Annotated in this window: 96 protein-coding genes and 1 riboswitch (2 of these 97 cut by a window edge); of the genes, 48 read left to right on the top strand and 48 right to left on the bottom strand. The window is 67.1% G+C overall.

What is annotated here, in order from left to right; translation table 11 throughout:
- Both AC5P8Y_RS16770 and AC5P8Y_RS16775 read right to left on the bottom strand, forming a co-directional pair.
- On the bottom strand, positions 1-326 hold the 5' portion of the coding sequence (locus tag AC5P8Y_RS16770) for a YbaN family protein (RefSeq protein ID WP_049453128.1). The gene continues 142 nt to the left of window position 1, outside the view; the window shows 326 of its 468 coding nt (coding positions 1-326); its start codon is at positions 324-326; its stop codon lies off the left edge, out of view.
- 31 nt (positions 327-357) lie between these two features.
- The gene (locus AC5P8Y_RS16775) at positions 358-945 is read right to left on the bottom strand and encodes a biliverdin-producing heme oxygenase (RefSeq protein WP_033835623.1); all 588 of its coding nucleotides are present in this window, start codon (positions 943-945) and stop codon (positions 358-360) included.
- A gap of 106 nt (positions 946-1,051) precedes the next feature.
- On the opposite strand from AC5P8Y_RS16775, the gene AC5P8Y_RS16780 reads away from it, so the two are divergent.
- Positions 1,052-1,309 (top strand): DUF2789 domain-containing protein, encoded by a 258-nt coding sequence (locus AC5P8Y_RS16780; protein ID WP_005410930.1) that lies wholly within the window; start codon positions 1,052-1,054, stop codon positions 1,307-1,309.
- A gap of 150 nt (positions 1,310-1,459) precedes the next feature.
- Here the strand turns inward: AC5P8Y_RS16780 and AC5P8Y_RS16785 are convergent, their stop codons facing one another.
- The 4 genes from AC5P8Y_RS16785 to AC5P8Y_RS16800 form a co-directional block, all read right to left on the bottom strand.
- On the bottom strand, positions 1,460-4,378 hold the full coding sequence (locus tag AC5P8Y_RS16785) for a TonB-dependent receptor (protein ID WP_111108500.1): 2,919 nt from the start codon (positions 4,376-4,378) through the stop codon (positions 1,460-1,462).
- A gap of 200 nt (positions 4,379-4,578) precedes the next feature.
- The gene (locus AC5P8Y_RS16790) at positions 4,579-5,514 is read right to left on the bottom strand and encodes a FecR family protein (RefSeq protein ID WP_049453132.1); all 936 of its coding nucleotides are present in this window, start codon (positions 5,512-5,514) and stop codon (positions 4,579-4,581) included.
- Positions 5,515-5,618: 104 nt separating this feature from the next.
- Positions 5,619-6,119, bottom strand: a complete 501-nt coding sequence (locus AC5P8Y_RS16795) for an RNA polymerase sigma factor (RefSeq protein ID WP_005410933.1) — start codon at positions 6,117-6,119, stop codon at positions 5,619-5,621.
- 72 nt (positions 6,120-6,191) lie between these two features.
- The gene (locus tag AC5P8Y_RS16800; protein ID WP_049396202.1) at positions 6,192-6,665 is read right to left on the bottom strand and encodes a hypothetical protein; all 474 of its coding nucleotides are present in this window, start codon (positions 6,663-6,665) and stop codon (positions 6,192-6,194) included.
- A gap of 184 nt (positions 6,666-6,849) precedes the next feature.
- Here AC5P8Y_RS16800 and ppa point away from each other — a divergent pair, with 184 nt between their 5' ends.
- Both ppa and AC5P8Y_RS16810 read left to right on the top strand, forming a co-directional pair.
- Complete coding sequence (gene ppa, locus AC5P8Y_RS16805; protein ID WP_005410935.1) at positions 6,850-7,386, top strand: inorganic diphosphatase; 537 nt, start codon at positions 6,850-6,852, stop codon at positions 7,384-7,386.
- A gap of 152 nt (positions 7,387-7,538) precedes the next feature.
- Positions 7,539-8,660, top strand: a complete 1,122-nt coding sequence (locus tag AC5P8Y_RS16810) for an HDOD domain-containing protein (protein WP_005410936.1) — start codon at positions 7,539-7,541, stop codon at positions 8,658-8,660.
- A 57-nt stretch (positions 8,661-8,717) separates the two neighbouring features.
- Here AC5P8Y_RS16810 and AC5P8Y_RS16815 read toward each other — a convergent pair whose 3' ends face one another.
- The 6 genes from AC5P8Y_RS16815 to thiC form a co-directional block, all read right to left on the bottom strand.
- On the bottom strand, positions 8,718-8,924 hold the full coding sequence (locus tag AC5P8Y_RS16815) for a hypothetical protein (protein ID WP_005410937.1): 207 nt from the start codon (positions 8,922-8,924) through the stop codon (positions 8,718-8,720).
- Between the two features lie 179 nt (positions 8,925-9,103).
- Positions 9,104-12,067: a TonB-dependent receptor plug domain-containing protein gene (locus tag AC5P8Y_RS16820; protein WP_005410938.1), complete on the bottom strand. Its 2,964-nt coding sequence runs from the start codon at positions 12,065-12,067 to the stop codon at positions 9,104-9,106.
- A 49-nt stretch (positions 12,068-12,116) separates the two neighbouring features.
- Entirely contained in the window at positions 12,117-13,016 is a 900-nt protein-coding gene (locus AC5P8Y_RS16825) for a helix-turn-helix transcriptional regulator (protein ID WP_005414398.1), read from the bottom strand.
- Between the two features lie 114 nt (positions 13,017-13,130).
- Positions 13,131-15,461, bottom strand: coding sequence for a winged helix-turn-helix domain-containing protein (locus tag AC5P8Y_RS16830; protein WP_111108501.1), 2,331 nt, complete (start codon positions 15,459-15,461; stop codon positions 13,131-13,133).
- Between the two features lie 269 nt (positions 15,462-15,730).
- Positions 15,731-16,402: an ion channel gene (locus AC5P8Y_RS16835; protein WP_005410941.1), complete on the bottom strand. Its 672-nt coding sequence runs from the start codon at positions 16,400-16,402 to the stop codon at positions 15,731-15,733.
- A 139-nt stretch (positions 16,403-16,541) separates the two neighbouring features.
- Positions 16,542-18,386, bottom strand: coding sequence for a phosphomethylpyrimidine synthase ThiC (gene thiC / locus AC5P8Y_RS16840; RefSeq protein ID WP_012481195.1), 1,845 nt, complete (start codon positions 18,384-18,386; stop codon positions 16,542-16,544).
- 82 nt (positions 18,387-18,468) lie between these two features.
- A riboswitch (TPP riboswitch) is annotated at positions 18,469-18,569 on the bottom strand.
- A gap of 220 nt (positions 18,570-18,789) precedes the next feature.
- On the opposite strand from thiC, the gene AC5P8Y_RS16845 reads away from it, so the two are divergent.
- Positions 18,790-20,367, top strand: coding sequence for a BCCT family transporter (locus tag AC5P8Y_RS16845; RefSeq protein WP_049431212.1), 1,578 nt, complete (start codon positions 18,790-18,792; stop codon positions 20,365-20,367).
- A 638-nt stretch (positions 20,368-21,005) separates the two neighbouring features.
- On the opposite strand, the gene ggt is transcribed toward AC5P8Y_RS16845, so the two are convergent.
- On the bottom strand, positions 21,006-22,724 hold the full coding sequence (ggt, locus tag AC5P8Y_RS16850; protein WP_049453159.1) for a gamma-glutamyltransferase: 1,719 nt from the start codon (positions 22,722-22,724) through the stop codon (positions 21,006-21,008).
- 657 nt (positions 22,725-23,381) lie between these two features.
- Between ggt and ilvC the strand changes: the two genes are divergently transcribed.
- The 9 genes from ilvC (at position 23,382) to leuB (ending at position 33,036) form a co-directional block, all read left to right on the top strand.
- Positions 23,382-24,356, top strand: a complete 975-nt coding sequence (ilvC, locus tag AC5P8Y_RS16855) for a ketol-acid reductoisomerase (RefSeq protein WP_005410945.1) — start codon at positions 23,382-23,384, stop codon at positions 24,354-24,356.
- Positions 24,357-24,395: 39 nt separating this feature from the next.
- On the top strand, positions 24,396-26,132 hold the full coding sequence (gene ilvG / locus AC5P8Y_RS16860; protein WP_495202099.1) for an acetolactate synthase 2 catalytic subunit: 1,737 nt from the start codon (positions 24,396-24,398) through the stop codon (positions 26,130-26,132).
- Positions 26,116-26,367, top strand: coding sequence for an ACT domain-containing protein (locus AC5P8Y_RS16865; protein WP_005410947.1), 252 nt, complete (start codon positions 26,116-26,118; stop codon positions 26,365-26,367). Before ilvG ends, AC5P8Y_RS16865 begins: the two co-directional genes overlap by 17 nt.
- Before the next feature lie 96 nt (positions 26,368-26,463).
- Entirely contained in the window at positions 26,464-27,555 is a 1,092-nt protein-coding gene (locus AC5P8Y_RS16870; RefSeq protein ID WP_033835631.1) for a threonine dehydratase, read from the top strand.
- Positions 27,552-29,138, top strand: a complete 1,587-nt coding sequence (locus AC5P8Y_RS16875) for a 2-isopropylmalate synthase (RefSeq protein ID WP_049403576.1) — start codon at positions 27,552-27,554, stop codon at positions 29,136-29,138. Before AC5P8Y_RS16870 ends, AC5P8Y_RS16875 begins: the two co-directional genes overlap by 4 nt.
- 10 nt (positions 29,139-29,148) lie before the next feature.
- Entirely contained in the window at positions 29,149-29,928 is a 780-nt protein-coding gene (locus AC5P8Y_RS16880) for a class I SAM-dependent methyltransferase (protein WP_033835633.1), read from the top strand.
- Positions 29,929-29,988: 60 nt separating this feature from the next.
- Positions 29,989-31,407, top strand: coding sequence for a 3-isopropylmalate dehydratase large subunit (gene leuC / locus AC5P8Y_RS16885; protein ID WP_049403577.1), 1,419 nt, complete (start codon positions 29,989-29,991; stop codon positions 31,405-31,407).
- Positions 31,407-31,985 (top strand): 3-isopropylmalate dehydratase small subunit, encoded by a 579-nt coding sequence (gene leuD / locus AC5P8Y_RS16890; protein WP_005410953.1) that lies wholly within the window; start codon positions 31,407-31,409, stop codon positions 31,983-31,985. The genes leuC and leuD overlap by 1 nt, the downstream gene beginning before the upstream one ends.
- A complete protein-coding gene (leuB, locus tag AC5P8Y_RS16895; RefSeq protein WP_005410954.1) occupies positions 31,975-33,036 on the top strand; it encodes a 3-isopropylmalate dehydrogenase in 1,062 nt (353 codons plus the stop codon). The genes leuD and leuB overlap by 11 nt, the downstream gene beginning before the upstream one ends.
- Before the next feature lie 73 nt (positions 33,037-33,109).
- Here the strand turns inward: leuB and AC5P8Y_RS16900 are convergent, their stop codons facing one another.
- Complete coding sequence (locus AC5P8Y_RS16900; RefSeq protein WP_049403578.1) at positions 33,110-33,883, bottom strand: SDR family oxidoreductase; 774 nt, start codon at positions 33,881-33,883, stop codon at positions 33,110-33,112.
- Positions 33,884-34,000: 117 nt separating this feature from the next.
- Here AC5P8Y_RS16900 and AC5P8Y_RS16905 point away from each other — a divergent pair, with 117 nt between their 5' ends.
- A complete protein-coding gene (locus AC5P8Y_RS16905) occupies positions 34,001-34,906 on the top strand; it encodes a LysR family transcriptional regulator (RefSeq protein WP_049403579.1) in 906 nt (301 codons plus the stop codon).
- 158 nt (positions 34,907-35,064) lie between these two features.
- Here AC5P8Y_RS16905 and AC5P8Y_RS16910 read toward each other — a convergent pair whose 3' ends face one another.
- Positions 35,065-38,226 (bottom strand): efflux RND transporter permease subunit, encoded by a 3,162-nt coding sequence (locus AC5P8Y_RS16910; RefSeq protein WP_049403580.1) that lies wholly within the window; start codon positions 38,224-38,226, stop codon positions 35,065-35,067.
- 4 nt (positions 38,227-38,230) lie between these two features.
- The gene (locus tag AC5P8Y_RS16915; RefSeq protein WP_033835639.1) at positions 38,231-39,352 is read right to left on the bottom strand and encodes an efflux RND transporter periplasmic adaptor subunit; all 1,122 of its coding nucleotides are present in this window, start codon (positions 39,350-39,352) and stop codon (positions 38,231-38,233) included.
- Between the two features lie 117 nt (positions 39,353-39,469).
- Here AC5P8Y_RS16915 and AC5P8Y_RS16920 point away from each other — a divergent pair, with 117 nt between their 5' ends.
- The 3 genes from AC5P8Y_RS16920 (at position 39,470) to AC5P8Y_RS16930 (ending at position 42,309) form a co-directional block, all read left to right on the top strand.
- The gene (locus AC5P8Y_RS16920) at positions 39,470-40,150 is read left to right on the top strand and encodes a TetR/AcrR family transcriptional regulator (protein WP_033835640.1); all 681 of its coding nucleotides are present in this window, start codon (positions 39,470-39,472) and stop codon (positions 40,148-40,150) included.
- Positions 40,151-40,286: 136 nt separating this feature from the next.
- Entirely contained in the window at positions 40,287-40,934 is a 648-nt protein-coding gene (locus tag AC5P8Y_RS16925; RefSeq protein ID WP_005414414.1) for a protein-L-isoaspartate O-methyltransferase family protein, read from the top strand.
- A 16-nt stretch (positions 40,935-40,950) separates the two neighbouring features.
- Positions 40,951-42,309: a TolC family outer membrane protein gene (locus AC5P8Y_RS16930; protein WP_033835642.1), complete on the top strand. Its 1,359-nt coding sequence runs from the start codon at positions 40,951-40,953 to the stop codon at positions 42,307-42,309.
- Positions 42,310-42,396: 87 nt separating this feature from the next.
- Here the strand turns inward: AC5P8Y_RS16930 and AC5P8Y_RS16935 are convergent, their stop codons facing one another.
- Both AC5P8Y_RS16935 and waaA read right to left on the bottom strand, forming a co-directional pair.
- Complete coding sequence (locus AC5P8Y_RS16935) at positions 42,397-43,614, bottom strand: hypothetical protein (protein WP_033835643.1); 1,218 nt, start codon at positions 43,612-43,614, stop codon at positions 42,397-42,399.
- Between the two features lie 216 nt (positions 43,615-43,830).
- The gene (gene waaA / locus AC5P8Y_RS16940) at positions 43,831-45,129 is read right to left on the bottom strand and encodes a lipid IV(A) 3-deoxy-D-manno-octulosonic acid transferase (RefSeq protein WP_049403581.1); all 1,299 of its coding nucleotides are present in this window, start codon (positions 45,127-45,129) and stop codon (positions 43,831-43,833) included.
- A 60-nt stretch (positions 45,130-45,189) separates the two neighbouring features.
- Between waaA and AC5P8Y_RS16945 the strand changes: the two genes are divergently transcribed.
- Positions 45,190-46,107, top strand: coding sequence for an LpxL/LpxP family Kdo(2)-lipid IV(A) lauroyl/palmitoleoyl acyltransferase (locus AC5P8Y_RS16945; RefSeq protein WP_033835645.1), 918 nt, complete (start codon positions 45,190-45,192; stop codon positions 46,105-46,107).
- 46 nt (positions 46,108-46,153) lie between these two features.
- Here the strand turns inward: AC5P8Y_RS16945 and AC5P8Y_RS16950 are convergent, their stop codons facing one another.
- Genes AC5P8Y_RS16950 through AC5P8Y_RS16960 form a run of 3 tightly spaced genes read right to left on the bottom strand, consistent with a single transcriptional unit; the run spans position 46,154 to position 48,794 of the window.
- Positions 46,154-47,485 carry an O-antigen ligase family protein gene (locus AC5P8Y_RS16950; protein ID WP_033835646.1) on the bottom strand — a complete coding sequence of 444 codons (1,332 nt, stop codon included), beginning with the start codon at positions 47,483-47,485 and terminating at the stop codon, positions 46,154-46,156.
- Positions 47,466-48,581, bottom strand: a complete 1,116-nt coding sequence (locus AC5P8Y_RS16955; protein WP_033835647.1) for a glycosyltransferase — start codon at positions 48,579-48,581, stop codon at positions 47,466-47,468. The genes AC5P8Y_RS16950 and AC5P8Y_RS16955 overlap by 20 nt, the downstream gene beginning before the upstream one ends.
- Positions 48,582-48,596: 15 nt before the next feature.
- Entirely contained in the window at positions 48,597-48,794 is a 198-nt protein-coding gene (locus AC5P8Y_RS16960; protein ID WP_005410967.1) for a zinc-finger domain-containing protein, read from the bottom strand.
- A 421-nt stretch (positions 48,795-49,215) separates the two neighbouring features.
- Here AC5P8Y_RS16960 and AC5P8Y_RS16965 point away from each other — a divergent pair, with 421 nt between their 5' ends.
- Together AC5P8Y_RS16965 and AC5P8Y_RS16970 are read left to right on the top strand one after the other, a co-directional pair.
- Positions 49,216-52,560: a GH92 family glycosyl hydrolase gene (locus tag AC5P8Y_RS16965; RefSeq protein ID WP_111108851.1), complete on the top strand. Its 3,345-nt coding sequence runs from the start codon at positions 49,216-49,218 to the stop codon at positions 52,558-52,560.
- The gene (locus tag AC5P8Y_RS16970; protein ID WP_005410969.1) at positions 52,557-53,300 is read left to right on the top strand and encodes a basic secretory protein-like protein; all 744 of its coding nucleotides are present in this window, start codon (positions 52,557-52,559) and stop codon (positions 53,298-53,300) included. Before AC5P8Y_RS16965 ends, AC5P8Y_RS16970 begins: the two co-directional genes overlap by 4 nt.
- A gap of 535 nt (positions 53,301-53,835) precedes the next feature.
- Here the strand turns inward: AC5P8Y_RS16970 and AC5P8Y_RS16975 are convergent.
- Complete coding sequence (locus tag AC5P8Y_RS16975) at positions 53,836-56,127, bottom strand: NADP-dependent malic enzyme (RefSeq protein ID WP_005410971.1); 2,292 nt, start codon at positions 56,125-56,127, stop codon at positions 53,836-53,838.
- A 230-nt stretch (positions 56,128-56,357) separates the two neighbouring features.
- A complete protein-coding gene (locus AC5P8Y_RS16980; protein WP_005410972.1) occupies positions 56,358-57,701 on the bottom strand; it encodes a dicarboxylate/amino acid:cation symporter in 1,344 nt (447 codons plus the stop codon).
- Positions 57,702-58,033: 332 nt separating this feature from the next.
- Here AC5P8Y_RS16980 and AC5P8Y_RS16985 point away from each other — a divergent pair, with 332 nt between their 5' ends.
- Together AC5P8Y_RS16985 and AC5P8Y_RS16990 are read left to right on the top strand one after the other, a co-directional pair.
- Positions 58,034-59,203 (top strand): OprO/OprP family phosphate-selective porin, encoded by a 1,170-nt coding sequence (locus tag AC5P8Y_RS16985; protein ID WP_005414426.1) that lies wholly within the window; start codon positions 58,034-58,036, stop codon positions 59,201-59,203.
- Positions 59,204-59,269: 66 nt separating this feature from the next.
- Positions 59,270-61,912, top strand: coding sequence for a hybrid sensor histidine kinase/response regulator (locus AC5P8Y_RS16990; protein WP_111187834.1), 2,643 nt, complete (start codon positions 59,270-59,272; stop codon positions 61,910-61,912).
- Between the two features lie 558 nt (positions 61,913-62,470).
- Here AC5P8Y_RS16990 and AC5P8Y_RS16995 read toward each other — a convergent pair.
- The 5 genes from AC5P8Y_RS16995 to AC5P8Y_RS17015 form a co-directional block, all read right to left on the bottom strand.
- Positions 62,471-63,121: a response regulator gene (locus AC5P8Y_RS16995; RefSeq protein WP_495202100.1), complete on the bottom strand. Its 651-nt coding sequence runs from the start codon at positions 63,119-63,121 to the stop codon at positions 62,471-62,473.
- On the bottom strand, positions 63,090-63,674 hold the full coding sequence (locus AC5P8Y_RS17000) for a hypothetical protein (protein WP_146257004.1): 585 nt from the start codon (positions 63,672-63,674) through the stop codon (positions 63,090-63,092). The genes AC5P8Y_RS16995 and AC5P8Y_RS17000 overlap by 32 nt, the downstream gene beginning before the upstream one ends.
- Before the next feature lie 180 nt (positions 63,675-63,854).
- Entirely contained in the window at positions 63,855-64,910 is a 1,056-nt protein-coding gene (locus tag AC5P8Y_RS17005) for an ABC transporter substrate-binding protein (RefSeq protein WP_049403556.1), read from the bottom strand.
- On the bottom strand, positions 64,907-66,298 hold the full coding sequence (locus AC5P8Y_RS17010) for a sensor histidine kinase (RefSeq protein ID WP_005414430.1): 1,392 nt from the start codon (positions 66,296-66,298) through the stop codon (positions 64,907-64,909). Before AC5P8Y_RS17010 ends, AC5P8Y_RS17005 begins: the two co-directional genes overlap by 4 nt.
- Entirely contained in the window at positions 66,291-66,980 is a 690-nt protein-coding gene (locus AC5P8Y_RS17015) for a response regulator (RefSeq protein ID WP_005414431.1), read from the bottom strand. Before AC5P8Y_RS17015 ends, AC5P8Y_RS17010 begins: the two co-directional genes overlap by 8 nt.
- A 242-nt stretch (positions 66,981-67,222) precedes the next feature.
- Between AC5P8Y_RS17015 and AC5P8Y_RS17020 the strand changes: the two genes are divergently transcribed.
- From AC5P8Y_RS17020 to AC5P8Y_RS17045, 6 genes are all read left to right on the top strand, one after another.
- Positions 67,223-68,362, top strand: coding sequence for an OprO/OprP family phosphate-selective porin (locus AC5P8Y_RS17020; protein WP_033835202.1), 1,140 nt, complete (start codon positions 67,223-67,225; stop codon positions 68,360-68,362).
- Between the two features lie 74 nt (positions 68,363-68,436).
- Positions 68,437-69,765 carry a CitMHS family transporter gene (locus tag AC5P8Y_RS17025; protein ID WP_005419191.1) on the top strand — a complete coding sequence of 443 codons (1,329 nt, stop codon included), beginning with the start codon at positions 68,437-68,439 and terminating at the stop codon, positions 69,763-69,765.
- Positions 69,766-69,789: 24 nt separating this feature from the next.
- A complete protein-coding gene (gene phbB, locus AC5P8Y_RS17030) occupies positions 69,790-70,530 on the top strand; it encodes an acetoacetyl-CoA reductase (RefSeq protein ID WP_005419193.1) in 741 nt (246 codons plus the stop codon).
- Positions 70,531-70,712: 182 nt separating this feature from the next.
- On the top strand, positions 70,713-71,333 hold the full coding sequence (locus AC5P8Y_RS17035) for a hypothetical protein (protein ID WP_239502947.1): 621 nt from the start codon (positions 70,713-70,715) through the stop codon (positions 71,331-71,333).
- Complete coding sequence (locus AC5P8Y_RS17040; RefSeq protein WP_033835204.1) at positions 71,308-71,850, top strand: hypothetical protein; 543 nt, start codon at positions 71,308-71,310, stop codon at positions 71,848-71,850. The genes AC5P8Y_RS17035 and AC5P8Y_RS17040 overlap by 26 nt, the downstream gene beginning before the upstream one ends.
- A 160-nt stretch (positions 71,851-72,010) precedes the next feature.
- The gene (locus tag AC5P8Y_RS17045) at positions 72,011-74,296 is read left to right on the top strand and encodes a TonB-dependent receptor (protein WP_111108634.1); all 2,286 of its coding nucleotides are present in this window, start codon (positions 72,011-72,013) and stop codon (positions 74,294-74,296) included.
- A 519-nt stretch (positions 74,297-74,815) separates the two neighbouring features.
- Here the strand turns inward: AC5P8Y_RS17045 and AC5P8Y_RS17050 are convergent.
- Complete coding sequence (locus AC5P8Y_RS17050) at positions 74,816-76,069, bottom strand: flavohemoglobin expression-modulating QEGLA motif protein (protein WP_024956039.1); 1,254 nt, start codon at positions 76,067-76,069, stop codon at positions 74,816-74,818.
- Between the two features lie 210 nt (positions 76,070-76,279).
- Positions 76,280-77,389, bottom strand: a complete 1,110-nt coding sequence (gene rsgA, locus AC5P8Y_RS17055) for a ribosome small subunit-dependent GTPase A (RefSeq protein WP_032965961.1) — start codon at positions 77,387-77,389, stop codon at positions 76,280-76,282.
- Between the two features lie 114 nt (positions 77,390-77,503).
- Here rsgA and AC5P8Y_RS17060 point away from each other — a divergent pair, with 114 nt between their 5' ends.
- Genes AC5P8Y_RS17060 through AC5P8Y_RS17070 form a run of 3 tightly spaced genes read left to right on the top strand, consistent with a single transcriptional unit; the run spans position 77,504 to position 80,122 of the window.
- Positions 77,504-78,778: a pyridoxal phosphate-dependent aminotransferase gene (locus AC5P8Y_RS17060; protein ID WP_049403553.1), complete on the top strand. Its 1,275-nt coding sequence runs from the start codon at positions 77,504-77,506 to the stop codon at positions 78,776-78,778.
- Positions 78,779-78,780: 2 nt separating this feature from the next.
- Entirely contained in the window at positions 78,781-79,398 is a 618-nt protein-coding gene (locus AC5P8Y_RS17065; protein WP_033835206.1) for an SGNH/GDSL hydrolase family protein, read from the top strand.
- A gap of 4 nt (positions 79,399-79,402) precedes the next feature.
- Positions 79,403-80,122 carry a class I SAM-dependent methyltransferase gene (locus AC5P8Y_RS17070; protein ID WP_033835207.1) on the top strand — a complete coding sequence of 240 codons (720 nt, stop codon included), beginning with the start codon at positions 79,403-79,405 and terminating at the stop codon, positions 80,120-80,122.
- A gap of 120 nt (positions 80,123-80,242) precedes the next feature.
- Here AC5P8Y_RS17070 and AC5P8Y_RS17075 read toward each other — a convergent pair whose 3' ends face one another.
- The gene (locus tag AC5P8Y_RS17075) at positions 80,243-81,022 is read right to left on the bottom strand and encodes a polysaccharide deacetylase family protein (RefSeq protein WP_033835208.1); all 780 of its coding nucleotides are present in this window, start codon (positions 81,020-81,022) and stop codon (positions 80,243-80,245) included.
- A gap of 59 nt (positions 81,023-81,081) precedes the next feature.
- Here AC5P8Y_RS17075 and grxD point away from each other — a divergent pair, with 59 nt between their 5' ends.
- Positions 81,082-82,008 carry a Grx4 family monothiol glutaredoxin gene (grxD, locus tag AC5P8Y_RS17080; protein WP_049396503.1) on the top strand — a complete coding sequence of 309 codons (927 nt, stop codon included), beginning with the start codon at positions 81,082-81,084 and terminating at the stop codon, positions 82,006-82,008.
- 77 nt (positions 82,009-82,085) lie between these two features.
- Here grxD and AC5P8Y_RS17085 read toward each other — a convergent pair whose 3' ends face one another.
- Positions 82,086-82,625 (bottom strand): DUF924 family protein, encoded by a 540-nt coding sequence (locus AC5P8Y_RS17085; RefSeq protein WP_111108633.1) that lies wholly within the window; start codon positions 82,623-82,625, stop codon positions 82,086-82,088.
- Between the two features lie 43 nt (positions 82,626-82,668).
- A complete protein-coding gene (locus tag AC5P8Y_RS17090; RefSeq protein WP_005414446.1) occupies positions 82,669-83,445 on the bottom strand; it encodes an AMP nucleosidase in 777 nt (258 codons plus the stop codon).
- A gap of 152 nt (positions 83,446-83,597) precedes the next feature.
- Here AC5P8Y_RS17090 and AC5P8Y_RS17095 point away from each other — a divergent pair, with 152 nt between their 5' ends.
- From AC5P8Y_RS17095 to AC5P8Y_RS17115, 5 genes are all read left to right on the top strand, one after another.
- A complete protein-coding gene (locus AC5P8Y_RS17095) occupies positions 83,598-85,007 on the top strand; it encodes an amidohydrolase (protein WP_033835210.1) in 1,410 nt (469 codons plus the stop codon).
- Positions 85,007-86,290 (top strand): amidohydrolase family protein, encoded by a 1,284-nt coding sequence (locus AC5P8Y_RS17100; protein WP_049403550.1) that lies wholly within the window; start codon positions 85,007-85,009, stop codon positions 86,288-86,290. Before AC5P8Y_RS17095 ends, AC5P8Y_RS17100 begins: the two co-directional genes overlap by 1 nt.
- 20 nt (positions 86,291-86,310) lie before the next feature.
- The gene (locus tag AC5P8Y_RS17105) at positions 86,311-86,943 is read left to right on the top strand and encodes a 2-hydroxychromene-2-carboxylate isomerase (protein ID WP_049403549.1); all 633 of its coding nucleotides are present in this window, start codon (positions 86,311-86,313) and stop codon (positions 86,941-86,943) included.
- Positions 86,944-87,037: 94 nt separating this feature from the next.
- Positions 87,038-87,979, top strand: a complete 942-nt coding sequence (locus tag AC5P8Y_RS17110) for a DegV family protein (RefSeq protein ID WP_049403548.1) — start codon at positions 87,038-87,040, stop codon at positions 87,977-87,979.
- Between the two features lie 77 nt (positions 87,980-88,056).
- Entirely contained in the window at positions 88,057-88,395 is a 339-nt protein-coding gene (locus AC5P8Y_RS17115) for a hypothetical protein (RefSeq protein WP_005410998.1), read from the top strand.
- A gap of 112 nt (positions 88,396-88,507) precedes the next feature.
- Here AC5P8Y_RS17115 and AC5P8Y_RS17120 read toward each other — a convergent pair whose 3' ends face one another.
- The 4 genes from AC5P8Y_RS17120 to AC5P8Y_RS17135 all read right to left on the bottom strand — a co-directional run bounded on the left by AC5P8Y_RS17120 (position 88,508) and on the right by AC5P8Y_RS17135 (position 93,621).
- Complete coding sequence (locus AC5P8Y_RS17120; RefSeq protein WP_049403547.1) at positions 88,508-89,920, bottom strand: efflux transporter outer membrane subunit; 1,413 nt, start codon at positions 89,918-89,920, stop codon at positions 88,508-88,510.
- Positions 89,917-90,999, bottom strand: a complete 1,083-nt coding sequence (locus tag AC5P8Y_RS17125) for an HlyD family secretion protein (RefSeq protein ID WP_012481236.1) — start codon at positions 90,997-90,999, stop codon at positions 89,917-89,919. Before AC5P8Y_RS17125 ends, AC5P8Y_RS17120 begins: the two co-directional genes overlap by 4 nt.
- Positions 91,000-91,020: 21 nt before the next feature.
- The gene (locus tag AC5P8Y_RS17130; RefSeq protein WP_049403546.1) at positions 91,021-92,550 is read right to left on the bottom strand and encodes an MFS transporter; all 1,530 of its coding nucleotides are present in this window, start codon (positions 92,548-92,550) and stop codon (positions 91,021-91,023) included.
- Between the two features lie 153 nt (positions 92,551-92,703).
- Positions 92,704-93,621, bottom strand: coding sequence for a LysR family transcriptional regulator (locus AC5P8Y_RS17135; RefSeq protein ID WP_033835215.1), 918 nt, complete (start codon positions 93,619-93,621; stop codon positions 92,704-92,706).
- Between the two features lie 141 nt (positions 93,622-93,762).
- Between AC5P8Y_RS17135 and AC5P8Y_RS17140 the strand changes: the two genes are divergently transcribed.
- Entirely contained in the window at positions 93,763-94,209 is a 447-nt protein-coding gene (locus AC5P8Y_RS17140; protein WP_049403545.1) for a universal stress protein, read from the top strand.
- A gap of 5 nt (positions 94,210-94,214) precedes the next feature.
- Positions 94,215-94,685: a hypothetical protein gene (locus tag AC5P8Y_RS17145; RefSeq protein WP_005411004.1), complete on the top strand. Its 471-nt coding sequence runs from the start codon at positions 94,215-94,217 to the stop codon at positions 94,683-94,685.
- Between the two features lie 39 nt (positions 94,686-94,724).
- Here the strand turns inward: AC5P8Y_RS17145 and AC5P8Y_RS17150 are convergent, their stop codons facing one another.
- From AC5P8Y_RS17150 to AC5P8Y_RS17175, 6 genes are all read right to left on the bottom strand, one after another.
- Positions 94,725-96,170, bottom strand: coding sequence for a GGDEF domain-containing protein (locus tag AC5P8Y_RS17150; RefSeq protein ID WP_049403544.1), 1,446 nt, complete (start codon positions 96,168-96,170; stop codon positions 94,725-94,727).
- 158 nt (positions 96,171-96,328) lie between these two features.
- Positions 96,329-97,159 (bottom strand): S-formylglutathione hydrolase, encoded by an 831-nt coding sequence (gene fghA, locus AC5P8Y_RS17155; RefSeq protein ID WP_005411006.1) that lies wholly within the window; start codon positions 97,157-97,159, stop codon positions 96,329-96,331.
- Positions 97,160-97,222: 63 nt separating this feature from the next.
- Positions 97,223-97,582 (bottom strand): YqcC family protein, encoded by a 360-nt coding sequence (locus AC5P8Y_RS17160; RefSeq protein ID WP_049403543.1) that lies wholly within the window; start codon positions 97,580-97,582, stop codon positions 97,223-97,225.
- Positions 97,583-97,590: 8 nt separating this feature from the next.
- Entirely contained in the window at positions 97,591-98,700 is a 1,110-nt protein-coding gene (locus tag AC5P8Y_RS17165) for an S-(hydroxymethyl)glutathione dehydrogenase/class III alcohol dehydrogenase (RefSeq protein WP_033835220.1), read from the bottom strand.
- A 58-nt stretch (positions 98,701-98,758) separates the two neighbouring features.
- Positions 98,759-99,034: a formaldehyde-responsive transcriptional repressor FrmR gene (gene frmR / locus AC5P8Y_RS17170; RefSeq protein WP_005411009.1), complete on the bottom strand. Its 276-nt coding sequence runs from the start codon at positions 99,032-99,034 to the stop codon at positions 98,759-98,761.
- A gap of 70 nt (positions 99,035-99,104) precedes the next feature.
- Positions 99,105-100,010, bottom strand: coding sequence for a LysR family transcriptional regulator (locus tag AC5P8Y_RS17175; RefSeq protein ID WP_005414458.1), 906 nt, complete (start codon positions 100,008-100,010; stop codon positions 99,105-99,107).
- Positions 100,011-100,139: 129 nt separating this feature from the next.
- Between AC5P8Y_RS17175 and AC5P8Y_RS17180 the strand changes: the two genes are divergently transcribed.
- Positions 100,140-101,243, top strand: coding sequence for an alkene reductase (locus AC5P8Y_RS17180; RefSeq protein ID WP_049403558.1), 1,104 nt, complete (start codon positions 100,140-100,142; stop codon positions 101,241-101,243).
- A gap of 50 nt (positions 101,244-101,293) precedes the next feature.
- Here AC5P8Y_RS17180 and AC5P8Y_RS17185 read toward each other — a convergent pair whose 3' ends face one another.
- On the bottom strand, positions 101,294-101,971 hold the full coding sequence (locus AC5P8Y_RS17185) for an SMI1/KNR4 family protein (RefSeq protein ID WP_049403542.1): 678 nt from the start codon (positions 101,969-101,971) through the stop codon (positions 101,294-101,296).
- Positions 101,972-102,085: 114 nt separating this feature from the next.
- On the opposite strand from AC5P8Y_RS17185, the gene AC5P8Y_RS17190 reads away from it, so the two are divergent.
- Positions 102,086-102,502, top strand: a complete 417-nt coding sequence (locus AC5P8Y_RS17190; RefSeq protein ID WP_049403557.1) for a VOC family protein — start codon at positions 102,086-102,088, stop codon at positions 102,500-102,502.
- Positions 102,503-102,514: 12 nt separating this feature from the next.
- On the opposite strand, the gene AC5P8Y_RS17195 is transcribed toward AC5P8Y_RS17190, so the two are convergent.
- Positions 102,515-103,210 (bottom strand): DAPG hydrolase family protein, encoded by a 696-nt coding sequence (locus tag AC5P8Y_RS17195; RefSeq protein WP_049403541.1) that lies wholly within the window; start codon positions 103,208-103,210, stop codon positions 102,515-102,517.
- Between the two features lie 76 nt (positions 103,211-103,286).
- Between AC5P8Y_RS17195 and AC5P8Y_RS17200 the strand changes: the two genes are divergently transcribed.
- Positions 103,287-103,949 (top strand): TetR/AcrR family transcriptional regulator, encoded by a 663-nt coding sequence (locus AC5P8Y_RS17200; protein ID WP_111108632.1) that lies wholly within the window; start codon positions 103,287-103,289, stop codon positions 103,947-103,949.
- Between the two features lie 109 nt (positions 103,950-104,058).
- Here AC5P8Y_RS17200 and AC5P8Y_RS17205 read toward each other — a convergent pair whose 3' ends face one another.
- Positions 104,059-104,943 (bottom strand): LysR family transcriptional regulator, encoded by an 885-nt coding sequence (locus AC5P8Y_RS17205; protein WP_049403539.1) that lies wholly within the window; start codon positions 104,941-104,943, stop codon positions 104,059-104,061.
- A gap of 107 nt (positions 104,944-105,050) precedes the next feature.
- Between AC5P8Y_RS17205 and AC5P8Y_RS17210 the strand changes: the two genes are divergently transcribed.
- On the top strand, positions 105,051-106,109 hold the full coding sequence (locus AC5P8Y_RS17210; RefSeq protein ID WP_012481247.1) for an NAD(P)-dependent alcohol dehydrogenase: 1,059 nt from the start codon (positions 105,051-105,053) through the stop codon (positions 106,107-106,109).
- 121 nt (positions 106,110-106,230) lie between these two features.
- Here the strand turns inward: AC5P8Y_RS17210 and AC5P8Y_RS17215 are convergent, their stop codons facing one another.
- A complete protein-coding gene (locus tag AC5P8Y_RS17215; RefSeq protein WP_005414465.1) occupies positions 106,231-107,595 on the bottom strand; it encodes a glutamate--cysteine ligase in 1,365 nt (454 codons plus the stop codon).
- Between the two features lie 152 nt (positions 107,596-107,747).
- On the opposite strand from AC5P8Y_RS17215, the gene AC5P8Y_RS17220 reads away from it, so the two are divergent.
- The 3 genes from AC5P8Y_RS17220 to AC5P8Y_RS17230 all read left to right on the top strand — a co-directional run bounded on the left by AC5P8Y_RS17220 (position 107,748) and on the right by AC5P8Y_RS17230 (position 110,916).
- Positions 107,748-108,452 (top strand): VIT1/CCC1 transporter family protein, encoded by a 705-nt coding sequence (locus tag AC5P8Y_RS17220; RefSeq protein ID WP_033835225.1) that lies wholly within the window; start codon positions 107,748-107,750, stop codon positions 108,450-108,452.
- The gene (locus AC5P8Y_RS17225) at positions 108,449-109,273 is read left to right on the top strand and encodes a helix-turn-helix transcriptional regulator (protein WP_033835226.1); all 825 of its coding nucleotides are present in this window, start codon (positions 108,449-108,451) and stop codon (positions 109,271-109,273) included. The genes AC5P8Y_RS17220 and AC5P8Y_RS17225 overlap by 4 nt, the downstream gene beginning before the upstream one ends.
- 671 nt (positions 109,274-109,944) lie before the next feature.
- Positions 109,945-110,916 carry an MBL fold metallo-hydrolase gene (locus AC5P8Y_RS17230; RefSeq protein ID WP_049402420.1) on the top strand — a complete coding sequence of 324 codons (972 nt, stop codon included), beginning with the start codon at positions 109,945-109,947 and terminating at the stop codon, positions 110,914-110,916.
- 72 nt (positions 110,917-110,988) lie between these two features.
- Here the strand turns inward: AC5P8Y_RS17230 and yihA are convergent, their stop codons facing one another.
- Positions 110,989-111,591 carry a ribosome biogenesis GTP-binding protein YihA/YsxC gene (gene yihA, locus AC5P8Y_RS17235; RefSeq protein WP_005411022.1) on the bottom strand — a complete coding sequence of 201 codons (603 nt, stop codon included), beginning with the start codon at positions 111,589-111,591 and terminating at the stop codon, positions 110,989-110,991.
- A 156-nt stretch (positions 111,592-111,747) separates the two neighbouring features.
- On the opposite strand from yihA, the gene AC5P8Y_RS17240 reads away from it, so the two are divergent.
- The gene (locus AC5P8Y_RS17240) at positions 111,748-112,548 is read left to right on the top strand and encodes a c-type cytochrome (protein WP_033835228.1); all 801 of its coding nucleotides are present in this window, start codon (positions 111,748-111,750) and stop codon (positions 112,546-112,548) included.
- A gap of 106 nt (positions 112,549-112,654) precedes the next feature.
- Positions 112,655-113,182: the 5' portion of a thiol:disulfide interchange protein DsbA/DsbL gene (locus AC5P8Y_RS17245; protein WP_005411024.1), read on the top strand. The gene runs 123 nt beyond the window's last position; the window shows 528 of its 651 coding nt (coding positions 1-528); it begins with the start codon at positions 112,655-112,657; its stop codon lies beyond the right edge, outside the window.

Raw genomic sequence — 113,182 nt, forward strand, 5'->3', positions numbered from 1 at the left:
GCGCTGACCGCGAAGAACAGGCCCACGCCCAACAGCAGGCGCCAGGACGGGTGCGCGCCCCAGCAGAACAGGGCAAAGCCCAGCGCCATGCCGGCACTGGCAAACGCCTTGCCCTTGCGCGATACCGCGCCCTGCTCGCGCCACAACCGCAGCGACGAGCCGTAGCGCGGATGCGCCAGCAGGCGCTGCTCGAACTTCGGCGAGCTGCGCGCGAAGCAGCCCACGGCCAGGATCAGGAAGATGGTGGTCGGCATCACCGGCAGCAACGCGCCGATCACCCCGAGCCCGACCATCAGCCAGCCCAGCGCGAACCAGAGCCAGCGCATCAGCGCTGCACCTGTGGGCGTGCGCCGTGCATCAGGCGAATTCCACTTCGACGTGGCCGTGCACGCTGCGGAACGCGGCGTCGGCCGCATCGATCACCTGCTGCTCCTGCTCGGCACTCAGCGGTACCGCGTCCAGCGCCGCGGTGAACTCACGCCAGTGGCGCGCCGCGCCATCCGGATGCGCGGCCAGGTGGCGGGCGCCAAAATCACGGTCCAGGCCGAGCTTGGCAGCCATCTTGTACAGAATGGTGCCGCCCAGGTTGGAGCCTTCAGCCACGTACAGCCAGCCCAACGCGGCGGGCAGTTCCAGATCGAACGGCAACGCCGCGATGTCAGCCCCCGGCAGGGTCTGCTCCAGGTCCTGCAGGTCGCGCGCGACCTGGGTCAGGCGGCGGCGCTCGCCCAGGTCCGGCAGCAGTGCGTCCAGCGCAGGGTTGGCATACAGCGCATCGATGCTGCGGTGGAAGCGATACTGCACGCGCAGGAAACGGGCGAAATTGCTACGGTCGGCGAAGATGTCGCCGGCCATGATGCGCTTGTCCAGGGCACCGTGGCTGTCGCGGGTGGCGGCCTTGAGCCGCAGGCTGCGGCTTTCTTCAGGGGCGATGTGTGCGTTCATGGGGGAATGCCAAGGGGTCGTCGTGCTGTAGACGTCTGCCACGGGGCTTTCCCCAAGGCCGTCTACACCGATAATGGGCCATCCCCTTGTCCATCCGGAACCGACGATGATCACCACCGAACCGCGCATGACCAACCTGTTCCTGCAGCTGGGCCTGGATGCCAGCGCCGAGGGCATCGCCCGCTTCATCCGCGAGCACCAGCTGGCCACCGATGTCGAAGTGGTCGAAGCACCGTACTGGAACGATGCCCAGCGCCAGTTCCTGTCCGAATCACTGCAGGCCGATGCGGCATGGACCACGGTGGTGGATGAGCTGAACGAGTCGCTGCACGAAGATGCGGTAAAGGCTTCGAGCGGGCTGTAAATAGACGCCGGGCGTGGCCCGGCGCTGTCGATTGCACGGCAGAAGCGGTGCGGACCAAGGTCCGCACCCACCGAGGGCGGTTGGGGCTCGCTGGGGTCAGAGCCCTTTCCGCAGGAAAGGGATCCGGCCCCACCGCTCACCCGCGACCGATCAGTACTTCCAGGTCAACGCCAGTCGCGCAGTGCGGCCCGGGGCCGGCATCACGCCCAGGGCCAGCGGGTCCAGGTAATAGCGGTCGGTCAGGTTGTCCACGCCGGCTTCCACCGACAGCTGGTCGTTGAAGCTCCAGCTGGCGAACAGGTCCACCAGCGTGGTTGGCCGGTACAGCTGCTGGATCGCCGACAGGCCCACGTTCCAGTCCTTGTCCAGCTTGCTGATCGGGCCGGCGTTGTGGACCACGCGGGTGCCGAAGGTCAGGCGCTCGTCGAACAGGCGCGAGCCCAGGGTCAGGTTGACCATGTAGCGCGGTGGGTTCTGGGTATTGGTGTACGAGCCCTCGAAGCCGCCGTCCACGCAGTCGGGCGTGTTGGCCAGCTCGCCGTTCCTGCGCTGCGCCCCATAGGCACGGCGCTCGGCGGCGATGTCCGGCGCGCAGGTCTTGGCCTTGAAGTAATAGTGTGCGGACAGATCGGCAAATACCTTGCCGCTGTCATAGCTGGACTGGAACTCCATGCCCGAGACCTTGAACTGGTCGACGTTGCGGATCAGGCCCGCCGACAGCGTGCGGTAGTCACGGGTGATCAGGTCGTCGATGCGGGTATCGAAGTACGCCAGCTTCAGCGCCAGGCGATCGCCGGCAGTGAACAGGTCATAGCGGAGGGTGCTGGCACCGATTTCCCAGCTGCGCGCGCGCTCCGGCTTCAACTCACCCACCGGCTTGGCGGCGGTGAACAGGCCCAGCGTGGTCTCGAACAGGCTCGGCAGCTTGGTGCCTTCGGCGTACTTCACGTAGACCATGGTGTCTTCGCTGAAGCGGTAGGCCACGCTGGCGGTCGGCGAGAACGCGTTATCGCGACGGCGGATCGGCTGCGACCAGGTCCAGCTGACCGGCACTTCCAGGTCCTGCGCCTTGCCGGCGTCGTAGAAGTTCCAGCCACCGATGTCGCCCACCGTGCCCTTCTTGTACGGCGAGGCCAGCAGCGATTCCTGGGTGAAGTTGCCGTTGGCATCCGGATACCAGTTCAGCAGCGCGATGCGCTTGGCCCGCCACGACGGCAGCGCCGGGTTGCCATTGAGCAGTTCGGTGTAGCGGTACTGGCCCTGCACCTCATAAGCATCGGGCGTGGCCAGGCGGTTGCGGTCATGCACATCCACGCGGTTCCAGCGGCCGCCGGCCAGCAGTTCCCAGTGTTCATCGGGCTGCCACTTCAGCGAGGCCACGGCGCTGTATTCCTTGCGCTCGGCGTTGCGCAGGAAGCGGTTGTTGATCAGGTCATCGTGCATGACCGGCCCCGAACTGCCTGGCGCGATGTCTTCGTCGCTGTAGGACAGGCCGTAGTCGAGGGTGAACGCGCCAGCACGTGTGTCGAACTTCGAGGTGTTGCTGGCATCCAGTCCGAAGCGCTTCTGTCGCAGCGGATTGCGGTAGGCATCCTTGTAGCCGGGGTCACCACTGAAGCTGGGCGCGTCGTACCACTCGGTACGACGATCGAAATACCACGGGGTGATGCCGGTCAGGCTGTTGTACATCACGCTGTCGGTGTCGGTGTACGCGGCGTTGACGCGCAGGTCGACCAGCTCGCTGTCCGGGTTGAAGCGATAGCGCAGGGTGTAGCTGTCCATGTCGACGTGGCCCGGATCCCATTGCGGAACGCGGTCGCGATCGACGCGGATGATCTGCGAGGCCATGATCTCGCCGGCGGTGCCTTCGTAGCGGCGGTAGCCAGCTTCCAGGGTCTGTGCATCGTCGATACGCCAGGTGCCCTTGAGCAGCGCCGACTTCGAGCGCGCCGAGGTATTGAAGACCTCGGTACGCGGCGGATTCAGCGGTGCCAGCGTGCGCCGGGTCTGTGGGAAGTCGTCGTAGCCGTGCTTGCCGGAGAAGTAGTTGCCATTGTCGCGGTAGGCGTAGGCGGCGACCAGATCGAAGCGGTCCCAGTTTCCCGCAGCGGCCACGTTGAAGAACTGACTGCCGGTGGCGCTGCGATCGTTGCGCGGCGCGGCACTGTAGGAAGGCAGGTTGTTGGCGCTGTTGTTGGCCAGGCCGCCACGCACGCGCAAGCCGAAGTCGCGCCCTTCGCGCAGCACGTCGCCGATCTTCAGCGTCTCCATCTCGACCACGCCGCCGATGCCGCCAGAGGCGTTGGCCTGCAGGCTCGGGCCCTTGGTGATGGTCAGGCTGGAAATCAGGTCCGGGTCGAGGTAGGTACGCTGCGATTGACCGGCATAGCCACGGTAGGTATCGATGCTGGACTGGCCACCGTCGATGATCACCGGCACGCGGCCCTGGCCCTGGATGCCGCGGATGTTGACGTCGAAACCATTGCCGACGCGTGGGTCACCGGCAGTGACGCCGGCCACGCCCTTGACGATGTCGCCGTTGGACGTACCGCGGAAACGCTCCAGCTGCGTGCGGTTGAGCGTGGTGGTGGAACCGACGCTGCGATAGCTGTCGAGCAGGCGCGCCTCGTCGCTGGTCGCGCCACTGTCGACGCGGTCGCCGGCCACGCTGAGCGTGTCGGTGACGATCACGCCGCTGTCGGCCTGCGCCGGCGTCGCCGCTTCCAGCGCGACTGCATCTGCGCTGACCCGGCGCACCGCCAGGCCACTGCCCTGCAGCACCAGCTGCAGCGCCTCGTTGGCCGGCAGGCTGCCATTGACCGCACGCGAGCTCACCCCGTGGGCCAGGATGGCCGGATACACGACCTGCACGCCGGACTGGCGCATGTAGCTGCGCAGCGCCTCGTCCAGGGGCTGCGCCGGAATGTCGAAGCGCTGTACGGCGGCGTGATCGCCACGGGCGTTCTGTGCCAGCACGGATGGCGTGGCACTGGCCAGGCCGGCAGCCAGCAATGCAATGCACAGGCGGGACGGGCGCGGCGCGCGGCCCGGACGATGGGAGTCGAACATGGGGAACCTGTCAGGTAATCGGTGCCGCAGGCGCGGCGTCATCCGCAACACAGGCGGACACGGCGACGTACGTGGCGGCGGCGGGTACGTTCGCGGGGTAAGACGGTTGGGCGCACGGCAACCCCAAGGGCGATTTGCGGCCGCAGAGGGTGCCGACCGTGGCCGGCACATCGGGAACATCATTCACGCATGGCGTGGATCTACTGATGGATGATGGCGACGCCGAGCGGCAGGCGGGTGACCTGCAGACCTGCCGTCGCCGCCAACGCATCCAGCGCCTGCTCCGGGCGATCGATGCGCAGCGCCGCACTGATCGCCGGCAGTCGCGACAGATCTCCGCGCACGAACGTCGGGCCGGCACGATAGCGCCCCACCCATTGCACGGCGTCGGCGACGCTGGCCTGCTCCAGCAGCAGCTCGCCCTGGCGCCATGCACCCACGCTGTCGGCCGCCACATCCTGCAGGCGCGTCACGCCGCTGCGCTCGCCATAGACGGCGCGCTGGCCCACCTGCAGATAGGTCCAGCCACCGTCGGCCGGGCTGGCCACACGCACCCTGCCCTGCCCGACCTGGGTTTCCACCCCGTCATCGCCACGCGCGACGGTGAACGCGGTCGAGATGTCCTCAACCACGCCATTGCCGGCACGCACGCTGAAACGCCGCTGCGCATCCGGGCTGACCTCGAACCAGACGCGCCCGCGCAGGAGCTCGACCTCGCGTGCGTGCGCATCGAAGCGCACGGCGATCGCGCTGTCCGCATCCAGCACTGCGCGGCTGCCATCGGGCAGCGTTACGTTCTGCACGACGTGCGAGCTGCGATGGTCGGCCTGCAGCCGCAACCAGGCCTCCGGCCATGCCACCAGCATCGCCAGCACAGCTGCAGCGGCCATCGCCCAGCGCATTCGATGCGGGCGGCGGCGTTCGGCACACCGGGCCAGCGGGCGTGGCCCGACACTGCGCCACAGCGTGCGCTCGTGCTCGAAGGCCCGGCGGTGCCCCGGCTCTGCCAGCCAGCGCTCGAACTCGTGCATGCGTCCCTCGCCGATGTCACCCGAGGCCAGCCACGCAATCCAGCCCCGGGCCTGTTCGGCCAGGGCATCGTCATTGGCGGCGGGCAGCGTGTTCGGCGGGCTCATCGGCTGGCGGACAGGCGCATTCAAGCGCGGGCGGGGGAACTAGACCGCATCCACGGTCCAGTGATCAAGACGTTTCAGCGAGGGCCAGCCCCAAGCCGGGGCGATCATCGGCCGCTGCGCGCCCAGGCCAGGCGTTGCAACGCGGTGCGCACATGGTTCTCGACGGTGGTCACCGACACCCCGAGGCGGCGGGCGATCTCGGCCTGGGTCAGGCCCTGCAGGCGGTTGAGCCGGAAGATGGTGCGGGTCGGCTCCGGCAGGTGTCCGGCCGCATCCAGCACACGCTGCAGCTCGTCCTGGGCCATGGCCTGTTCCTCGGTCGAGATGACCTCGTCCGCTCCCCACAGGTAGTGGTCGGCCAGCAGGCGGTTGCGCCGGGTCGATTCGCGGCCGTGGTCGGTGGCCAGGTTGGCGGCCAGCCGGTACAGGTAGGCACGCGGATTGTCGATGGCCTGGCTGTCATCGACACCACGCGCCTTGAACCACACCGCCTGGATCACGTCCTCTGCGCCGTTGTCGCCCCCCAGGATGCGCTGCACCCGGCGCAGCAGCGCAGGCCGCTCGCGGATCAGCAGTTCGGTGAGGGAGGCGGCATTGGAGGACATGCGCGGAACCGGGACGTCAGACGGAAGGCGCCGCGCATGCTACTCCGTTAATGAGAATCAGTCACGTTCGCATCAATGGATGCACCCGGTCAGCCCGTCATAGACGCTCTGCGAGGTCCCCGGCAACGGGTCATGCAGTGGATTGCGGGCGGCGAGCGCGGCATGGAAGGCTTCCACCGGTGTGCCAGGCTCCAGCGGCAGGCGGCACAGCCAGGTCGGTTGCCGGGCGACGATCGCACCGTCTTGCCGCGACACAGCCAGGTCACTGGCGGCAAATGCCCACAGGCACTCATGCACCGTGCCGCGCACCGCGTCCACCGAGCAGCGCAGGCGCAGGGCGCGGATATCGCTGTACTCGCCTTCGCAGAAGGTATCGCCGCAGATCGCGTCGAACCCGTAATGCAGACGTCCCTCCAGGGCAAAGAAGCGGTCCCAGTTGGCTTCCTGCCGCGGGTAGTCGATCAGGTCGACGTAAGGAGAGGCCTGGGCCAACGGCGCAACCAGCAGCATGCAGAACAGGGCGAACGGCAGGGCAGACACTTTCATCGGCGGACTCCTTGGCAAGGTCGATCCAGCCTACGCCCCCGCACCGGCCGGCCCTATCAGCCAACCCCGGCCTGCCGCGTGGGTCCCTGCCCCACGCAGCGGTCAGCCCCTCCCTCTGCACAGCGCCCCGCAAAGGCATAAAATGGGGGGCTATCCGTCTATATCCCCCACCTGGAGCACGACCATGGGTCTGGAACTCGTCTCGCCCGGCAAGAACCCGCCGGAAGAAATCAACGTCATCATCGAGATCCCGAAGGACTCGGAGCCGGTGAAGTACGAAGTGGACAAGGAAACCGGCGCGATCTTCGTCGACCGCATCCTGTCCACCCCGATGCGTTACCCCTGCAACTACGGCTACGTGCCGAGCACCCTGTGCGGCGACGGCGATCCGGCCGACGTGCTGGTGGTGCTGCCGCTGCCGCTGGTGCCGGGCTCGGTCGTGCGCTGCCGTCCGGTCGGCGTGCTGAAGATGAGCGATGAGGCGGGCAGCGACGAGAAGATCCTGGCCGTGCCGGTCTCGAAGATCTTCAGTGGCTACGCCCACGTTGAAGACATCGCCCAGGTGTCCAGCCACTGGCTGGAGCGCATCGGCCACTTCTTCGAGCACTACAAGGACCTGGAGAAGGGCAAGTGGGTCAAGCTGGACGGTTGGGGCGGCGCCGCTGAGGCCAAGCAGATCCTGATCGAGGCGCACCAGCGCCACCTCGACAGCAAGGCCTGAGCCTGAACCGGATCGCTCCGGCGGTACCCTGCCGGAGCGATGCGGGTCACGTTTCATGATGACGGCACATCACTCTTGCTGCCGTATTAGGTAAATTGCGTCACTTCACACGTCATCGACATCCATCGTCGAGACAGCCAGGGGAATGTGTCGTGCGTATTCTGCTTGTTGGGGATGCAGCCAGCCTGCCGGCTGAGCTGACCGAATTCATTGCCGATCTTGGGGAAGACTGGCAGCCGCTGACCGCCACCGATGGCCAGACCGCGATGACCGCGGTTGCCACCCAGGGCGTGGACGCGGTGATTGTCTGCCCGCAGCTGCCGGACCTCAATGCCACCACGCTGCTCGGCCAGATCAGGACCCTGCGTCCGGAAACCATCCGCATCGCGCTGGTGGACGCACAGCATGGCAACCGGCCGCCGCCGGCACGCCTGATCGGTGTCGCTCACCGTTTCCTGCCGTTGCCACTGGCACCGGAAGTACTGCTGGAAGCGCTGACCAGCCTGGAAGAGCTGCGCGAAGTGCTGGACAGCCCGCGCCTGCGCGATGCCATCGGCCGCATCGAGAAACTGCCGTCGCCGCCGCACCTGTACCTGAGCCTGACCCAGGCGCTGGAGCATGATGACGACGCCGACAGCGCCGACGTGGCCAAGCTGGTGGCCGCCGATCCGGCCATCGCCGCCAAGGTGCTGCAGTTGTCGAACTCGGCATTCTTCAGCCAGGGCCGCACCATTGCCGACCTGCGTACTGCGGTCACCCGGCTGGGCCTGGCCACGCTGCGTGACCTGGTGCTGGCCAGTGAAGTGTTCTCGGCGCCGACGCTGTCGACTGCCGAACGCAACTCGCTGCAGCAGCGCGCCCTGCTCGCCTCGCGCCTGGCCGCACGCCTGCTGCCCGAATCCAGTGCCGAACTGGGCGCAACCGCGGCACTGCTGGCCGACATCGGCCTGCTGCTGCCCGGCGTACGCAACGAGCGCACCGAGCCATCGCTGGCCGGTGATACCCGACCGGGCCATGCCGAAGCCGGTGCCTACCTGCTGGGGCTGTGGGGCCTGCCGATGCCGATCATCGAAGCGGTGGCATTCCACCTGCAGCCGCAGCGCGCCAACACCCGCAGCTTCTGGGTGACCGGTGCGGTGCATGTGGCCCTGGCGCTGGTCAACGGCGACCCGGTGGATGAGGACTATCTGCAGCGCGCGGGCGTGCTCAACAAGCTGCCGCAGTGGCGCGAACATGCCAACAGCCTGATGGGGCTTACGCCGAGCGAAGCCTGAGCTCCACCGGCAATCCACACGATGAAGGCGCGTCCGCAGAGACGCGCCTTCGTTGCATCAGGGCTGCGCGCAGTGGTCGTACACGCAGCGCTCGAACAGGAACTGGCAGTACGCCGCATCCTCACCGGCCTTGATGCAGTTGCTGCGCACCTCCGCGCAATAACGGCCATTGGCACACACCAGCGGACCGGCCGACACACTGCCGGCCAGGCTCAGGACGGCGAGAACTGCAGCGGCAAACATACGTGGCATCGCGTTGTTCATTTCGCGCTCTCCTTGGTCCGGAATGGACCTCTGCGAACCTACCAGCGGTCCAGTTGCGACAAGCGTGACCTTTGTCGCTGAACTGCCCGATTCAGAATTTCCCGACCCGGCTCTGCCAAACGCAAAGAGGGCAGGCCTTGCGGCCCGCCCTCCTCGTCTTGCCTTCAGGCTTCGATGGATCAGAAGCGCTGGTTGTACTGGATGAACAGGAAGCGGTCGTAATCCAGCATCGGGTCCAGCTGCACGGCACTGGCGTTGGTCACCGCGTAGGTGATCGGCGGGGTCTTGCCGAACACGTTACGGGCACCGACGGTCACGCTGCCGTTCCACGGGGCCTGCCAGGTGGCCGAGATGTCGTGATAGACGATCGCGCCCTTCTTGTTGGCACCCAGGCCACCGCTCCAGCCACCGTTCTCGGTGTAGTAATCCGGCTGGTTGCACTCCAGGCCATTTTCCTGATCGTAGCAGAAGTCGCGGAAGCCGCCGTAGTAACGCATGGTCCAGGTGGCCGACAGGTCGCCCTTGGTCCAGGTGCTGGCCAGGGTGCCGCGGACACGCGGGTAGTTCCAGTAGCCTGCGTAGTCATCCCATGCAGCACCCTTGGTGGCCTGCTGACGGAAGCTGGTCAGGTAGTTGGTGTCCAGGTTGAACGACAGGGTACCGAAGCTGTATTCCGGCATGCGGTAGCGGACGCCGAAGTTGTAGCCTTCGGTTTCCAGCGAGCCCAGGTTCGCGTTGCCGCGGCTCAGGCCGGTGACCTGCTGGCCGTTGGCGACGTCGCCACGGCTGTACTGGTCACAGAAGGCCTGCACACCGTTCTGGTAGCACTGGTTCAGCACGTAGTTCGCCGACAGCGCGGTGATCACGTTGTCGACAGTGATCTTGTACCAGTCCAGCGAGACGTTCAGGCCGCTGACGAAGCTCGGGCTCCAGACCAGGCCCGCGGTGCGGGTCTTGCTGGTTTCCGGCTGCAGCTTGTCGTTGCCCACACCCGAGTTGAACGGGTTGTTACCCTGGGTGTCACGGGCACTGATCGGACGACCGGCAGCGTCGGTCTGACGGAAGTCGGACGCCAGGCCTTCAGCACCGCAACGGGCTGCAACGGCCGGGTTGCTGCGCTGGCCGAACACGGCATCACACGGATCGGTGAACTTGTCGAAGGTCTGCGAACCACCACCGAACGTGTCGTCCAGGGTCGGGGCACGGAAGCCCTCGCCGTAGGTCGCACGCACCAGCAGGTCGTCGATCGGCTTCCAGGTCACGCTGAACTTGCTGTTGACCGTGTTGCCGAACTTGTCGTAGTCCGAGTAGCGGCTGGCGATATCCAGCGACAGCTCCTTGGCACCCGGCAGGTCACGCAGCAGCGGCACCATCAGTTCCAGGTAGAACTCGTTGGTCTTGTACTTGCCTTCGGTCGGCTGCGCGGCCAGCTCGGTGGTGTAACCCGAGGAGGACAGTGCGTCCGGGTGATCGTAGCCCGACACTTCGCGATGCTCGTAACCGGCAGCGAAGGCGAACTCGCCCGCATCGCCCGGCATGTCGAACAGCGAACCGGTGATGTTGGCGAAGTACTGCTTGCTCTTGCTCTGGCCGGTCGAGTTCAGCAGGGTGTTGATGTACTTCAGCGCATCCGGGGTCGCGGCGCTGGCGCCGCCCAGCAGGTCGAACGGAACGCAGCTGCCCGGGCTGGTGCCCAGCGCGATCGGGTTGGCAGCGGTGCCGCACTGGGCGACGCCATTGGCGTTGATGAACGACGGGCCGAGGGCGTTCTTCAGGGCCAGCAGGTTGATGTTGCCCGAGCTGGTCTGGGTCACGTCGAACTGGTTGTAGTTGATGCCCACATCCCAGTCGAACGGACGGTTGTTGAAGTCGAAGTTGCCTTCCAGGGCCGCGTCGAAGTGCAGCGACTTGACGTTGTTCTGGGTGATGCGCGGCAGTTCGAAGATACGACGGCCCCAGCCACCGATGTCAACGCCGGCGCCCGGGTTGGCCCAGTTGCCCAGCGGGTTGTAGATGCTGTCCTTGCTGATCGCCACCGGGAACTGCGGCTGCGAGGTGCCGGTCAGCGGGTAGCCGGCGATCTGGCGCTTGGAATCGCGCTCGGAGTACATCGCCGTCGACTTCAGACGCAGGTTGTCGTTGATGTCGTAGCTGGCCGAGGTGAACATGGTCTTCGACTCAGCGCCCTGGTTCAGCATCATCTGCTGCGAGGCGTTGTAGTAGTCGTCCAGACCAATCAGGTGGTAGTTGTTGAAGTTGTTCGACGGCTGGCCAACGCCGACCGGGGTGTCCCAGGAACCGGTGTGGTTGACCACCCAGGTGTTCGGGACCCACTTGCCAGCCTTGTTGTATTCGCCAGCACCGGCGGTGCCTTCGGCACGCGGATCGGTGAAACGACCCCACGGGCCAGCCGGGCTCAGACCGTCTTCCTTGTGGCCCTGGCCATAGGAGTATTTGGTCAGGCCACGATCCTTGGCCCACACCGGATCTTCCTTGATGTAGTTCGCGCCGAACACGATCGAGGAGCGCTCGCCGCTGGCACCCAGGGTCAGGCTGTACTGGGTCTTGGAACCGTCGCCGTGGCTGTTCTGGCCATAGTAGGCACTGGCCTCGGCGCCGTCGAAGTTCTTGCGCAGGATGATGTTGACCACGCCGGAGATGGCGTCGGAACCGTAGATCGCCGAGGCGCCGTCCTTCAGGACTTCAATGCGCTCGATCAGCGAGGTCGGGATGGTCGACATGTCGGTGAAGCCGGCCAGGCTGGTGCTCCAGCGCTTGCCGTTGACCAGCACCAGCGTGCGCTGCTCACCCAGGTTGTACAGGCTGACGTACTGGCCGCCCTGTTCCGGGTTGGACGCCAGCACGGCCGCCTTGCTGAAGGTCTGGGTGCCCGCCACGGACAGGTTCTGCAGCAGGTCGCCGACGCTGACCAGGCCCGAACGCTGGATGTCCTCATGGCTTACGGTGAGGACCGGCTGGGAGGTTTCCACATCCACCGAGCGGATGCGGGAGCCGGTGACTTCCAGGCGATCAAGGGTGGTCGGGGCACTGGCTTCCTGTGCGGAAGCAAATGCCGGTGCCAGCGCCAGCGCGATGCCGGCGGGCAGCAGGCCCAGCCGCACGGCAGGGGTGCGAACGTTCATCAATCTCTCCAAGGTACGTGTTAGTAGCGTGTTAAAACGCTCCAGCACGTTACGATTGCGTTGCGATGCTGTATTTGCGCGACCCAACCGTAGACTTTGCAGAGTGTGGCGGGAGCAAGCCGCCGTTTTCCCTGAACCGGGAGGCAGACTGCCCGTAACGGGCGCGGAAGGCCCGCGCGAAGCTGCAGCAGTTGTCGAATCCGCTGGCCGCGGCGACCTCGCCCACCATCATGTCGGTGTCGCGCAGCAGATCGGCGGCCCGCTCCAGGCGCAACCGTGCCGAAAGCGACTGGGGGCTCTCTTCATACAGGCTCTGGAAGGTCTTGGAGAGGTACCAGCTGGAGAAGTTGGTCAGCTCGGCCAGCTCGCCGATCCGCACCACGCGGTGGCTGTTGCCCTCCAGATAGAGACGGGCACGCTGCATGCGGCCGAACACCTGGCGCTTGCGGCTGCGTGAGCGACCGGGGCAGCGCTGTACATTGTCGGCCAGGTCACGCTGCAGGCCGGCCAGGTGCAACAGCAGGGGGCGCAGCGCCTGCGCCGGCAGGCCGCTGTCGAGCGCATCGCGCCACAGGCGCAGGGCAACGCGGGCGTCGCCGCGGCTCATGCGACCACGACCGGCATACAGGCCGCAGTCGGCCATCTCGGACAGCACCCGCATCGCCTCCGCAGTCAGGCTGAGGCCCACGCACAGTCCGTTACGGCCGGCCTGCACCAACGGGCGCGACTCCTTCTCGAAGGCAATCCACTCACCATGGCGCAGGCGGAAACGCCCTTCCTTGGCTTCCACCCAGGAACTGCCCCGCACCTGCAGCCAGACAGTGAAGCTTGACCCTGCCGTCTGCAGGCTGCCGAGCCGGGCCACGCCCATGCAGGTCGGCGCGAGATCGTCCAGCGCCTTGTCGAGGGAGACGGTTTGGCCACGATCGGCCAGCGAGAGTTGACGCATGGGGCACCACGGGTTTGCCTGATACAGGCTTCCGTTTTGCCTAATCAGGCGTCAGCCCGTCAGGAAAATCCGCCGAGATCGCCACGAATTCGCGGCGAGAACTCCACGAAAAAATCACGAAGAGATATTTTTCTTCAGGATCAACGGCTTGAGAAAGGCCGGGAACAGTGCCGGCGCCGACCGGGGCAGCTGCATGACGCCGATGTCGGCACCATCGCTGACCGCCAGTGCGACGTACAGATCCCGGCCATCGGCGCTGGCACTGATGCCGTTGCCCGCACTGAGCCGCTGCCGGTCCAGGCAGCGCTCGGGGGCTTCGGTGCCGGCCTGGATATGGATCAAGGTCGTACCGCATTCGGTCGAGTTGCCGAGATACCCGATGCCTCCGGTGCCCGCCACCGTCCAGGTGCGATAGCGCCATCGGCTGGGCCGGTCTTCACTGACCTGCTGCACGCTGGCCGGGGACAGTGCCGCATCCACCGACCACAAGCCGCCGGACGCCAGGCGTGTGAACAGCACGCGGCCATTGCCCCGATCGAAACGCGCCTGGGAGACGCCGTCGATACTGGCCAGGCGGCGCCAGGGGGTCACGCTGCGATCGAACAGGCTCAACCGGGTGCGTTGCTCTGCATCGCGCTCGACTACCAGCAGCTGCTCCGGGGTTGCCCCGTACAGGGCCTGCAGCGGCTGATCCACCGGAACCGGCAGCGGTTGCAGGTGCTCGTCGCGCGGGGCGATCTCGTAGACAACGGTACGCCCATGCTCGTCACGCCCGACCACCAGCAGCTGGCGGCTGTCGGCCGACCAGTCCGGCGCCTGCCGCCCCTCCGGACGCAGGCCCTCGATCGGCCGCAGTGAGTCGGGCCGCTGCATGTCCGCCCACCACAGCGCGAAACTGCCGGAACGATCGGAGGTGAAGACCAGCTGGCGACCGTCGGGCGCCGCCATCGGCTGCCCGTCGCGCCCACTGGACGCGAACAGCCGCTCGGCGCTGCCGCCGGCCATCGGCACCTTGAACACGCCGAACTGGGCACGGCGGTGAACGAAGGCCAGCACGTCGCCGTGGCGCGACACCGCAGGCCACTGTGCGTCGTCGAGGCCGGCATCACGCAAGGTGCGGCGCTCCACGTCCAGGTAGTACAACCGCACCTCGCTGTCCACGCGCCGGCCGAACACGATGCTGCGCCCATCGCCCAGCCAGGCCCAGCCACGCTGTTCGGCGGATTCGTTGGTCAACTGCTCCAGCTCACCGCCTCCGGCCGGCATCCGCCACAGGTCGCCCATCTGTGGATTGCGCACGAACACCAGCCACTTGCCGTCGGGCGAGTAGCGTGGCGCGTAGTCAAAATCATCCTGATCGACCGCGTAGTCCAACGCCCGCCACTGGCCGCTGGCCAGGTCGAGCACACGGATGCCGCGATGGGCGTAGCGGCCCACCATGCTGCCAAAGACCAGGCCGCGGCCATCCGGTGTCCAGTCGAAGCTGAGCAGCTCGGTTCCATCGCAACGGGTCGCCTGGCGCACGCCGCCGCCAGTGGCACTGGCGATCAGCACCTGGCAACCGCCGTCGGCTCCAAAGCGGGCAAAAGCGATCTCGCGCCCGTCCGGTGACCAGCTCGGGAAACGGTCACTGGCCCCCTTGGGCGGCAGCGCCAGCTGCCGGGCCGGCGCATTGCCCGAGGTCTGCACCTTGATCACACCACCTCCGGCGCCATCCTCGTTGGCGCCTTCGTAGGCAACCTGGGAGCCGTCCGGCGAAAGTGTGGGATAGGTTTCAAAACCACTGGTAGCGGTGATCAGGCGATAGGGACGCTGCGGGCTGCCGATCACCCGCACGCCGTTCTCGACCGCTGCATCCACCGGTGAACTCGGCTCCGGCCCGCGCCGCAGCAACAATGTGGCCATGACCAGCAGCGCGGCCAGCATCATCACACCCAGCACCCACAACAGCTGGCGGCGCAGCTGGCGCCAGCCGCGCCGGCGTGAAGGCGCTGCAGGCACGGCCAGCGCCGGAATCGTGCCGGCACCGTCCGGCGACGGCATCACATCCGCAACGGCCACCGCATCCACTTCCGCCACCGGCTCGAAGTCGTCCAGCGCCTGCACCGGTACCAGCAGCCGATAGCCGCTCTTGGCGATGGTCTCGATGTAGGCCTGGCCATTGTCGTCGTCGTTGGCGAACGCCTTGCGCAGCTGGGTGACGGCCTGGGTCAGCACGTCATTGGTCGGCAACGTATCGGGCCAGACCTCGGCAAACAGCTCTTCACGGGTGACCACGCGCCCAGGCTGCCGCATCAACACGCGAAGTACGCCCAGCGCTTTCGGCGTCAGCCGCCGCGGACGGCGCGCGCCTTCAACCTCGACCTCACGCGAGGACAAGGTAATGACACAGTCGCCGACCTGCACGCGGTCGGCGTCAATGGGCGTGAGTTCGCTGCTGTTCATTTTCCGCTATACAGTAGGGACGGGATCTGGGCAGGGCTCACCAGCAATACCGTCCCCACCGTCCCTGGACAGGGCCATCGAAAAGCCAGATTCCGCACAAAGCATCGGCGCATACCGCAAAAACAATAACGCCCCCGGATATTAGCCTAAGCCGGTTACCCCGCCTATGACGGGGTCGACACTCAGGCTCTCTCTCGCCGACGCATTCACATAATCTGCATCACCATTCGCGCCCTTTTGGGCGCGAAATTTTTATCTGGCGTTCATTTTCACATGCGCCGAAGCATGGTCAACCCGACCAGACGCGACACCACAAGGCCGATATACATGACGCCTGCGAACTGTTCGAGCATCACCAGGGCCCGTGCCTGCGGGTGCAACGGCACGACGTCACTCAATCCAACTCCGGACAACAAGCTGAAGCTCAGATAAAGCAGCTCCATCCAACTGCGCTCGGGGCCAGCAGTCGCACCCTGGAAACTGCCTGGATACCACTGTTGGCACACCGCGAATGCAAAGGCGAACCCCCAGGCCAGCAGGGTGAAGGTTGCCCCGGCTGCGAACAGTTCGTCGCGTGTTACTCGATGGTCCTGCAGCATGTAGGCGATCAATGCCCCGGCCGTATAGAAGTACAGCAGGCTTTCCAGCAGCTGCGCGGTGGTCAGCAGCGCGCTGCGGTCCAGCAGGGCGCCAGCCAGCGAGAACACCACCGATGGAATGGCCAGCAGCAATGCCAGCCACGTGCCCAGCGGACTGCGCTGGACCACCCACAGCGCCAGGCCGAGTACCGCCATGCCGAACATGCCCAGCGCCGCCCGGCCAGCGGCGGTGTCATCGAGGGCGGGATACAGCAGTACCGCGATCAACTGGGCGGCCAGGAGCCAGGCCGAAGGATGGCGGCGGGCGATGGCCAGCCAGCGGGTGGTCGTGGCAACGGGCATGGCGTCCTTTCCCCTGGGCGATGCGCGGAGGATAGCCGGGCGCGGCGTGATGAACGGTAGTGCCGGCCATTGGCCAGCACTCCCCCCGGTCCCGTGCACGACGGAATGCCGGCCGGCGGCCGGCACTACCCGTTACCCGTCACCCCTGGCGGTAGACCTCGGCCCCGCCAGCACGGAACTCCTGCGACTTCTCCTTCATGCCGGCCTCGGCGTAGTCGCGCACGTCCTGGGTGATCTTCATCGAACAGAAGTGCGGTCCGCACATCGAGCAGAAGTGGGCCAGCTTGTGCGCGTCCTTCGGCAGCGTCTCGTCGTGGAATTCCTTGGCCTTTTCCGGATCCAGGCCCAGGTGGAACTGGTCCTCCCAGCGGAACTCGAAGCGCGCCTTGCTCAGCGCGTTGTCGCGTACCTGCGCGCCCGGATGACCCTTGGCCAGGTCGGCCGCGTGCGCGGCAATGCGGTAAGCCATGATGCCGTCGCGCACGTCCTGGCGGTTGGGCAGGCCCAGGTGCTCCTTCGGCGTCACGTAGCAGAGCATGGCCGTGCCAAACCAGCCGATCATCGCCGCGCCGATCGCACTGGTGATGTGGTCGTAGCCCGGCGCGATGTCGGTCGTCAGCGGCCCCAGCGTGTAGAACGGCGCTTCGCCGCATTCGCGCAGCTGCTTGTCCATGTTTTCCTTGATCAGCTGCATCGGCACGTGGCCGGGGCCTTCGATCATGGTCTGCACATCGTGTTTCCAGGCGATCTTCGTCAGTTCACCCAGCGTTTCCAGTTCGCCGAACTGCGCCGCGTCGTTGGCATCAGCGATGCAACCCGGGCGCAGCCCGTCGCCCAGCGAGAAGGTCACGTCGTAGGCCTTCATGATTTCGCAGATGTCTTCGAAATGCGTGTAGAGGAAGTTCTCCTTGTGATGCGCCAGGCACCACTTGGCCATGATCGAGCCGCCGCGGCTGACGATGCCGGTGACACGCTTGGCGGTAAGCGGCACGTAGCGCAGCAGCACGCCGGCGTGGATGGTGAAGTAGTCCACGCCCTGCTCGGCCTGCTCGATCAGGGTGTCACGGAAGATCTCCCAGGTCAGTGCCTCGGCGCGGCCGTCAACCTTCTCCAGGGCCTGGTAGATCGGCACGGTACCGATCGCCACCGGCGAGTTGCGGATGATCCATTCGCGCGTCTCGTGGATGTGCTTGCCGGTGGACAGGTCCATCACCGTGTCACCGCCCCAGCGGATCGCCCACACCAGCTTCTCCACTTCCTCGGCGATGCCGGAAGACACCGCGCTGTTGCCGATGTTGGCGTTGATCTTGGTCAGGAAATTGCGGCCGATGATCATCGGCTCGCTTTCCGGGTGGTTGATGTTGTTGGGCAGCACCGCACGGCCACGTGCAATCTCGTCGCGCACGAACTCCGGGGTGATGACTTTCTGGATCGACGCACCGAAGGCCTCGCCCGGGTGCTGCTGCAGCAGGCCCGCATCGCGGATCGCGTCCAGGCGCTGGTTCTCGCGGATGGCGACGAATTCCATTTCCGGCGTGATGATGCCGCGGCGCGCGTAATGCATCTGGGTGACGTTGGCACCGGCACGTGCACGGCGTGGCAGGCTGCGCGCGGGGAAACGCACCGCGTCAAGCTTCGGGTCATGCTCGCGATCGCGGCCGAACGAAGAACTCAGTCCTTCAAGCTGCTCGGTATCACCGCGCTCTTCCACCCAGCCGCGACGCAGTGCCGGCAAACCGGCGGACAGATCGATGCGCACCTCCGGGTCGGTGTACGGGCCCGACGTGTCGTAAACGGTCACCGGCGCATTCTCTTCGCCGCCGAACAACGTCGGCGTACGGGTCAGCGCGATCTCGCGCATCGGCACCTGCAGATCCGGGCGTGAACCAGGCACGTGGATCTTGCGCGAGCCGGGAATGGGCCGGGTCACGGATGCGGAGAGTTGCTGGGCCTGTTGCTGCAGGGCGGAGAGCTGTGCGTTCATCGGGCATCGTCCAGGAAGGTCAGGGACGAAGCGGCGGCGCACGGCACCCGCGCACGGACGGTCCTTGGGCGGAGTCCGGGCACGGCTGCATTGCAAAGCTTCCCTACGCCGGTATGAGCCGGATCAGGTTCCAAGGGACTGTCTCAACCGTGGCCACATGGCCCGGTACCCCCGCTTCTTGGTGCGCATTAGAGCATAGACCGCCCGCCTCCGGGACCAGGTCGCCATTCGTTAACGGAACCATGACGTCGCGTTCAGTAACGTGCACGCCATCGCGTCGCTGAGATCGATGCGTTCCCCGCCGCCTTCGCGGCCCCTGCCCGGTCCGTGCTGCATGCCGCCGGCCCTTCGCCGCAAGCTCTGCTCGCTCCCCTCAATCCCCCTTGATCGGAGAAGCTCCTTCATGGTGTTTCGCGTTTCCATCGCACTGGTTCTGCTGCTGGTGCTGCTCGCCGGTATCGCCCCCGGCCCCTTCAACACAGTGGTCCAGTCGATGCTGGCAGAAGTCATCCGCAGTGTCGGCTGGCTGTACCTGCTGGTGGTGTTCCTGGCGCTGGTGTTCCTGATGTACCTGGCGTTCGGCCGCTTCGGCAACCTGCGCATCGGCGGCGAGGACGCCGAACCCGAGTTCTCGCGTGCCAGCTGGATGTCGATGCTGTTCGCCGCCGGCATGGGCATCGGCCTGGTGTTCTGGGGTGCGGCCGAGCCCATCTCGCATTTCAGCAAGCCGCCGGAAGGGCTGGCACCCGAAAGCATGGACGCTGCCCGTGCTGCCATGCGCTACGTGTTCTTCCATTGGGGCCTGCACCCGTGGGCCATCTATGCGCTGATCGGCCTGGCAATGGCCTGGTTCCAATTCAACCGCAACGGCCGTGGCCAGATCAGCGACATGCTGCAACCGATCATCGGACGTCACCATCGTGGCTGGATCGGGCATGTGGTCAACATCTCCGCTGTCGTCGCCACTGCGGTTGGCGTGGCTACAGCACTGGGCTTCGGCACGGTGCAGATCGCAGCCGGCGTGGAACGCGTATTCGGCGTGCAGGCGGGCGTTCCGCTGCAGTTGACGATCATTGCGGTGGCCTTCGTGCTGTACATGGCGTCCACGCTCAGCGGCGTCGGCCGCGGCATGAAATGGCTGTCCAACTTCAACCTTGCACTGGCGGCGCTGCTGCTGGCGCTGGTGCTGGTACTCGGCCCGACTGGCGCGATCTTCAACACGTTCACCACGACGCTGGGCTCCTATCTCAACCAGCTGGTGACGATGAGCCTGCGCATGTCACCGTTCTCGTCCAGCACCTGGGTCGCGGACTGGACGATCTTCTACTGGGCCTGGTGGATTTCCTGGGCACCGTTCGTCGGTTCGTTCATCGCGCGCATCTCGCGCGGTCGCAGCGTTCGCGAGTTCGTGATCGGCGTGGTGCTGGCACCGACGCTGCTGGGCTTCTTCTGGTTCTCGGTGTTCGGTGGCACCGCGATCTGGATGCAGATCTTCGGCCAGGCCGACCTGCTGCAGGCACTGGGCAACGGCTATGAAACGGTGCTGTTCACTATGTTCGACAGCCTGCCGCTGCCGTTGCTGCTGTCGTGCATTGCGCTGGTGCTACTGATGATCTTCTTCGTGACCTCGGCTGATTCTGCGGTACTTGTGCTGGCCAGCATGTCCACGGACGACGCGGGCGAGCCATTGCGCAAGCACAAAGTGGCGTGGGGTGTCGGCATTGCGCTCGTGGCGGGTTCCTTGCTGTTGGCAGGGGGACTGGAGGCGCTGCAGGGCATGATCACCATCGCTGCGCTGCCGTTCGCGCTGCTGATGCTTCTTGTGATGGTGTCGCTGTATCGGGTGCTGGACCAGGAGTACACCCGCGAGCGACGGCAGGCGCAGCGCCAGCGGCACATGATCGATGCGTGGATCGCACGCGAGATGGCGGCGCAGGAGGAGACGCAGGCCGAGGCAGCGCGCGCGCACGATCAGGATTGAGGGTTGTTTTGCAGCCTGCGGCTGCACCGCTTTTCTCAAGCAACGACAACAGCAACCTCAAAAGCAGCTCTGGGTTGCTGCTAGTTTGGCGGGGCGGTGTGGGCTGGCAGGACACGCCGTAAACCCATCCCTGGGGGCTCGATGGCGCCTTGCTCGTGTGCGCTGTCCTGCGCACATGGCAAGACCGGGGTTGGGCATCCTGCCCAACCCGCCCGAGGCATGCCTCGGGCCCATGGCGCCAACGGTCCTGCCAGCCCACGCCGCCCCACCCCCGACAGTTTCCGTGTGACGGTGGGTTTTCCACGCTATGCGTGGATGAGGTGTATCGGAAAACAAGAAGGGGTCGGATCCGTTTTCCTTCGGAAAACGGATCCGACCCCAACCCACAGCGCGCGGCTGTTGCTGTTGCCTTTGCTTTTGATCTTCTTCCTTTTCTTCCTGCGGTGGCGGCCACGGAAACTGTCAGGGGCCGGGCGGGTGGGCTGGGCGGGGGTGTCAGCCGCATGGATGCGGCTGCCAAGCCTCCAGGGACGGATTCACGGCGTCCCCCGAACAGCCCACCCGCCCGGCCCAATCACATGATCCCGCTTCCACGAACCACCACCGCAGAGGGGGCTCAGCCCGGTGGCCGGGAAACCTCAATACCCCGCCGCCTGCCCGTCCTTGCGGCTCTCCGAAGCGCCGTAGTAAACCCCGCTCTCGGGATCGCGCATGATCGCCTGGTACCCGCCATAAGGCCCATCGGCGAACACGATGCGATGCCCCTTGCGCATCAGCGCGCGCACGGTCTCGTACGGGAAGCCGGTTTCCAGATTCACTTCACCACCATCGGTCATCGCCGTGGCCTGACCCGTCGGTTCAGTCGAGCCTTCGTGCTGGATGCGCGGTGCATCACCGGCTTCCTGCAGGTTCATGCCGAAGTCCACCAGGTTCATCACGATCTGCGCGTGGCCCTGCGGCTGCATCGCGCCGCCCATCACGCCGAAGCTGGCATACGGCTTGCCGCCCTTGGTGATGAAGGCCGGAATGATGGTCTGGAAGGGGCGCTTGCCCGGCGCGTAGCCGTTGGGATGGTTCTTCTGCAGCACGAACATCTCGCCGCGGTCCTGCAGGATGAAACCCAGACCGGGCGGTGCCATGCCGCTGCCCATGCCACGGTAGTTGGACTGGATCAGCGAAACCATCATGCCGTCGGCGTCGGCCACGGTCATGTAGATCGTGTCGCCCTCCTCCAGCTGCTTCGGCGTGCCCGGCTGCACTTCCTTCAACGCCTTGTCCATCGAGATCAGCGCACGACGCTGCGCGGCGTACTCCTTGGAGATGAGCTTCTGCACCGGTGCCGGCTGGAACGCCATGTCGGCGTAGAAACGCGCACGGTCGGCAAAGGCCAGCTTCTTCGCTTCGACAAACAGGTGCACGTGTTCCGGTGAACCGAACGGGATCTTCGAGAAGTCGTAGCCTTCCAGCACGTTGAGGATCTGCAGTGCGGCGATGCCCTGGCTGTTCGGCGGCAGTTCCCAGACGTCGTAGCCACGGTAGTTGCTGCTGACCGGTTCGACCCACTCGCCATGATGGTCAGCCATGTCCTGGTAGCTCAGGTAGCCACCGTTGGCCTTGAAGTAGTCGCCGATGGTGTGGGCGATCTCGCCCTTGTAGAAGGCGTCGCGGCCACCGTCGGCGATCTTCTGCAGGGTGCTGGCCAGGTTCGGGTTCTTCCACATCTCGCCCTTGCGCGGGGCGTGGCCGTTGATCGTGAACTGCTCCTTGAAGCCCGGGTACTGCGACAACTTGGGCACCGAGCGGTCCCAGTAGTAGGCGATCACCTCGGCCACCGGGTGACCCTCGCGGGCGTAGCGGATGGCCGGCGCCAGGTTGTCGGCCATCGGCTTGCGACCGAAGCGGTCGTGCAGCGCGAACCAGCCATCGACGGCACCCGGCACCGACACCGGCAGTGGACCGGTGGCCGGGATGTCCTTCAGGCCACGGCGCTGGAACTCGGCCAGTGTGAGCGACTTCGGCGAGCGGCCCGAGCCGTTGTAGCCGTAGAGCTTCTGCGTCTTCGGATCCCACACGATGGCGAAAAGGTCGCCGCCGATGCCGTTGCCGGTCGGCTCCATCAGGCCGAGCGCGGCGTTGGCGGCAATCGCCGCGTCCACTGCCGAACCGCCGCCCTTCATCACGTCCAGCGCGATCTGGGTGGCCAGTGGTTGCGAGGTCGCGGCCATCGCATGCGGGGCGATCACCTCCGAACGGGTGGCGAAGGTGTGGCCGGTGATGCGGTCGGCGGCGAAGGACAGCGCCGGTACGGCAGCCAATACGGCGGCGGCGAGCAGGGAACGGGCAAGGCGTCGGGACACGGTCGGGTTCCGATGGACGGGTGGTTCCCCGATCTTCGCCGCTGCGGCCTTCAAGCGGTATCGGACAGACGTCATGGACGTTGATCCTTGGGCGGAAAAATCCACCGGATTCCGCGCAAAAACCGCCCCGAAAGGAGTGAATTCGGGTTCACCGAAACACTTTCAGCAGCAACCATCCTTGTGCCGCAAGCAATTGCGCTGGATGCAGCGGAAACCGATAGAAAATCCGTCGCGAGGGTTGACACCGCCGAAATGGCTGTGTTTCTCTCGATCACATGTTGCATCACAACACGCCACCGCGAACCCACATCGAAGCCGCCGACACCGGCGCCGCCTCGCTGCGTTCGATTCTTGTGCTCGTACTTATTACCCAACCAACAGGTGCGGGACGAGCCAGCGTGTAAGCAACACACACACCGGAACTCTTCAAAAACCCGCACCCGCCCCGGTGCGGGTTTTTTCATTTCAGAACCTGGTTTCAGACGCAACCACCATGACCAACGCTCATCGCACAACCCGGACCTGCACCACCACGCCTTGTGGTGGCTGTGCCTGTGCGATGCGCGGCGCCTCCTCCACCGCTTTCCCCTGACCGGCCGGCACGTCACCTCGACGACCGGCCGTTCTTTTTTCTTCCCACCGCAAGGAACCTCCCCCATGAGCACCAACGACCTGCCCCAGACCAAGATCGCCGTCATCGGCTACGGCAGCCAGGGCCGCGCCCACGCACTGAACCTGCGCGAATCCGGCTTCGACGTGGTGGTAGGCCTGCGTCCGGGTGGGCCGACCGAAGCCAAGGCGCAGGCCGATGGCTTCACCGTGATCGCGCCCGCCGAGGCCGTGAAGGACGCCGACCTGGTTGCCGTGCTGACCCCGGACATGGTGCAGAAGAAGCTCTACAACGACGTGCTGGCGCCGAACATGAAACAGGGGGCGTGCCTGCTGTTCGCGCATGGCCTGAACGTGCATTACGGGATGATCGAGCCGCGTGCCGACCTGGACGTGGTGCTGGTCGCGCCGAAGGGCCCCGGCGCGCTGGTGCGCCGTGAGTACGAGATCGGCCGTGGCGTGCCGTGCATCTGGGCGGTCTACCAGGACATCAGCGGCAAGGCCGCGCAGCATGCGCAGGCCTATGCCGCCGGCCTCGGCGGTGCGCGCGCCAACCTGATCCAGACCACCTTCAAGGAAGAAACCGAAACCGATCTGTTCGGTGAGCAGGCGGTGCTGTGCGGCGGTGCCTCGGCGCTGGTGCAGGCCGGATTCGAGACCCTGGTCGAAGCCGGCTACCAGCCGGAGATCGCCTATTACGAAGTGCTGCACGAACTGAAGCTGATCGTGGACCTGTTCTATGAAGGCGGTATCTCGCGCATGTTGGAGTTCATCTCCGAGACCGCGCAGTACGGCGACTACGTCAGCGGCCCGCGCGTGATCGATGCCGGCACCAAGGAACGCATGAAGGAGGTGCTGAAGGACATCCAGGACGGCACCTTCACCAAGAACTGGGTGGCCGAGTACGAAGCGGGCCTGCCGAACTACAACAGGTTCAAGCAGGCCGACCTGGAGCACCCGATCGAGAAGGTGGGCAAGGAACTGCGCGCCAAGATGGTCTGGTTGCAAGGACAGGCTGCGTAACCACGCGGCCCTCCCCCACCCGCTTTGCAAGGTTCCCCCATGAACTCTTCGACACATCGCAGCGCGCCGCCCAACGGCGCGCGCTGGCTGACCCAGGCGCTGGAGGCCGAAGGCGTCCGCACGCTGTTCGGCTATCCCGGTGGCACCATCATGCCGTTCTACGACGCGCTGGTGGATTCGTCGCTGAAGCACATCCTGGTACGCCATGAGCAGGGCGCGGCCCTGGCCGCCAACGGCTTCGCCCGCGCCAGCAACCAGGTGGGCGTCTGCGTGGCCACCTCCGGCCCGGGCGCCTCGAACCTGGTCACCGGCATTGCCGATGCGATGCTGGATTCGGTACCGATGGTCTGCATCACCGGCCAGGTCGGCACGCCGCTGCTGGGCACCGACGCCTTCCAGGAACTGGATGTGTTCGGCCTGACGATGCCGATCGTCAAGCACAGCTGGCTGGTGCGTAGCGTCGATGACCTGCCGCGCGTGGTGGCCGATGCGTTCCGCATTGCCCGTGAGGGTCGCCCCGGCCCGGTGCTGATCGACCTGCCCAAGGATGTGCAACTGGCCGATGCCAGCCATCTGCCGGCGCATGTGCCCAGCAGCGTCGAACCGCCGCCGGCGCCGGCCGAGGCCGCCATCGCCGAGGCCATCGCCGCGCTGGCGGCGGCCGAAAAGCCGGTGGTCTACGCAGGTGGCGGCATCGCCCTGGGTGATGCCGTGCAGGACCTGCGCGACTTCGTCGAGGCCAGTGCCATCCCCACCGTGATGACCCTGCGCGGCCTCGGTGCACTGCCGGCCCACCATCCGCAGTCGCTGGGCATGCTGGGCATGCACGGCACCCGCGCCGCCAACATGGCGGTGCAGGAAAGCGACCTGCTGCTGGTGCTGGGCGCGCGCTTCGACGACCGCGCGACCGGCAAGCTGGCCGAGTTCGCGCCATTCGCCCGCGTCGTCCACATCGATGCGGACGCCTACGAGATCTCCAAGCTGCGCACTGCCGACATCGCCGTGCCTGGCAACGTCGGTCACGCCATCCGTGCCCTGCGTGCGGCCTTCCCCTCCCCCAGGGCCCACCAGGACGCGTGGCGCAAGCGCTGTGCGCAGCACCGCGATCGCTTCGCGGCCCGCTACGACGCACCGGGCCAGCACATCTACGCCCCGGCGCTGCTGAAGCGACTGAGCGAGCTGGCCCCGGCCGATGCGGTGATCGCCTGCGATGTCGGCCAGCACCAGATGTGGGTGGCCCAGCACTGCCGCTTCAACCACCCCCGCAACCACCTGACCAGTGGCGCACTGGGCACGATGGGCTTCGGCCTGCCAGCGGCGATGGGTGCGCAGTTCGCCTGCCCGGAGCGCACCGTGGTACTGGTGTCCGGCGACGGCAGCTTCATGATGAACGTGCAGGAGCTGGCGACCATCGCCCGCTGCCGCCTGCCGGTGAAGATCATGCTGCTGGACAACAGTTCGCTGGGCATGGTGCGGCAGTGGCAGGAACTGTTCTTCGCCGAGCGTTACAGCGAGATCGACCTGTCCGACAACCCGGACTTCGTAGCCCTGGCGCAGGTGTTCGGCATTGCCGCCACCCGCATCGACAACCGCGACGACGTGGAAGGCGGCCTGGCCGCGCTGCTGGCCGAGCCCGGCCCGGCGCTGCTGCACGTGGCCATCGATGCACGCGCCAACGTGTGGCCGCTGGTGCCGCCGAACACCGCCAACAGCACGATGCTGGAAAGCAATCCCACCCACGCCCGCCAGGAGACCCCCAATGCAATACCGGCTTGACCTGGTGCTGCACCCGGCCGAAGGCGCGCTGCTGCGCGTGATCGGCATGGCCGAACGCCGCGGCTTTGCGCCGCGTGCGATCAGCGGTGCGCCGGTGGCCGCCGACGATGGCCGCTGGCACCTGCAGCTGGTCGTCGATGGCCAGCGCCCGGCGGAAACGCTGTGCCGGCAGATCGAGAAGATCTACGACTGCGTGTCCGTGCAGGTCACCGCCGTGGAAGGAGTATCGCCATGAACACCCGTACCGTAGCGACCACGGTGCCGGTACGGAGGCGTCTTCTTCGCCGCCCGTGCCCGCATGCGGCGGTCGCCCGCACCGCGCTGGTGGCCCATGCCGGCCGCTGACACCAGCCAGGAAAGCGATGTCGGCGACGTAAGCGTCGCCGACGTCCTGGCAGCGCAGGCCCGCCTGCGCCGCTTCCTGCCGCCCACCCCGCTGCACCACGCCGAACGCTTCGGTACCTGGCTGAAGCTGGAGAACCTGCAGCGCACCGGTTCCTACAAGGTGCGCGGCGCATTGAATGCACTGCTGGCCGGCCGCGAACGCGGCGACACCCGGCCGGTGATCTGCGCCTCGGCCGGCAACCACGCCCAGGGCGTGGCCTGGGCCGCCTATCGCCTGGATGTGCCGGCCATCACTGTGATGCCGCATGGTGCACCCGCCACCAAGATCGCCGGCGTCGCCCACTGGGGCGCGACCGTGCGCCAGCACGGCAACAGCTATGACGAAGCCTACGCCTTCGCGGTCGAACTGGCACAACGCCACGGCTACCGCTTCCTGTCCGCGTTCGACGATGCCGACGTGATCGCCGGCCAGGGCACGGTCGGCATCGAGCTGGCCGCGCATGCCCCGGACGTGGTGATCGTGCCGATCGGTGGCGGTGGCCTGGCTTCCGGCGTGGCCCTGGCGCTGAAATCACAGGGCGTGCGCGTGGTCGGCGCGCAGGTGGAAGGCGTTGATTCGATGGCACGCGCGATCCGCGGCGACGTGCGCGAGATCGCACCCGTCGCCTCGCTGGCCGACGGCGTGCGGGTGAAGATCCCCGGCTTCCTGACCCGTCGCCTGTGCACCTCGCTGCTGGACGATGTGGTGATCGTGCGCGAAGCCGAACTGCGCGAAACCCTGGTCCGGCTGGCACTGGAAGAACACATCATTGCCGAGGGTGCCGGCGCGCTGGCGCTGGCCGCTGGCCGCCGCGTCGCGGGCCGCCGCAAGTGCGCGGTGGTGTCCGGCGGGAACATCGATGCCGGCGTGCTGGCCGGCCTGCTTACCGACATCCGACCGCGCCCGCCGCGCAAGCCACGGCGACGGCGCAGCGAAACACCCCGCTCGCCCGCCAAGGCCAGCGCGCCGCCCTCCCCCATGCCTTCCCCTTCCCACCTGCAAGCCGCAACGCCCGCTGTCGAGGAGATTTCCCTGTGACCACCATCGAACGAATTACCACCCCGCGCATCCGCATCTTCGACACCACCCTGCGTGACGGCGAGCAGTCCCCCGGCTGCAGCATGAGCCCGCCGCAGAAGCTGGTGATGGCGCGTGCGCTGGACGAACTGGGCGTGGACATCATCGAGACCGGCTTCCCGGCCAGCTCGCAGTCCGACCGCGAAGCGATGGCACTGATCGGCCGCGAACTGCGCCGCCCGAGCCTGACCCTGGCGGTGCTGTCGCGCTGCCTGCAGGCCGACATCGAGACCTCGGCACGCGCACTGGAAGCCGCGGCCAACCCGCGCCTGCATGTGTTCCTGTCGACCAGCCCGCTGCACCGCGAGCACAAGCTGCGCATGACCCGCGAACAGGTACTGGAGTCGGTACGCAAGCACGTATCGCTGGCCCGTTCCTATATCAACGATGTCGAATTCTCGGCCGAGGATGCCACCCGTACCGAGCTGGACTACCTGATCGAAGTCGCGCGCGTGGCGATCGCCGCCGGCGCCACCACCATCAACCTGCCCGACACCGTCGGCTTCACCACGCCGGAAGAAATCCGCGCGATGTTCCAGCAGGTCATCGCCGGCGTCGCAGATGTACCGAACGCGACCAACGTGATCTTCAGCGCGCACTGCCACAATGATCTGGGCCTGGCCGTGGCCAACTCGCTGGCCGCCATCGAAGGCGGCGCGCGCCAGGTCGAGTGCACCATCAACGGCATCGGCGAACGCGCCGGCAACTGTTCGCTGGAAGAGATCGCGATGGTGCTGAAGGTGCGCCAGGCCTTCTACGAGCAGGACAGTTCGATCAACACCCCGCGCATCGTCGGTACCTCGCAGCTGCTGCAGCGCCTGGTCGGCATGCCGGTGCAGCGCAACAAGGCCATCGTCGGCGCCAATGCGTTCGCCCACGAATCGGGCATCCACCAGCACGGCATGCTGCGCCACCGCGGCACCTACGAAATCATGCGCCCGGAAGACGTGGGCTGGGAGGATTCGCAGATGGTGCTGGGCCGCCACAGTGGCCGTGCCGCCGTTGAAGCGCGCCTGCGTGCGCTGGGCTTCTGGCTGGAGGAAGACGAACTGAAGCTGGTGTTCGAGCAGTTCAAGGGCCTGTGCGAACAGCAGCGCGTGGTCACCGATGCCGATCTGCAGACGCTGATGCAGGGTGGTTCCAACGCACAGGGCTACCGCCTGGCCTCGATGACCATCAGCGATGTCGGCAGCCGCGCCAACGCACTGGTCGAACTGTCCGACCCGGACGGCAACCGCGTGGCCGAGACCGCGCAGGGCGACGGCCCGGTCGATGCGCTGTTCGGCGCACTGTCGGCCGCCACCGGCGTGCAGCTGATGCTGGACAGTTACCACGTGCACAGCGTCGGCATCGGCGCCGATGCGCGCGGCGAAGCCAATCTGAGCGTACGCCACGAGGGTGTGGAGTACGACGGCACCGGCACCAGCAAGGACATCATCGAAGCCTCCGCGCTGGCCTGGCTGGATGTGGCCAACCGCCTGCTGCGCCAGCGCCAGGCTGCCGCCCACAGCAACACCGACGTTGCCACCGCCGCCACCGCCTGAGGACCCCGCCATGAGCGCCTTCGACATCCCCACCCCGGCCAGCGCCGCTGGCCAGCAGTGGAACGCCCAGGACTATGCGATCGATGCCGGCTTCGTGCCGCTGCTCGGCGGCGCGGTATCGCGCCTGCTCGACCCGCGCGCCGGTGAGCGCATCCTCGACCTGGGCTGTGGCGATGGCGTACTCAGTACCGAGCTGGCGCTGAGCGGCGCACGCATCCACGGTGTGGATGCTTCGCCGGAACTGGTGGTCGCCGCCCGCGCACGCGGTGTCGACGCGCAGGTGATGGACGGCCACGCGCTGTCGTTCGACAGCGAGTTCGATGCAGTGTTCAGCAATGCCGCACTGCATTGGATGACGACTCCGGACCGCGTGCTGGAAGGCGTGCGCCGCGCCCTGCGCCCCGGCGGCCGCTTTGTCGCCGAATTCGGTGGCCACGGAAACGTGGCCACGATCATCGCGGCGGTACAGGCCGCGCGTGTGGCCCACGGCCATGGCGCCAGCACCTTCCAGTGGTATTTCCCGACGGCCGATGCCTACGCCGACCGCCTGCGCCAGCATGGCTTCCAGGTGCAACTGATCGAGTGCACGCCGCGCCCGACCGCACTGCCGACCGGCGTGGCCGGCTGGCTGCGGGTCTTCGCCGCACCACTGCTGGACGACCTGCCGGCCGAGGCGCGCGCCACCGTGCGCGAGGCCGCCACCGCGTTGCTGGCCGAGCTGCCGCGCAATGCCGCCGGCCAGCCGCTGGCCGACTACGTGCGCCTGCGCGTGCTCGCCCGCCGTCGCTGACTTGACCGTTCCGTTTTCTTTACTGATGTTCGCTCTTTCGTACTTCTGCCAGGCATACGCATGACTTCCGCACCCCGCACCCTGTACGACAAACTGTGGGACGCCCACGTGGTGGTTCCCGAATCCGACAGCGCCCCCGCCGTGCTGTACATCGACCTGCACCTGATCCACGAGGTGACCTCACCGCAGGCGTTCACCGAACTGCGCGAGCGCGGCCTGTCGCCGCGCCGCCCGGACCGCACCAAGGCGACGATGGACCACTCCACGCCAACCCTGCCGCCTGCCGCCGACGGCACGCTTCCCTACGCCAGCGCTGCGTCCGAAGCTCAGGTCGCCACCCTGGCACGCAACTGCGCCGAACACGGCATCGAACTGTTCGACATGGCCTCGGACAATCGCGGCATCGTCCACGTGATCGCGCCGGAACAAGGCTTCACCCAGCCCGGCATGACCATCGTCTGCGGCGACAGCCACACCTCCACCCACGGTGCGTTCGGTTCGCTGGCCTTCGGCATCGGCACCAGTGAAGTCGGCCACGTGCTGGCCACGCAGTGCCTGCTGCAGCGCAAGGCGAAGACCTTCGCGATCACCGTCGATGGCCCGCTGGCGCCCGGCGTCGGCGCCAAGGACGTGGTCCTGCACATCATCGGCGTGATCGGCGTCAACGGCGGCACCGGCCACGTCATCGAGTTCCGTGGCAGCACCATCGAAGCGATGGACATGGAACAGCGCATGACCCTGTGCAACATGTCGATCGAGGCGGGTGCGCGTGCCGGCATGGTGGCGCCGGACCAGGTCACCTTCGACTTCGTCGCTGCTACCCCGCGCGGCCCCAAGGGTGCCGACTTCGACGCGGCCGTCGCACGCTGGCAGCAGCTGCGCAGCGATGACGGCGCGCGCTTTGACAGCGAAGTGCACATCGACGCCGCCGACATCCGCCCGACCCTGACCTGGGGCACGCATCCGGGCACCGCCATCGCGGTGGATGCACCGATCCCCGCCGCCAACGATGCCGCCGCACAGAAGGGTCTGGACTACATGCATTTCCAGGCCGGCAAGGCGTTGGCGGGCACGCCGGTGGACGTGGTGTTCGTCGGCTCGTGCACCAATGGCCGCCTGAGCGACATGCGCGAGGTGGCGCAGGTGCTGCGCGGTCGTCGCGTCGCTGACCGGGTGCGCATGCTGGTGGTGCCGGGCTCGGAGATCGTCAAGCGCGAGGCCGAGGCCGAAGGCATCCACGAGATCGTGCGCGCGGCCGGTGCCGAGTGGCGCGAGCCGGGCTGCTCGATGTGCATCGCCATGAACGGCGATCTGGTCGCGCCCGGGCAGCTGGCCGTCAGCACCAGCAACCGCAATTTCGAAGGCCGCCAGGGTCCTGGTTCGCGCACGCTGCTGGCCTCGCCGATGAGCGCGGCGTGGGCCGCGGTGAACGGGCACGTCGCCGATACCCGCGAACTGTTCGCACAGGAGGTGGCGTGATGGCCGGTTTCCGTACCCTGACCTCGGCCAGCGTGGTGCTGCGCCAGACCAACATCGACACCGACCAGATCATTCCGGCGCGGTTCCTGTCCACCACCGAACGCGCCGGCCTGGGCCGCAACGCGTTCAACGACTGGCGCTGGCAGGCCGACGGTTCGCCGGTGGCCGACTTCGCCTTCAACCAGCCGCACAACGCCGGCCGCAGCATCCTGCTGGCGGGCCGCAACTTCGGCTGCGGCTCGTCGCGCGAGCATGCACCGTGGGCACTGACCGACCTGGGCCTGCGCGCCATCGTCAGCAGCGAGATCGCCGACATCTTCCGCGGCAACTCGCTGAAGAACGGCCTGCTGCCGATCGTGCTGGACGAAGCCGACGTGCAGGCGCTGATGCAGCGCCCGGACGACGAGCTGACCATCGACGTGGCCGCGCGTGAGCTGCGCACGCCCGATGGGCGCGTCTATTCCTTCCCGCTGGATGGCTTCTCGCAGACCTGCCTGCTGGAAGGCGTCGACCAGTTGGGGTATCTGTTGGGCCGTGTCCCTGAAATCGAACGCTACGAGAGTGAGCATGCACGCTGAAATTGTTGTCCTGCCCGGTGATGGCATCGGCCCGGAAGTGGCCGCCGCGGCAGTCGCCGTCCTGAAGTCTGTCGCCACACGCTTCAACCACACCTTCACCTTCAGCGAGCACGACATCGGTGGCATCGCCATCGACCGCCACGGCGAGCCGCTGCCGGCCTCTACGTTGACTGCCTGCCAAGCCGCCAACGCGGTGCTGCTGGGTGCGGTCGGCGGCCCGAAGTGGTCCGATCCCAATGCCAAGGTGCGCCCGGAACAGGGCCTGCTGGCGATCCGCAAGGCGCTGGGCCTGTATGCCAACCTGCGCCCGGTGCGTACCCACGAAGCCGCACTGCACGCCTCGCCGATCAAGGCCGAGCTGCTGCAGGGCGTGGACTTCGTGGTGGTACGCGAACTGACCGGCGGCATCTACTTCGGCGACAAGACCCGCGACGCCGACAGCGCCAGCGACCTGTGCCGCTACACCGTGGCCGAGATCGAACGCGTGCTGCGCAGTGCCTTCCGCCTGGCCCGGCAGCGCCGCGGCAAGGTCACCTCGGTGGACAAGGCCAACGTGCTGGAGACCTCGCGCCTGTGGCGTGACGTGGCCGCGCGCATCGGCCGCGAGGAATTCCCGGACGTTGCACTGGAGCACCAGCTGGTCGATTCCATGGCCATGCATCTGCTGGCCAAGCCGCGCGAGTACGACGTGATCGTCACCGAGAACATGTTCGGCGACATCCTCACCGACGAAGCCTCGATGCTGGCCGGCTCGCTGGGCCTGCTGCCGTCGGCCTCGCTGGGCGAGCCGGGCGCGGTCGGCATCTACGAACCGATCCATGGTTCGGCCCCGGATATCGCTGGCAAGGGCATCGCCAATCCGTACGCGACGATCTTCAGCGCCGCGATGCTGCTGCGCCATTCGCTGGGTTTGGAAACGGAAGCCGCTGCGGTGGAAGCCGCCGTGCACGCCGTGCTGGACGACGGCGTGTTCACCGCCGATCTGGCCGCCAAGGGCCAGGCGGTGAGCACGGCAGCCGCCACCGACGCAGTGCTGGCCAAACTCAACTGATCCGATAGCGCCACGCCATGCGTGGCGCCTCTCCCTCCGGACATTGCGGGCAGCCACCCATGGGGTGGCTACATTATTTGGTGGTGTACCCACCATTGACCAGGATGGTCTGCCCGGTCATCCACCAGCCATCGGTCACCAGGAAGCGGATCCACGGCACGATGTCGGCGATGTCGGTCAGGCCGGTGCGGGTGAACGCCGAGAGCGCGGCCGCGGTCTTGTGGTACGCCTGCGCATCGGCACTCTCGGCCGGGTAGAAGAACGGCGTGTCCATCGGGCCCGGCCCGATCGCAGTCACCGAGATGCCGCGCTCACCGAACTCCTTGGACGCCGCGCGGGTGAAATGCTCAACCGGCGCCTTGGTGCCGGCATAGCTGGAATAGAACGGCGTGAACGCACCCAGCAGTGAGGTGACCAGAGTGCAGACGCGGCCACCGTCGTTGACGTGGCGTCCAGCCTCCTTGAGAAAGAAGAACGCGGCCTTGGCGTTGACCGCGCTCATCTCGTCGTACTCGGCTTCGCTGATCTCCAGCAGCGGCTTCTTCAGCACCTTGCCGACCGTATTGATGGCGATGTCGGGACGGCCGACTGCGGCCACGGCATCGGCGAACAAGCGCTCCATCGCTGCCGCCGACGTCAGGTCGCCCTGCAGGGCAACGGCCTTGCTGCCAGCGGCCTGTACGGCGGCCACGGTCGCCTCTGCATCGGCCTGGGTGGCGGCGCTGTTGTAGTGGATGACGATGGCTTTGGCGCCCTGGCTGGCGAAGTCGCGGGCGATCAGTCCGCCCAGGTTTTTGGCGCCACCGGCGATCAGCACGGTCTTGCCCTTGAGGGAATGGTCGGTCATGGCCTCGGTCTCGGAAGTGGGCTGTCCGGGGTGGCAACCCTGCCCTGACGACGATATCGTGCAGAAAATGCGGATAAAGCCCGCCGCATTGACTTAACCTTCCAGAGCCAGCGAACAATGGACCGGATCGATCGCTTCCGCATCTTCACCCGGGTGGTGGAGTGCGCCAGCTTCACCCGCGCCGCCGACCAGCTCGGCCTGCCCCGCTCCACCGTCTCGGCAGCCATTGCGGAGCTGGAGCAGCGTCTCGGTACCCGCCTGCTGCAGCGCTCGACCCGACGGGTGTCCACCACCCACGACGGCGACGTGTTCCATGCCCGCTGCCTGCGCCTGATCGCCGAGGTTGAAGACGCCGAATCGCTGTTCCGGCAGGACGATGCGCAGCCGGTGGGCCAGCTGAAGATCGACGTGCCAAGTCGCATCGGCCGCCGCATCATCGCCCCGGCGCTGCCCGACTTCTTCGCGCGCCATCCGCAGGTGGAAGTCGACCTGGGCATGACCGACCGCGCGGTGAACCTGATCGAAGACGGTTGCGATGCGGTGTTGCGTGTCGGGCAGCTGGGCGATTCCAGTCTGGTGGCGCGCACGCTTGGCCAGCTCGACTTCGTCAACGTCGCCGCGCCGGCGTACCTGCGTGAACACGGCGTGCCGCAGCAGCCTGCCGACCTGCAGCAGCATCGTGCGGTGAACTATGCATCGCCGACCACGGCACGGGTGGAACCGTGGGAGTGGCAGGAGGGCGCGCAGCTGCGCACATTGCCGATGCCCGGCTGGGTGCGGGTGAACAGTGCGGAAGCGTCGATCGCGTGCTGCGTGGCCGGCCTGGGGTTGCTGCAGATTCCGCGTTACGACGTGCAGGCGGAACTGCAATCCGGCGAACTGGTGGAAGTGATGCCGCAGTACGTGGCGCAGCCGTTGCCGGTGACCCTGCTGCAGCCGCATCGGCAACACCGCGCGCAACGCGTGCAGGTATTCATCGAATGGCTGCTGCCGGTGCTGCGGAGCGGCCTGCAGCTACAGTAGATCCACGCCATGCGTGGATGCGTGCCGCAGTGCCAACCAAGGTTGGCACCTACCAGGGCAAAGACCAGCTGCTGTAGATCCACACCATGCGTGGATGCATGCGTCAGTGCCAACCAAGGTTGGCACCTACCAGGGCGGTGGCCGCAGAATCCGGGGCATTACGCCCCGGATTCGTCCGGCTTCACCCGGAACCATGCCGCATACAGCGCTGGCAGGAACACCAGGGTCAGCACCGTGCCGACGATCAGGCCGCCCATGATCGAGATCGCCATCGAGCCATAGAACGCGCTGCGCGACAGCGGAATCATCGCCAGCACGGCCGCCAGCGCGGTCAGAACGATCGGGCGGAAGCGGCGCACCGTGGCGTCGATGATCGAATGCCAACGGTCATGCCCGGCATCGATGTCCTGCTGGATCTGGTCGATCAGGATCACCGAGTTGCGCATGATCATGCCGGCCAGTGCGATCGTGCCCAGCAGTGCCACGAAGCCGAACGGCGCGCGGAACAGCAGCAGGAACAACGTCGCACCGATGATGCCCAGCGGCGCGGTCACCAGCACCATCGCCGCGCGCGAGAAGCTGCGCAGCTGCAGCATCAGCAGCGTGGCCACCACCACCAGGAACAGCGGCATGCCGGCCTTGATCGAGTTCTGGCCACGTGCCGAATCCTCCACGGTACCGCCGGTTTCCAGCAGGTAGCCGCTGGGCAGCTCGGCACGGATGCCGTCCAGCGTTGGCAGGATCTGGTGCACCACATCCAACGGCTGCATGCCATCGCTGATGTCGGCGCGCACGGTCACCGTCGGCAGGCGGTTGCGGTGCCAGATGATGCCGTCCTCGAAGCCGTACTCCATCGTCGCCACCTGCGACAGCGTGATGCTGCCGCCGTTGGCGGTCGGCATCGACAGGCTCGACAGCAGCTCCAGCTGGTTGCGCTCGTCGGCCGGGCCACGCAGCAGCATCTCGATCTGGCGGTTGCCCTCGCGGTACACGCTCACCGACTGCCCGGCCAGCGAACTGGACAGGAACTGGCTGACCTGGGCACTGCTCACGCCCAGCGCCCGCGCACGCTCCTGGTCGATCACCAGCCGCACCACCTTGCTCGGCTCGCTCCAGTCCAGGTTGACGTTCATCACGTGCGGGTTCTCGCGCACCTTGGCTTCGACCTGGCGCGCGATCGCCTGCACCTTCTCGATGTGCTCGCCGGAAATGCGCATCTGCACCGGATAGCCGACCGGCGGGCCGTTCTCCAGGCGGGTCACGCGCATCTGCACGTCCGGGAACTTCGGAATCACCTCGTGCAGCAGCCAGTCACGTGTGCTTTCGCGCGCCTTGATGTCCTTGGCCAGTACCACGAACTGGGCGAAGTTGGTGGCCGGCAGCTGCTGGTCCAGCGGCAGGTAGAAGCGCGGCGAACCGGTGCCCACGTAGGACACGTAGTTGGCGATGCCCTCGCGGCTGGACAGCAGCTTCTCCAGCTTCTCGGCCTGGGCCTGGGTCGAGCGCAGCGATGCGCCCTCGGCCAGCTCGATGTCCACCATCAGTTCCGGCCGGGTCGAATCCGGGAAGAACTGCTGCGGCACGAAGCGGAACATCATCAGCGAGAACACGAACAGGGCGATGGTCGCGGCAATCACCCACCAGCGGTGGCGCAGGCAGCCATCGAGGAAGCGACGGAAGCTGCGGTAGAACGGGCGCTGGTACGGATCGTGGTCGTGCCCGTGCTGCGGCGGCGCGATCAGGTTGGCCAGCGCCGGATAGCGGTCGGCCCACTGCTGGCGCTTGGCATGCCAGCGCGCGGACACGCTGCCCGGCTTCGGCGGCTGCGGATTGAACAGGTCCGGCAGCATCTTGTCGCCCAGGTACGGGATGAACAGCACCGCCGCGATCCACGACACCACCAGCGCGATGGTCACCACCTGGAACAGCGAACGCGTGTACTCACCGGTGCTCGAGGCCGCCGTAGCGATGGGCAGGAAGCCAGCCGCCGTGATCAGCGTGCCGGTCAGCATCGGGAACGCGGTGGATTCCCAGGCGAAACTGGCCGCGCGCAGGCGGTCGTAACCCTGCTCCATCTTGGTGGCCATCATCTCCACCGCGATGATCGCATCGTCCACCAGCAGGCCCAGCGCCAGCACCAGTGCACCCAGCGAAATCTTGTGCAGGCCGATGTCGAAGTAGTGCATGACGAAGAAGGTCATCGCCAGCACCAGTGGAATGGTCACGCCCACCACCAGGCCGGTGCGCAGGCCCAGCGAGAAGAAACTGACCAGCAGCACGATCACCACTGCTTCGGTCAGCACCTGCACGAACTCGCCGACCGACTCTTCCACCGACTGCGGCTGGTCGGACACCTTGCGCAGCTGCATGCCCGCCGGCAGGGTCTTCTGCAGGCGCTCGAACTCGGCATCGAGATTGGCGCCGAGCTTGAGGATGTCACCGCCATCCTTCATCGCCACTGCCAGGCCGATGGCCTCTTCACCCATGAAGCGCATCTTCGGCGACGCCGGATCGGCGAAGCCACGCTTGACCTCGGCGATGTCGCCCAGGTGCACGGTGCGGTCACCGGCGCGGATCGGGAACTGGCGGATCGCTTCGATGTCGTTGAACTGGCCGGTCACGCGCAGCTGCACGCGGTCGGTGGCGGTCTCGAAGAAGCTGGTGCCGGTGACCGCATTCTGGTCGGCCAGCGCCTGCTGTACCTGCTGCATCGACACACCCAGCGTGGCCAGGCGGGTGTTGGACAGCTCGATCCACACCTTCTCGTCCTGCAGGCCGACCAGGTCGATCTTGCCGACATCGGGCACGCGCTGCAGTTCCAGCTGGATGCGGTCGGCGTAGTCGCGCATCACCGCGTAGTCGAAGCCCTTGCCGGTCAACGCATAGATGTTGCCGTAGGTGTCGCCGAACTCATCGTTGAAGAACGGACCGACGATCTCGCGCGGCAGCGTCGCACGGATGTCGCCCACGCGCTTGCGCACCTGGTACCACAGGTCCGGGATCTGCCTGGAACGCAGGCTGTCGCGGGCCATGAAGATGACCTGCGATTCGCCGGGGCGCGAATAGGAGCGGATGAACTCGTACTCGCCGGTGTTCATCAGCGCCTTCTCGATCGGCTCGGTCACCTGCCGCGAGACCTGTTCAGCGGTGGCGCCCGGCCACAGCGTGCGCACCACCATCGCCTTGAAGGTGAATGGTGGATCCTCGGACTGGCCCAGGTGCTTGTACGACCACGCGCCGATCAGCGCGAAGGCCAGCATCGCGAACAGCACCAGCGGGCGGTTGGCCAGCGCCCACTCGGAAAGATTGAAGCGGCGCACCGGCTTACTCCTTGGCCTTGGCGGCAGCGGCCGGCTTCAGCACCGGGCGGTTCTGCCGGTCCACGGCGATCACCGGCTGGCCCGCCCGCAGCAGGTGGCCACCGGCGGCAACCACCCAGTCACCCGCGTTCACGCCGGACAGCACCGGCACGGTCTCGCTGCCAAACGCACCGGTGGTGACCGAGGCGGCCTTCAGCGTGCTGTTGGCCGGATCGACCACCCACACGCTGGCGGCACCGTTGGCACCGCGCTGCAGCGCGCCCAGCGGCAGCTGCAGGGTACCGTGGCGACCGGCGCTGCTGTAGACGCGTGCGCTCTGGCCCAGTTCGACATCGGCCAGCGCATCGGCGGCCAGGCTGACGCGGGTGGCATAGGTGCGTGCCTGCGGATCGGCGGCGGCGGCGATCTCGCGGATCGTACCGGGCAGGCGCTGGCCCGGGCGGTTCCACAGTTCCACCTCGACCGGCTGGCCGACCGCGTAGTCGCGGATGGTCGCCTCGGGCAGGTCGATCAGCACTTCGCGGCCGCCATCGGCGGCCAGGTTGAAGATGGTCTGGCCGGCGGACACCACCTGCCCGGCTTCGGCCTCGCGGCTGGCGATCACGCCATCGGCCGGCGCGCGCAGCTGCGCGTAGTCAGCCTGGTTGCGCAGCACATCGAGGTTGGCGCGGGCCGCATTGGCCTGGCCCTGCGCGGCCTTGAACGCCGCGGACTGCTGGTCCAGCTGCGAGCGGCTGACCAGTTGCTGGTCGGCCAGCACCTGGTAGCGCTTCAGGTCATCGCGGGCACGCACCAGGTCGGCCTCGGCCGCAGCCAGCTGCGCCTGTGAGGCACGGGCCTGCAGCGCGAAGTCAGCCACGTCCAGTTCGGCCAGCACGTCGCCCTTCTTCACCCGCTGGCCGGCATCGACGTGGCGCTTGACCAGGTTGCCTCCGACGCGGAACGACAGCGGGCTTTCCTGACGGGCACGCACCGTGCCCGGGAATGCCGCCGGCGCCTGTCCGGCCTGTTCGCCGGGGTGAACCACCAGTACCGGCACGGCCGCCTGCGGCGCCTGTTCCTGTCCCGAACAGGCTGCCAGCGCAGCCACCCACACCATACCGCCCATCCAGCGCACGATCTTCATCGGTCAACGTCCTGAAAACGCAGGGTTGCAACAAGGGGGAGCCGCGACTGCCGGCCCAATTTAATAAACCGGCCGGTATAGTATAAATATCGAACCGCTTGGTCTAGTATTGTTGCGATGAGTTCTTCCACTTCCCGCAAGCCGTCGGCCAAGCCCGCTGCCAAGGCCGCCGGACCCGGGCGCCCCAAGGATCTGGGCAAGCGCGCGGCGATCCTCGAAGCAGCCAAGGTACTGTTCATCGAACAGGGGTATACCGGCGTGAGCATGGACGCCATTGCCGCCCAGGCCGGCGTCTCGAAGCTGACCGTGTACAGCCACTTCGGCGACAAGGAGACCCTGTTCTCCGAGGCCGTGCAGTCAAAGTGCGTTGAAATGCTGCCCGATGCCCTGTTCGTGGCCGACGCGGACGGCCCGCTGCGCGACCAGCTGATCGGCATCGGCCTGGCCTTCTTCGAACTGATCACTTCCGATGCGGCGATCTCGATCCAGCGCATGATGATGGCGCCGGAGACCGACGAACGCCTGCGCGAGCTGTTCTGGAAGGCAGGACCGGAACGTACCTGCGAGGCCCTGGCTGACTTCCTGCGGGCACGCGCCGAGCGCGGCGAGCTGGAAATCACCGACTATTCGCTGGCTGGCGAGCAGTTCCTGACCCTGGTCAAGGGCGAAGTGCACATGCATATGATGTGCGGCATGCCACTGTCACCGGTGGAGTGCGACCCTCTTGCCCACGTGACCGCCAGCATCGACTTCTTCCTGCGCGCCTATGCGCCGCGAGGGGCCGGGACGGCTGAATAACCAAAACTGAACGAACCGGAGGTCGCGATGACTTCCGGCACTGCGACCCCGGCCACCCGGCAGCTGATGCTCTGGGCGCGCCGCCGGCCTCCGGCACCGGTAAAATGGCCGGCCCACTGCGCTGGATTTGAACCTCATGACGATTGATTACGCCCACGCCCGCGAACTGATGGTGGAACAGCAGATCCGTCCCTGGGACGTGCTGGACATCAAGGTGCTCGACGTCCTGGCCCGCCTGCCGCGCGAGGCTTTTGTCGCCGATGCACACCGGGCGCTGGCCTACGCCGATGTCGAACTGCCGATCGGCCACGGCCAGAAGATGATGAAGCCGGTCATCGAGGGCCGTACCCTGCAGGCACTGGATCTGCAGCCGGGTGACGAAGTGCTGGAAATCGGCACCGGCAGCGGCTTCCTGTCCGCCTGCATCGGCGCGCTGGCGCGCGACGTGCTGAGCCTGGAGATCGACCCGGAGCTGGCCGCCGCCGCGCGTGCCCGCCTGGACGCCTCCGGCCTGGGCACCAACGTCCGCGTGGAAGTGGCTGACGCCCTGTCCTGGCAGACCGAACGCCGCTTTGACGTGATCTGTGTCACTGGTGCGGTCGACGTGGTGCCGTCACAGTTCGCCTCGTGGCTGCGTCCGGGTGGTCGCCTGTTCGTGATCCACGGCCGCTCGCCGGCGATGGAGGCCCTGCTGGTCAAGGCCGACGGCAGCACCGAGTCCCTGTTCGAGACCGATATCGATTACCTGCGTGGTGCCGCCCCGGCCCCCCAGTTCCACCTCTGAGTCCAAGGAAGCCGCAATGATCCGCCGATCCCTCGCTGTTGCGCTGGCCACTGCCCTGCTGCCGTTGTCTGCCCATGCCGCCGACCTGCTGCAGGTCTACGAAATGGCACGCAACGGCGATCCGCAGCTGTCCGCCGCCGAATCGACCCGGCTGGTCGACAAGGAAGGCGCCGTGCAGGCGCGCGCCGCCCTGCTGCCGCAGATCAACGGCCAGGCCACGCTGAACCGCACGCGCAGCGAGCCGAACGCCGACATCAACTCCGGCTCGTTCACCAACAAGCGCCGCAATTACACGATCGATGGCAGCCAGACGCTGTTCAACTGGACCCAGATCAACAACCTGCGTTCGCAGCGTGAGCTGAGCAAGGCGGCGGACTTCACCCTCGAATCTGCCAACGACAGCCTGATCGTGCGCACCTCGGCGGCCTACTTCAACGTGCTGGTGGCGATCGAATCGCTGAACGCCGCACAGACCAATGAAGCGGCTGCGAAGAAGCAGTTCGACTTCGCCGACAAGCGCCTGGAAGTGGGCCTGGCGCCGATCACCGACGTGCACGAAGCACGCGCCCAGTACGACCAGGCGCGCGCCAACACCATCGTTGCGCAGAACACCCTGGCCGATAACTACCAGGCGCTGACCGAACTGACCGGCCAGCCGGTGACCAACCTGCGTGGGCTGCCGGCCGACTTCCGTCCGGAAGTGCCGGCCAACCGTGGCAACATCGACGAGCTGGTGCACCAGGCCACCACCCAGAATCCGGCGCTGAAGGCGCAGGAACTGAAGGTGAGCGCCGCCGAAGCCGGCGTGCAGGCCGCGCGTGGTGGCCACTACCCGACCCTGTCGCTGGGCGGCAGCTGGGGCAAGACCGCGACCTGGGGCGACAGCACCGGCTCCGGCTCGCTGTCCCCCGACGCCCGCACCAACAGCATCGGCCTGACCCTGAACGTGCCGATCTTCGCCGGCGGCGCTACCCAGTCCGGCGTGCGCCAGGCGCTGGCCCAGCGTGACATTGCCCAGGACGGCTACGAGCAGCAGAAGCGTGCCCTGGACCGCAACACCCGCAATGCGTACCAGACCCTGGTACAGGGCATCAGCGAAGTGGAAGCCCGCCGCCTGGCGGTGGTCTCGGCACAGAGCGCCTATGACGCCTCGCAGGTCGGCCTGGAAGTCGGCACCCGTACCGTGCTGGACGTGATCCAGAACCAGCGCATCCTGTTCTCGGCGCAGCTGGACTACGCCCAGGCCCGTTACACCTTCCTGCAGAACCGCCTGCTGCTGAGCCAGTCGCTGGGTGCGCTGGACGTGGCCGAGCTGCAGGACGTCAACCGCCTGCTGACCCAGGACGCGGGCAACCCGGCAACCACCACGCACTGAGTCGTCAGCCTGCCGGTCACGAAGAAGCCATCCGCGAGGGTGGCTTTTTTGTTGGTCGCGCGGACGGAAGCATGCACCCACCGACCGTCAGCCGGGCCAGACCCGCATCCGTTCGACTGCGGCCAGCAGACACAGTGCGATGGCGACGGGAGCCAGCACCGGCAGGGCGCGTGACCGCGGTGCCCGTCCGCGCAGCACGGCCACGCACACGGCCCCCATCACCAACAGGGTTGCCGGACCAGGCAGTACCGGCAGGCTGCCCATGGGCGCCCACAACGCCAGCAATGCCGCCGACAGGACGACGGCAACCGGCACCAGTCTCTCCAGGAACTCCAGGGATCGGTCACCTGCCGTCGGCCACAGCTGCATCGCCACCCGCGCAGCCAACATCAGCAGCACCAGGATGAGCGCCACCAACCCTGCCACTCCGGCCAGCGGCAGCAAGGGCATCGCCCAGTACAACTGCGGGTGATGCTGCAGGGCGACCGACAAAGGCCGCGTGCTGGCCAGGGCCGGAAATTCGACCAGGCCCGCCTGCAACGCGGCCAGTACGATCAGCAGCACCATGGCCAGCAGCACGCACGCCGGCAGCAGCGGCGGCCGTGCCCTCGCCTGCCTGCCGATGCCAGGAAATCCCATCGCCAGGCCAACGGTGGCGAACACACCGTACAGCGGCACGCTCGCCGCCAGTACACCGCCGATCCCGAAGCGATAGGGTGCCGTTGCCGGCGGCAGCCATGGAATCCAGTACGCGTAGTGCACATGGCGGGCTGCCAGCACCAGCAACAGCAGGCCGGCGCCGACCTTCACCGTCAGCAGCACGCAGGCAACCAGCACCACACGGTGTGGCCGCAGCGACCCGACCGCTGCAAGCAACAGCAGGCTGGCAGCAGCCATCAGTTGACCCGGCATCCCGTTGCTGGCCTCGATTCCACAACCAGCCAGCAGAACATGCAGATGGTTGGCGACGGACTGCGCAACGCCAGCGGCAGTCACCACCAGTTCCAGCAGCAGCGCGCCACCGAGCAGAACGGCCGGCACGCCTCCCCAGCAGTCCCGCACCACGCCATGCAGGCCATCGGCAGCGGGCCTTTGCTGGTTCAGAACGTGCAGGCAGTACAGCAGCGGCCCTGTGCCCAGCGCGGCCAGCAGCAGGCTCAGGACGATGGCCGGGCCTGCCTGGGCTGCGGTGTGCTGCCCGACCAGCGCGACCACGCCGCCTCCCAGCAGCAAGGTCAGTGCCACCACCACAAGGCGATCGCCGTACCCGGGCTCATCGATGCCGGGGCTGCTGTCGCTGTCCATCGCAAGTTCCCTTGATATCCGCCCAAGCGCGGTCGACAGCAGACTGACAGCCTGTGCCGGGAGGCGGTATCGGAATACGCGCCATGCGCATCACGATGTGACGGCAGGCACGTTGGCAAGGAAGCTCACGGTCCCGCTACGACAGATTCCAGGTCGCTAAGCAGAATTGACGCGGTCTTTCACGACAGTCACGTCGCGTGCGCCGGCCCTTCGGACTCAGCGGCAAGGCGGCGGCAGGTGCGGTCCGACCAGCGCCAGCGTACGCTGCAGGGCACCGCGTCCGTTGCTGATCAGCGTGCAGCCTGCCCGCGCCATGTCCTCGCGTGCCTGCGGATCTTCGAGCAGGTGCTGCAGCAGTTCGCCGACCGCCTGCACGTCTTCGCCGATCAACAGCGCGCCCGCCTCGCGCATGCGGCGGGAAATCTCCGAGAAGTTGTGCAGGTGCGGGCCCGTCACCGCAGCGGTGCCCATCGCCGCCGGCTCCAGCAGGTTGTGGCCACCGATCGGCTGCAGGCTTCCACCGACAAACGCCACCTGCGCGCAGGCATAGAAAGGCATCAGCTCGCCCAGGGTATCGATGACGAACACATCGGTTCCAACCTCCGGCCACTGCTTCGCGCGCCGGGTTGCCACGTTCCAGCCCTGCTCCCGCGCCAGCGCCTCCACCTTCGGGAAGCGCTCGGGATGCCGGGGCGCCCACAGCAGCAACAGGTCGGGGTGCTGCCGGCGCAGGCGACGATGCAGATCGATCACCGCCTGTTCTTCACCATCATGGGTACTGGCGGCGATCCACACCGGCCGCCGGGCCGGCACGCGGGCATGGAACTGCTCGACGAAGCCCTGCACGTCCGGCGTAGTGATGTCGAACTTCAGGTTGCCCAGCGCCTGCACCTGCTCCGGCGCGGCACCCAGCTGCACGAAACGCTCGGCATCGTCCTGCGACTGAGCGGCTACGCAGGTGACCGTGCGCAGTGCGCGGCGGATCAATGACGCCAGCAGCCGGTAGCCCCGCAGCGAACGCGCCGAGAGGCGCGCGTTGAGGATGTAGACCGGAATGCCACGGTCACGGCAGCCGAACAGCATGTTCGGCCACAGTTCGGTTTCCAGGATCAGCGCCAGGCTGGGCTGGAAGTGGCCGAGGAAGCGGTTGACGCTGCCGGGCACGTCATACGGCAGGTAGACGTGGTCCAGGGCGTCGCCCCACAGCGCACGCACGCGCTCGGAGCCGGTCGGGGTGATGGTGGTGATGACCCAGCGGATGTCCGGGCGCTCCTTGCGCAGCGCGTTCACCAGCGGCGCAGCGGCATTGACTTCGCCCACCGAGACCGCGTGCAGCCAGACCCGCGGTTGGCCGGTGGGCTGCGGATAGGAAGCATAGCGCTCATCCCAGCGCCGGAAGTATTCACGGACCCGGAAGCCGCGCCAGACCAGGTGGTACACGGTGATCGGCAGCAGGATGTAGAGCACGACCGAGTACAGGCCGCGCAGGATCCATTCGACAGGGTCTTTACGCATGCGGCAAGGATACGGGAGCCCCCCGGGAAAGACACGCGGCCGCCTTGGTAGAATGGGCCAATGTCCGATGCCACCACCGCCGTCCGCCCGTCGCTGCGCGATCCCCGCAACTGGCCGATGTTCGCCGCCATGCTGGGCGCCTTCGCCATCGCCCGCCTGCCGTGGATGCTGCAGCGTGCGCTGGGCCGGGGCGTCGGCTGGATCACCTGGCGCCTGCTGGGCAGCCGTCGCCGCGCCGCCGAGGTCAACCTGCAGCTGTGCTTCCCCGAGAAGGACGAGGCCTGGCGCCAGCGCCTGGTGCGCGACAGCTTCGATGCCCTGGGTGTGGGCGTGTTCGAGTGCATCCGCGCCTGGTGGGGCAGCATCGACAGCATCCGCCCGCAGGTGCAGATCGAAGGACTGGAACATCTACGGCAGATGCAGGCGGAAGGTCGTGGCGTGCTGCTGGTGTCCGGCCATTTCATGACCCTGGAAATGTGCGGGCGCCTGCTGTGCGACTACGTTGATCTTTCAGGCATGTACCGCAAGCACAAGAACCCGGTGTACGAGTGGGCGGTGAAGTTCGGCCGCCTGCGCTACGCCAAGGCAATGTTCGCCAATGAGGACATCCGCGCTACCGTGCGCCACCTGAAGAAGGGCGGCTTCCTCTGGTACGCGCCCGACCAGGACATGCGCGGCAAGGACACCGTGTTCGTGCCGTTCTTCGGCCACACCGCTTCGACCATCACCGCCACCCACCAGCTGGCGCGGATGACCGGCTGTGCGGTGATCCCGTATTTCCATCGCCGCGAAGGCGGGAAGTACTTCCTGAAGATCGGCGCGCCACTGGAGAATTTCCCCAGCGACGACGTGGAAGCCGATACCACGCGGGTCAACCAGGCCATCGAAGAGATGGTGCGCGAGGCGCCCGACCAGTACCTCTGGATCCATCGCCGATTCAAGCGGCAGCCGGGTGGCCGGAGCGCTTTCTACAAGTAACGCGGGGAGCGGATTGGCTCTATCCACGCATGGCGTGGATGCGCAGTTACTTCAGCGCCGGCGATTCATCCGCGTCGCGCGCCAGCAGGCTGCCGGCGAACAGCGCGGCCAGCAATACGGTCAGGCCACCCCAGAAGGCCGAATAGAACGCCAGATGGGTGTTCAGCGGGAACACGGTCACCGCCAGCGCCAGCATCGCCGGACGCGCGCGTTCGCGGGCCATTGCCGGCGCGTAGCGCCATGCGCGCCAGGCCTGGGCCACCGCCGCCAGCCACAGCAACAGACCAATCACTCCAGTCTCTGCGAGGATTTCCAGCACGATCTGATGGGCATGAAGCGCCGGGGCATTGCCCCACACGGCCGGCCCTTCCTCCGCCACGCAAGCGGGATAGGCATCGCGGAAACCGCGTGCACCCACGCCATTGATCGGGTGCTCTTCAATCATGCAGGCGGCGGCTTCCCAGATCCGCGCGCGCCCTGACAGGGCCTCGTCGACACCACGCTCGCCCCCATCCAGGGCCATGGCCGTACGCGCGAAGCGCTCGCGCAGCTGCGGCACGCTGGCGGTCAGCGCACCGGCGCCGAGCACCGCCACCAGCGCCAGCGCGGCCAGCCGTTTCCAGCCGAACTGGCGCACGCCGCTGTAGGCCAGCACCAGCGCGAAGGTGATCCACGAGGCGCGCGAACCGGCCAACAGCAGCACGCTGCCCAGCGCTGCCGCAGCCAGCAGCCAGCCCGTGTTGCCAAAGCGCCGCGCGGCGGGCAGCAGCAGGAACGGCGACAGGCTGGCCAGCACCTGGCCGAACTTCAGGTTGCACGGTCCCAGTGCGCCACTGAGGCGATCTGCCAGTGCGGCCTCGTCGGCCGGGCACAGTGCGTGGCCACTGACCGCCAGCTTCAGGTGTTCCAGCGACCAGAACCATGGGCTGGTGCCGGCCACCGCCTGCACCAGTGCATCCAGCGTCCATGCGCCGGTGATCAGTGCCAGCCCCGCGAAGGTCAGCCGCCGCCGCTCCGGCGTAGCCACCGCGATCGCCACCAGCCACATGAAGGGCAGATAGCGCAGGCCCGCAGCAGCCTTGGTCCACGAGGCCGCCGGATCGATCGCATCGAATGCGGAGAATGCCTGCGGCAGCCAGTAACCAAGGAACAGGATCGAAGTCAGTGCCCAGGCCGCCGTGCTCAACAGATGCGGGCGGCGCTGCAGGCGGCGCGTCACCATGCGCGCCGCCGCGTACAGCGCGCCCAGGCCCAACACGGTTTCGGCGATGCCTGGCAACGGCCACATCGCCACGTACGCCAGCACCCACCAGGGCGCCCAGCGCCCGGCGCGGTCGTCGCGCACGATGACGGCGGGGTCAGCCGGCGAGGTCGGCATAGAGGCGGAGGGTATCGCGCTGCATGGCCTGCAGGGTAAACGGGATGCGGGTCGGCAAGGACGGGGGCTGGGCCAGCAGGGCCAGCGCACGTTCACCCAATGCCCGCGCATCGCCGAGCGGCACGGCACCTGCGGGTTGCAGCTGCCGAAGCAGCTCACCAACGCCGCCATGGTCCCAACCCAGCACCGGCCGGCCCACCGACAACGCCTCGACCACGGTGCGGCCGAACGCTTCGGGCTTGTCCGACAGCTGCAGTACCAGGTCGCTGGCCGCGTAGGCCTGGGCGATGCGTGCGGTCGGCGTGCTGATGTGCACGGCCTCGGCCACGCCGAGCGCGGCCGCCTGCCGGCGCAGGTCGGCCACGTAGGCTTCACGGCCGGGTTCATCGGTGCCCAGCATCCACAACTGTGCCGGCACGCCGGCGGCGCGCACATCCGCCAGCAGCTGCAATGCGTGTGCGTGACCCTTCAGACGGGTGCCACGCCCCGGCAACAGCAGCAAGGGGCCTTCAACCTGCGCCAGCCATGGGTACTCTGCCGCAAGCGCCATCCGCGGACGGCGATCGGCACGCGCCACGCGCGGGAACTGGGCCACATCGACGCCACGCGGAATCACCTGCAATGCCTGTTCGGGCACGGTCGGGTAGTGGCGCTGCACGTAATCGCGCACGGTGTTGGACACGCAGATCACGCGTTCGCCGCTGGTCATCACCGCGCTGTAGCGGCTGGGCGAATTCAGCCCATGCACGGTGGTCACCCAGTGCGGGCGTTGCGCGGCAGGCAGGGCACGGATTGCGTACAGGCCCAGCCAGGCCGGCAGCCGCGAGCGGGCATGCACGATGTCCGCACCAACCTCGGCAAACAAGCGACGCAGGGTCGGCAAGTGGCGCAGGGTCAGCAGCGACTTGCGGCCAATGTCCAGGGTGAGGTGCTCGGCACCGCTGTCGAGCAGCGGCTGCACCAGGCGGCCACCGGCGGAAACCACCAGCGCGCGATGGCCGGCGGCGACCAGGGCCGCAGCGATTTCCAGGGTCGAGCGCTCGACGCCGCCGGAGTGCAGCGCCGGCAGCAACTGCACCACGGTCAATCGGCGCATCGAAGGGGCGGCCGCTTAGTCGGCCAGCACGAACACGGAACCGCAGTACGGGCACTGCGCTTCGCCATTGGGCTCGTCTTCGATCGGCAGGTACACGCGCGGATGCGAGTTCCACAGCGCCATTTCCGGGGTCGGGCAGCTCAGCGGCAGATCGCTGCGGTGCACGGTGTAGCGCTTCTCGGCGTTGGCGGGCGCAGTGGCGGTATGGCTCATGGCGGATGTCGATGAACGGGTTGCGAGGCCTGTGATTCTAGCATCCAGGCCGCCCCGACATTGCGCCGCAACGGGTCTTTGCGCGTACCGGGCCGATTCCCTGCGACCTTGCGTGCCACTTCGGGATGAGGTGCCGGCGGGAATTCCCGACCGATCCTGCAGATTCACCCCGGTAAACCACCGACAACGATATTTACCGCATTTGGATCGAACTAAATGGCACTTGTCAGGTTGCCACGGCTGTTGCAGGATCGGGCCAGGTCGTAACCCGGCCTGCCCCAATCCGACCCGATCGCATGGCCCGCCCCCACCGGACCGGCATCGCCTCTTCCACTGCCATCGCGGCGGGCGGAGCGATGCTGTCCGTGGTGTCCGCCGATGCGGGTTCTGCCCGCCGCCAGCCCTTCCGGGAGACCCTTGCATGACCCTGTCCGATCCACGCCGCGCCCTGCTTCCGCTCGCCCTGGCCCTGGCCTGTGCGACTACCGCGATGCCGGTGCTGGCACAGGGACTGCAGAGCTCGTTCGAGCCGGGCCAGCCGGCTCCGGAACCGGCCGCAGGCGCATTGCAGGTCATGATCGGCAATGGCCCCGCGGCGCCCTACGCCGCCAAGCGCAATGTCGGCTACAGCGGCCTGCACGCACTGCGCTACAGCAGTGAAGGTGGCAATGTGCGGCGCGAACTGTTCAAGGCGGACGTGACCATCGAGGCCGATACCACCCTGTCGTGGTTGGTGCTGCCGGAGATCGTCGGCAAGGACACCGTGGCTTCGACCTATGTGTCTCTGGACCTGCTGCTGGACGATGGCAGTCGGGTTTCGGCCGGCGCTGCGCGTGACCAGCATGGGGTGGCCCTCGGCGCCCGCGCGCAGGGCGACTCGAAGACGCTGTACCCGCAGCAATGGGCGCGCAAGGCGGTGCGGCTGGGCGATGTGCCCGCGCTGAAGGGCCGCCGCGTGGTGGCGATCGAACTGGAGGTGGCCAGTGCCGACGGCGCACCGGTCTCCGGCTGGATTGATGACGTTCGCCTGGACGCAGTGCCACGGCAGCAGCCAGCGCGCGTCTCCGACTGGGTGCTGACCACCCGCGGTACGCAGGCCAACGGCACCTTCTCGCGTGGCAACAATTTCCCTGCCACGGCGGTGCCGCACGGGTTCAACTTCTGGACCCCGGTCACCGATGCCGGTGCGCTGAACTGGCTGTACCGCTGGAACGAGCAGAACGACGCTCAGAACCGTCCGCAGCTGCAGGCGCTTGCGCTGAGCCATCAACCCAGCCCGTGGATGGGCGACCGCCAGACCTTCCAGGTGATGCCATCGGCCAGTCGTGGCGTGCCGGAGGCTGACCGCCGCAAACGTGCCCTGTCGTTCGACCGCAGCCACGAAAGCGCCCGCCCTTACCGCTACGACGTGCGCTTCGACAACGGCGTCGCGGCATCGATCGCGCCGACCGACCATGCCGCGCTGTTCCGCTTTGACTTCCCGGAGGGAGGCGACGCCAACCTGCTGTTCGACAACGTCGATGCCCGCGGTGGCCTGACTCTGGACGCCGCCACGCAGACGCTGTCCGGCTACACCGACACGCGCAGCGGCCTGTCCAACGGCGCCAGCCGCATGTACGTGGCAGCCAGCTTCGACAGACCCTGGCGCAGCAGCGGTCGCCTCGACACCGGCCGACCGACCGGTTACATCAAGTTCGATGCCGGCAGCGACCGGCGGGTGACCATGCGCATCGCCACTTCGCTGATCTCGGTGGAGCAGGCACGACACAACCTGGCGCTGGAAATCGCCGCCACCGATACGCTGGAGAGCGTGGCCGGCCGTGCGCAGGATGCATGGGACGCACGCCTGGCCCGCTTCGACATCGGCGATGCCAGCGACGACCAGAAGACCACGCTGTATTCCAGCCTGTACCGGCTGTTCCTGTACCCGAATTCCGGCCATGAAAACGTGGGCAGCGCCGCCGCACCGGAGTGGCGCTACGCCAACCAGGCCAGCGCCAGCGATGACAACACCGAGGGCAGCGCGACCCGCACCTTTGCCGCCGTGCGCGATGGCAAGGTGTTCGTCAACAATGGCTTCTGGGACACCTTCCGCACCACCTGGCCGGCCTACGCGCTGTTCACGCCCGACGATGCCGGGCAGATGGTGCAGGGTTTCATCGAGCAGTACCGCGCTGGCGGCTGGATCGCGCGCTGGTCGTCGCCGGGCTACGCGGACCTGATGGTCGGCACCAGCTCGGACGTGGCCTTCGCCGATGCGTGGCTGAAGGGCGTCGGCGGCTTCGATCCGGGCGAGGCCTACGCCGCCGCGCTGAAGAACGCGACCGTGGTACCACCCGACCGCCATGTCGGCCGCAAGGGCATGGACCGTTCGACCTTCCGGGGCTACGCCAGCGCCGACGTGCATGAGGGCATGTCGTGGACGATGGAAGGCGCACTCAATGACTTCGGCATCGCCAACATGGCCGATGCGCTGGCCAAGCGCGCGACCGCACCCGCCGCACGCGAGCGCTACAGCACCGAAGCCGACTACTTCCGCCACCGCGCTGCCAGCTACGCGACGATGTTCGACCCTGCCGCCGGCTTCTTCCAGGGCCGCAGGGCCGATGGCCGCTGGCGCGTGGACGCCAAGGACTACGACCCGCGCGTGTGGGGCCACGATTACACCGAATCCAACGGCTGGACCTTCGCCTTCACTGCCGCCCATGACGGCGAAGGCCTCGCCGCGCTGTACGGTGGCCGCGACAAGCTGGCGGCGAAGCTGGATACCTTCTTCGCCACGCCGGAAACCGCAGACCCGGCACTGGCCGGTTCCTACGGCGGCACCATCCACGAGATGACCGAAGCGCGCGACGTACGCATGGGCATGTACGCGCACAGCAACCAGCCGGCGCACCACATCCCGTGGATGTACCTGTATGCCGGGCAGCCGTGGAAGACCCAGCAGCACGTGCGCGAGATCCTGTCGCGGCTTTACGTCGGCAGCGAGATCGGCCAGGGCTATCCGGGCGATGAGGACAACGGCGAAACCTCGGCATGGTACGTGCTGGCCTCGCTGGGCCTGTACCCGCTGCGCATGGGCGCCCCGGAGTACGTGATCGGCTCGCCGGCCTTCGAACATGCACGAGTGGAGCTGCAGGGTGGCGCGGTGCTGACCGTGAACGCGGCCAACAACTCGCGCGAGAACGTCTACGTGCAGTCGCTGAAGATCAACGGCAAGCCGTGGACGAAGACCTGGGTGCCACACGACCTGATCGCCAAGGGCGCGACCCTCGACTTCGTGATGGGACCCCGTCCCTCGCGCTGGGGCAGCGGCGTGGACGATGTGCCGCGCTCGTTGACCGCGCGCGGCCAGCGCCCGCAGCTGCTGCACGACCTGCTCGGCAGCGGCGCGAAGGCGACGCTGGCCGATGGCCGCGCCCTGCCCGCACTGGTCGATGACGATGCGAGTACCACCGTGGGCCTGGGCGGCGGCGCAACCATCGCGCTGACCGGACTGAGCGACGGCACGCCGACGATGTACACGCTCACCAGCGGCGACGGCCGCATCCAGGGCGGTGAGTGGACGCTGGAGGCGCGCAACGGCGGCGGCAGCTGGACCGTGCTCGACCAGCGCAGCGGCGAAGACTTCGAATCCGCCCGCCAGACCCGTCCGTTCCGCATCGCCAGACCCGGCCGCTACAGCGAATACCGCCTGCGCCTGGCGGCACCGGCACGGCTGCCACTGGCGGAGATCGAACTGCTGGCGGCCGGCACCGTACAATGAGCGGCATGCGCTACCGTCTTCTGCCTCTGGCCCTTGTTGCCCTGTCCTTCTCAAGTTTCGGCCAGACCCAGGCGTTCGATACGCAGCTGACCCGCGACGGCGTGACGCTGAACTACCAGGACGCCCGTGGCGCCCTGGCCGCGCCGCAGCGCAAGCGGGTGATCGATACGTTCTTCTTCGCCTACCTGCGCGAACGCGCGGACTTCCACCCGGCCGCGCCGGCGATGGTGCGCATTGTGATCGATCCGGCCTACACCGGCATCGCCTTCGTCGGCGACAAGGACCAGGCAGCGACGATCACCATCAACCCAGGCTGGTTGGCGCAGCACCCGAACGACATCGACCTGGTCACCCATGAGGCGATGCACATCGTGCAGGGCTATCCAGGTTACGGCGATGCACGGGTGCCGGGCTGGCTGGTGGAAGGCATCGCCGACTACGCACGCGACCGCTACGGCATGGACAATGCCGCCGCAGGCTGGGTGCTGCCGGGCAAGGTCGAGAAGGGGCAGAATTTCGACAGCGGCTACCGGGTGACCGGCGCGTTCCTGAAATGGGCCGAGGCCGAGTATCCCGGCCTGGTGCTGGCGCTGGACAAGGCCCTGCGCGACGGCCGCTATACGCCGGCGCTGTGGCAGAAGCACACCGGCAAGGCACTGCCGGCGCTGTGGACGCAGTACGCCAAGCCGCGTTCGGATGCACCGCCGCCGGCACCAGCGCGCCGCGGCAAGCGGCGCTGACTGGGCGATCAACTGGGTATTGCGGCGACTGGGTAGAGTCGACTGTTGGTCGACTGCCTTTCGTACGGCCCCCGAAAACCCCGCGCTTCGCGCGATAGTCGACCAACGGTCGACTCTACCTCGCTGGCGTCTACGCCTCAGCGCGACTGCACGAAGCCGGCGTACAGCGCGAACAGCTGCTGGAAGTACCGCCGCGTCACTCGATTGCGCATGACACCCTCGCCCATGGAAAGTTGGTCGGGCCCAGGGTGGGAAGGCCGGTCCGGTCCCTTCCCACGGCCAGGCCGCGTGGACGTATTGGGCCGCAACGGCGTTGCAGGGACATGACCGGGTTGCGTAGCGCGTGTGGCAGCGGTGGGACCGGCATCGGGACCGGTAGAGTCGACTGCTAGTCGACTATCGCGCGATCGCGCGGGATTTTCGGCGTCCGAATCAAGAGCAGTCGACTAACAGTCGACTCTACCCGTTTCCGCTTTGCGGAAACAGAAACGCGCCCCGTGGGGCGCGTTTCTGCAGCTGTCGCTGAAAAGAAGGCTTACGCCTTCTTTTCCGCTTCCAGCTGCTTGCGAATCTGCGCATCCACCGCCGCAATGGCGGTCATGTTCAGGATCCTGCGCGAGGTCGCGCTGGTGGTCAGGATGTGCACCGGCTTGTTCACGCCCATCAGGATCGGGCCGATCGCCACGCCGTCGGTGAACACACGCACCAGGTTGTAGGCGATGTTGGCCGCTTCCAGGTTCGGCAGCACGAACAGGTTGGCGCGGCCCTGCAGGGTCGAGCCCGGCAGCAGCTTCTGGCGCAGCGCTTCATCCCACGCGGTGTCGCCCTGCATTTCGCCGTCCACGTTCAGACGCGGGTTGCGCTTGAGCAGCAGCTCGCGCACCTGGCGCATCTTCAGCGCGTCCTTGGAATCGTGGCTGCCGAAGTTGGAGTGCGACAGCAGCGCCACCTTCGGCTCGATGCCGAACAGCTTCATGCGGTAGGCCGCCTGCAGGGTCGCTTCGCACAGCTGCTCGGCGGTCGGGTCTTCCTGCACGTGGGTATCGACGAAGAAGAACACGCCCTGCTGGTTGATCACGCCGGTCATCGCAGAGGTCGAGGTGACCTTCGGCTCCAGCGGCAGCACGCTGCGCACGTAGCCCAGCTTCTTGTGGAAGCGGCCGACGATGCCGGTCAGCATCGCATCGGCTTCGCCACGGGCCACCATCACCGCCGCGATCAGGGTCGGTCGCGAACGCATCAGGTTCTTCGCCGCGGCCACGGTCACGCCACGACGGCCGGTCAGGCCGTGGTAGTACTGCCAGTATTCGTTGAAGCGCGGGTCGTCGTTGATGTTGGTGACTTCAACGTTCTCGCCGATCTTCAGGCGCAGGCCCAGGCGCTCGATGCGTGATTCGATCACTTCCGGTCGGCCGATCAGGATCGGGTGCGCCAGGCCGTCGTCAACCACGTTCTGCACCGCCTGCAGCACCACTTCCTCTTCGCCCTCGGCGTACACCACGCGCTGCTTGTCGCTGCGCGCGCGGTCGTAGACCGGCTTCATCATCAGGCTGGTGCGGTAGACGAACTGGGCCAGCTTGTCACGGTAGGCGCCCATGTCCTCGATCGGGCGCGAGGCCACGCCCGAGTCCATCGCGGCCTGGGCCACGGCGGCCGACAGCTCCACCAGCAGGCGGCGGTCGAACGGGCGCGGGATCAGGTATTCACGGCCGAAGCTCGGCGTCTCGCCACCGTAGGCCGAGCCCATGTCGGTGGCCGCACGACGTGCCAGCGCCGCGATGGCGCGCACGCAGGCGATCTTCATTTCCTCGTTGATCGCGGTGGCGCCCACGTCCAGCGCACCACGGAACAGGTACGGGAAGCACAGCACGTTGTTGACCTGGTTCGGGTAGTCCGAACGGCCGGTGCCGATGATCGCGTCCGGACGCGCGGCGCGCGCCACCTCCGGCATGATTTCCGGGGTCGGGTTGGCCAGCGCGAAGATCACAGGGTCCGGCGCCATGGTCTTAACCATGTCGGCAGTCAGGATGCCCGGTGCCGACAGGCCCAGGAAGATGTCCGCGCCGTCGACGATCTCGGCCAGAGTGCGCTTGTCGGTGTCGCGCGCATAGCGCTGCTTTTCCGGATCCAGGTCGGTACGACCGGTGTGGATCACGCCCTCGCGGTCGAAGGCCAGGATGTTTTCCGGCTTCAGGCCCAGCTGCACCAGCATGTTCACGCAGGAAATGCCGGCCGCGCCCATGCCCGTGGTCGCCAGCTTCACGTCTTCGATCTTCTTGCCGGTGATCGCCATGGCGTTGAGCACCGCCGCGCCGACGATGATCGCCGTGCCGTGCTGGTCGTCATGGAACACCGGGATCTTCATGCGCTCGCGCAGCTTGCGCTCGACCACGAAGCATTCCGGCGCCTTGATGTCTTCCAGGTTGATGCCGCCGAAGGTCGGCTCCAGCGAGGCGATGATGTCGACCAGCTTGTCCGGGTCGGTTTCATCCACTTCGATGTCGAACACATCGATGCCGGCGAACTTCTGGAACAGCACGCCCTTGCCTTCCATCACCGGCTTGCCGGCCAGCGCGCCGATGTTGCCCAGGCCCAGCACCGCGGTGCCGTTGGAGATCACCGCCACCAGGTTGCCGCGGGCGGTCAGCTCGCTGGCCTGCTGCGGGTCGGCCTTGATCGCTTCACAGGCGTACGCCACGCCCGGCGAATACGCCAGCGACAGGTCGCGCTGGGTCAGCATGGGCTTGGTAGCGGAAACCTTGATCTTTCCCGGCGGGGACATCCGGTGGTAATCGAGGGCGGCCTGTTTGAAATCTTCGTTGGACATCGATGTGGGTTACATGAATGGGCAGAAGGGACAGGGGATGATACCCCCGTTGGAGCGTCTGGACCTGTCGCTATCCTGTCGCAGGCATGCTGCGACTGCACAATTCCGTGCCGTATGCGACGGTACTGGGATGCCAGCATCGGCGCCCCCGATGACAGCCATGGGACGCCCTGAAACGCCGCGGGGCCGTACCACTGTCGTGATCGGCCCCGCGGTACCACACACCTGGGTCAGCCCTTGGCCGGCAGCGCCTCGGGCAGTGCGTCCACCGGCGGCGGCAGCTCGCTTTCGCGGCCATCCAGCGCCAGCTGCAGGCGGTTGCGGTCCAGCGCGCCTTCCCAGCGCGAAACCACCACGGTGGCCACCGCATTGCCGATGAAGTTGGTCAGCGAGCGGCATTCGCTCATGAAACGGTCCACGCCCAGGATCAGCGCCATGCCGGCCACCGGTACCTCCGGCACCACGGCAAGGGTGGCGGCCAGGGTGATGAAGCCGGCACCGGTGACGCCGGCCGCCCCCTTGGAGCTGAGCATGGCAACCAGCAGCAGGGCGATCTGGTGGCCCAGGGTCAGTTCGGTGTTGGTGGCCTGGGCAATGAACAGTGCCGCCAGGGTCATGTAGATGTTGGTGCCGTCCAGGTTGAACGAGTAGCCGGTCGGGACCACCAGGCCCACCACCGACTTGCTGCAACCGGCGCGTTCCATCTTCTCCATCAGCGACGGCAGCGCCGACTCCGACGAGGAAGTGCCCAGCACCAGCAGCAGCTCGGCCTTCAGGTAGCGCGCCAGCTTGAACACCGAGAAGCCGCACAGTCGGCAGACCACACCGAGGATCACCGCCACGAACAGGAACGCGGTGAGGTAGAACGAGCCCACCAGCCACGCCAGGTTGACCAGCGAACCGACGCCGTATTTGCCGATGGTGAAGGCGATGGCGCCGAAGGCACCGATCGGGGCGGCCTTCATCAGGATGTGCACCAGCTTGAACACCGGAGCGACCAGCGCCTCCAGGAAGTTCAGGATCGGCTTGCCCTTCTCGCCCACCGAGGCCAGCGCGATGCCGAACAGCACCGCGATGAACAGCACCTGCAGGATGTTGCCGTCGACGAAGGCGCTCACCAGCGTCTTCGGAATGATGTCCATCAGGAAACCGACCAGGGTCAGGTCGTGCGACTTCTCGACGTAGCTGTGCACCGCGGTCTGATCCAGCTCGGCCGGGTTGATGTTCATGCCGGCGCCGGGCTGTACCACGTGCGCCACGATCATGCCCACGATCAGTGCCAGCGTGGAGAAGAACAGGAAGTACGCCATTGCCTTGGCGAACACCCGGCCCACCGTGCGCAGGTGGGTCATGCTGGCGATGCCGGTGACGATGGTGAGGAAGATCACCGGCGCGATGATCATCTTCACCAGGTTGATGAAGGCATCGCCGAGCGGCTTCATCTTCTCGCCGATCAGCGGTTCGTAGTGGCCGAGGATGGCGCCCAGGACGATCGCCACGATCACCTGGAAATACAGCTGGCGATAGATCGGCAACGGCTTTGCAGGCGCCGGGGCTGCGGTCGGGATGTGCATGGCGGACTCCGGAAGGGGCGTTTTCAGGCACGTACGGCCCCGGGACAGCACGGGAACCGTTACCGTGGAAACTGATCGCAGGCCCTGTGCTGCATGCGCAGGAGGTGCGACCAATGGACGCCTTTGTACGCGCCGGGCACGCCGGCGCAGATAACCTATTGGTACTAGCCCCCCGGTTCAGGTGGCGGCGATGCCTACACTGGCGCCGCACCGCCCGATCCTGGGGAGGCCGGTGGCCCGTGCTGAACGGCCGGGCGCGTCATTGCGAAAGTTTCGGCCCCTGCGGCCGTTGTTGTCCTGTCCACACGCAATCTGAGAGAGCCGCACCCAACATGCGCCCGATTCCCACCTTGCTGGCCCTGTCGCTGGCCGCGCTTCCCGCCTTCGCTTCGGCTGCCGATTTCGACAACTGGCCGACCAAGTACGCCTTCGGCGACGGCACCGAGTTGGCCGCTACCGCCAACATCGCCTACGACTACAACGATTTCTCCTCGGGCAGCGGCCTGGAGGACGACGACGCCGTGCGCCGCAAGGAGTTCGGTGCGACGCTGAAGAAGAAGGGCGTCTACGACGCGATGGTCTACTACGACTTCCAGTCCGATACCTGGCTGGACGTGTTCGTGCGCTTCGAGAGCAAGGCCTTCTTCGGTCGCGACATCGGTCGCTTCCGCTTCGGCTACATGAAGACCCCGGTCGGCCTGGATGCGAACACCTCTTCGCGCGCCGGCAGCTTCCTGGAAACCGCACTGCCCGTGCAGGCCTTCTACGAAGGCCGCCGCACCGGCGTGGAATGGGTGCTGGAGCGCCCGCAGTACCTGCTGCAGGCCGGCGCCTATGGCGGCAAGGACCTGCAGGGTGACAACCCCGGCACCACCCAGGCAGTACGTGCGGTGTGGACCCCGGTGAAGGCGCCCGGTGACGTGATCCACCTGGGCCTGGCCTACTCGCAGGAAAATCCGCGCGGTTACAGCGATGGCCGTGACGTGCACCACGAGGCCAGCGCGCGCCTTCGCGCACGCCCGGAAGCCGGCCTGACCGACATCCGCTACGTCGATTCCGGCGCCCTGGTCACCGCCGACCAGATCCGCCGCACCGGCCTGGAAGGCATCTGGATCCGCGGCCCGTTCTCGCTGCAGGCCGAAGCCCTGCGCGCCACGGTCACCCGCCATGACGGCAAGCCCGACTACACCGGCAGCGGCCAGTATGCGATGGCCAGCTGGGTGCTGACCGGCGAGTCGCGCCCGTACAACGCAGGTGCCGTGGCCAACATCAAGCCGGCGCACGACTACGGCGCGGTGGAACTGGTGGCCCGTTACAGCCGCATGGACCTGGACGATGGCAGCATCCTTGGTGGCCGCCAGCACGACCTGACCCTGGGCGCGAACTGGTACCTGACCAGCCACTTCAAGTTCCAGGCCAACTACGTGAAGGTCGACGCCAGCCGTCGCGGTGTGCACAGCACGCCGGAGATCTTCGAGCTGCGCGCGCAGATGCACTTCTGACCCCTTCCACGTCAGATCCCGGCGGGCGTGCACGCCACGCCCGCCGGCCCTGCGTAGACTGCCGCCATGTACTGGCTCAGCCGCCATCGGATGCTGTTGCTGACCATCCTGGTGATGGTCGGTGGCACCGTGCTGTGTGCAGTCGCCGCCGGCCACTACGCCTGGCGGCGCGCCCTCGGCGAGGAAAGCAGCCAGGTGCAACGCCAGCTGCAGCTGTACGGCCAGGGCCTGCAGCAGCGCATCGACCGCTTCGGCACGTTGCCGCAGGTACTGGCGCTGGATCCGGATCTGCTGCACGCCCTGCGTGTGCCACCCTCGCCCACCGAACAGCAGCGGCTGAACCTCAAGCTGCAACGCGCCAATGAAGTCACCCGTGCCTCGACCCTGACCCTGGTCGGCCACGACGGCGTGGCAGTGGCGGCCAGCAACTGGGACCAGCCGACCAGCAACGTCGGCGAGAACTACAGCTACCGCCCCTACTACCGGCAGGCGCTGGCGCAGGGCCGCGGCCGCTTCTACGGCATCGGCATGACCACCGGCGTACCCGGCTACTACCTGTCGCAGGCCATCGAGGAAGACGGCAAGCGGCTCGGCGTGGTGGTGATCAAGGTCGAGCTGTCGGCGCTGGAGCAGGAATGGTTGAGCAGCCCGGACGTGGTGCTGGCCAGCGACGACCATGACGTGGTGTTCCTGGCCAACCGTGACAGCTGGCGCTACCGCCTGCTGCGCCCGCTGGGCGCCGATGAGCGCCGCGAAATGCTGGACGCCCGCCAATACGCCGACCGCGCGCTGCAGCCATTGCGCGCGCGTACTGAAGACGTGCTTGCCGATGGTGGCCGCATGGTGCGCCTGCTCGATCCCGCGCTGCCGCAGCCGATGCTGTGGCAAAGCCTGCCGCTGCCCGCCGAAGGCTGGAACCTGCATCTGCTGCACGACGCCAGCGCCGCCACCGCCGCCGGTCGCGCGGCCGCCCTCACCGGCGGTGCCGCGTGGCTGGCGCTGGGCTTCCTGGTGCTGTTCGTGCAGCAGCGCCGACGCCTGGCCAAGCATCGCCTGCGAAGCCGCCGCGAACTGGAAACCCTGCTCAAGCAGCACGCACAGGAACTGCGCACCGCACAGGATGGCCTGCTGCAGGCGGCCACCGACGCCGACAGCGGACTCAGCCGCAGCCTCGAACACCTGCCGCAGGGCGTAGTGGTGATCGACCGCGAACTGCGCCTGGTCGCGTGGAACTCGCGCTACCTGGAACTGTTCCGTTTCCCACAGGACCTGGTTCGCGTCGGCCGGCCGATCGAGGAACTGTTCCGCTTCAACGCACGCCGTGGCCTGCTCGGTCCGGGCCCGGTCGATGAAGCAATCGAGCGCCGCCTGAACCACCTGCGCAGCGGCCGCCCGCACATGCGCGAGAGCGAGAAGGACGACGGCACGGTGCTGGAGATCCGTGGCAATCCGCTGCCTGACGGCGGCTTCGTCACCAGCTATGCCGACATCACCAGCTACAAGAACGCCGCGCGCGAACTTCGCTCGCTGGCCGATGCGCTGGAGCACCGCATCGCCGAGCGCACCCATGATCTGGAAGAAGCACGCCGCGAAGCCGAGCAGGCCAACCGCTACAAGACCCGTTTCGTTGCCTCGGCCGTGCACGACCTGCTGCAGCCCCTCAACGCGGCGCGCATGTTCGTCTCGGTGCTGCGCGGCAAGCTGAGTGACCCGGCGCAGCAACAGACCAGCGACCACATCGATGCTGCATTGGCCGCGCAGGATGCGATCCTCAACAGCCTGCTGGATATCGCGCGCCTGGAATCGGGCAGCCTGCCCACGCGCGTACAGGCGTTCCGGCTCGGGCCTTTGCTGCAGACGCTGGCACGCGAGTTCGGCATCGCCGCGCAGTCACGCGGGCTGGCGGTCGACTGGGTCGATACCGCTGCGGTGGTGGTCAGCGATGAAGCGCTGCTGCGCCGCATCCTGCAGAACTTCCTGTCCAACGCATTGCGCTACAGCGAACGCGGCCGCGTGCTGCTCGGCTGCCGTCGCCGCGACGGACTGCTGTGGATCGAAGTGCATGACCAGGGCCCAGGCATTCCCGATGCGCTGCAGGGCGAGATCTTCGAGGAATTCCGCCGCCTGCATGACGGCCAGCAGCGCGGCGCCGGCCTTGGCCTGGCGATCGTCGACCGCATCGGCCGCCTGCTCGGCCACCCGATCCGGCTGCGCTCGCAGCTGGGCCAGGGCAGCGTGTTCGCGGTTGGCGTGCCTTTCGGCGACGCCAGCGCGATTCCAGCCACCGCGCCAGCCCCGGTACTGGCGCAGGAACCGGCGGCGGACAATCCACTGCGCGGGCGCCGTGTGTGGGTGATCGATGACGATCCGCACGTCTGCGCGGCCAGCCGCGCGCTGCTGGAACGCTGGGGCTGCGAGGTGATGCTGGCCGATGGCCCGCAGGCGGCGCTGCAGCTGGCGGCAACAGGCGCGGTGCCGGAGCTGGTGCTGCTGGATGTGCGCATGGGCGATCACCACGGGCCGGTGCTGTACGAGACGCTGGCCGAGTTGTGGCAGGCCCGTCCGCCGGTGGTGCTGGTCACCGCCGAGCGCGATGCGGGATTGCGTGAGATGGCCGGCGAGCGCGGTTGGGGAATGATGGCCAAGCCGGTGAAGCCGCCGGCGCTGCGGGCGTTGATGAGCCAGTTGTTGATCCGGCATCGCGGGTAGTTTCCAGCCAACGGCGCAGCCCCTCGTGGGTGGTCGCACAAAGCAGTTCATCGGTGGGGCCGGGCAGATGGGCTGCACAGGGGCCGCTGCAAGTACGTCCCTGTAAGCTCGGTCGCCGCATCCATGCGGCTCACGCCCCTGTGCAGCCCATCTGCCCGGCCACGGACACGTTACGTGCGCGTCCACCCTCGGAGAAGAAAAAAGATCAAAAGCGAGTCGCGCGCTGCGCTTGCTCGTGTAGAGCCGAGCCCATGCTCGGCCTCACGGACGGGCCGGAAAGCAGCCGAGCGTGGGCTCGGCTCTACGAAAAATGGCCTGCCAGGCTGCCTTTGCTTTTGATCTTCTTTTCTCTTCCGTGGGTGACAGGCCACCGAAATCTGTCAGAGGTCGGTCGGGTTGGGTGCGCGGGGGTGTCAGCCGCATGGATGCGGCTGCCAAGCCTCCAGGGACGGATTCACGGCGTCCCCCGCGCACCCAACCCGACCGGCCCGCTCGCAGCTTCTGCTTTCAGCGACCAACCCAAACCCACCCACGAGGGGCTGCGCCGTTGGCTGGAAACTACAACCCGATGCCGGCGTCGCCCTCAGGCTCCAGCGCCTTCACCAGCACCGCCGCCTGTGTGCGGCTGTGGCATTCGAGCTTCTTCAGGATCGCAGTGACATGTACCTTCACCGTGTTCTCGGCCAACCCCAGCGTGTAGGCGATCTGCTTGTTGAGCAGGCCATCGGCCAGGCACAGCAGTACCCGGAACTGCTGCGGGGTCAGCTGGGCCAGGCGGCTGGCCAGCAGTGCGTCGGCCTCGGAGCGTTCGGCGGCCATCGCCGGGAACCACAGGCCACCATCGAGCACCGCCTGCACCGCCTCGCCGATGGTCTCGGCCGGAGCAGACTTTGGAATGAAACCAGCCGCGCCGAACTGCTGGGCACGACGGATCACCCGCGGATGGTCGTTGGACGAGAGGATCACCACCGGAATGTCCGGATGCGAGCCGCGCACGTGCAGCAGGGCGGAGAAACCGTGCGCGCCGGGCATGGTCAGGTCGAGCAGCACCAGGTCCACGTCCGGGTGCGCGTCGAGTGCTTCGGCCAATGCCTCGGCGCTGGCGACCTCGCGCACCTGCGCCAGCGGCAGACTCTGCCGCAGTGACTGCACCACCGCCGAACGCAGCAGCGGGTGGTCATCGGCGATCAGGATGGTGTATCCGCTCATGAGGCAAGTTTGGCATGTCACCAAAGGGAATACCTTCTTCATTTGCTTCGCCGGCCAGTCGATGCCCCAGAAAGGGCTGCCGCGACTGCTGTGTAGACTCTCTGTAATTAAGAAAATGCGGCACCAACCAGATCGTCAGATACAGGACACCGATCAGTAGGGCTGTTCCAACTTTGCCATACGTACTGCGCATCACCTCGTACAGATCCTCACGCAGGGTTGAAGGAACGCTACCAATGCGCTGAAGATCCAACAGTCGCTGCGCCGACCGGACGTCAATCCGCATCCGAGGGTAGTCACCTCTCTCCAGAACCTCTTTTCGATTTACCACAGCCGATCCCCGCTGGACCTCGGAGTACTTCAGGTCCGCTGCCCTGCAGGCAAATCCCGCCAGCGCAGCATTACGTGGAGCCAGGCATTCATCGATCAGGTCCAGCAACTCCGCATATTGAATCGCGTCATAGTCCTGGCTAGCCGCTTTGGCTCGATAGTCACTTCGCTCCAATTGATACGAGCTCAGATGATTGATTAGCAAAAGGTACAGGCCGACCATAACCACCGAGGAGCCTATAACTAGAAGGACTCGCCTTACCGCCGTTGTACGGGCCCAGTGAATGCTACGCATGACCCTTGAGCCAATCATTTCCAGGTCTTCGAAGTTGTCCTTCAGCCTTCCCAATGCTCATTCCTCACACGACTGGAAACAGGATATCGGCGGGAATGGCTCCTAGGTTTAGCGCCCTGCCGGCTCCACGCTGCTGCGCCAGGCATCCAGGAACTGGCGGCGCTTGAGCGCGTCCAGGTACACCAGCAGGCCCGGGCCGAGCTGGATCGGGCGGCGGCTGCGGCCGGGCGCATCGTCGCCACGTGCGTTGCCGGTCACGATCGGCATCAGGCGTGCCTCGCGCGACAGCACCTGCTGGCCACGCGGTGACAACAGGTAGTCGAGGAAGCGCCGGGCTTCTTCCGGGTGTGGGCTGGTACGTGGAATCACCGCGGTACGCAGCACCACCAGCGTGTAGTCCTCGGGCTCCACGATCGCCAGCGGCGCACCCGCGTCGATGCGCGCCTGCGCGTAGGAGCCGAGTACGTTGTAGACCAGCGACAGCTGTCCGCTGGCGACCTTGTCCAGCAGCACGCCGGTGCGCTCCTCGCGCACCACGTCGTTGTCGCCCAGCGCGCCCAGCAACGCGCCAGCGATGCTGCCACGCTGTGCATCCTGGGTAGACAACAGGTAGCCGACACTGCTGCGCTCGATGTCATAGGTACCGACCCTGCCGCGCAGCGGTGCCCCCTCCGCGCGCAACCGGTCCAGCAGTTGCCGACGCGTGTGCGGCACCTTCGCAGCCGGCAGTGCGCGGGTGTTGTAGACCATCACCACCGGCTCGTAGCTGATGCCGAAGGCCTCGTTGCGCCACTGCGCCCAGGCAGGCAGCGCGGCGGTCTGCGCCGAACGATGCGGCAGCGCGTGGCCGTCGTTGACCAGCTTGGTCTGCAGGTCCATGCCGCTGGAGATCAGCAGGTCCGGCGATGCCGGTCCGCCGCGGTCGTGCAGGTACCGCGCGTACAGGTCCTGGGTGATGATGTCCTCGTACACCACCTCGGTGCCGGGGTGCAGCCGCTGGTAGTCGGCAATCACTACCGCGAACACCTCGATGTCGGTGGTGCCGTGGATGCGCAGCTGCGCAGTGGCCTTTGCCTGGGCCGGGAAGCGGCGCACGTCGCCCGGTGCTGCAAGCACCGGCAGGGCCAGCAGCAAGGCAACGGCAGCAGCGAACAGGCGGATCATGGAGTGCTCCGGGGCAGGCGGATGGTGGCGACCAGCCCGCCCTGCGGACGGTTGCTGAGGTCGATGCGACCGCCATGGCTGTCGACCACGCGCTTGACGATGGCCAGGCCAAGCCCGGCGCCGCCGGACGGCGCGCCTTCGCCACGGGCGAAGCGCTCGAACACGCGTTCGGCATCGGCGGCGGCAATGCCGGCACCGTGGTCGGCGATGGTCAGCACGGCCTGCCCGCCTTCCACGGTCAATGCGATCTGCAACGGCCCATCACCACCGTACTTCAACGCGTTGTCGACCAGGTTCTTGATCGCCTCGCGCAACAGCAGCGCATCGCCATGTACCTGTACCGGCTCGGCGGTCATCGCCAGTTGTACGCGCGGTGCCGGGCCGGCCTGCGGCAGTGCTTCATGCAGGGCCTGGTGCACGGTCTCGGCCAGGTCCACCGCTGCAAAGCGCTGCAGATGCGAGCGATGGATCACGCTGGCATCGCTGAGCAGCTGGTTCAGCAACCGGCTCATGTGGGTGGCATTGCGTTCGATCGCCTGCAGGCTGCGCCGCATGTCCTCGGGGTCGTCGTCATCCAGCGCCAGCTGTGCCTGCGCGCGCAGGGCAGCCAACGGCGTACGCATCTGGTGCGCGGCCTCGGCCATGAACGCGCGCAAGGTCTCGTTGCTGCTGGACAGTCGTTCCATGAAGCGGTTCAACGCCGCCACCATCTGGTCCATCTCGCGCGGCACGCGCGCATCCAGCGGTTTCAGATCGGACGGCTCGCGACGCGACAGCTCGCGTTCCACCCGCACCAATGGCCGGAACGCGCGATGCACGCCAAAGGCAACCAGCGCCAGCAGCAGCCCGGACAGCACACCGATCGCCAGCAATGCACGGTTGACCATGTCCTGCGCAACCGCTTCACGTGCACGCCGGGTCTGGCCGACCTGCACCTGCACCTCGCCCTGCGCCGACGCGGCGGCGAAACTGCGGCCGACCACCACGAAGCGCACGGTCTCGCCGCTGTACGCCGCATCAAACAGCTGCGGTTGCGTGCCGGGCCGGCGCGGTGGCGCCGGCAGGTCGCCGTAGCCGGTGATCAGGTTGCCGCGACTGTCCGCGACCCGATAGAACACACGGTCTTCCGGGGCCATCGCCAGCAGGTCCAGCGCGGCATAGGGAAGATCGACCTGCCACTGGCCATCGACCAGGGCCACCGAATCGGCAATGGACAACGCCGAGGACACCAGCAGGTGATCATAGGAACGGTTGGCGGCGCGCTGGCCATAGCCGCGCGCCGCAAACAGCAGGGCCACCGCGAACACCGCCAGCAACGCGCCGAGATAGAGCAGCAACGTGCGCCGCAGCGAGCCCGGCGCGGCATTCGCGGTACGCGCGTCAGCCATCGGCGTCGGCGCTGCCGTCACTGGCTTCCAGCAGGTAGCCAACGCCGCGCACCGTGGTGATGCGCAGCGGTGCGCCTGCCAGCTTCTTTCTCAGGCGACCGACATACAGCTCGATGGCATTCGGGCCGGCTTCGTCGTCGAAGCCGAACAGGCCGTTGCCGATTTCGTCCTTTCCAACCACCTGGCCAATGCGCCCGACCAGGATTTCCAGCAACCGATATTCGCGGTTGGGCAGTTCGATCGGTTCACCGTCGAGGCTGACCCGGTGCGCGGCGTTATCGAACTGGAAGCCACCGATCTGCACCACTTCGCTGGCCTGACCACGCGCACGCCGCAGCAGCACGCGGCAGCGTGCTTCGAACTCGCGGAAATCGAACGGTTTGCCCAGGTAGTCGTCGGCGCCGACGTCCAGCGCCTGCACACGGTCTTCGATGCCATCGCGCGCGGTCAGCATCAGCACCGGCGTGCTGTCGCCGCGCTCGCGCATGCCGGCCAGCACGCGCAGGCCATCGAGCTTGGGCAGGCCGATATCCAGCACCACCAGGTCGAAGCTCTGGTAGCGCAGCACGCTGGCCGCCGCCAGGCCATCGGCCTGCCAGTCCACGGCATGCCCACTGCGGCGCATGCGGCGGATGATCGCATCGGCCAGATCCGGGTTGTCTTCGACCAGCAGCAGGCGCATGGGCACGGGGGTGGGAAGGGAAACGAATGCTACCGCATGCCGCTGCCGCGCTCGCCGCGCCCCGCCCGGAGGTGGCAGCGGGCCGCTTTACGCTGCACCGCACAATCCGTTGACAGGACGATGACAGCTTGCGCGACCCAGACTGCGGCCGCGCACCGTCCGGTGCCCACGATTGCCGCGCGCTTGGCGCGCACCTGGGAGGGTTTGTGGAATTCACGTTTGCCTGGCGGCGCCCTGCCGCCATGATGGCGCTGGCTGCCCTGTCGGCGCCGGCCTTCGCCGCGGAAGACGACCGTCCGGTCACCGCCACCCTCGGTGGTCGCCTGCACCTGGACTTCGCCACCTTCGACAACGACAACAGGGGCACCCCGAACAAGGACGACACCGAAATCCGCCGTGCGTGGGTTGACGTGTCCGGCAAGTTCTTCGTGGTCGACTACAAGCTGGAAGCCGATTTCTCCGGCGACCGCGTCGAGGCCAAGGACGTGTACCTGGCACGCAGCTTCGGCAAGGCCGGCAAGCTGACCGTGGGCCAGTTCAAGCAGTACTTCTCGCTGGATGACCGCACCAGCTCCAACTACGGCAGCTTCCTGGAACGTGGCAACGCCGGCACCACGTTGGCGCCGCTGTACCGCCTGGGTGCGTCATGGCAGGCCAACCCCGGTGACTTCACCTGGGCGGCCAGCCTCTACAGCCTGGAGAGCATCGACGCCTGGCAGGTGAAGGGTCGCGCCGCCGGTGGCCGTGTCACCTGGGCACCCTCGCCCAGCGATGGCAACGTGCTGCACCTGGGCCTGTCGCTGGCCCGCGAGGCCTACGACAACCCCGGCGCCAACGGCGTGCCCGGCCTGCGCATCCGCCCGCGCCCGGCCGGCCATCTGTCCGACAACAGCCGCCTGACCCTGGTCGACTTCTCCGCCGGCCGCGATACCGACGTCAACAAGTGGTCGCTGGAATACGCGCAGGTGCGCGGCCCGCTGTCGTGGCAGGGCGAGTTCAGTGGCGCCACCTTCGACGACGGCGCGCAGCGCGGCGATGTAATGGCGGCCTACGGCATGCTCAGCTGGTTCGTCACCGGCGAAAGCCGTGCCTACGACCGCAAGACCGGTCGATTCGCGCGGGTCAAGGACATCCGGCACAAGGCCGGAGCCTTCGAAGTGGCGCTGCGCTACGACCAGATGTGGGGCGCGCAGCATCTCGACGGTGCGCCGGACCTGCGTCGCGGCAGCACTGAAGCCTGGACGCTGGGTGGCAACTGGTACCTGCGCGACAACCTGCGCTTCATGCTCAACGTGATCGAAAGCCGCAACCGTGATCGCCTGGCCGGGGTCACGGTGGACCGCACGCGCGCGGTCACCGGCCGCCTGCAGTACGACTTCTAGGCCCGACATTCCGGGCATTCCGCCCGGGCCCCTTCCACTCCCCACGTCCTGTTTTCGCAAGGAGTCCGCAGATGATGCTGAGCATCCTCGGCTTTGGCATGGTCATTACGTTCATGTACTTGATCATGAGCAAGCGCCTGTCGCCGCTCGTCGCCCTGATCACCATCCCCATCCTGTTCGCGCTGATCGGTGGCTTCGGTGCCGGCATCGACGAGATGATGCTGGAGGGCATCAAGAAGATCGCGCCGACCGGCGTGATGCTGATGTTCGCCATCCTCTACTTCGGGGTGATGATCGACGCCGGCCTGTTCGATCCGCTGGTGCGGGTGATCCTGCGTTTCGTCAAGGGCGACCCGATGAAGATCGTGCTTGGCACCGCGGTGCTGGCGATGCTGATCTCGCTCGATGGCGATGGCTCGACCACCTACATGATCACCGTCTCGGCGATGCTGCCGCTGTACCAGCGGTTGGGCATGAACGCGCTGAACATGACGTGCGTGACCATCCTCGCCGGCGGCGTGATGAACCTGACCCCGTGGGGCGGCCCGACCGCACGCGCGGCCACCGCGCTGCACGTGGACCCGGCCGACGTGTTCGTGCCGCTGATCCCGTCGATGGTGATCGCCTGTGCCGGCGTGCTGCTGCTGGCCTGGTACCTGGGCCTGAAGGAACGCCGCCGCCTCGGCGTGGTGACCCTGCCCAAGGGCGGCAGCTGGATGGACAACAGCGTGTCCGATGACAGCAACCCGCTGCCGACGGTGGAAGACGCCGAAGACATCAAGCGCCCGAAGCTGCTGTGGGTGAACCTGGCCCTGACCGTGGCACTGATGACCGCGCTGATCATCGGCGTGCTGCCGATGCCGGTGCTGTTCATGGTCGGCTTCGCCATCGCCCTGGTGATCAACTATCCGAACCTGGCCGAGCAGCGCCGCCGCGTGGTCAACCATGCCGGCAATGTGCTGTCGGTGGTGTCGCTGATCTTCGCCGCGGGCATCTTCACCGGCATCCTCAACAACACCGGCATGGTCGAAGCGATGTCACACAGCTTCCTGGCGGTGATTCCGGAATCGTGGGGCCCGTACCTGGCGGTGATCACGGCGGTGGCGTCGATGCCGTTCACCTTCTTCATGTCCAACGACGCGTTCTACTTCGGCGTGCTGCCGATCCTGTCCGAGGCCGCTGGCAACTACGGCATCACCCCGGTGGAAATGGCACGCGCCTCGCTGGCCGGCCAGCCAGTGCATCTGCTCAGCCCGCTGGTGCCGTCCACCTACCTGCTGGTGGGCCTGGCCAAGGTCGAGTTCGCCGACCACCAGAAGTTCACCCTGAAGTGGGCCATCGCCATCTCGATGCTGCTGATGATCGGCAGCCTGCTGTTCGGCCTCTATCCCCTCGCCGCCTGACCCTTTGCCAAGGAGCCTTCTGCAATGACGCTTCGAATCGCTTACGTCACCAGTGGAATGGGCAGTGTCGGCACTGCCATCTGCCAGAGCCTGGCCCGCAGCGGCCACACCGTGGTTGCCGGCTGCGCGCCGAACTCGCCGCGCAAGGCCAACTGGCTGCGCGAGCAGCGCGAACAGGGCTTCGACTTCATCGCCTCCGAAGGCAACGCGACGGACTGGGCCTCGACCAGCGCGGCGTTCGCCAAGGTCCGCGCCGAAGTCGGTGAAGTGGACGTGCTGGTCAACAACTCCGGCGGCAGCCGCGACCTGCTGTTCCGGCAGATGACGGTGGAGGACTGGAACGCGGTGATCGCATCCAACCTCAACGCGCTGTTCAACCTGACCAAGCAGGTGGTGGACGGCATGGCCACGCGGGGCTGGGGCCGCATCATCAACATCGGTTCGGTCAGTGCCCACAAGGGACAGATCGGCCAGGTGAACTACGCCACCGCCAAGGCCGCGATGCATGGCTTCAGCCGTGCGCTGGCTGCCGAAGTTGCGTCGCGCGGGGTCACCGTCAACACGCTGTCGCCGGGCTACATCGCCAGCCAGGCGATCAGCAGCTTCCCGCCGGATGTGCTGGACCGGCTGGCCGCCTCGGTACCAGTGCGCCGCCTGGGCCGCCCCGAGGAAGTGGCCGGCCTGTGCGCGTGGCTGGCGTCGGATGAAGCCTCGTATGTGACCGGTGCCGACTATCCAGTCAACGGTGGTCTGTACATGGGCTAAGCCCTCCCCCACGGAGTGCGCGGGGGCCGGATCACCTTCAGTTGTGAAGGTGATCCGGCCCCTTTTGTTTCTGCATTTCTGAGACGCACTTCCCGATACATCGGCAGAACCGGTGCTATACCTGCCAGCGCTCGCCGAGCCCGATGGATGAACGGCTGGAATCGCGGATCAAGGAGGTTGGCATGCGTGCATTGCTGATTGCGCTTCTCGTGGTCGCCACTACGCTGCTGGCGACACCGACCCGCGCGGAGCCCCCGCCTATGCGGGTGATCACGGGCCTGGGCTGCCCCGACTGGCTGATCCCAGGCGCGCCCACGCTCGACGCGCAGATCACCGGCCATCCGGAGTGGACCTTCGCCTGGGCTCCCGCGTCCTATACCAATCGCGATCCCATCCGGATCTACATCCAGTCCTTCGACTGCGATTCCTCCGACATTGCAGGCTATTACTTCCGGATCGCAGCCATTGCCCATGAAGTGGGACACGCACTGTATTTCGAAGGTATCGCCTTGAGCACCCGAGGTGCGTTCATCCAGCACTTCTGCACCATGGAGGGGAAAGCGGTACTCAACAACCTCACCGCGCGCAGTGAGCTTCTGGTGACCAGCCTGGGGTACTACGACATCGGCGTAGCTGCGTCCAAAGGTCCTGGCCTCATCGCACAGGCCGATGCCGGCGGTGAAGACCTGGACCGGCAGGTAGGTAAGCTGTTCTGCGACAACAACGTAACTTCAACCACCGGCGAGAACTACAACGACTTCTACGGAAGAATCTACGATGAAGCGATCGCAGCCCGTCCCTGAACTTCTTCTGATCCTGAGCCTGTTGGTTGCCGGTTCTGCAACAGCAGCCACGTCCGCTGCCACTGCGGAAGAGGCGGATGCAACCTGGCGGCTCGTGGAGCGCTGGTCCTTGCAGCTGTCACGCTCTGACCTTGTCGCGCAGCTATCAGCCCTGGCTCCGGCCGGCTCGCGTTCGGAAGCAAGAATGGGCCGGGGCGACAGCGCCACCATCGATCTGGCGCCATTCGCGGTCGCTGGGAGGATCAAGGGGCCCTCTGGCCAGATCTACACCGACGCGTCGGGGCGAATCATCAAAGGCATTACGCTGCGGCTGAGCGGCGCCTGCATCTCGCGAAAGCAGATGGGTCGTCGCTACCCCGACTTCAATGTCCTTTCCGTGCCGTCAGGGCATAGCCTGGACGAGTCGACGGTGTTCGGCACAGTAGTGAACGGCATCCAGATCGGGTTCTCATTCTCCGAACATGACCGTGACTGCATGGACCAGCTCAAATTGAGCTGGCCTGGGGAGCGCTTCTGATTCCCACCGGCCTACCAGCATGACGAACATGTTGCAGGACACGCACCACTGCCCTGCATCGTTCGTTGGTTTTTCGTAAAGAAGGTTTCATGTTCCGTTCGCATAGTGGCCATGCACCGCGCACGCGTGCCGGTGACCACCCCCAATGCAACGGACCACCATGCAGACCCGACACCTGACGATCGCCGTGGCGGTCGCCCTCTCCGCCGCCACCAGCGCCCATGCCGACACCGGCGCCAGCACCGATGCCGCGCTGAGCGCGCAGACGCTGGATACCGTCTCCGTGATCGGCCAGGGCGAGACCCGCCAGGTGCAGCGCATCACCACCGTCGACAAGCAGGTGCTGCCGCCGGGCACCAGCGGCCAGAAGATCCTCGACCGCCTGCCGGGCGTGTCGGTGCAGTCCAACGATGCCTTCGGCGCCAACGAAGAATCGCAGACCATCAGCCTGCGCGGCTTCGACAAGAGCCGCCTCGGCTACACGCTGGACGGCATCCCGCTGGGCGACAACAGCTACGGCAACTACAACGGCCTGAGCATCGCCCGCGCGATCATCGCCGAGAACCTGGCCGGTGCCGAGCTGTCGCAGGGCATCGGTTCGCTGGGCGTGGCCTCGACCAGCAACCTGGGCGGCACCATCCAGTACTTCTCGATGGACCCGTCCACCGAGTTCGGTGGCCGCGCCAGCATCACCGTCGGCGACAACAGCCAGCGCCGTGGCTACCTGCGCGTGGATACCGGCGACATCAACGGCTTCTCGGCCTACGTGTCCGGCGTGCACCAGGACCAGGACATGTGGGCCGCGCCCTACCAGAACCAGACCACCCGCCAGTTCAACGCCAAGGCGGTGTGGAATGTCGGCGACCACCGCTTCGGTGCGTTCGTGGCCACCTCGCGCGCCAGCCAGGCCAACTACGCCTACCTGTCCAAGGACATGCTGGCGCGTGGCCTGGGCTGGGATTGGAACATCTACGCGCCGGACTGGGATCGCGCCGTGGCCGCCGCGTACTGCGCGCCGGGCACCTACAACAAGGCACGCTGCAAGTTCAGCGGCGGCGTCAACAGCATCGACGATGCCTACTACCAGAGCCGCGCATTGCGCGACGACAATCTCTATTCGGTCGATGCCGACCTGCGCCTGGGCGGGCAGGGCCGCCTGAAGCTGCTGGCCTACCACCACGACAACCGTGGCCAGGGCCACTGGTGGGCACCGGGCCAGCCATCCTACCCGGGCACCGACAGGATGCTGCCGATCTCGATCCGCAGCACCAACTACACGATCAACCGCGATGGCCTGACCGCCGCATTGTCGTGGACGGTGGGCATCCACGAACTGGAAGCCGGCCTGTGGTATGAGCAGAACGACCACAACGTCTCGCGCAACTTCTACTACATCAGTGGCCCGTTCCTGGACGACCTGTACCTGAAGAACCCTGATCGCCTGCTGTTCAACCAGGACTTCGACATCCGCACGCGCCAGTTCTACGTACAGGACCGCATGCGCTTCCTGGACCAGCGCCTGACCGTGGACGTGGGCATCAAGAGCCCGAACACCCGCATGCGTGCCACCGCCCAGCCGGGCGTGGAAACCAGCATCGCCTCGGGCACGCTGACCGCCAAGGAATCGGTGCTGCCGCAGGTGGGCCTGGGCTTCAAGCTCAACGCCAACAACGAGCTGTTCGCCTCGTACGCCGAAAACATCGCCGCCTTCGTCGGCGGTGGCAGCGGCGGCCCGCTGCAGGTGTCGCCGGAATCGTTCGCGGCCAGCGCCGGCCTGGAGCCGGAGAAGTCCAAGAGCCTGGAAGCCGGCTTCCGTACCTTCGGCGAGAAGTACCAGGCGTCGATCGCGGGTTACAACGTGAAGTTCGACAACCGCCTGCTGTCGTTGAACCCGTGCTCGAGCATCGAAGTCGGCACGCGTCCGGAGTGCGTGACGCGCTTCATCAACGTCGGTTCGGTGAAGAGCTACGGCGCGGAACTGACCTTCATCCTCAAGCCGATCGACGGCCTGCAGTGGTACAACGCGCTGTCCTGGAACAAGACCACCTACGAGGATGACTACACCTCGGGCGGCGCCATCGTTCCGGTGGCCGGCAAGATCACGGTGGATACGCCGCAGCGCATGGCCTCCAGTGAGATCAGCTGGAACCGCGATGGCTTCTTCGCCAGCCTGCGTGCCAAGTACACCGGCAAGCGCTACTACACCTACACCAACGACCAGTCGGTGCCGGGCGTGACCACCTTCGACGCCGGTGCGGGCTACGACTTCGGCCCCGGCCTGGGCCTGCGCAACGTGCGGGTGTCGTTGAATGCGACCAACCTGACCAACAAGCGCTATGCCGGCCAGCTGAGTTCGTTCGCACCGACTGATCCGAAGGGCACGCGTTATGCGATCCATGCAAGCGCGCCGCGACAGTTGTTCATGACGTTGGCGGCGGAGTTCTAAATCGAAAGCGGGCGCTGCGGCGCGTTGATTGTTCCTGCATGGCGTGGGTAGGCAGGCTCATGCAGGACACGCCGTAAACCCCGCTCCACGGTCCGGCCCAGCCGCTGGCGGCTGTGCGTTCGGGCGCTTGCGAAGCAGTGCTTCGCAAGCAAAGCGCCCTCACCCTTGGGGGCTCGATCGGCGCATCCATGCGCCTCACGGTCCTGCATGGGCCTGCCTACCCGCGCTCGACAATTCACTGCGCCGGCGCGGAGGCAATGGAAAGCAAGAGCAAAAGCAAAGCGCCGGGCATTGCCCGGCGCTTTGCTTTTCAAGCTCTTCAAGCGCAATTCCTCTGGTGGACCTGCTGCCGCGCCCGCAGAAAACTATCTGGAGGAGGCGGGGCACCCTGGCCAGGACCGTTGGCGCCATGGATGGCGCCATCGAGCACCATGGAGGGGTTTTTGCGTGTCCTGGCCAGCGTGCCCCGCCTCCTCCCCACCGATAGCAGGCAGGCGCTGGAGAATCCGCCAACGCCTTTCATTCCGGCGCCAGCTGGTCCATCCGTATCCGGTTGGCAAACAGCGAGAACGCCAGCATCCCGGCCAGGCCATTCGCCCGGCTCACCCAGTGCGGCAGCCAGCGCGGAGGCTTCAGCACCCCCGCCTCGAACAACGGCGCGAACGCGATCGCATCGGTCAGGCTCATCTTGCCGGCGAACAACCAGCGGCAGACCTGCAGGCGGTCCTCGGCCAGCATGTGGCGGAAGAAGGTGTGCACCGACACCAGGCCGCGCAGGTACACCGTGTCCTTGGTGAAGGCCAGGCCGCCACTCGGCGGCACGCCGCGGAACACGCGCTGTGCCGAGGCGAAACTCTCCTCTGCGTTCTGCCCCGCATCGCAGAAATAGCGGAACACTTCGATGAAATCGGCGCCTTCGCGTGCCATCGCAATCGCTTCGGTACGAAGGCTGATGCGCTTGAGTCGCTCGATGTCGATGCTGCCGGTGATCTGCTCGGCGAAGGTGGCCAGACCTTCCTGGGTGGCGGTCACCCGTGGCGAGGACAATGCCAGGCTCGGCAGCACCGGTTGTTCGCGGCCGTTCAATGCGGTCAGCGAATGCACCAGCGCTTCGTGGTGGAACAGCTGCGCGCGGTCGTAGGCACTGAAGCGGGCACTGGTGCGCAGTCGGATACGGGTCGGACCGGCAGCCGCCTTGGACACCAGTTCCGGGTCGAGCTGCACCTGGATGATGCGCGATTCGAAGAAGGCATCCAGGTCGTTCTGCAGCTGCAGCTGCAGCGCGATGGCCGAGACCGGCACCTGCTCTTCCGGCGCCAGCAGTTCGTGGTCCAGTTCGGCGGCAATCTGGATGAAGTGGCGCGCCGCTTCGCGCGTGCTCGGGCCATTGCCCGGCAGCGGCTGCTCCGGCGCGCCGAACAGCTGCACCGAACAGGTATCGACGGCGGCGGTGCCCAGCCCTTCCAGCAGTTGCGCGGCCAGATCCCAGCTCTGCGCCGACTGCCGCACGTAGTGGCCCAGTGGGTGGCTGTCGTCGCAGTCGGCGGCGATCGCGGCCAGCGCGCGACGTTCTTCGCTGAAGTCCAGCCGTGGGTAATCCACCTTCGGCAGCACCGGCTGACCACGTGCCACGCTGTCCAGGAACGGGGCCTGCACCGTTGCCGGCCAACTGGTCAGGCCCAGCAGGCGGATGCCTCCCACGGCCTCGACCAGGCGCGCATCGAGCGCTGCATGGTGGGCCACGTCACGGTCCAGCGTCGCAGTCGGTTCCATGCGCGGACTATAGCGCCCTGCCCGCGCGTTGGTAGGTGCCAATCTTGGTTGGCATCCGCCGAAGGCGGGCTTCGGACACGTCCGTGCCAACCAAGGTTGGCACCTACCAGAAGCAGGTTTCCTGCACCTGCCAGGCGCGGGCAGAGGCGGGATTCATTGCGCAGATCAGCGCCCATTGCGGTGCAATGGGATCCGACCCCGCGGTACCGATCAGCGCCTACGCGGCTTGCCGGCCGGGCGAAACTGCTGGCCCTTGCCCTTCTTGCCGCCACGCTCCTGCGCGGTCTCGGCCTGGCGGACCGCCAGCTTGGCGGCGGCGGCGGCCACTTCTTCCTTCAGCTTGAAGTAGTTGAGCAGCCGGCTCTCTTCGATCTCACCTGCGTCGATCGCTGCGCGTACGGCACAGCCCGGTTCCTGCTGGTGCTTGCAGTCGTTGAAACGGCACTGTGCGGCCAGCGCTTCGATATCGGCGAAGCCGCCTTCGGACAGCGTCTCTTCACCGGTCGGCTTCAGCTCGCGCATGCCGGGGGTGTCGATCAGGCAGGCGCCGGTCGGCAGCGGCATCAGTGCGCGGTGCGTGGTGGTGTGGCGTCCGCGCGAATCGTTGGCGCGCACCGCGTTGGTCTTCATCCGCTGCTCGCCCAGCAGGGTGTTGGTCAGCGTGGATTTGCCGGCACCGGACGAGCCCACCAGCACCACCGTGCGACCCGGGCCCAGCCACGGTTGCAGCACCGCCACGCTGTCGGCATCCAGGCCATTGATCGCATGCAGGGCGATACCCTGCATCTCCAGCTCTTCCAGCACCGCCAGCGCGTCTTCGCTGTACTCGGTCTGGTCAGCCTTGGTCAGCACCACCACCGGTTCGGCACCGCCACCGCCGACCAGCAGCAGGTAGCGCTCGATGCGCCTCGGATTGAAGTCGGCATCCAGGCCGCAGACGATGAACACCGTATCGATGTTGGCTGCGATCACCTGCTGGTGGTAATGCTCGCCGGCAGCACCACGCTTGATCGCGGTACGACGCGGCAGCAGGGCGACGATGCGGATGCCATCGAGCAGCACCCAGTCACCCACCGCCGGCCGTTCATGGCTGGGGAAGCGCGGGCGCTGCCATTCCGGCAGCGACTCGGCCTTGATCGACGCATCCGGGCCATCGGCCACCACGTAGTGGGTGCGGTGCTGTTCGATCACCCGTGCCGGGCGGGCCTGCGGATGTGCGGCCATCGCGGCCTGCCAGTCGGCCTGCTGCGCCGGGCCCGGCCAGGGCCAGCCAATGGTCTGCAGGGCGATGAAATCGGGGGTCTGGGTCATCGCCGCCATTCTACCTGTGCCGGCGCCCTGCCAGCCCAGCAATGACGGGCCCCGCGCCCTTGCCATGCATTGCAGCAATTCCGGTAGGATGGAAGCCCCATGCCTTTTGACGGCCCAGCTCCCATGTCCACCAACTCGCCCAAGCCCCTGGCCATCCGCGAGCGCCTTTCCGAAGTGCGCTACGAAATCCGCGGAGAACTGGCGCGGCGAGCCCGGGAGCTGGAGGCGCAGGGCCGCAAGCTGATCAAGCTCAACATCGGCAATCCGGGCGCTTTCGGCTTCCGCGCGCCGGAGCACCTGCAGCGTGCGATCGCTGACGACATGGGCCGCACCGACCCGTACACGCACCAGCAGGGCCTGCCGGTGGCGCGCGAAGCCATCGCCAGCTACTACGCCCGTCGTGGCGCGCCCGATGCGCACCCGGACCGCGTCTTCCTCGGCAATGGCGTCAGCGAGCTGATCGACCTGTCGCTGCGTGCGCTGCTCAACCCGGGCGATGAAGTGCTGGTGCCCTCGCCCGACTACCCGCTGTGGTCGGCCTCGACCATCCTCAACGATGGCCGTCCGGTGTACTACCGCTGCGCACCGGAGAACGGCTTCCAGCCGGACCCGAGCGAGATCGAGACGCTGGTGTCCTCGCGCACCCGCGCCATCGTGCTGATCAATCCGAACAACCCCAGCGGCGCCAGCTACCCGCGCGAACTGCTGGAGCGCGTGGTCGAGATCGCACGCCGCCACAACCTGTTGCTGCTGGTCGACGAGATCTACGACCAGATCCTGTACGACGACGCGGTGTTCCAGCCGGTCGCGCCGCTGGCCGGTGATCATCCGTGCCTGACCTTCAGCGGCCTGAGCAAGGTGCACCGCGCCTGCGGCTGGCGCGTGGGCTGGGCCCACCTCAGCGGCGACGATGCCCGCCTGGGTGACTTCCGCGCGGCACTGGACCTGTTGGGCGCGCTGCGCCTGTGCGCCAACGTGCCGGGCCAGTACGCCATCGAGGCCGCGGTGAACGGTCCGGACACCATTTCCGAACTGTGCACGCCGGGCGGCCGCCTGTATGAAACCCGCCGCGCGGTCATCGAGGCCTGCGAAGCCAGCGAGCACCTCTCGCTGGTCGCACCGGCCGGCGCGCTGTACGCGTTCCCGGCCGTGGTCGGCGCCGCTGCGAAGGGCTTCGACGACCACAACTTCGCGCTGGACCTGATGAACGACGAAGGCGTGCTGGTGGTGCCGGGCTCGAGCTTCAACGTGCCCTACCGCCATCATTTCCGCGTGACCCTGATGCCGGAGGCCTCGGTGATGCGCGATGTGTTCGCGCGCATCGACCGCGTGCTGGCGCGACGTGCCGAGGACGCGACCAAGGTCGTGCCGCTGAAGCCGCGCCGTTCGGTGGCCTGAGCGTGGCGCTGTCCTACCTGGCGCTGGGCGATTCGTACACCATCGGTGAAGCGGTTGCAGTCGAAGGCCGCTGGCCGCACCAGCTGGCCGCCACGCTGCGTGCGCAGGGCATTGAGCTGTCCGATCCGCAGACCATCGCCACCACCGGCTGGACCACCGACGAACTCGATGCGGGCATCGATGCGGCTGCGCCGCAGGGGCCGTTCGATTTCGTCAGCCTGCTGATCGGCGTCAACAACCAGTACCGCGGGCGTCCGCTGGACGAATACCGCAGCCAGTTCCAGGTGCTTCTGCAGCGGGCGATCGGCTTCGCTGGCGGTGATGCCGGACGCGTGCTGGTGCTGTCCTTCCCCGATTGGGGTGCGACCCCGTTCGGCGCAGGCAGTGGCCGCGACCTGGCCGCGATCGAGATCGAGACCGACGAGTTCAACGCGGCAGCCGAGGTGATCAGCACCCAGCAGGGCGTGGCCTTCGTCGACATCACCGATATCAGCCGCGCACAGGGCGAAGACCCGACGATGATCGCCGAGGATGGCCTGCACCCTTCGGCGCGGATGTACGCGCTGTGGAGCGCACGCGCCCTTCCGGTGGCCGCGCACCTGCTTGGCGGCACGGACTGAGGCGATGGACGGCACGCCACGGAACGGCCCGCCCCTGCCCTGCACTCCCCTGACGGCCCCGCAGGCCCGCTTGATTGCCGAGGCCTTCCGCCCGGCGCAGGCCTGGGGCAGCCGCCGCGACTACTACTACACCCGCGGCAAGCTCGGCAGCGATCCGCTGTACGACGGCGTGCTGCAGCATCTGCCTGACGATGGGCAGCCGGTGCTGGACCTGGGCTGCGGGCTGGGCCTGTTCGCCCATGTACTGCGCCAGCGCGGCGGTACCCAGCGCTACCTTGGCGTGGACGTGGATGCCGGCAAGATCACCCGCGCGAAGCGTGCTGCCGCCGACCTGCATGACGTGCGCTTCGATTGCGTGGATGTGCAGGCGCCGCTGCCGGCGCAGGCCGGGCACGTCCTGCTGCTGGACGTACTGCAGTACCTGGACGCGGGCCCACAGCAGGCACTGCTGCGCGCGGCCAGCGCTCAGGTGGCCCGCGGCAGCTGCCTGCTGCTGCGCACGCCGCTGGCCACCGGCGATGGCCGCGACCGCACCACGCGGGTGGCGGACCGGCTGGCCTGGCTGATCGGCTGGATGGGCACGCGACCACGCCACTACCCCGATCCGCAGGTATTGCAGACAACGCTTGCCGAAGCTGGATTGCAGGTGACCGCACCCCGCCCGCTGCACGGGCGTACCCCCTTCAACAGCTGGCTGCTGGTGGCCAAACGCCCCGCGTTGTAGGACCGAACCCAGGCTCGGCTGTGCTGTTGCGGTAGATCCACGCCATGCGTGGATGGCCTCGCGACCATTCCTGTAGGGGCGAGCCCACGCCCGGCTGCCCCAAGCGGCCAGAAGCCTGGTTTACAGGACCGGCAGCCGCGCCTTCAGCCCCCGCTCGTCCAGCGCCTGCAGCACGCGTTCGATGATCACCCGATTGTGACCGTGGGCGGCGCCCTCATGCAGCAGCACGATGGCGCCGGGTTGCAGGTCAGGCAGCAGCCGCGACAACACGCCCTCCGGCGTGCAGCCGACGCCGTCGTAGCCCCGGGCACTCCAGCCCACGCGCACCAGGCCCAGCGCCTTCAACACCGGTGCCACGAACGGATTGGTCATGCCCACCACCGAGCGGTACCAGCGCACCGGATGCCCGCTCAGGGCCTGCAGTGCATGCTGGCAGCCCTCGATCTCGGCCCGCATCGCCGCCGGGCCCAGACGCCAGAAGCGCGCCTGTGGGTGGCTGTGGCTGTGGTTGCCCAGGTCGTGGCCGCGGCGCAGGATCTCCTGCACCAGTTCCGGCTGTGCCAGCGCACGTTCCCCCACCAGGAAGAAGGTGGCGCGCGCCTGGTGGCGGTCCAGCAGGTCGAGCACGGCGCGGGTTTCCGGGCCGGGGCCGTCATCGATCGTCAGCCAGACGCTGTTGCCGGCCTCTGGCAACCGGCTCAGCACCGGTGCGTAGAAGCGGCTGTTGGGCAGGAATATCGGCACCATGAACAGCGCGTGGCTGGCCACCATCAGCGGCAGGCCCCAGTGCCAGCCTGCCAGCACCCATACCAGGATCACGGCCAACTGCGACGCCACCAGCCAGGGCAGCCAGCGCCAGGGCCGGGTCGGGATGCGATGCAATGTTCCTGCGTTGCTCATCCCCCATGATGCCATGAGGGGTAGAATTGATGATTCGAATTCCCGGAAACCCGACGTCCATGTCCCTCGATCCCGCCCTGCGTTCGCGCATCGAATCCATCCTCAACGCCAACCGCGTCGTGCTGTTCATGAAGGGCCAGCCGTCGATGCCGCAGTGCGGTTTCTCGGCCAAGGCCGTGGGCGCCCTGCAGGATCTCGGCGTCGAGTTCGCCCACGTCAACGTGCTGGCCGACCAGGAAATCCGTGAAGGCATCAAGGCCTACGGCGACTGGCCGACCATCCCGCAGCTGTACATCGACGGCGAACTGGTCGGTGGCAGCGACATCGTGCTGCAGATGGCCGCCAGCGGCGAGCTGAGCAGCGTGCTGGGCCTGGCCGCACCGGACCGCACCCCGCCGAGCATCACCGTGACCCCGGCCGCCGTGGAAATGCTCAAGGGCGCGCTGGCCGATGCCCCGGGCGCTGCCCTGCAGCTGAGCATCGACGCCGGTTTCCAGCCGAACTTCCAGCTGGCCCCGCACGACGAAGGCGCGATCGCTGCCGAGTCCAACGGCCTGCGCGTGCAGTTCGACCTGGCCAGCGCGCGTCGCGCCAACGGCATCACCATCGACTGGGTGGACGACATCCGCGGCAAGGGCCTGGCCATCGACAATCCGAACGCACCCAAGCCGGTGCAGGAAATCAGCGTGCGTGATGCCGATGACCTGGTGCGTGCCGGCAACATCACCCTGGTGGACGTGCGCCCGGCCGAGGAGCGCGAGATCGCTGCCGTGGGCGTGCCGTTCAAGAGTTTCGACGGAAACGGCCGTGCGCAGCTGGAGGCCCTGCCGAAGGACACCGCACTGGCCTTCATGTGCCACCACGGCGGCCGCAGCGCACAGGCTGCCGAGCAGTTCCGTGCACTGGGCTTCACCAAGGTGTTCAACGTCACCGGCGGCATCAACGCCTGGTCGGAAGAGGTGGACAACGGCGTGCCGAAGTACTGATCGGCCCTGAAAAAGGGGACGGAGGGAATTAAGTCGTTTGTGCCATAAACGACTTAATTCCCTCCGTCCCCTTTTTCTTAGCCGGCGAACCCGCCTTCGGCCAGGTAATCCAGTTCTTCCGCCGTGGGGAAGCGACCGAGCACGGCATTGCGATGCGGGAAACGACCGAAGCGGCGGATGATGTCGCGGTGCAGTTCGGCGTACTGCAGGTATTCCTTGTCACCCAGCACGTCGAACATCGCCACCGAGCGGTCCTGGTCCAGCGGATCCTCGGAGTGCTCGAACGGCAGGTAGATGAAGGCGCGCAGCTTCGGCACCAGCTGCAGGTCCAGGCCTTCCTCGATGGCGCGCATGGCGTAATGCCGGGCCAGGCCATCGGTGGCGTAGGAATGGGCAGTACCCCGGAAGCAGTTGCGCGGGAACTGGTCGAGCAGCAGCATCAGGGCCAGCGCCCCTTCGGCACTGCCCAGCCAATGTTCGCGCGCGCGCGAAGCGGCGGCGAAATGCTCATCCAGAAACAACTGGCGGAACTGCGCGTCGAACGCGTCGTCGCGGGCGAACCACTTCGCAGGGCCCGCCTCCTTCCAGAATTCCACCACGTGCGCGGCAACGTCCATCACCTACTCCCCAGGGCCGGCGCGCCGCGCCAGGCCATCATCATCATTCGTCGAAGCGCAGGTGGCGGACCGACTTGCCGTTGCGCCGGATAAGCTTAAGCGCCTCGATACCGATCTGGATATGGTTTTCCACGAACTGGGAGCTGACCTTGGCATCGGAGGCTTCGGTCTTGACCCCATCGGGGATCATCGGCTGGTCCGACACCAGCAGCAGCGCACCGCTGGGGATGTGGTTGGCGAAGCCGGCGGCGAACACGGTGGCGGTTTCCATGTCGATGGCCATGCAGCGCATCGCCCGCAGCCGCTCCTTGAAGGCCTCGTCGTGTTCCCAGACCCGGCGGTTGGTGGTGTAGACGGTACCGGTCCAGTAGTCGTGGCCGAGGTCGCGGATCATGGTCGAGACCGCACGCTGCAGCGCGAACGCCGGCAACGCCGGCACTTCCGGCGGCAGGTAGTCACCCGAGGTACCCTCACCACGGATCGCAGCGATCGGCAGCACCAGGTCGCCCAGCTGGTTCTTGCGCTTGAGGCCGCCGCACTTGCCCAGGAACAGCACCGCCTTGGGCATCACCGCCGACAGCAGGTCCATGATGATCGCGGCATTGGGGCTGCCCATGCCGAAGTTGATCATGGTGATGCCGTCGATCGTGGCGCTTGCCATCGGCCGGTCCAGGCCGATGACCGGCGCACCGGTCAGCTCGGAAAAGGTATGCAGGTAGCCGCCGAAGTTGGTCAGCAGGATGTGCTGGCCGAACTGGTCCAGAGGCACGCCGGTATACCGGGGCAGCCAGTTGTCGACGATTTCCTGCTTGCTTTTCATGGGCGGTCCGGTACGGCGGGGGACCGGGTATTTTCGGCCACCCGGCCGGTGCAGTCGAGCCGCCGTCGACCGTCCTGTGAAGAAGGTCACTTGGCAAGCCCGCCGCCACCGGGCTAGCGTCGGCGGTTGGACCAGGTTGCAAGGGGAACTGCATGGCATCGACGTTGTTGCGCGCCGGGGTGGTCCTGGCGCTGCTTTCATTGAGTACGGCTCCGGCGGTGGGCGCCTCGCGCTTTGTCGCCGATCCCTACCCCAGCACCTACCAGGCCCATCCCGATGCGCCGGTACTGATCCACAACGCCACCGTGCTGACCGGTACCGGCCAGCGCCTGGACAACGCCGATGTGCTGCTGCGCGACGGCCGCATCGTTGCCGTCGGCCGCCAGCTGCAGGCCGATGCCGGCGTCACCCGCATTGATGCACAGGGCAAGTGGGTCACTCCGGGCCTGATCGACGTGCATTCGCACCTGGGCGTGTATCCCAGCCCGGGTGTCGGTGCGCACAGCGACGGCAACGAGATGACCGCACCGGTCACCGCCAACGTCTGGGCCGAACACTCGGTGTGGCCGCAGGACCCGGGCTTCGCCACCGCGCTGGCCGGCGGCGTGACCAGCATGCAGGTGCTGCCGGGCTCGGCCAACCTTGTCGGTGGCCGCGGCGTGACGCTGAAGAACGTCCCGGCCATCACCTACCAGGCGATGAAGTTCCCCGGTGCGCCGTGGGGCCTGAAAATGGCGTGCGGCGAGAACCCCAAGCGGGTCTATGGCGAGGGCAAGGGCGTGACCCCGGCCACGCGCATGGGCAACGTGGCCGGCTATCGTGCCGCCTTCATCGATGCCGCCGACTACATCGCCAAGAACAAACCCAAGCCGGCCAAGCGCAAGAGCTGGTTCGGCAGCGACAAGGGCGACAGCGCCGGTGATGCCGGCGGCAAGCGCGATCTCAAGCTGGACACGCTGGCCGGCGCGATCGAAGGCGACATCCGCGTGCACATCCACTGCTACCGCGCCGACGAGATGGCCACCATGCTCGATCTGGCCAAGGAATTCGGCTTCAAGGTAGCCGCCTTCCACCACGGCGTGGAGGCCTACAAGCTGGCCGACAGGCTGGCCGCCGACGGCGTCTGCGGTGCGCTGTGGGCCGACTGGTGGGGCTTCAAGATGGAAGCCTTCGACGGCATTCCGGAGAACATCGCGCTGGTCGACCGGCCGAAGAACAGCTGCGCCATCGTCCACTCCGATTCACCCGAGGGCATCCAGCGCCTGAACCAGGAAGCAGCCAAGGTGATGGCGTCCGCGCGCCGCGCGCGCATGCCGGAGATCACGCCCGAACACGCCATCACCTGGATGACCGCCAACGCCGCCAAGGCGCTGGGCATTGAAGGCCAGACCGGCACCCTGGAGGCCGGCAAGATGGCCGACGTGGTGGTCTGGAACGGCAACCCCTTCAGTTCGTATGCGTTGGCCGAGCAGGTCTTCATTGATGGCCGCAGGTTGTACGACCGCAGTGCACCGGCAGCGACGCCGCGTTCTGATTTCCAGCTTGGCCAGGAGGTGCGTTGATGATGGTGCTCAAGCAGTTGGCGCAGTCTGCCGCGAAGGGCAGCCGAGCATGGTTCGGCGCTACTGTCATGGTGCTGGCCTGCATCTCCGCATCCGCACAGGCACAGGACCTGCTGGTGCGCAACGCAACGGTGCACACGGCCAGCGCACGCGGCAGCCTGCACAACGCCGATGTGCTGGTCCAGGGTGGCATCATCCGCGCGGTCGGCCCCGGCCTGTCCGCGCCGGCCGGGGCGACCGTGGTCGAAGCCAATGGCGGACCGCTGACCCCGGCCCTGTTCGGTGGCATCACCGAAACCGGCATCGAAGAGGTCTCGGGTGAATCGAGCACGGTGGACAGTTCGTTGAAGCTCGGTGAGCAGCCGCTGCGCCCGGAATTCGACGTCACCCTCGCCTACAACCCGGCCTCGGTGCTGATTCCGGTCACGCGCCTGGAAGGCATCGGCTTCACTGCATTGGGGGCAGCCACTGGTGGTGGTTTCGTGGCCGGCCAGGGCGGCGTAATGCGGCTGGACGGCAGCGCCGACCCGATCGGCCCGCGTGCCCTGTTCCTGCGCATCGGCGCGGCCGCCTCCGAACTGACCGGCCATTCGCGCGCCGCGCAATGGATGCTGCTGCAACAGATGGTCGACGAAGCACGCGGCCAGGTTGCTGTGGATTCTCCGCACGCGCTGTTGACCCCGGCCGGGCGCCGTACGCTCAGTCGCTACCTGGCCGGCCAGGGCCGCATCGTGGTGGAGGTGGATCGTGCCTCGGACATCCGCCAGCTGCTGCGCTGGGCCACACGCGAGAAGGTAAAGATCGCCATTGCCGGTGCCAGCGAAGCCTGGCAGGTCGCGCCGGAGCTGGCCGCTGCGCACGTGCCGGTATTCGTCGACGTGCTGGCCAACCTGCCGGCCAGCTTCGATCAGCTCGGTGCCACCCTGGAAAACGCCGCGCGCCTGCAGCGTGCCGGCGTGGCGGTTTCTTTCGTGCAGCGCGGCGACGCCACCCACAATGCGCGCAAGATGCGCCAGCTGGCTGGCAATGCAGTGGCCAACGGCCTGCCCTGGGCTGACGGTCTGGCCGGGCTGACCCGGGTACCCGCACAGGCGTTCGGCGTGGCCGACCAGATCGGCAGCATCGAGCCCGGCAAGCGCGCCGACCTGGTGCTGTGGGAAGGCGACCCGCTGGACGTGGCGCACTATGCCGAACAGGTCTGGCTGGGCGGCCGTGCGATGCCGATGCGCTCGCGCCAGACCGACCTGCGTGATCGCTACCTGCAGCGCAATGCGCAGCCCTGACCGCATTGAAGGACACCACCATGGCCACCCTGCGCTGGTACTTCGACTTCGTCTCGCCCTACTCCTACCTGCACTGGCAGAAGCTGAAACAGTTGCCGCAGTTCGCGCAGATCCAGACCGTGCCGATCGCCTTCGGCGCGGTGCTGCATCACCTGGGCAATCTCGGGCCGGCCGAGATTCCGGCCAAGCGCCGTTTCATCTACCGCCAGCTGCAATGGACCGCGCAGGCCGAGGGCACGCCGATGCGCTTCCCGCCCGGCCATCCGTTCAATCCGTTGTCGGCGCTACGCCTGTGCCTGGCCGCCGGAGCCAGCGCACAGGCGGTGGACGTGCTGTTCGACTGGATCTGGCGCGACGGCCATGCCGGTGACAGCGCCGAAGCCCTGCGCGAACCAGGTGCGCAGCTGGGCATCGAGGATGTCGCCAGCGCCATCGCCGCCCCGGCGGTCAAGGAACAGTTGCGGCGCAACACCGAGGCCGCAATCGGCGCCGGGGTGTTCGGGGTCCCGACCCTGGCCATCGACCAGGAACTGTTCTGGGGCAACGACGCCCATCCGCTGATGGCGGCCGTGCTGGCCGATCCTGCCCTGCTGCAGCAGCCCGAATGGCAACGCCTGGACAGCCTGCCGGTGGCGGTGCAGCGCGATAGCTGAACAGGGGTGGCGCGTTTCCCTCGGGCGCGGGCTCTGGTTTTGAGATAGATTTCACGTTTCCGAACCTACAACCGCCCTGGAGGGGGAGCCGCGGATGCGCATCGGAATCGTCGTCGACTCGGCCTGCGACCTGCCGCAGGACTTCATTGCCGAGCACAACATCGTGCTGCTGCCGATCACCGTCCGCATCGGCGAAGCCGTGCTGGCCGATCACCGCGATGAGCAGGCCACGCTGAGCTTCCTGCACGCGCACGTGGCCGAACACGGCGCCGAGGCGGAAACCATTCCCTTCAGTGTCGCCCAGATCCGCGACCTGTTCCTGCAGCAGCTGGTGATCGATTACGACCACGTGTTCTGCATGACCATCACCAAGACCCGCAGCCCGATCCACGACAACGCACTGCAGGCCAGCTTCGCCATCCTCAACGACTACAAGCCGGTGCGCCAGGCGGCAGGCTACAACTCACCGTTCGCGCTGCGCGTGCTCGATACCCAGAACCTGTTCGCCGCGCAGGCGGTTACGGCGGTGGAAGCCGTGCGCCTGCGCGAGAGCAACGCCAGCGTGCAGCAGATCCGCGAGCGGCTGGAGGAACTGGCCGGCAACGTGCACGGCTACATGGTCACCCGTGACCTGTACTACATGCGTGCGCGCGCACGGCACAAGGGCGACCGCAGTGTCGGCCTGCTCAGTGCGGCGCTGGGCAGCGCGCTGGACATCAAGCCGGTGCTGCACGGCTACCGCGGCGAAACCGGGCCGGTAGCCAAGATCAAGGGCTTCGACAATGCCGTGCAGAAGCTGTTCGCGGTGGTCGGCCAGCGCGTACGTGCCGGACTGATGACGCCGACGGTGTGCGTCAGCTACGGCGGAGAACTGGACGAGCTGCGTGCCCTGCCCGGCTACGCACAGCTGAAAGAGGTCTGCGCCACCCATGGCGTGACCGTGTACGAATCGGTGATGAGCCTGACCGGCATGGTCAACGTCGGCAAGGGCGCGGTCACCGTAGGCTTCGCCGATGGGCCGCATCGGTTCGAATGAGCGCTGGCCACGGCCGGAATCTGCACATCGATTCCACTGCGGTTGTGCCAGTCTTGCCGCACTTCAAGGAGAACTCCATGCCTGCGCAGTACCACATCAGCCTGCCCGACCCGTCCAAGGCCCGTGGCAATGACCCTGACCTGTCCTTCCACTCGCAGGGCGCCGCCGGTTTCGCCGAAGAGCTGCAGGACGCCCTGCGCAGCGGCACGCTGTTCGAGCGCTGGAAGGCCAAGCAGCCCGACCCGGACGCGGTGGAACCGCAGTGGGGCGTGACCGATCCGGAGGCCACCGTGACCGGCGAGCAGAAGGACCTGCGCATCAACCTGGTCGCCACCACCCGCATCGACAGCGACGTGTTCAAGCAGCGCCTGCGCCTGCTGGCCGGCAGCCACTGGGAACTGCGCGACGTGCGTTGAGGCCCTGCCCTGGTAGTTGCCAACCTTGGTTGGCAACTACCGGGACGCGAGGTAGTGCCGGCCGCTGGCCGGCATCCGCAACATCCATGAAGGTGCCGGCCAGCGGCCGGCACTACCAGCCTCCACCCAGCGCGCGGTACAGCTCTACACGCGCGATCGCGGCGGTGGCCTGGCTGTTGGCCAGCGCGGCCTGGTTGTCCAGTGCGATGCGCTGGGTGGTCAGCACGTCCAGCATGTCGACCACGCCGGCCTGGTACTGCCGGCGCGCCGCCCCCAGTGCCGTCTCGCTCTCATCCACTGCCACGTGCAGCTGCACCGTGCGCTGCTGCTCGGCACTGTAGCCATCCATGGCGTCATCCACTTCGTGCCATGCCTGCAGCACGGTACGGCGGAACTGCAGGGCCGACTGTTGCTGCTGCAGCCTGCTCAGCGCGAGATTGGCCTTCAGCCGTCCGCCCTGGAAGATCGGCAGGCTGATCGACGGACCGATGCTGAAACGGTGCGCGTTCCAGCCATCCAGATCATCGAGCTGCTTGGCCTGGAAGCCGGCGTCGCCATTCAAGGTGATGCGCGGCAGGAAACTGGCCTTGGCCACGCCGATGCCTGCCGTTGCCGCATGCAGTGCCGCTTCGGCACGACGGATGTCCGGGCGACGCTCGGCCAGTTCACTGGGCAGCCCCATCGCTACGGCCGGCAACGCCGGCCAGTCACGGCGTGCATCCTGCAGCTGCGCGTCCAGCGCCTGCGGCGGCTGCGCCAGCAGGAACGCCAGCGCATTGCGCAGCTGCGATTCGCGATGCCGCAACGGCGCGATGCGTGCCTGCAGCGATGCCACCTGCGCGGCCGCGCTGGACACCTGCAGCGTGCTGGCCACACCCTGGCGTTGGCGTGCTTCGGTCAGGCGTTTGATGTCGTGGGCGATGCTGAGGTTGTCCTCGGTGATCGCCAGCAGCTGCCGCGTCGCGCGCAGCTGCAGATAATCACGCGCGGTTTCCGCCAGCAGCGCGATGCGCGCTGCATGTGCATCCTCCTCGGCCATCTGCACGCGCGCTTCGGCCGCTTCCACCTGGCGCCGCACGCGGCCCCACAGGTCCAGTTCCCAGCTCAGGCCGATACCGGCCTGGAACAGCCCGTAGTCATCACGGCCGCCGTTGCCGGACGGATCATTCAGGCCCACCTCGCTGTTGCGTGCACGCACGCCACTGGCGCTCGCGCTGACGCTGGGCAGGCGATCGGCGCCGGTGATGCCGCGTGCAGCACGGCTCTGCTGCACGCGGTTGGCCGCCAGCTGCAGGTCCAGGTTGGCCGCCAGCACCTGGTTGGCCAGCTGCCCCAGCAGCGGATCGTCGAAACCGGCCCACCAGGCCGCGTCCTGGTCGATGGCGTTGCCGGCGACGGCCTCACCCTGCCAGTGGCTGGGCAGTTCCGCCTGCGGGCGTACGAAGTCCGGACCCATCGTGCAGGCAGCCAGGGCCGTGCACAGGCTGGTCGCAACGAAGGTGCGGAACACGGTGACTGCGCTCATGCGCCCTCCCCGCTCTTGTGGCCCGGACTGTGCTGCACGCTCTGCGCGCGCGCGCGGCTGCCCAGGTCAACGCTGGCTTCCACCGACATGCCGGCACGCAGCTGGTCCAGCAGCGGCTGGCCCGGCTCCAGCACGATCTTCACCGGAATGCGCTGCACCACCTTGGTGAAGTTGCCGGTGGCGTTCTCTGGTGCGACGGCAGCAAAGGTGACGCCGGTGGCTGGTGCAATGCTGTCGATGTGCCCGCGCAGCGGCTTGCCCGGGAATACGTCCACCTTCAGTTCGACCTGCTGGCCGGCCTGCATGCGGGTCATCTGCGTTTCCTGGAAGTTGGCGACCACGAAGGCGCGCTTCAGCGGTACCACCGCAGCCACCGGCGTACCCGGCGTCAGGTAGGCACCCACGCGCACTGCGCGGCGACCGACCATGCCATCGATCGGTGCGCGCAGCACGGTGTGCGACAGATCCAGTTCGGCGCGTGCCTGCGCGGCTTCCGCACGCTGCACCGCCGCCTGTGCAGCCTGCACGCCCGCGCTGAGGATGTCGGTGCGCTGACGTGCGGTCGACAGCGCGGCCTGGCCCTGCTGCAGATGCGCACTGGCCACGGCCTGCTTCGACTGCGCCTGCTGCGCGTTCTGCACGGTACCGGCGCCGTCACGGGCCAGTTCGCGGTAACGCTGCTGGTCGGCACTGGCCAGGGTCAGTTCGGAACGGCTGACATCGACACTGGCCCTGGCCTGCGCGATCAACGAGTCCTGCTGGGCCAGTGCGGCCTGCGCATTGGCCAGCTGTGCACGGGCATTGGCGAGGTCGGCACGGGCCGCCTGCAGGGCGACCTGGTAGTCGCGGTCGTCGATGCGGGCCAGCACATCACCGGCCTTCACCGACTGGTTGTCCTCGACTTCCACGGCACTGACGAAGCCGGGAATCTTCGGCGCTACCAGGGTGTAGTCGGCCACCACGTACGCATTGTTGGTGGTCTGGTGGCCGCCATCGCGCAGCAGCAGCCACGCGCCGACGGCCAGGGCCAGCACGCCCAGGCCCAGACCAGTGTTGAGGGTGGTTCGATTGATCGTCATGAGGGGGTTCCTGCGAAAGGTTCAGGCCACGGCACGTGGCGGATGGATGCGGGTGGGCATCCAGGCAATGAGGGGAATGAAGGCCAGCGCCACCAGTGCGACCACCCAGTACAGGTCGGCCGAAGTCAGCGCCTGTACCTGTGCATGCAGGCGCGCGCCCAGCTGCGGGCCATCGGCCAGCCACGGTTGCTCGCCAAGGCGGTCGACCAGCACGGTGGAATGGAAATGACGGCGGCCCTGGGCGACGGCATCCAGCACGCCACCGGCGAGCACGGCAGCGAAGCCCTTGACCGTGTTGAACCAAGCCGAGGCGAACGGGCCGTCCTGCGGCGCCAGGCCGCCGGTGGCCAGCATCAGCAGCGGCAGCACCGCCATCGGTTGCGCGAACACCTGCAGCAGCTGCACCCACAGGAAGTTGTCGCGGATCCAGGCCACGTCCAGGTGCGAGCCCAGCCAGCAGGCCAGCGCCAGCATCGCCAGGCCCGTGGCCTGCACCCAGCGGCAGTCCACCGCGCGGATGTTCAGCAGCGCCGCCACCAGCGGCAGCGCGATCACCTGCGGCAGCGCCACCCACAGCAGCATCGGTGCGGTCTGCAGCGGCCGGTAGCCCTGCACGCTGGCCAGGAACCCGGACGGGATCGAGATCACTGCCAGCAGCACGAACAGCACGCCGCCCAGCGTCACCAGCGAGTAGCTGAGATTGCGGTTGGCCAGCAGCTGCAGCTTGAAGAACGGCAGCGGATGGAACCATTCATTGATCATGAACAGCACCATCAGGCCGGCACCGCCACCGATCATCAGCGTGATCATCGGCGAGTCGAACCAGTTCAGCCGCGGGCCCTGCACCAGGCCCAGCACCAGCAGCACCAGCGCCGGCAGGCCCAGCAGCAGGCCGACGCCATCGAACTGGGCAAAACGCTCCAGCCGCAGCGGGTCCTGCGGCAGGCCCCAGCCGACCATCGCCATGGCGGCCAGGCAGTACGGCACGATCTGCCAGAACGCCCAGTGCCAGCCCACCTGCTCGACCCAGAACGCGGCCAGCGGCGTGCCCATGCTTGGGCCGAACGTCGCCGTCAGCGCGTAGCCGGCCAGGCCATACAGCTTGATGCCCGGGGGCAGGAAGCGCAGCGCCACGCTCATCAGCAGCGGCGGCAGCGCGCCACCGCACAGACCCTGCAGCGCGCGCAGCAGCAGGAACACCTGCAGGTTCGGGGCAAGCGGGCACAGCACGCCCAGCACCATGAAGCCACCGATCATCGCCAATGCGAAGCGGCGCAGCGAGAAGGTGGCGGCACACCACGGTGCGAAGGCCATCGCGCTGACCGACATCGCGCCGTAGAGGGCGACGACCCAGCTGCCGTCGTCGACGCTGAAACCCATCGCGCCACGGATGTCGGCCAGGGCGACCTTGGTGATGTTCTCGTTGAAGCCCGACACCAGCACCGCCAGCAGCACGCCACACAGGCCGACCAGAATGCGGCGATCGAGCCCGGGGGCGGCGGCAGGACGGGGCGCTGCGGCGGCCGGGACAGCGGCGGCCGGCGTACTCATCGCCGGGCACCTATCCGTGCAGTGCACGGCATGTTGGGGGTCATTGGAATGCGCTCAGTGAAACTCCGGGGAGCGCAGTCTAGGGAGCCGGTACCCTGCGAAAAATGGCGCAACCCGCATCCCAGGCGTGCGCCAGGCGCACGCCTGCAGATGTCAGCGCGGGGCCTCCCCTGCGCTTTCGCACATGGTCTTGATCGAGCGCCGCAGCCACTGGTGCGCGGCATCGTTGTCCAGCCGCGGATGCCAGGCCTGCACGATGGCCGCGGTACGCACCGGGATCGGCAGCGGGAACAGGCGCAGCGGCAGGCGCATGCTGACGATCCGCTCCAGCATCACGCTTGGCATCTGCGGCAGGATCAGGTCTGATTCGGCCGCCGCGAAGATCGCACCGTGGAAGGTCGGGCTGATCAGCGCCACCCGCCGCTGCAGGCCCAGCGCGGCCAGATCATCGTCGATCGGACCACGCGGCAGGCCGCGGCGCGACACCGCGATGTGGTCGCAGGCGGCAAAACGCTCGGCGCTGATCTCCTCATCGAACAACGGATGATCTTCGCGCGCGGCGCCCATGAACGAGGTACTGAACAGGTTCTGCACCTTGGTATCGGGCGCATGCTTGCCGGCCGTGCTGATGTACAGGTCGATCCGGCCCTGCGCCATCGCATCGTCGTCGGTATCGCCTTCGGGCACGAAGCGCAGCACTGCGCGCGGCGCCTGCTGGCGGAACAGCTCGCGCAGGCGTCCGCCGAAACCACCGACGAACACATCATTGGCACGCACGCTGAAGGTCCGCTCGAGCACGCGCATGTCTACTTCGCGACCGGCGTTGAAGACGCGGTGGGCCTGCTCGATCACATCGCGGACCTGCTCGCGCAGCTGCAGGGCGCGGGGCGTGGGCGCCAGACCGCGGCCGGCACGAACCAGCACCGGGTCGCCCAGCGCGGTGCGGACCCGGCCCAGGGTACGGCTCATCGCCGGCGCGCTCAGGTTCATCCGGCGCGCGGCGGCGGCCACGCTGCATTCGTCAATCAGCACGTCGAGTGCCAGCAACAGGTTCAGGTCCGGCAGGGGCATGAGAGTCTCCAGTAAATCAGATGACTTTACGGCACTTGCAACCACGGTGGATTGCGTTCGACGCATTCATTGACTGCCGCGCACGGCATGGGTGCGCGCGGTGACATCGGCGACCATCCCCGGCCTGCCAAGGAGACATCCATGTTCAATACCCTGCTGGTCGCCCTGGATGGTAGCCCCCAGCACGCACGCGTGCTGGACCTGGCCGCCGCCATCGCCGGCCCCCACAGCCGCCTGCACCTGCTGTGCGTGCTCGACCCCGAATTCGCGCTGGCGGCCAATGCCAGCGAAGCCGACCGCATCGAGTACCCGGAAGCCGCCCGCCAGCGCTCGCGGGCCGAAGCGGTGCTGGCCGAAGCCCTGGCCGAGCTGTGCGAACGCGGCGTCGACGCCATCGCGCAGATTCCCTCCGGCGACCCGGGCGAAGTGATCAGCGAGCAGGCCCGGCGCCTGAAGTGCGACCTGATCGTCATCGGCCACCGCCACCTGTCCCGGCTGGAACGCCTGTTCGAACCCTCGATCGGGCAATGGACCATCGACCACGCGCCCTGTCCGGTGCTGGTGGAAACCCGCGACCCACAGCCCTAGCCACCATGGCCTCCCGTTCCCCGTTGTTTCCCACCCGGGTCAACTACCGCGCCTTCGGTCGACAGTTCGGCCGCGGCGAACAGGCGCTGCTGGGCGCGATACGGCAGTTGCGCGACCCCGATCTGCAGGCCGATGGCCTTGCCCAGCTGAGCGGACTCGGGCTTGGCCAGGAGGGATGCGACGCCTTCATCGGCCTGCTGCCCCTGCTGGCCACCCCCGCCGCTCCGATCGATCTGCTGCCGGCCGGCTCTCCCTTCATTGCCGCCAGCGAGCTGGACCTGCTGGTCTGCCTGCTGCGCATCGCACAATGGCGGCATGCGCGGCCCCGCGAAGACGACACGCTGGCACCGTTGCGCCGTCAACTGGCACGCTGTGCGATGGCCGTGCAGGCGGCAAACCTGCCGTTGCGGCAGCGCTCGTTGTCACCGGTCGGGCTGAGGCTGCTCGATCCGACCGGCTGGTTGCGGCAGCGATAAGCCGTCGCGTCCCCCGTGTGATCGCATGCAGAGAGCTGCTCAGCAGTCCATCGTTCCGTGCGTGCTGCCCTCGTCGTCCAGCACGTGCGCATGCAGGATCACCTGGTTGCGGCCAGCCCGCTTGGCGGCATACAGGCCGGCATCGGCGTCTGCCAGCAACTGATCGGCACTGGCCAGAGCCGGCGGATGCAGGTAACCCACGCCGACGCTGATGCTGACCGGGCCTTCCGGCAATGGCAGCGCTTCGACCGCTTCGCGCAGCCGCTCGGCCAGCGCCAGCACGCCCGACAACGGGCTTCCGGGCACGATGACGGCGAACTCTTCACCGCCATAACGCGCAACGCTGTCACCACCGCGACCGGCTATGGTCTTCAGCACCCCGGCCACCGCCTGCAGGCAACGATCACCGGCCGGATGGCCGTGCTGGTCGTTGAAGGCCTTGAAGTGGTCGATATCCACCAGCAGCAGGCCCAGCTCGGTGCCGCTGCGCCGTGCGCGATTCCACTCGGACGTCAGCCGTGCGTCGAACTCGCGGCGGTTGGCCACGCCGGTCAGGCCATCCTGCCGCGCCAGTTGATCCAGTGCTGCCTGGCGTTCCAGAAGATCGGTCTGCAGCAGGACGCTGCGCAGGCCGAAGCCAAGGGTGGCTACGACGAAGCCGGCAACGGCCAACGGCCGCGCATGATCGACCACCAGCGTGCCGACCACCAGCAGCAGCAATGGCAGGATGATCGGACCGGCGGCCTGCACCGTCCTCGCCAGCCGCGGGTGTGCCGTGGTGCCTGTGTCCGGCCTCGTGTCCAGCGCCAGGCAGGCGATCAGCAGAAAAGGTACGTCGATCAGCAGATCGTTGAACGCACCGAATGCATCATCGGAGGTGTAGTGGTTGATGTAGTAGGCCACCAGCAGATAGGCCAGTGCGTACAGCGCCAGTGCGCGGAAGAACCTGCGCCGTTCGGGCACGTCGCCGGCCAGCCATCGCACCACGGCGAACGCGGCGATACACAGGTTCTGGATGTCGAACATGCGCTGCATGTTGGACATCGCATGGGCGTCGACCTCGACACGGGCGGCGAACGATGCGGTGTGCACGAAGAACAGCACACCCAGCAGCGCCGCCATCGCCGCGTCGATCAGGCTGATGCTCAGGCGCTCGCGGCGTGCCCGCGCCAGGATGAACACCAGGGGCACGCCATACAGCACGTACAACAACAGGCTGACGCGTGGGGTGAAGTCAGCCCGGCCGGCACCCAGCGCATCCACCATGTTGAACGTCATGCCGCCGGCCCACAGCAGCAGTGCCATCGCGGTAGAACGCCAGCCCAGAGTGGCGCGGTCACGTTGCGCCCGCACCAGGCACGCGGCGGCGGCCAGCAGCGGTGCGCCGGTCAGGAAAACGAAGGAGCCTACCCCGGCGGGGCCAGGCCACAGGGCCAGCACCATGCCATGGCACAGCACATACAGCAGCGCCAGCACTACCGGCATGCATCCCCCGATCCGCAAGGCCTTCTACGCGCACGATAGCGCGGGGCGGCGCCATAAGGGTGTGATCCATCGCTGAAAAAGGGGACGGAGGGGATTAAGTCGTTTGCGGCACAGCGGCAAATGACTTAATCCCCTCCGTCCCCTTTTTCCCAGGGCGCTCAGCCCTGCAGGGCGCGGGCGTGGTGGGCGATGTGCTCGCCGATGAAGCTGGCGATGAAGTAGTAGCTGTGGTCGTAGCCGGGCTGCAGGCGCAGGGTCAGCGGATGGCCGGCGGCATCGCAGGCCTGCTGCAGGCGCTGCGGCTGCAGCTGGGTCTGCAGGAACTCGTCCGCCTCGCCCTGGTCGACCAGCAGCGGCAGACGCTCGTCAGCCATAGCGATCAGCTCGCAGGCATCCCATTGCGCCCAGTCGGCCGGGTTGTCGCCCAGATAGGCATGGAAGGCCTTCTGCCCCCACGGCACGTGGCTGGGCGCGACGATCGGCGAAAACGCCGACACGCTGCGATAGCGCCCGGGGTTGCGCAGCGCGATCACCAGCGCGCCATGGCCGCCCATCGAATGGCCACTGATCGCGCGCGCGTCGGTCACCGCGAAGTTCGCCTCGATCAGCGCCGGCAGCTCCTGCGCCACGTAGTCATGCATGCGGTAGTGCTTCGCCCACGGTGCGCGGGTGGCATTGAGGTAGAACCCTGCCCCCTTGCCCAGGTCGTAGCCCTCGGCATCGGCCACGTCATCACCGCGCGGGCTGGTGTCGGGCGCGACGATGATCACACCGTGCTCGGCCGCATAACGCTGCGCGCCGGCCTTGGTGATGAAGTTCTGCTCGGTGCAGGTCAGGCCGCTCAGCCAGTACAGCACCGGCAGCTTCTGTGTTTCCGCCTGCGGTGGCAGGTACACGGCGAACTGCATGTCGCAGCCCAGCGTGGTCGAATGATGGCGGTAGACGTCCTGCCAGCCGCCAAAACAGGCGCGGTGTTCAATGCGTTCCATGGTGCTCTCCTGCGCGGCGCGTCAGCGCACGCGTGCTGCTGGTAGATGCCGACCGTGGTCGGCTTATCCACGCCCGGCGTGGATGCCTTGGTTGATCCGTTCATCCAGCTGTGCCAGCAGGCGCAGCAACGATTCGACGCCAGGCTGGCCGTCCAGGTTGCGATACGCCGCCACCGCCACGTCGCTGCGCGGTGGCCACTGGCCGTCGGCGCGGGCCTCGTAGAGGCGCGGCAGGAATACCTGCGCAAGCCACTGCTCGAACGGCATGCCATCGTCGCTGCCGAAGGCCGAAGTCACCGCACGCGGTGGTCCCACCTCGCCGTCGACCCAGCCCAGCGCACGCAACGCCTGCTCGATCGACACCACCAGAGCCGCGCGCGGGTCTTCCGCACGCGGCCGGCGCAGGGCATCGAACCAGCCCATGACGCGGCTCAGTAGTGGACCACCGAACGGATCGACTTGCCTTCATGCATCAGGTCGAAGGCGTCGTTGATCTTGTCCAGGTCCATGGTGTGGGTGACGAACGGGGCCAGTTCGATATCGCCCTTCATCGCATCCTCGACCATGCCTGGCAGCTGGCTGCGGCCCTTCACGCCGCCGAAGGCGGTGCCCATCCACTTGCGCCCGGTCACCAGCTGGAACGGACGGGTGGAGATCTCCTGGCCCGAACCGGCCACGCCGATCACCACGCTCTGGCCCCAGCCACGGTGCGCGCATTCCAGCGCCGCGCGCATCACGTTGACGTTGCCGATGCACTCGAAGCTGTGGTCCACGCCCCAGGTGGTCATTTCAACGATGACCTGCTGGATCGGCTTGTCGAAATCCTTCGGATTGATGCAGTCGGTGGCACCGAATTCGCGCGCCAGCTCGAACTTGGACGGGTTGGTGTCCACCGCGATGATGCGGCCGGCCTTGGCCTGGCGTGCACCCTGGATCACCGCCAGGCCGATGCCACCGAGGCCGAACACGGCCACGCTGTCGCCTTCCTGCACCTTGGCGGTGTTGTGTACCGCGCCGATGCCGGTGGTGACGCCGCAGCCGAGCAGGCAGACATGTTCCGGGTTGGCGTCCGGGTTGATCTTCGCCAGCGAGACTTCGGCAACGACGGTGTACTCGCTGAAGGTCGAGCAACCCATGTAGTGGTACAGCGGCTCACCGTTGTAGCTGAAGCGGCTGGTGCCATCGGGCATCACACCCTTGCCCTGGGTGGCGCGCACGGCCACGCACAGGTTGGTCTTGCCGCTCTTGCAGAACAGGCACTCGCCGCACTCGGCGGTGTACAGCGGAATCACGTGGTCGCCGGGCTTGACGCTGGTCACGCCCTCGCCGACCTCCACCACGATGCCGGCACCTTCATGGCCCAGCACCACCGGGAACAGGCCTTCCGGGTCATCGCCGGACAGGGTGAACGCATCGGTGTGGCAGACACCGGTATGGGTGATCTTCACCAGCACCTCGCCTGCCTTCGGCGGGGCGACGTCGATCTCGACGATCTTCAGCGGCTGGCCGGGACCAAAGGCGACGGCGGCACGGGACTTCATGGTGGATTCTCCAGAGACAGGTAATGACAGGATGGGCGGCGCCATGTTGCGCCATCGTTTATTTCAGGTACGAGCGGATCAACGCGCTCATGTCGCGCACGCGTTCGGCGCGTTGTTCATCGGAGGCTGCGGGTTGCCCGAACTCCTCGCGCAGATGAGCCTCCATCACCTCGGACATCAGGCCGTTGACCGCGCCACGGATGGCGGCGATCTGCTGCAGCACCGGCCCGCAGTCGGCGCCGGCTTCCAGCGCGCGGTCCAGCGCATCGCACTGGCCGCGGATGCGGCGCACGCGGGCCAGGACCTTTTTCTTCTCTTCGGGGGAGTGCGGCATGGCGGGCCACCTCGGAACTATACTGGGGGACAGTATACAAGCCGAAGTCACGAACTCAATCCTGGCCGGCTCAATCGAACAATCCCTCACCCGCCAACCGGGTCAGCTCATCCACCACGTAGCGCACCTTGGGCCGCAGGTGGCGCGTCGGTGGCCACAGTGCGTGGATATCGATGTGCCGTTGCATGTGCGCATCCAGCACCGACCGCAACGCGCCGGAATCCAGGTGGCGTCGTACCAGTGAAACCGGCATCTGGCAGATACCAAGCCCGGCGATGGCCGCCTCGATCACCGCGTCGCCGTCATTGAGTTGATACGGCGCATTCGGGATGAATGTCCCTTCGTCCTCCTCGCTACCGATCCGCCACCACACCGGTTGCCCGTGGCGGAAGCCAACAATGCTGCGGTGCTGCGCCAGTTCCTCCACCGTGCGCGGCACGCCGTGGGCCTGCAGGTACTCCGGCGATGCGCAGGTGACCAGTCGCTGGCGCCCCAGCCGCCGCGCCACCAGATGCTCGGCCTGGTGCAGCCCGCCGAAGCGGATCAGCAGGTCGATGCCTTCCTCGACGGGATCGACGAAATGATCGGTGAAGGTCATCGTCAACTGCAGGTCCGGGTACTGCCGGCACAGCCGCAACAGCACCGGCAGCACCACCAGGCGCCCGAACGAGGATGGCATGTCGATGCGCAGCCGCCCGCTGGGCAGGCCGGCCGAACCCAGGCAGGCCTCGGCGGCGGAGATTTCTTCCAGCGCCGCCGCGCACGATGCGTAGTACGCCTCGCCATCGGTGGTCAGCGCGATGCGCCGCGTGGTGCGGTGGAACAGGCGCACCCCCAGCCGCGCTTCCAGCCGGGCGATGGCCTTGCCCACCGCCGAGCGCGAGATGCCCAGCGCGTCGGCGGCCTCGGTGAAGCTGCCTGAGCGGGCCGTGGTGACGAACGTGACCAGGCCATTCAACGATTCCAGCGGCAGCATCGTTCGCGCTCCATTGGGGACAAATAGTCCCGCACCCAGGGAGATCGAAGCGCTTTATGCGCCCGCATGTCAACTCCATCCTGTGTGCATCGCGCCGCTGGCGCCTTCCCCCGCACCGAGATGACCGACATGACCGCCGCCCTGTTCCGCCCCTTCGACCTTGCAGGCACTTCCCTGCGCAACCGCATCGCGATGGCGCCGATGACCCGTGCCCGCAACCCCGGAGCGGTCGCCAACGAACTCACCGCGCAGTACTACCGGCAGCGCGCCAGCGCCGGCCTGATCATCAGCGAAGGCACGCCTGTCTCGCCGCAGGGCCAGGGCTACATCGACGTGCCGGGCATCTGGTCGGCCGAGCAGGTGGCCGGGTGGAAGCGTGTCACCGAGGTGGTGCATGCCGCACAGGGCACGATCTTCGCCCAGCTCTGGCACGTTGGCCGCATGTCGCATTCCTCGCTGCAGCCCGACGGTGGGCAACCGGTCAGCGCCGGTACCCGCCCGGTGGCCAGCGCACCGAAGAACACCTCGTTCGTGTACCTGGACGATGGCAGCCGCGGCCACGCCGATCCCACTCCGGCACGTGCACTGGAGACTGCGGAGATCCCCGGTATCGTCGACGACTTCGTGCGCGGGGCGGACAACGCCATTGCGGCCGGCTTCGACGGCATCGAACTGCATGCCGCCAACGGTTACCTGTTCGAGCAGTTCCTCAACCCGCTCATCAACCAGCGTGATGATCGCTACGGCGGCTCGCTGCCCAATCGTGCGCGCTTGATCCTGGACACCGTCGATGCGATGGCGCAGCGTATCGGTGCGCATCGCATCGGCGTGCGCCTGGCACCGAACAACCTCACCTTCGACATGCCGTTCTACCCCGACAACGAGGCCACCTACCTGTACCTGGCCGAGGAACTGGGCAAGCGCGGCCTGGCCTATGTGCATCTCAACGACAACCTGCAGGCGGGCCAGTCGGTGCTGGGCGAGGTGTTCCTGCGGCAGTTCAAGCAGGCCTACGGCGGCACCGTCATCCTGGCAGGTGGCATGACCCGCGAACGCGCCCTGCAGCTGGTCGAAGCGGGCATCATCGACCTGGCCGCGTTCGGCCAGCCGTTCATCGCCAACCCGGATCTGGTCGAGCGCTTGCAGCGCAACGTCGCGCTGGCCACGCCGGACCGCAGCACCTATTACGGGGGCGGCGAGGCAGGCTACCTCGATTACCCGGCCGCAGGCTGATCCCGCACGGTGTCGGATCCCCGCCGCCGGCGGGGCTCCGACCCATGTCCTCAGGCATCCTCGCGCACGTACGCGAACGACTCGTCCAACCGCTCGCAGCCGATCACTTCAACGACGATGGCCTGTGCGTCGTCTTCGCTGATGTTTCCTTCTTCAATATCGTCAACGCGGGCAAACAGCTGCTGCAACGCCGCGTACTGGTCGTCGCGAAGGAAGGATTGGTGGGACTGCAACCAGCGCTGCAGATTGCCGGCCAGCTCGCCGTGCGACAGCAGCGTATACGGCGCTTGGTAGTCGGCAACGGCTTCGACCATCTTGCGGAACAGGAAATCCTGGTAGTTGGCGGCCAGCACATCGGCACGATCATCGTCATGCCACACCAGCACGACGGGGGGCTCGGCAAAGCCGGGCGCGTTGCTCCAGAAGCAGTAGCTGTCACCCGCGCCGGTCCGCGCAAAAGGCAGCAGTTGCAGGTCTGTGCGCAGGGGATTGTAATGATCCTCCGCAGTCAGCTCCTGCCACGCCTCCAGCAGCTCGTCGTGTTCCAACGGCTCGTAGTCCTGGGCGTACAGCAGCACCGGCGGATCCGCCTGCAGCGTCGGGAATACCACCTCGGACCATTCCGGATGGGTAGCACCCCAGCTCAACCGACCCGCTGCATGCAACTGCTTGAACAGGGGCGGGAAGGTCTGGCCCGTGGCCTGTTCGATGCCGGATAGCGCGCTCATGGATGTCCTTGTCGATGGAGACCGCCCAGCTTGCCCGAATCCGCGCAGGAGATGAACCGGCCGCAGCACGCGGCAGGACTAGACTGCGACCACCGGATGCCGCCCATCGCTGCCATGAACGCCACTGCCCACAGCTTCATCGTCAACCTCGACGTGCCCGACCTGGCCGCCGCCGAAGACTTCTACATCCGGGCCTTCGGCCTGCGCATCGGCCGCCGTCTCGGCCCGGGCGCCGTGGAGCTGCTCGGTGGGCCAACGCCGCTCTACCTGCTGCACAACGACGCCGGCAGCGCCGCCACCGAAGACGGCGACGTGCGCGACTACGAGCGCCATTGGACGCCGCTGCACCTGGATTGGGTGGTGGATGACATCGAAGCCGCGCTGGTACGTGCGGTCGCAGCCGGGGCGACGCTCGAGCAGTCCGTGCGCGAGCGTCGCTGGGGGCACATCGCCGTGCTGGCCGATCCGTTCGGCCACGGCTTCTGCCTGATCCAGTTCAGTGGCGAAGGCTACGACGCGCTGGTCGAATGACAGGCGCCACGTTCACCACGGCAACGGCACCGCTTCGCCGTTGGCGCGCTCGCCGTAGTACAGCGACGGCAGCAGGCGCGAGAGGAAACTGAACTCCGTGTAGCAATGCTTGAGCAGGCCCAGGCCGACCGCATCGCCGGCATCGCAGCGTGGATCGGCGCTGTCCAGGCCGAGCACGAAGCGGCTGCGCAGCACACAGCCAAACGGCGTATCACGCGCCACGTGCAGCATCTGCCCGTCGCAGGGATCACCGTTTGCATCCAGGCGGACGTGGTCGCCGAAGCCGATGCGCGCGGCGATCACCGCCGATACATCGCCTGCATCCTGTGCCGCCTGCAGGCGCTCGGGCACCAGCAGCGTGCGCGGGTCATGGAACTTCAGGCGCGCCGCCACCGGCGGAATGTCGGCCAGCGATTCCACCGCATGGATGCTGGCACCGTGGTAGCTGCGTCCGCGCTGCCAGGCCTCGTCCCAGCCGCGATGCTCGACATGATCGACCGGATGCCACCAGCGGATGTGCTGGGTGGTCTCGAAGAAGGTGAACCACCAGTCGAGCATGCGGCCCTTGCAGCCGTGCAGATCGGTGCGCACCGCCACCAGCAGGGTGCCGTCTTCGCGGCGCTGGATGCCGGTCTCCAGGTGCATCGGCGCCGGGTCCAGCAGATCGTGGTGGTCCAGCCAGGCGCGTGCGTTCACAGCGGTATACATCGGGGTCTCCTGCGGTGTTGGGAGCCCCGACAATACGGAAACGCTATTCGTTTCGCAATTGTCCGGATGCGGTAAGATGGGCGCAATGAACAGCACCACCGTGCCCGAGCCCACATCACCGACCCGCCGCCGCGGCCGCCCTGCGCGGCCGGAAGCCGAAGTCCGCCACGCCGTGCTGCAGGCCACGCTGGAACTGCTGCTGGCGCAGGGCTACGAGGCCACCACCATCGAAGCGGTGGCGGCGCACGCCGGGGTGGCGAAGAAGACCGTCTACCGCCACGCCAGCAATCGCGAGGAACTGGTTGGGTTGGCGGTGCGTGAGTGGACCGACGGCTTCGCGCCACAACTGCAGCGCGATGCGCGCAATGCCGAAGAGGTCGTGCCGTTGCTGCAGGACATCCTGCACGCGGTGTGCGCGCAGGCGCTGTCGGCGCAGGCGGTGCAGGTGTTCCGCCTGCTGGCCACCGACTTTCCCGGCAAGGACGCGCTGCTGCAGGCCTATCTGGACAACGGCATCCAACGCGGCCGTGCGCTGCTGGCCGACTGGCTGGCGCGCCAGCAACAGCGTGGGCTGCTACGCGAGGGAGATCCTGTTCGCATGGCGCGATTGCTGCTGGCGATGGCCGTGGCCGAGCCGCTGCGCGAACGCGTGATCGGTGTGGTGGCCGAGGATGCGCCGGTGGACGTGCACCTGCGCGACTGCGTGGCGTTCTTGGCGCCGGTGTTGCAGGCGCCGTAAGGTTGCTCCATCCACGCGTGGCGTGGATCTACCGGCCGATCCCGATTCGTTGGTCGGCAATGGCCTGCCCCGGTGGGTGCCGACCGTTGGTCGGCACTCCTGCAGCACCTCACTCGCGCAGCATGTCCACGAACGCACGCAGCGCGGCAGGCATCTGCCGCTGCTTCGGGTAATACAGCGCGAAGCCGGCGAACGGTTCGCTCCAGTCTTCCAGCACCGCCACCATCTGTCCGGATTCGATGTACGGCCGCGCGGTGTCTTCCAGCACATAGGCCAGGCCAATGCCATCGAGCACCGCGCCGACCACGGTGCCCTGCTCGCCCAGCGTCAGCCGCCCCGGTACATCGATCTCCAGCGCCTGCCCACCGCGCTCGAACTGCCACTTGTACAGATGCCCGCTGGCGAAGCGGAAGCGGATGCATTCGTGTGTGGCCAGGTCGCGCGGATGCTGTGGCGCCGGGCGCCGCCGCAGGTAGTCCGGCGAGCCGACAATCAAGCCACGCAGCGGTGGGCCCATCGGCACCGCCACCATGTCCTCGGGTACGAACTCGTGCAGGCGCACGCCGGCGTCGTAGCCTTCGGCAACGATATCGACCAGGCCATCGTTCTCGGTCAGCTCCACCCGCACGTCGGGATGGGCGTGCAGGAAGCGCGCCAGCCGTGGCCCCAACTGGGTCGGCACTGCGGCGCGGGTAGCATTGATACGCAGCAGGCCCGCCGGTGCGGCGCGGAACTGGTTCATCTCCTCCAGCGCGTCATTCACCTGGCCCAGCGCGGGCTGCAGGCGTTCCAGCAGGCGCTGCCCGGCCTCGGTCAGGGCCACGCTGCGGGTGGTGCGATGGAACAGGCCCACGCCCAACCGTTCCTCCAGCGCGCGGATCGCATAACTCACCGCCGAGGTCGACAGCGCCAGCTCGGCGCCGGCACGGCGGAAGCTGCGGTGACGGGCGACCGCCGCGAACGCGGCCAGGTGGGTGAGATTGTCAGTGGCCATGATTGTGCAGTTTCACTTGATGAATCATGCCGATATCCGTGCTTCTTGCGGCTGGGTACGGGGCGTATTGTAAAACGCCTTTCGACAAACCCTGCCAAGGATTCCCCATGTCCCTCGCCCGTGGTTACGCCGCCCATTCCCATACCGACCCGCTGGTGCCCTTCGAGTTCGAACGCCGCGCGGTCGGCCCGGACGATGTGCGCATCGAGATCCTCTACAGCGGCATCTGCCACTCCGACCTGCACCAGGCCCGCGACGACTGGGGTGGCTCGATCTACCCGATGGTGCCGGGCCACGAGATCATCGGCCGTGTGACCGAGGTCGGCAGCAACGTCACCCGCTTCAAGGTCGGCGACCACGCCGGCGTCGGCTGCATGGTCGACTCCTGCCGCCACTGCGATGCCTGCGAGCACGACCTGGAGCAGTACTGCGCAGAGGGCGCGACCTGGACCTACAACGGCCGTGAACGCGAAAGCGGCGCGCCGACCTACGGCGGCTATTCCGACCACGTGGTGGTCGAACAGCGCTTCGTGGTGAAGGTGTCAGACACCCTCGACCTGAAGGCCGCCGCCCCGCTGCTGTGCGCCGGCATCACCACCTGGTCGCCGCTGCGCCACTGGAAGGTCGGCCCGGGCCAGAAGGTCGGCGTGATCGGCCTCGGTGGCCTCGGCCACATGGGCGTGAAGTTCGCCAAGGCACTCGGCGCGCACGTGGTGATGATCACCACCACGCCGGAAAAGGGTGCCGACGCCAAGCGCCTGGGCGCCGATGAGGTGCTGGTCTCGCGCGATGCCGCGCAGATGAAGGCGCACGCGGGCAGCTTCGACTTCCTGCTCAACACCATCCCGGTCGGCCATGACACCAACCCGTACATGGGCCTGCTCAAGCGTGAAGCCACCATGTGCCTGGTCGGCGTGCTGACCGAACTGGACCCGCCGTTGACCGGTGGCAGCGTGATCTTCGGCCGCAAGCACCTGACCGGCTCGGCGATTGGCGGCATGGCTGAAACCCAGGAAATGATGGACTTCTGTGCCGAGCACGGCATCGTCAGCGATGTGGAGATGATCGACATCAAGAACGTCAACGAAGCCTGGGAACGCATGGCGAAGAACGATGTACGCTACCGCTTCGTGATCGACATGGCGACGATGAAGGACGCCGCCTGATCCAGGGCAGATGCGAAAAAGAAAAACCCCGGCAATGCCGGGGTTTTTTTCTGGTAGTGCCGGCCGCTGGCCGGCGCCCCCGCCTGGCTGCCGGCCAGCGGCCGGCACTACCGCAATCCACTCAGTACGCGAATTCGCGGAACACCGGATCGACGTCGCCGTGCCAGCGGCCATGGAACAGCGCCAGCTTGCGCTCGGCCGGGGTCAGCCCGGATTCGACGATCTCCTGCAGCACGTCCAGGAACTTGCTCTCGTCCTGGCCGTCGGCATTGCGCGCCGCGCGGCGCTTGAGGCCTTCGACGGAAATCTTCACGGCTTCGCGGGCCAGGTCGCGCACCGTGCCATTGCGGAACGGCAGGCTCATCGCATGCTTCGGCACGCCGTCGCGCAGTGCATGGCGCTCGGCCAGGGTGAAGTCACGCACCAGGTCCCACGCAGCGTCCAGCGCGGCGTCGTCGTACAGCAGGCCGACCCAGAACGCCGGCAGCGCACACAGGCGGCTCCACGGACCACCATCGGCGCCGCGCATTTCCAGGTACTTCTTCAGGCGCACTTCCGGGAACGCGGTGGTCATGTGGTCCGACCAGTCGCGCAGCGTCGGCAGCGCGCCCGGCAGCACCGGCAGCCTGGCCTGCATGAAATCGCGGAAGCTCTGCCCGCTGGCGTCATGGTAGATGCCATCGCGGTAGGAGAAATACATCGGCACGTCGAGCAGGTAATCGACATAGCGCTCGTAACCGAAGCCATCCTCGAACACGAAGTCGAGCATGCCGGTGCGGTCAGCGTCGGTGTCGGTCCAGATGTGCGAGCGGTAGCTCAGGTAGCCGTTGGGCTTGCCTTCGGTGAACGGCGAATCGGCGAACAGCGCGGTGGCGATCGGCTGCAGCGCCAGCGATACGCGGAACTTCTTCACCATGTCCGCTTCGGTGGCGTAGTCCAGGTTCACCTGTACCGTGCAGGTGCGGGTCATCATGTCCAGGCCGAGCGAACCGACCTTGGGCATGTACGAACGCATGATCTTGTAGCGGCCCTTGGGCATCCAAGGCATCTCGTCGCGCTTCCACTTCGGCTGGAAGCCCATGCCGAGGAAACCCAGCTGCAGTTCGCCGGCCACCTGCGCCACTTCGTTGAGGTGGGTGCCGGTCTCCACGCAGGTCTGGTGGATGGTCTCCAGCGCCGCACCGGACAATTCCAGCTGGCCGGCCGGTTCCAGCGTCACCGAGGCGCCATCGCGCAGCAGGGCGATCGTGTTGCCGTTCTCCTGCACCGGCTCCCAGCCGAAGCGGACCAGGCCGTTGAGCAGCGCTTCGATGCCGCGCTCGCCTTCGAAGGTCGGCGGGCGCAGGTCATCCAGGCGGAACCCGAACTTCTCGTGCTCGGTGCCGATGCGCCACTGCGCGCGGGGCTTCTCGCCGGAGGCGATCACCTCCACCAGCTGCGAGCGGTCGGTAATGGGGGTATCGGCGACGTGGCTGGGGCTCGACAAGGGAAAGGCTCGCTGGACGGTGGCGGGGGATGTGGGGCTCGCGGCCTTCCATCGCAAGGGCGCACTATAGCGTGGCACCCCGTTGCGTCATGCGACGGTGACGGGTTTCAGCATCCTACCGACGCCCTCTTGACCCTCGTACACTCAGAGCCATGAGCCGCCATTCACGACACCCCGAACTGCATCGCTCCGAGCGCGTCGGCTGGCTGCGAGCCGCCGTGCTGGGCGCCAACGATGGCATCGTCTCGGTGGCTGGCCTGGTGGTCGGCGTGGCCGCCAGCGGCGCCTCGGCTGCGACCATCCTGGCCACCGGCGTGGCAGGTACCGTGGCCGGCGCGATGTCGATGGCGGCGGGCGAATATGTCTCGGTGCAGACCCAGGCCGACACCGAAGAGGCCGATCTGGCAATGGAAAAGCGCGAGCTGCGCGACGATCCGCACAGCGAACTGGAGGAGCTGGCCGCGATCTACCGCCACCGCGGCCTGGAGCCTGCGCTGGCGCGGCAGGTGGCCGAACAGCTCACCGCCCACGATGCGCTGGGTGCCCACGCCCGCGACGAACTGGGCATCACCGATACCCTGCGCGCCCGCCCGCTGCAGGCAGCGCTGGCCTCGGCCGGTGCGTTCACCTGCGGTGCGGCGCTGCCAGTGCTGACCGCCCTGCTGGCGCCGGTCGACAAGGTCGCACTGATGACCACGGCCAGTACCCTGCTTGGCCTGTGCCTGACCGGCGCGGTGGCAGCCCAGGCCGGCGGCGCCCCGCCGGTACGCGGCGCAATGCGGGTGATGTTCTGGGGTGCACTGGCAATGGCCGCCGCTGCAGGCGTCGGTCGCCTGTTCGGCGCCCAGGTGACATGACCGGCATGCTGCCGCCAGTTACCGCACTGCTGGCCGAGATGGCCAGCCTGGCCGGCTGCGCACGCGCCGAAGGTTATGCGTGCATCACCGCTCGGCGCGAACATGGCGCCAGCTCGGTGGAGATTCCGCAACCGCAGTTCGCGATCCTGCTGGAAGGCCGCAAGCAGGTGCGTACCACGCACCAGTCGCTGGAGTTCATCCCCGGCGACATCCTGCTGCTGACCCAGCGCTGCCGCATCGATGTGGTCAACACCCCCGACCCACGCAGTGGCCGCTACCTCAGTGCCATCGTGCCGCTGTGTGCCGAAGTGCTGGCGGCCGCACGCACGCTGTGGAGCGAGGAGCTTCCCGCGCCAGGCCAGGCGATGGCGCGACTGCCGTTGATCGATCATGGCGCGGTGCTGCGCCAGTGGCGGCAATCGCTGCAGGACGGTCGTTACAGCGAAGCGCGGCTGGCCCTGGCCTCGCTGGTACTGACCTTGTGCCGGCAGGGCCACGGCAACCTGCTGCTGCCGCAGGCACCGAGCCTGGGCGAACAGATCCGCGACCGCATCGCCGCCGAACCGGCCCGCGACTGGCAATCGCGCGATGTGGAAGAACAGTTCGCGTTGAGCGGCGCGACACTGCGCCGCCGTCTTGCCGCCGAAGACACCAGCCTGCGCCAGCTGCTCACCGAGGCGCGGCTGGCGCATGGCATGCAGCTGCTCTACACCACGGACCTGCCGTTGAAGACCGTGGCAGCGCGCGCGGGCTACCGGTCTGCGGCGAGTTTCAGCAAGCGCTTCGCCGAGCAGTACGGACTGGCTCCCACAGACATTTGAGGGGGTTCGGCAGGGCTGCGCCCTGCACCCGCCGAAGCGAGAGCAAGAGCCGGAGCAACAGCAACAGCAACAGCAACAGCGTGCATTCCGTGGGATGGCGGGGCGGTGTGGGTGGGCAGGACACGCCGTAAACCCGTCCCTGGGGGCTCGATGGCGCCATCCATGGCGCCAACGGTCCTGCCCACCCACACCGCCCCGCCTTCGACAGGTTCACTCGGCTGTTGGCAACTGCGGCTTTGTTCCGCGCGGCTGTTGGTAGGTGTCGACCTTGGTCGACACATCTGTCAGATATCGAATGAAACTCTGGGGTCAGATCCGTTTTCCTGCGGAAAACGGATCTGACCCCACGAGCTGACAGATCGCGGAGATCTGTCGAAGGCGGGGCGGGTCCGGTTGCGGGAGTGTCCGCGGCATGGATGCCGCGGCCAAGCCCCCATGGACGGGTTTACGGCGTCTCCCGCAACCGGACCCACCCCGCCATCCCACGGATAGCCCGCTGTCGCTGTTGCTGTTGCTTCGGCCGTTGCCCTGGCTCGTAGCGGGTGCAGGGCGCAGCCCTGCAGACAACACCCCTTCCCTGAGCATTCCGCGCAGTGGTTTGAGCGCCGTGCACACACCGGCCACGGCACTCTGGGCACAACGGAACCGCCCGTCATCCACCGAGAACCGCCATGACCCTGCGTCCCCTGCCGCTGCGCGGCGCCCTGCTGCTGGCCCTGTCGTCCCTGCCGCTGGTCGCGCTGGCCGAGGCCACTTCGCCCGCCCCCACCCAGCAGGTCCCTGGTGTCTATCACCAGCGCATCGGTGCGCTGCAGGTCACCGCCCTGTTCGACGGCGTGGTCGCGCTCGGCCGGCAGGAAGTGGTGGACGTGCCGCCGACGCTGGTCAGCCGCCTGCTGGAAGGCCGTTACGTGCCGGAAGACAAGAAGGGCCTGCAGACCGCGATCAATGCGTTCCTGATCCGCCAGGGCAACCACCTGACCCTGGTCGACACCGGCACCGCGCAGTGCTTCGGCCCCGGCCTGGGCCAGGTGCTGGGCAATCTGCGCGCCTCCGGCGTGGACCCGGCCGAGGTGGATGAGGTGCTGCTGACCCACGCCCATCCGGACCACCTGTGCGGCGTACTCGACGCGCAGGGCAAGCCGGCCTATCCCAATGCCACGGTGTGGCTGTCCAAGGCGGATGCCGATTACTGGCTCAACCCAGCCAGCGAGGCCACCGCGCCGAAGGGCGTGCGCTTCGCCTTCCCGCTGGCACGCAATGCGGTCGCGCCATACCAGGCCAGCGGCCACCTGCGCACCTTCAGCCCCGGCGACGCCCTGCCCGGCGGCGCGGTGGCGATGGACACCCATGGCCATACGCCCGGCCATGTCTCTTACCGGTTCGACAGCCAGGGCCAGTCACTGCTGGTATGGGGTGATGTGCTGCACTTCCATGCGGTGCAGTTCGCGCACCCGGAGGCGGCATTCGAGGCCGATTCGGACCGCACAGCGGCCATCGCCAGCCGTCGCGGGCTGCTGCAGCAGGCCACCGCCAACGGCTGGTGGGTAGCCGGTGCGCACCTGCCCTTCCCAGGCCTGGGCCATGTGCGTGGCGAGGGCAAGGCCTATGCGTGGGTGCCGGCGGAGTATTCGCCGTTGTGAGGGTGTGCCGACCAAGGTCGGCACCCACCGATCGGGTAGCGCCCGGCTGCCAGCCGGGCGACCGGAAATGCCTTACTCCAGCCCCAGCCAGCCGCCGATCACGCCGCGGGCTTCGTCCACGCCGGTACGGTCTTCGCCGGAGAACACCTGCACGCTGACGCTGTCGCCGTAGGCCGATTGCAGTTCCTTGCGCACCTTCTGCAGGGACTGCATCTGCTGGCTGCGGCTGAGCTTGTCGGCCTTGGTCAGCAGGGCGTGCGCCGGCAGGCCGCGCTGCACGGCGTAGGACAGCATCTGCCGGTCGTAGTCCTTCAGCGGATGGCGGATGTCCATCACCACCACCAGCCCCTTCAGGGCTTCGCGGGTGCGGAAATACTTGTCGATGAAGGCCTGCCAGTGCGCCTGCAGGTCCAGCGGCACCTTTGCATAGCCATAACCTGGCAGGTCGACCAGATGCGCTTCCGGGGTGACCTGGAAGAACACCAGCTGCTGGGTACGGCCAGGGGTCTTGGAGACACGGGCCAGGGCGTTCTGGCGGGTCAGCGCGTTGAGCGCACTGGACTTGCCGGCGTTGGAGCGGCCGGCGAAGGCCACTTCGGCCCCTTCGTCGGGCGGCAGCTGCCGCACGTTGTGGGCCGAAAGGTGGTAACGAGCGCGTTCGATGAGCAATGACATGTGCCTAGGATCGCATGTTGCGGCGCCGCGCGCCCGTGCCGGCGGCCTCTGCGGGCATTTTGCTGCACTGCTGCGTTGACCGTGCGCGGAAACGGCGTTGATAATCCGGGCGATGCCGGCGGCCACCGCCCGGCCCGGTCCATACGGAGCTTCAGCATGCGCCACGCTCGCGTTCTTGCCGTATCCGCCCTTGCCACTGCTGTAGTCGTTGCCGCTGCTGCGTTCGCGCAGACCACGTTGACCCCGCTGCCCGACAACGGGCCGATCAACACCGCCTCGCTGGAGGTGGATTTCAGCAAGACCCACTGGGGCGATGCCAAGGCCGGCCAGACCAAGGCCTCGGCCTGCGCGGCCTGCCATGGCGCCGACGGCAATTCCACGGTGGAGATGTACCCGTCCATCGCCGGCCAGAGCGAACGCTACGTCGCCCAGCAGATGGCCCTGATCGCCAATGGGCAGCGCAGTTCCGGCGCGGCGGTGGCGATGGTGCCGTTCGTGCAGAACCTCACCCCGCAGGACATGCGCGATATCGGCGCGTTCTTCGCCACGCAGAAGGCCACCGCCGGCATCGCCGATGACACGGCAGTCGCTGACGGCCCTTACAAGGGCATGAAGTTCTACGAGATCGGCCAGCAGCTGTACCGTGGCGGCGACGCCAAGCGCGGCCTGCCGGCCTGCATGGCGTGCCACGGCCCCAGCGGTGCCGGTAATCCGGGTCCGGCCTATCCGCACATCGGTGGTCAGCACGCCAGCTATGTCGCGCGCCGCCTGCAGGAATACCAGGCCGGCCAGACCAACGAGACCGACAAGGCCCACTTCCAGATCATGGCGACCGTCGCGCAGAAGCTGAGCGAGCAGGAGGTGCAGGCGCTGTCGAGCTACCTGCAGGGCCTGCACAACAAGGCCGACGATGTGGCCACTGCCCCCCCGTCGGCGCAACCGGCTGCCGCCCCCTGACCACCACTGGTCGGCCCGGGCCGCCACCACGGCCCGCGCCTGCGGTATGTTTCCTTCACGCCGGCGACCGCGCCGGCGTTGCTTTTTTCAACGGAGATGCGTGTCGATGAGGTTGATTTCCCGCCTGCTGTTGTCCGTGCTGGTGCTGCTGCCGCTGGCAGCCTGCGCCGCTACCCCCGCCAATGCCCCGCTGGTCGAGGGCAAAGACTACGAGCGCATCGCCCAGCCGGGCCCGTTCCAGCCGCTGGCCGGCAAGATCGAGGTGGTCGAGGTCTTCGGCTACACCTGCCCGCATTGCGCCCACTTCGAACCGCAGCTGGAAGCCTGGGCGGCCAAGCTGCCGGCCGACGTGCGCTTCACCCCGGTCCCGGCTGCCTTCGGTGGCGCCTGGGATGCCTGGGCACTGGCCTACTACGCCGCCGACGAGGTCGGCGTGGCCAAGCGCAGCCACGCTGCCGTGTTCAAGGCCCTGCACGAGCAGGGATCGCTGCCGATGCAGAACGTCTCGGCCGATGAGCTCGCCACCTTCTACAAGGCGTATGGCGTGACCCCGGACCGTTACCTCCAGGCCCTGCGCGGCGACGCCGTACAGAAGAAGGTCGATGCCGCGCGCGCGTTCGCCCAGCGCACCAGG

The organism is Stenotrophomonas sp. YJH_SMC_12-1 (assembly GCF_059370935.1).

What these genes read in the sequence shown, in the direction of transcription:
- AC5P8Y_RS16815 (WP_005410937.1), bottom strand. Translation starts at nt 8,924, where the DNA reads ATGAACAACGCGATGCCACGTATGTTTGCCGCTGCAGTTCTCGCCGTC.
- AC5P8Y_RS17010 (WP_005414430.1), bottom strand. Translation starts at nt 66,298, where the DNA reads ATGGCTGACGCGCGTACCGCGAATGCCGCGCCGGGCTCGCTGCGGCGC.
- AC5P8Y_RS16835 (WP_005410941.1), bottom strand. Translation starts at nt 16,402, where the DNA reads ATGCCCGTTGCCACGACCACCCGCTGGCTGGCCATCGCCCGCCGCCAT.
- AC5P8Y_RS16795 (WP_005410933.1), bottom strand. Translation starts at nt 6,119, where the DNA reads ATGTCCTCCAATGCCGCCTCCCTCACCGAACTGCTGATCCGCGAGCGG.
- AC5P8Y_RS17135 (WP_033835215.1), bottom strand. Translation starts at nt 93,621, where the DNA reads ATGCCCCTGCCGGACCTGAACCTGTTGCTGGCACTCGACGTGCTGATT.
- leuB (WP_005410954.1), top strand. Translation starts at nt 31,975, where the DNA reads ATGCACGCTGAAATTGTTGTCCTGCCCGGTGATGGCATCGGCCCGGAA.
- AC5P8Y_RS17050 (WP_024956039.1), bottom strand. Translation starts at nt 76,069, where the DNA reads ATGGAACCGACTGCGACGCTGGACCGTGACGTGGCCCACCATGCAGCG.
- ilvG (WP_495202099.1), top strand. Translation starts at nt 24,396, where the DNA reads ATGAACTCTTCGACACATCGCAGCGCGCCGCCCAACGGCGCGCGCTGG.
- leuD (WP_005410953.1), top strand. Translation starts at nt 31,407, where the DNA reads ATGGCCGGTTTCCGTACCCTGACCTCGGCCAGCGTGGTGCTGCGCCAG.
- leuC (WP_049403577.1), top strand. Translation starts at nt 29,989, where the DNA reads ATGACTTCCGCACCCCGCACCCTGTACGACAAACTGTGGGACGCCCAC.
- AC5P8Y_RS17090 (WP_005414446.1), bottom strand. Translation starts at nt 83,445, where the DNA reads ATGAAAAGCAAGCAGGAAATCGTCGACAACTGGCTGCCCCGGTATACC.
- AC5P8Y_RS16825 (WP_005414398.1), bottom strand. Translation starts at nt 13,016, where the DNA reads ATGCGTCAACTCTCGCTGGCCGATCGTGGCCAAACCGTCTCCCTCGAC.
- yihA (WP_005411022.1), bottom strand. Translation starts at nt 111,591, where the DNA reads ATGTCATTGCTCATCGAACGCGCTCGTTACCACCTTTCGGCCCACAAC.
- AC5P8Y_RS17110 (WP_049403548.1), top strand. Translation starts at nt 87,038, where the DNA reads ATGCGCATCGGAATCGTCGTCGACTCGGCCTGCGACCTGCCGCAGGAC.
- thiC (WP_012481195.1), bottom strand. Translation starts at nt 18,386, where the DNA reads ATGAACGCACAGCTCTCCGCCCTGCAGCAACAGGCCCAGCAACTCTCC.
- AC5P8Y_RS16935 (WP_033835643.1), bottom strand. Translation starts at nt 43,614, where the DNA reads ATGGACAGCGACAGCAGCCCCGGCATCGATGAGCCCGGGTACGGCGAT.
- AC5P8Y_RS16905 (WP_049403579.1), top strand. Translation starts at nt 34,001, where the DNA reads ATGGACCGGATCGATCGCTTCCGCATCTTCACCCGGGTGGTGGAGTGC.
- AC5P8Y_RS17240 (WP_033835228.1), top strand. Translation starts at nt 111,748, where the DNA reads ATGCGCCACGCTCGCGTTCTTGCCGTATCCGCCCTTGCCACTGCTGTA.
- AC5P8Y_RS17150 (WP_049403544.1), bottom strand. Translation starts at nt 96,170, where the DNA reads ATGCCGGTAGTGCTGGCGCTGCTGTATGTGCTGTGCCATGGCATGGTG.
- AC5P8Y_RS16845 (WP_049431212.1), top strand. Translation starts at nt 18,790, where the DNA reads ATGGTGTTTCGCGTTTCCATCGCACTGGTTCTGCTGCTGGTGCTGCTC.
- AC5P8Y_RS17205 (WP_049403539.1), bottom strand. Translation starts at nt 104,943, where the DNA reads ATGGCCACTGACAATCTCACCCACCTGGCCGCGTTCGCGGCGGTCGCC.
- waaA (WP_049403581.1), bottom strand. Translation starts at nt 45,129, where the DNA reads ATGCGTAAAGACCCTGTCGAATGGATCCTGCGCGGCCTGTACTCGGTC.
- AC5P8Y_RS17115 (WP_005410998.1), top strand. Translation starts at nt 88,057, where the DNA reads ATGCCTGCGCAGTACCACATCAGCCTGCCCGACCCGTCCAAGGCCCGT.
- AC5P8Y_RS17190 (WP_049403557.1), top strand. Translation starts at nt 102,086, where the DNA reads ATGAACGCCACTGCCCACAGCTTCATCGTCAACCTCGACGTGCCCGAC.
- AC5P8Y_RS17125 (WP_012481236.1), bottom strand. Translation starts at nt 90,999, where the DNA reads ATGACGATCAATCGAACCACCCTCAACACTGGTCTGGGCCTGGGCGTG.
- AC5P8Y_RS17085 (WP_111108633.1), bottom strand. Translation starts at nt 82,625, where the DNA reads ATGGACGTTGCCGCGCACGTGGTGGAATTCTGGAAGGAGGCGGGCCCT.
- AC5P8Y_RS16870 (WP_033835631.1), top strand. Translation starts at nt 26,464, where the DNA reads ATGCCGGCCGCTGACACCAGCCAGGAAAGCGATGTCGGCGACGTAAGC.
- AC5P8Y_RS16930 (WP_033835642.1), top strand. Translation starts at nt 40,951, where the DNA reads ATGATCCGCCGATCCCTCGCTGTTGCGCTGGCCACTGCCCTGCTGCCG.
- AC5P8Y_RS16920 (WP_033835640.1), top strand. Translation starts at nt 39,470, where the DNA reads ATGAGTTCTTCCACTTCCCGCAAGCCGTCGGCCAAGCCCGCTGCCAAG.
- AC5P8Y_RS17070 (WP_033835207.1), top strand. Translation starts at nt 79,403, where the DNA reads ATGGACGGCACGCCACGGAACGGCCCGCCCCTGCCCTGCACTCCCCTG.
- AC5P8Y_RS17095 (WP_033835210.1), top strand. Translation starts at nt 83,598, where the DNA reads ATGGCATCGACGTTGTTGCGCGCCGGGGTGGTCCTGGCGCTGCTTTCA.
- AC5P8Y_RS17220 (WP_033835225.1), top strand. Translation starts at nt 107,748, where the DNA reads ATGAGCCGCCATTCACGACACCCCGAACTGCATCGCTCCGAGCGCGTC.
- phbB (WP_005419193.1), top strand. Translation starts at nt 69,790, where the DNA reads ATGACGCTTCGAATCGCTTACGTCACCAGTGGAATGGGCAGTGTCGGC.
- AC5P8Y_RS17225 (WP_033835226.1), top strand. Translation starts at nt 108,449, where the DNA reads ATGACCGGCATGCTGCCGCCAGTTACCGCACTGCTGGCCGAGATGGCC.
- AC5P8Y_RS16925 (WP_005414414.1), top strand. Translation starts at nt 40,287, where the DNA reads ATGACGATTGATTACGCCCACGCCCGCGAACTGATGGTGGAACAGCAG.
- AC5P8Y_RS17180 (WP_049403558.1), top strand. Translation starts at nt 100,140, where the DNA reads ATGACCGCCGCCCTGTTCCGCCCCTTCGACCTTGCAGGCACTTCCCTG.
- AC5P8Y_RS16780 (WP_005410930.1), top strand. Translation starts at nt 1,052, where the DNA reads ATGATCACCACCGAACCGCGCATGACCAACCTGTTCCTGCAGCTGGGC.
- AC5P8Y_RS16965 (WP_111108851.1), top strand. Translation starts at nt 49,216, where the DNA reads ATGACCCTGTCCGATCCACGCCGCGCCCTGCTTCCGCTCGCCCTGGCC.
- AC5P8Y_RS16790 (WP_049453132.1), bottom strand. Translation starts at nt 5,514, where the DNA reads ATGAGCCCGCCGAACACGCTGCCCGCCGCCAATGACGATGCCCTGGCC.
- AC5P8Y_RS17040 (WP_033835204.1), top strand. Translation starts at nt 71,308, where the DNA reads ATGAAGCGATCGCAGCCCGTCCCTGAACTTCTTCTGATCCTGAGCCTG.
- AC5P8Y_RS17100 (WP_049403550.1), top strand. Translation starts at nt 85,007, where the DNA reads ATGATGGTGCTCAAGCAGTTGGCGCAGTCTGCCGCGAAGGGCAGCCGA.
- AC5P8Y_RS17165 (WP_033835220.1), bottom strand. Translation starts at nt 98,700, where the DNA reads ATGAAGTCCCGTGCCGCCGTCGCCTTTGGTCCCGGCCAGCCGCTGAAG.
- ppa (WP_005410935.1), top strand. Translation starts at nt 6,850, where the DNA reads ATGGGTCTGGAACTCGTCTCGCCCGGCAAGAACCCGCCGGAAGAAATC.
- AC5P8Y_RS16960 (WP_005410967.1), bottom strand. Translation starts at nt 48,794, where the DNA reads ATGAGCCATACCGCCACTGCGCCCGCCAACGCCGAGAAGCGCTACACC.
- AC5P8Y_RS17130 (WP_049403546.1), bottom strand. Translation starts at nt 92,550, where the DNA reads ATGAGTACGCCGGCCGCCGCTGTCCCGGCCGCCGCAGCGCCCCGTCCT.
- AC5P8Y_RS16980 (WP_005410972.1), bottom strand. Translation starts at nt 57,701, where the DNA reads ATGCACATCCCGACCGCAGCCCCGGCGCCTGCAAAGCCGTTGCCGATC.
- AC5P8Y_RS16785 (WP_111108500.1), bottom strand. Translation starts at nt 4,378, where the DNA reads ATGTTCGACTCCCATCGTCCGGGCCGCGCGCCGCGCCCGTCCCGCCTG.
- AC5P8Y_RS16775 (WP_033835623.1), bottom strand. Translation starts at nt 945, where the DNA reads ATGAACGCACACATCGCCCCTGAAGAAAGCCGCAGCCTGCGGCTCAAG.
- frmR (WP_005411009.1), bottom strand. Translation starts at nt 99,034, where the DNA reads ATGCCGCACTCCCCCGAAGAGAAGAAAAAGGTCCTGGCCCGCGTGCGC.
- AC5P8Y_RS17210 (WP_012481247.1), top strand. Translation starts at nt 105,051, where the DNA reads ATGTCCCTCGCCCGTGGTTACGCCGCCCATTCCCATACCGACCCGCTG.
- fghA (WP_005411006.1), bottom strand. Translation starts at nt 97,159, where the DNA reads ATGGAACGCATTGAACACCGCGCCTGTTTTGGCGGCTGGCAGGACGTC.
- AC5P8Y_RS16945 (WP_033835645.1), top strand. Translation starts at nt 45,190, where the DNA reads ATGTCCGATGCCACCACCGCCGTCCGCCCGTCGCTGCGCGATCCCCGC.
- AC5P8Y_RS16915 (WP_033835639.1), bottom strand. Translation starts at nt 39,352, where the DNA reads ATGAAGATCGTGCGCTGGATGGGCGGTATGGTGTGGGTGGCTGCGCTG.
- AC5P8Y_RS16830 (WP_111108501.1), bottom strand. Translation starts at nt 15,461, where the DNA reads ATGAACAGCAGCGAACTCACGCCCATTGACGCCGACCGCGTGCAGGTC.
- grxD (WP_049396503.1), top strand. Translation starts at nt 81,082, where the DNA reads ATGTCCCTCGATCCCGCCCTGCGTTCGCGCATCGAATCCATCCTCAAC.
- AC5P8Y_RS17140 (WP_049403545.1), top strand. Translation starts at nt 93,763, where the DNA reads ATGTTCAATACCCTGCTGGTCGCCCTGGATGGTAGCCCCCAGCACGCA.
- AC5P8Y_RS16990 (WP_111187834.1), top strand. Translation starts at nt 59,270, where the DNA reads ATGTACTGGCTCAGCCGCCATCGGATGCTGTTGCTGACCATCCTGGTG.
- AC5P8Y_RS17025 (WP_005419191.1), top strand. Translation starts at nt 68,437, where the DNA reads ATGCTGAGCATCCTCGGCTTTGGCATGGTCATTACGTTCATGTACTTG.
- AC5P8Y_RS17075 (WP_033835208.1), bottom strand. Translation starts at nt 81,022, where the DNA reads ATGAGCAACGCAGGAACATTGCATCGCATCCCGACCCGGCCCTGGCGC.
- AC5P8Y_RS16950 (WP_033835646.1), bottom strand. Translation starts at nt 47,485, where the DNA reads ATGCCGACCTCGCCGGCTGACCCCGCCGTCATCGTGCGCGACGACCGC.
- ilvC (WP_005410945.1), top strand. Translation starts at nt 23,382, where the DNA reads ATGAGCACCAACGACCTGCCCCAGACCAAGATCGCCGTCATCGGCTAC.
- AC5P8Y_RS17005 (WP_049403556.1), bottom strand. Translation starts at nt 64,910, where the DNA reads ATGATCCGCCTGTTCGCTGCTGCCGTTGCCTTGCTGCTGGCCCTGCCG.
- AC5P8Y_RS17105 (WP_049403549.1), top strand. Translation starts at nt 86,311, where the DNA reads ATGGCCACCCTGCGCTGGTACTTCGACTTCGTCTCGCCCTACTCCTAC.
- AC5P8Y_RS17200 (WP_111108632.1), top strand. Translation starts at nt 103,287, where the DNA reads ATGGGCGCAATGAACAGCACCACCGTGCCCGAGCCCACATCACCGACC.
- AC5P8Y_RS16995 (WP_495202100.1), bottom strand. Translation starts at nt 63,121, where the DNA reads ATGAGCGGATACACCATCCTGATCGCCGATGACCACCCGCTGCTGCGT.
- AC5P8Y_RS16985 (WP_005414426.1), top strand. Translation starts at nt 58,034, where the DNA reads ATGCGCCCGATTCCCACCTTGCTGGCCCTGTCGCTGGCCGCGCTTCCC.
- AC5P8Y_RS17045 (WP_111108634.1), top strand. Translation starts at nt 72,011, where the DNA reads ATGCAGACCCGACACCTGACGATCGCCGTGGCGGTCGCCCTCTCCGCC.
- AC5P8Y_RS16880 (WP_033835633.1), top strand. Translation starts at nt 29,149, where the DNA reads ATGAGCGCCTTCGACATCCCCACCCCGGCCAGCGCCGCTGGCCAGCAG.
- AC5P8Y_RS17035 (WP_239502947.1), top strand. Translation starts at nt 70,713, where the DNA reads ATGCGTGCATTGCTGATTGCGCTTCTCGTGGTCGCCACTACGCTGCTG.
- AC5P8Y_RS17145 (WP_005411004.1), top strand. Translation starts at nt 94,215, where the DNA reads ATGGCCTCCCGTTCCCCGTTGTTTCCCACCCGGGTCAACTACCGCGCC.
- AC5P8Y_RS16820 (WP_005410938.1), bottom strand. Translation starts at nt 12,067, where the DNA reads ATGAACGTTCGCACCCCTGCCGTGCGGCTGGGCCTGCTGCCCGCCGGC.
- AC5P8Y_RS16900 (WP_049403578.1), bottom strand. Translation starts at nt 33,883, where the DNA reads ATGACCGACCATTCCCTCAAGGGCAAGACCGTGCTGATCGCCGGTGGC.
- AC5P8Y_RS17230 (WP_049402420.1), top strand. Translation starts at nt 109,945, where the DNA reads ATGACCCTGCGTCCCCTGCCGCTGCGCGGCGCCCTGCTGCTGGCCCTG.
- AC5P8Y_RS16800 (WP_049396202.1), bottom strand. Translation starts at nt 6,665, where the DNA reads ATGAAAGTGTCTGCCCTGCCGTTCGCCCTGTTCTGCATGCTGCTGGTT.
- AC5P8Y_RS17160 (WP_049403543.1), bottom strand. Translation starts at nt 97,582, where the DNA reads ATGGGCTGGTTCGATGCCCTGCGCCGGCCGCGTGCGGAAGACCCGCGC.
- AC5P8Y_RS17060 (WP_049403553.1), top strand. Translation starts at nt 77,504, where the DNA reads ATGTCCACCAACTCGCCCAAGCCCCTGGCCATCCGCGAGCGCCTTTCC.
- AC5P8Y_RS16955 (WP_033835647.1), bottom strand. Translation starts at nt 48,581, where the DNA reads ATGCGCCGATTGACCGTGGTGCAGTTGCTGCCGGCGCTGCACTCCGGC.
- AC5P8Y_RS17185 (WP_049403542.1), bottom strand. Translation starts at nt 101,971, where the DNA reads ATGAGCGCGCTATCCGGCATCGAACAGGCCACGGGCCAGACCTTCCCG.
- AC5P8Y_RS17120 (WP_049403547.1), bottom strand. Translation starts at nt 89,920, where the DNA reads ATGAGCGCAGTCACCGTGTTCCGCACCTTCGTTGCGACCAGCCTGTGC.
- rsgA (WP_032965961.1), bottom strand. Translation starts at nt 77,389, where the DNA reads ATGGCGGCGATGACCCAGACCCCCGATTTCATCGCCCTGCAGACCATT.
- AC5P8Y_RS16865 (WP_005410947.1), top strand. Translation starts at nt 26,116, where the DNA reads ATGCAATACCGGCTTGACCTGGTGCTGCACCCGGCCGAAGGCGCGCTG.
- AC5P8Y_RS17020 (WP_033835202.1), top strand. Translation starts at nt 67,223, where the DNA reads ATGATGGCGCTGGCTGCCCTGTCGGCGCCGGCCTTCGCCGCGGAAGAC.
- AC5P8Y_RS16970 (WP_005410969.1), top strand. Translation starts at nt 52,557, where the DNA reads ATGAGCGGCATGCGCTACCGTCTTCTGCCTCTGGCCCTTGTTGCCCTG.
- AC5P8Y_RS17175 (WP_005414458.1), bottom strand. Translation starts at nt 100,010, where the DNA reads ATGCTGCCGCTGGAATCGTTGAATGGCCTGGTCACGTTCGTCACCACG.
- AC5P8Y_RS17015 (WP_005414431.1), bottom strand. Translation starts at nt 66,980, where the DNA reads ATGCGCCTGCTGCTGGTCGAAGACAACCCGGATCTGGCCGATGCGATC.
- AC5P8Y_RS16975 (WP_005410971.1), bottom strand. Translation starts at nt 56,127, where the DNA reads ATGTCCAACGAAGATTTCAAACAGGCCGCCCTCGATTACCACCGGATG.
- AC5P8Y_RS17000 (WP_146257004.1), bottom strand. Translation starts at nt 63,674, where the DNA reads ATGGTCGGCCTGTACCTTTTGCTAATCAATCATCTGAGCTCGTATCAA.
- AC5P8Y_RS17195 (WP_049403541.1), bottom strand. Translation starts at nt 103,210, where the DNA reads ATGTATACCGCTGTGAACGCACGCGCCTGGCTGGACCACCACGATCTG.